This is a genomic window from Paracidovorax konjaci (assembly GCF_900112675.1).
In the GTDB taxonomy this organism is placed as follows: Bacteria; Pseudomonadota; Gammaproteobacteria; order Burkholderiales; family Burkholderiaceae_C; genus Paracidovorax; species Paracidovorax konjaci.
On the sequence record NZ_FOMQ01000013.1, the window covers coordinates 1 to 112,995 of the forward strand.

The following is a 112,995-nucleotide window of genomic DNA, read 5'->3' on the forward strand; positions in this document are numbered from 1 at the left end:
GAGCAACAGCAGATGCAGGCGATGCCACACTCCCACGGCCTGCCAGTCACGTAGACGCCGCCAGCAAGTCATGCCGCTGCCAAAGCCCAGTTCCTGGGGCAACTCTTCCCAAGGGATGCCGGTGCGCAAAACGAACAGGATGCCGTTGAGGGCCATCTCGTCGCTCACCCGCGGGCGACCGCCCTTGGCCGAGGCGGCGACTACCGGCAACAGCGGCGCAACCTTCTTGAACAGTGCTGCGCTTATCTCTTTTTTCTTGTTTCGACTCATGCATCACCAAACGCTCTTCGCTCGATTTGCGATGACATGGTTTTGTTAGCCGCTTTAAGCGGGGGGCTTTGAAGCCAACCCATTGCCTAGCAAATTCGAGGAAACTTTCAAGCGCCTCGTCTGCGTCGTCACCGGACTTACCGCTCAGCGCCGCGCGCAGCTGTACTGCAAAGCTCGGCTGCATTCGGTACTGGTTGACTCTGAATGTGAGCTGCTTGGGACTGACGACGCCGGCGAGCGCCCTCACCTTGAAATGACGCCAAGCCAAGTCGAAAACCGTAAGCATTTGGTCGTAGGTCGGATACCCCGTCCAAGAAAGCATGGGGGCCAGCCTGTCAATGTTCTCTTCAATCTCCCGCGCTAGTTCGATCTGTCCCCAGGGTTCGATGCCGACGTTCTTTTTAATGGTCTCCAAAGAAAGCGAGTTCTGTTCCCATATCTGCCGCATCCGACCTGCCACGCCCGGAGCGAGGTCGTTCTCATCCAGCTGAACGAGCAAGGAATCCGGCGCATCGTCGTTCTGCGTGAAAACAGGGACGTCGACGAACTCAAGCTTCTTTTCGGGCGGGTCGTTGAACAGATACACGTGCCCGACGTAGTGCTCCCACATGCGGCCGGAACGCCCTCGGATGTTGTTGAAGGTGAAGAAGTCGTACTTCTTGCGGTTGATGGTGTTGTCCGCCACAACCACGTTGCGTGCCGCAGTGTTCACGCCTTCAATGAGCGTAGATGTACACACCAAGTAGCTGAGATGTCCGCCGTTAAACAGGCGCACTAGCATTTGGGCGATGGACCTCGGAAGCTTGCCGTGATGGATGCCGACCCCGGCCTTGAGTGCCTTCACTAAGCCCCATTTGGGGCTGTAGTTGGTGCTGAGCCAGTCGATGGCGCCTACCAATCCTGACTTGGCTTCGAAGCCCTTATGAACGTCCGAAACGGCCTTACCAAGGTTTCTTGCTCCCTTCACGGAGCCGCTGAAAACCAGCGTTGGTCCCGTAAGTAGCGGCACGAGCTTTTTCAGACGCGCCACGTCGTCGCCCCCAGCAGGCACTAGGTGCGTATCGGACGCCACCGTACTGAACTCAGTCTTGATGAATGAGCAACGGTAGTTGGCACCGAACCCGTCGGGGAGTTCATTGATGTTTGGGCCGAGCATGTAGAACTGCTTGGCTTGCTTCACAAGGCGGTAGAACGCATGATTCAGCAGAACCGCGCGCTCATTTCCCTCGCCGGAATCTTCGATCTGTAGCTTGTAGAACTCGTCGATGACAAAGAAGTCGATCTGCTTGATGTGAGGGTTCTCGACCACGCGCTCTTGCGTGTGGACGAAGATGTTTTGCTCGGCAGGCTCTTGGCTCAGGTGCGTAATAACCTTGTACTGGCTGCGGAAACGCATCAGCCGCTTCCGGGTCTCGTCCACCAGCGCCAGCGTCGGTACGACAACGACGATGTTGCGGTGCCGCCTGCTGGCGACCACCGCGTCGATGATGAGGCTCTTCCCGAAACTCGTCGGCGCGCTCAGGATCACGCTGCGTCCCGCCATCAGCTCTCGGTACACCTCGGCTTGCTTGGTGGTAAAGATGATTCCCTCAGGCATCGCCTCGGGGCGATGCGTCTCTGTGGCAATCTGCGCGGCGACGCCAGAGACCGCTGCATCAACGTACGGAAAGAGCCCCACCTTGCGTAGCAGTGTCTGAACGATGGGTTCGTATGACGCGAACACTGCCTTGTGTTCAAGAACGCGGACCAAAAGCTCACGAGCTGACTGCAGTTGTTCCTCGTTCTCTGCGAGCGAGGTAAATGAAGAGAGCTGCGCTAGGAAGCGGAAGGCGTCTATCTTCTCGCGAAAACCGAGCGCGTCTAGCGTGCTCCGAAGTTCGCTGTAGCTCATAGATCCTGAGCCGCCTGCAGGCGCTTGTTCAGTTGAGCCAGCAGGTCATCCTTGCTGGCCATCGGGAACAGGAACAGCTCGATGCGAACCTTGGTGACGCTGTTCTTGGCGACGAATTTCTTGTGGTTTGCCGTCAGCTCAGCCTCCAGCGCTGCCTTGTATTGTGCTGAGGCCTGATCGAAGTTCTTCACCGTCGAACTGTCGTACGTCAGCAGCACAGGCACCACGATGGCGGTTACGACCTCATCGAGCGACCGGTTGCGATGAAGGAGGTCCTTCACCTTTTCCGTGCCATCCCATTTCGGGTCGAGCTTGTTGGTGATGAGTACGAATTCCTTCTTAAGATAGTCGTCTTGGAAGTGGGCCTCCAGCTCTGGCACAACATCTGCAATTGCCCGCGTAATGCTCTTGTAGAACTTGACTTCGCCAAGCCACAGTTCAAGGCCATTCGGTGTCGACAAGACGTGCACGGCGTCGAAACCTTTGACCGTGTTGTTGACGGAGTCCTTGAAGTAGATTTTGCTAATAGCGGACTGCGTCCCCACGGCCTCGCGCATCAATGCGTGAAGAATGAGCTCGCCGAACTCACCGCGTCGGTCGTATTTGTCGGTGTCGTAGACGATCTGGGCCGCCTTGCGGAGCTGGCTTACCAAGTTCGTGTCGTTGATGGATTCGCGCTCCGAAAAGGAGAGCGAGAACTCCGGCAACCATTCCATCAGGTAGCGTGAAAGCTGCTCGACGCGCCATGCTCCAGACTCATACCCTGCACACACGCCGTGCAGTCTGGGCTGCAGAGTTAGCTGACGGCAATGGATACTGAAGAATGGAACCATATCCCTTTGCTGCCTCGCGTCGATAGCTAGTGAATACGCTGCGCAAAGAACCAAAGGTTTCGCATCTTATGGCTCGCCGTTTCGCGCCTTATGCTTCGCTCTGCACCCCCTCACACATCAATATTCCCCGCCCGCAACGCATTCGTCTCAATAAACTCCCGCCGCGGCTCGACCTCGTCTCCCATCAGCATCGTGAACACCCGGTCCGCCTCGATCGCGTCCTCGATCTGCACGCGCAGCAGTCGGCGCACTTCGGGATCCATGGTGGTTTCCCAGAGCTGGCCGGGGTTCATCTCGCCCAAGCCCTTGTAGCGCTGGCGGCTGGTGGTGCGTTCGGCTTCCTTGATGAGCCAGGCCATGGCCTGGCGGAAGTCGCCCACTTTTTCGTCGCGCTGGCGGTCGCCTTCGCCGCGCTGCGCCTTGGCGCCCTCGGCCAGCAGGCCGCGGAAGGTGTTGGCGGCTTCGGCCAGGGCGGCGTAGTCGGCGCCGTGCACGAAGTCCTGCGTGATGATGCTGCTCTTGATGTTGCCGTGGTGGCGGCGGCTGATGCGCAGGATGGGCTTGTCGGTGCGGGCGTCGAATTCGCCGGCCACTTCGGCGGGCACGCCGGTGGTGGTGAGTTCGCGCAGCTTGGCCTGGAGGGCGACGGCGCTGGCTTCGGCGTCCTGCACGGTGTCGAGGTTCAGCGCCACGCCGTCGGCGATGGCGCGCAGAGCTTCACGGTCCATGAAGACCGACAGGCGCTCGATCACGCCTTCGGCCACCTGGTGCTTCTGTGCCAGCGTGGCCAGGGTCTCGCCGTCCAGCGTGCGGGGCTGCTCGCCGCCGGTGGTCACGCTCGCGTCGCGCAGGGCCACGCGCAGCAGGAAGGTGTCGAGCGCGGGGCCGTCCTTCAGGTACAGCTCTTCCTTGCCGTTCTTCACCTTGTAGAGGGGCGGCTGGGCGATGTAGATGTGGCCGCGTTCGACCAGCTCGGGCATCTGGCGGTAGAAGAAGGTCAGCAGCAGCGTGCGGATGTGCGCGCCGTCCACGTCCGCGTCGGTCATGATGATGATGCGGTGGTAGCGCAGCTTGTCCACGTTGAAATCGTCGGCGCCGCTCTTGCCGGTGCCGTCCGCGCTGGCCTTGCCGATGCCGGTGCCCAGGGCGGTGATGAGCGTGAGGATTTCGTTGGAGGTGAGCAGCTTCTCGTAGCGCGCCTTCTCCACGTTCAGGATCTTGCCGCGCAGCGGCAGGATCGCCTGGAACTTGCGGTCGCGGCCCTGCTTGGCGGAGCCGCCGGCGGAGTCGCCCTCGACGATGTAGATCTCGCTGAGCGCGGGGTCCTTCTCCTGGCAGTCGGCCAGCTTGCCGGGCAGGCCCATGCCGTCGAGCACGCCCTTGCGGCGCGTCATCTCGCGGGCACGGCGCGCGGCTTCGCGGGCGCGGGCGGCTTCGATGATCTTGCCGCAGAGGATCTTGGCGTCGTTCGGGCGCTCTTCGAGGTAGTCGGTCAGCGTCTTGGCGACGATGTCTTCCACCGGCGCGCGCACTTCGCTGGACACCAGCTTGTCCTTGGTCTGGCTGGAGAACTTGGGCTCTGGCACCTTGACGCTCAGCACGCAGCAGAGCCCTTCGCGCATGTCGTCGCCGCTCACCTCGACCTTGGCCTTCTTGGCCAGTTCCTGCTGCTCGATGTACTTGCCGATCACGCGCGTCATCGCGGCGCGCAGGCCGGTCAGGTGGGTGCCGCCGTCGCGCTGCGGGATGTTGTTGGTGAAGCAGAGCACCTGCTCGCTGTAGCCGTCGTTCCACTGCATGGCCACTTCCACGCCGATCTCGGTGCCGGGGATGCCGCCATAGGTGTCGGCCGGGCGCGTGCCCGTGGCGTGGAAGGCCGTGGGGTGCAGCACCTTCTTGTTGGCGTTGATGAAGTCCACGAAGCCCTTCACGCCGCCCGCGCCGGAGAAGTCGTCTTCCTTGCCCGTGCGCTCGTCCTTCAGGCGGATGCGCACGCCGTTGTTCAGGAACGAGAGTTCGCGCAGGCGCTTGGCGAGGATCTCGTAGTGGAAGTCGTGGTTCTCCTTGAAGATCTCGGTGTCGGGCAGGAAGTGGACCTCGGTGCCGCGCTTGTCGGTCTCGCCGGTCACGCGCATGGGCGAGACCTCGACGCCGTTCGCCGTCTCCAGGATGCGGTTCTGCACGAAGCCCTGGCTGAATTCGAGCACGTGCACCTTGCCGTCGCGGCGCACCGTGAGGCGCAGCATCTTGCTGAGCGCGTTCACGCACGAGACGCCCACGCCGTGCAGGCCGCCCGAGACCTTGTAGCTGTTCTGGTTGAACTTGCCGCCTGCGTGCAGTTCGGTGAGCGCGATCTCGGCGGCCGAGCGCTTGGGCTCGTGCTTGTCGTCCATCTTCACGCCCGTGGGGATGCCGCGGCCGTTGTCCACCACGCTGATGGAGTTGTCGGAGTGGATGGTGACGACGATGTCGTCGCAGTGCCCGGCGAGCGCCTCGTCGATGGAGTTGTCCACCACCTCGAAGACGAGATGGTGCAGGCCGGTGCCGTCGGAGGTGTCGCCGATGTACATGCCCGGACGCTTGCGCACGGCCTCCAGGCCTTCCAGGATCTGGATCGCGCCTTCGCCGTAGCCGTCGACGGGTGCGACGGCCTGGGCGGGCGCGGAGGCGGCTGCGATGGACTGCGCTTGGGTGTCGCCCGCGGGGGTGGTGGGCTCGGGCAGGGTGTTCTCAGCGGTCATGGAAGGCCTTGGGGTCCGGGGAAGCCTGTCGGCGGCTCCCCATGGGGGTCAAAAGAAGTCTTTGGGGCCTCATGTCGGCGGATTCATTGAATAGTTTGCTATAAAAATAGTAGCAATCCGATCCGGCGGAGGCCGCGCATGCGTCAGATGCGCATGGGCATCACGACGTACTTGAAGCGGTCGTTTTCAGGAATGGACATCAGCGCCGAGCTGTTGCCGTCGGAGAGTTCGACCTGGACCATGTCCTGGTCCATGTTCGCGAGCGCGTCGATGAGGTAGGTCACGTTGAAGCCGATCTCGATCGTGTCGCCGCCGTAGTCGATGTCGAGCTCGTCCACGGCCTCTTCCTGCTCGGCGTTGTTCGACGCCACGCGCAGCAGGCCGGGTTCCAGGTTCAGGCGCACGCCCTTGAACTTGTCGCTCGTCATGATGGCCGTGCGCTGCAGGCTGGCCAGCAGGGGCGCGCGGCCCAGCGTGATGCTGTTCTTGTGGTTCTTGGGGATCACGCGGTTGTAGTCGGGGAACTTGCCCTCCACCAGCTTGGTGACGAACTCCATGCCGCCGAAGGTGAACTTCGCCTGGTTGTTGGCGAACTGCATCTCGATGTGGGGCTGGTTCTCGCCGCCGGCGTCCGACAGCAGGCGCTGCAGCTCCAGCACCGTCTTGCGGGGCAGGATCACCTCCTGCTTGGGCACTTCGACGTCGAGCGTGGCGCTCGCGAAGGCGAGGCGGTGGCCGTCGGTGGCCACCAGCGAGAGCGTGTTGCCCTCGGCCACGAAGAGGATGCCGTTCAGGTAGTAGCGGATGTCCTGCACCGCCATCGCGAAGGAGACCTGGCCGAGCAGTTCCTTGAGCACCTTCTGCGGCACGCTGAAGGCGGGGCCGAACGCGGCCGATTCCTGCACCAGGGGGAAGTCCTCGGCCGGCAGCGACTGCAGCGTGAAACGGCTCTTGCCGCCCTTGAGCACCAGCTTGGACTGCTGCGATTCCAGGCTCACCGTCTGGTCGGCGGGCATGGTCTTCAGGATGTCGATGAGCTTGCGCGCGCCCACCGTGGTGGTGAAGTCGCCCGTGTCGCCTCCCAGTTCCGCGGTGGTGCGGATCTGGATCTCCAGGTCGCTCGTGGTGAGCTGCAGGGCGTTGCCGGTCTTGCGGATCAGCACGTTGGCCAGGATGGGCAGCGTATGGCGGCGCTCGACGATGCCCGAGACCGATTGCAGTACCGCGAGAACCTTGTCTTGTGTTGCCTTCAGGACGATCATGTCTTCAACCCCTAATGATTTTTGCGACGGTGCCAGGGCGGCGGGCGGCCGCGCGGGATCGGCCCTCGCCGGCCGCCCACGGCCAACCTGGCATTTTGCCTGCGAACCGGGGCATTTCCTGGGTGCGCGGGGGCATCGCCGGCACGGTACGCGCTCAGCCCTTGAGCGTCTGTTCCAGCACGTGCAGCTGCTGGTTCAGTTCGGTGAGCTGCTGGCGCTCGCCGGCGATCTTGCGCACCGCGTGCAGCACCGTCGTGTGGTCGCGTCCGCCGAAGAGCTCGCCGATCTCGGGCAGGCTCTTCTGCGTGAGTTCCTTGGCCAGGTACATGGCGATCTGGCGGGGCCGCGCGATCGAGGCCGGGCGCTTCTTGCTGTACATGTCGGCCACCTTGATCTTGTAGTAGTCGGCCACGGTCTTCTGGATGTTTTCCACACTGATCTGCCGGTTCTGGATCGACAGCAGGTCGCGCAGCGCCTCGCGCGCGAGCTGGATGGAGACTTCCTTCTGGTTGAAGCGCGAATAGGCCAGGATCTTGCGCAGCGCACCTTCGAGTTCGCGCACGTTGGAGCGCACGTTCTTGGCGACGAAGAACGCCACTTCCTCGGGCATCTCGGCGCTCTCGGCGCGGGCCTTGTTGATCAGGATCGCCACGCGCATCTCCAGCTCGGGCGGCTCGATGGTCACCGTGAGGCCCGAATCGAAGCGCGACACCAGCCGCTCGTGGATGTTCGCGAGGCCCTTCGGATAGGTGTCCGACGTCATCACGATGTGGCTCTTCTTGGCGAGCAGCGCCTCGAAGGCATTGAAGAATTCTTCCTGGGTGCGGTCCTTGTTGGCGAAGAACTGCACATCGTCGATCAGCAGCAGATCGAGCGAATGGTAGTGGGCCTTGAATTCATCGAAAGTGCGGCGCTGGTAGGCCTTAACCACATCCGAGACGAACTGCTCGGCATGGATGTAGAGAACTTTCGCGTCGGGCTTGTCCTGCAGCAGCCGGTTGCCCACGGCATGCACCAGGTGGGTCTTGCCCAGGCCCACGCCGCCGTAGATGAAGAGCGGGTTGTACAGGTGGCCCGGCGAGCCGGCGACGTGCATGGCGGCCGAGCGCGCCATGCGGTTGGCCGTGCCTTCCACGAGGGTCTCGAACGTGAGCGCGGGATTGAGGCGCGAACGGAACGGCACCGCCGCGGGCTCTTCCGGAGCGGTGCCGCCGGACGAGGGTTCCGCAGCCATCGCCGTCTGTTGGCTGACGGGCCGAACCACCGTACGGGTAACGCTTTCCCGCTGAGCGAGCGCTAACTCCAGGGTCACGGGCTGGCCGTAGAGGCCTTCCAGCAGGGCCGTGATGCGGCCGGAGTACTGGGAGCGGATCCAGTCGAGCTTGAAGCGGTTGGCCACCAGCAGGGTGACCTTGGAGAAGTCGGGGGCGACCTGGGCGGCGAGGGGCTTGATCCAGGTGTTGAACTGCTGTTCGGGCAGGTCCTGCGCGAGCTGTTCCACGCAGGCTTGCCACAGCCCTTGGCCGGGATCGGCGCCGGCATCGAGGTCGGGGCTGTGGGAGGGTTCCTCGGTCATGAAGTCGGTTTGTTGTTGTGGATAGGAGGAACGGATCAGGGCCGTAGATTGTAGCTTTTCAAGGGGTTATCCACAAGCTGGGCGGGGCGTTGGAAGGCCTGCTATAAACGCGCGTCCGTTCCCCAAGCATTGCCACCAGGAGCCAAGCCTGTGATAATCGCCGGTTTCCCTGAATGTGTTCAGGGCGATAAAGCCCGGGCGGCTCCTACCTTGCAAGGCCTTGAGAGCCCTGCGATGGGGAGCGCGTGCGGCTCGCACGGCCCGAGTGGTGGGCCATGCGACACGCGACGGGCCGGCCGATCGAAGCCGGGCCTGCAACCTAAGAACCTTCCAGGAATCGATCATGAAACGTACCTACCAGCCTTCCAAGACGCGCCGTGCGCGCACCCACGGTTTCCTCGTGCGCATGAAGACGCGCGGCGGCCGTGCCGTCATCAACGCACGCCGCGCCAAGGGCCGCAAGCGTCTGGCCGTCTGATACGGCTTTGCCATCGGAAGAGGCGCCTGCGTTGCTTCGCCTGGCCGTGCTGCTGCACTGCCCGGAGCCCAGCGCCTTGCCCTCTTCCTGATCGCCGACCCGTATGAGGCCGCCACGGCGTCCGGCCCGCGCCGCGGGCGATGGGGGTTCCATGCAACGGCTCAAGACCCGTCCGCAGTTCCAGGCCGCCATGGCCGGGGGAACCATTTCCCGGACTCCGCACTTCGCACTGCACCGCCTGCGCCTGGATGCGGCCCCGGCCGACCCGGCTTCGGGCGCCGCCCTCCCGGCTCCGGCTCCATCGAACGCTTCCCCTGCTTCAGGGCCCGGCGCCTTGCCTTCGCGGCAAGGCCCGCAGGCCCTGTTTGCCATGGGCGGCGGCATTGCGGGCGATCCCTGGCTGGGGGCGATGGTGCCCAAGCGCTGGGCGCGCCGCGCGGTGACGCGCAATGCCATCAAGCGGCAGATCTACGCCGTGGCCCCTGCTTTCGGGCCGCAGCTGGGAGCTGCCGCGCATGTGGTGCGGCTGCGTGCGGGGTTCGACCGCAAGCAGTTTCCCAGTGCCGTGTCGGAGGCGCTCAAGCAGGCGGTGCGCGCAGAGCTGCTGCAGCTTTTCGCCCAGGCCGTGCGCAAGCCCGGCAAGGCGCAGGCACCGGCCAGGCCCGCGGCGGATTTGCCGGCGGCGCAGCCGCTTTCGGAAACCTCCGGGCCGTGATGCGCACGCTGCTCATGGCGCTGGTGCGCGGCTACCGCTTCTTCCTGAGCCCCTGGCTCGGGTCCGCGTGCCGTTTCGAGCCCACGTGCTCCGTCTATTCGCTGCAGGCTCTGGAGCGCCATGGCGCTGCGGCCGGCAGCTATCTCACTTTGCGGCGCCTCGCGCGTTGCCATCCCTGGTGCGATGGCGGCCACGATCCGGTGCCGGACCAGCCGCCGCGCCTTTTCTCGCGGCTGACGGGCACCCCCGCGACCGAGACCCCCACTCCTTCCTCTCCAAAGAAGTCTTCATGAACGACATTCGCCGCACCATCCTGTGGGTGATATTTGGCTTTTCCATGGTTCTGCTGTGGGACAAGTGGCAAGTGCACAACGGCCACAAGGCCACTTTCTTCCCCGCTGCGGCGCCTGCCGCCGTCGCTTCGGCGCCCGCGTCCACCGGCAGTGCCAGCGTGCCGGGCGGCGGAGTGCCCGCGCCGAGCGCCACCGCCAATGCCGCGCCTGCGGCCGGGGCGCAGCAGGTGCCTGCCGGCACCACGCCTGCACCTTCCGTGAACGCACCGCGCGAGCGGGTCACCGTCACCACCGACGTGCTGCGGCTGACGTTCGACAGCGAAGGCGGCTCGCTCACGCACGGCGAACTGCTGGGCTATCCCGACATGGCGGACAAGTCCAAGCCCTTCACGCTGCTCGACGAGAGCGCGCAGCGCGTCTATGTGGCGCAGACGGGCCTGGTCGGCAACGGCAACGCCTACCCCACCCACAAGACGCCGATGTCCGTGGCGCCGGGCAACCGCACCCTACAGGACGGGCAGAACGAGGTCAGCGTCCGCTTTGAATCGCCCGACCTGGGCGGCGTGAAGCTGGTCAAGACCTGGACCGTGAAGCGCGGCGCCTACGACGTGGCCGTGAAGCACGAGGTGGTGAACACCGGCACGGCGCCCGTCTCGCCGCAGCTCTACCTGCAGCTCGTGCGCGACGGCAACAAGCCGCCGGGCGAATCGTCGTTCTATTCCACGTTCACCGGCCCCGCCGTCTACACGGAAGCCAAGAAGTACCACAAGGTGGATTTCAAGGACATCGAGAACGGCAAGGCCGAGATCGACAAGTCGTCCTCCAACGGCTACGTGGCCATGGTGCAGCACTATTTCGCGTCCGCCTGGCTGCTGGCCGATGGCGTGCAGCGCGACCTGTTCGTGCGCAAGGTGGACACCAACCTGTATTCCGTCGGCATGCTCGCCTCCATCGGCGAGATCGCCCCGGGCCAGACCAAGACGGTCGATGCGCGCTTCTTCGCGGGTCCGCAGATCGAGACGATGCTCGAGAAGCTCACGCCCGGCCTGGAACTGGTCAAGGATTACGGCTGGCTCACCATCCTGGCCAAGCCGCTCTACTGGCTGCTGGACCAACTGCACAAGGTGCTGAACAACTGGGGCTGGTCGATCGTCGCGCTGGTGTTCCTGCTCAAGATCGCGTTCTACTGGCTCAACGCCAAGGCGTACGCCTCCATGGCCAAGATGAAGGCCATCAACCCGAAGATCATGGAAATGCGCGAGCGGCTGAAGGACAAGCCGCAGCAGATGCAGCAGGAGATGATGCGCATCTACCGCGAGGAGAAGGTCAACCCGATGGGCGGCTGCTTCCCCATCATGATCCAGATCCCCGTGTTCATCGCGCTCTACTGGGTGCTGCTGTCGAGCGTGGAAATGCGCAACGCGCCCTGGATCGGCTGGATCAAGGATTTGTCCTCGCCCGATCCGTTCTTCATCCTGCCCCTGCTCATGACCGCCAGCTCGCTGCTGCAGACGGCGCTCAACCCTGCGCCGCCGGATCCGATGCAGGCCAAGATGATGTGGTTCATGCCGCTGATCTTCAGCGTGATGTTCTTCTTCTTCCCGGCCGGCCTCGTGCTGTACTGGCTGACGAACAACATCCTGTCGATCGCTCAGCAGTGGATCATCAACACCCGCATGGGCGTGCCGCCGCAGTTCAACCTGCCCAAGTTCCGCTGATCCCCCGCTGCAGGATGGAGCACCGCTTTCGCGGTGCGCCATCCGGGCAATCCCCAACGGCCACCTGCGTGTGGCCGTTGTCTTTTGGGTACGAGGATTGCTAGTCTTGCTGTTCTTCTATCGACTCCCCTTTTTGGAGGCTTGCTGATGACGCAGCGTTTGAATTTATCCCTCGGAACGATCGCCCTGGCGGCCCTGCTCAGTGCCGGCGCGGCGAACGCCGCCACGATGCGCTGGGCTGGTGCAAACGACATCCTGACCGTGGATCCGCATGCCCAGAACCACCAGACCACGCACGCCTTCCTTCAGCAGGTGTACGAGAGCCTGGTCCGCTACGACCAGAAGTACCAGATCCAGCCTTCCCTGGCCACCAAGTGGACGCAGGTCTCGCCCACGCAGGTGCGCTTCGAATTGCGCAAGGGCGTCAAATTCCACGATGGCGCGCCGTTCACGGCCGATGACGTGGTGTTCTCGCTCACCCGCGCGATGACGCCGCCTTCCAACATGCAGTCGTCCGTGCAGAGCGTGAAGGAAGTGAAGAAGGTCGACGACTTCACCGTGGACCTCATCCTCAAGGGCCCCAACCCGGTGCTGCTGCGCGAGCTGACCGAGGCGCGCATCATGAACAAGGCTTGGGCCGAGAAGAACAACTCGACCAAGGCGCAGGACTACGCAGGCAAGGAAGAGAACTTCGCCTCGCGCAACGCCAACGGCACCGGTCCGTTCATCCTGGTGGGCTGGCAGCCGGACGTGAAGGTCACGCTCAAGAAGAACCCCGAGTGGTGGGACAAGCCCTCGGGCAACATCGACGAGGTGGTCTTCACGCCCATCAAGTCCGCCGCCACGCGCTCGGCCGCGCTGATTTCGGGCCAGGTGGATTTCGTCGTCGATCCGCCGCCGCAGGATCTGGCCCGCATGAAGGCCAGCCCCGACATCAAGCTGATCGAAGGCGCCGAGAACCGCACCATCTACCTGGGCCTGGACCAGTTCCGCGACGAACTGCCGGGCGCCGGCACGCCGGGCAAGAACCCGCTCAAGGACAAGCGCGTGCGGCAGGCGCTCTACCAAGCCGTCGATTCGGCCGGCATCCACAGCCGCACCATGCGCAACCTGTCGGTGCCCGCCGGCACCATGGTCGCGCCGATGGTGAACGGCTGGAGCAAGAGCCTGGACGAGCGTGCCGCCAAGTACGACGTGGAGGCCGCCAAGAAGCTGCTGGCCGACGCCGGCTATCCCAACGGCTTCTCGCTCAAGCTCGATTGCCCCAATGACCGCTACGTGAACGACGAGGCGATCTGCCAGGCCGTCACCGCCATGTGGACCCGCATCGGCGTCAAGACCACGCTGCAGGCCGCGCCCATGGCCCAGTTCGTCAGCCGCGTGATGAACAACGACGTGAACGCCTACCTGTTCGGCTGGGGCGTGGCCACGTTCGACGCGCTCTACTCGCTGGATTCGCTGATGTCCACGAAGGACGGCAAGACCGCCGCGGGCGTCTACAACGGCGGCCGCTTCAGCGATGCCAAGCTCGACGGCATGATCGGCCAGATCAAGGTGGAAATGGACACGGCCAAGCGCGACGCACTCATCGCCGATGCGCTGAAGCTGGTCAAGGACGAGTACTACTACATCCCCCTGCACCACCAGATCCGCCCCTGGGCGATGCGCAAGGGCGTGGAGACGCTGCACCGCGCGGACGACCGCCCGATGCCCAACTGGACGACCATCAAGTAAGCGCAGCGGCGGCCGCGGGCCGTCTGCTATCGAAGCTATTGATTTGGTAGCAAATCCGCGGATGGCATGGGGATGGACGGACGGCCGGCGGCTATCATGCGCGGCGTTCCTGGCGGCCGACCGGCCCGCGCCTTTCTCCTTCCTTTTCTGCCCCCATGCTGTCCCGCCATTCCGACCCCATCGCCGCCATCGCCACCGCTCCGGGGCGCGGGGCCGTGGGCATCGTGCGTGTCTCCGGCAAAGGGCTGGATGCGCTGGTGCAGGCGCTGTGCGGCCGCGCGCTGCGGCCGCGCGAGGCCACCTATCTTCCGTTCCGCGACGCAGCGGGACAGGCCATCGACCAGGGCCTGGCGCTCTACTTTCCCGCGCCCCACAGCTACACCGGCGAGGACGTGCTGGAACTGCAGGCGCACGGCGGGCCCGTGGTGCTCCAGTTGCTGCTGGCGCGTTGCCTGGCCGCTGCCGCCACGGCCGACGCCGCCACCGGCCGGCCCGCGCTGGCCGGCCTGCGGCTCGCGCAGCCGGGCGAGTTCACCGAGCGCGCCTTCCTCAACGACAAGATCGATCTGGCACAGGCCGAGGCCATCGCCGATCTGATCGACGCCAGCACCGAGGCCGCCGCGCGCAGCGCCAGCCGTTCGCTCGCGGGTGCGTTCTCGGACGAGATCCACCGCCTGCGCGACGCCCTGGTGCACCTGCGCATGCTGGTGGAGGCCACGCTCGACTTCCCCGAGGAAGAGATCGACTTCCTGCGCAAGGCCGATGCCCATGGCCAGTTGGCGGCGCTGCAGGCCACGCTCGCGGAGGTGATGCGCCGCACGCGCCAGGGCGCCCTGCTGCGCGAGGGCATCAAGGTGGTGATCGCGGGGCAGCCCAACGCAGGCAAGAGTTCGCTGCTGAATGCGCTGGCCGGCGCCGAACTGGCCATCGTCACCCCGATCGCCGGCACCACGCGCGACAAGGTGCAGCAGACCATCCAGATCGAGGGCGTGCCTCTGCACGTGATCGACACGGCCGGCCTGCGCGAGAGCGAGGACGAGGTCGAGAAGATCGGCATCGAGCGGGCATGGCAGGAGATCGCCGCGGCCGACGCCGTGCTGTTCCTGCACGACCTCACGCGTGCGGATGCTCCTGAATACATAGCGGCAGATTCAATGATTGCGGCGGCAATCGGGCAAAAACTGCCCAGCCACGTGCCGGTGGTCGATGTCTGGAACAAAAGCGACCGTGCCGAGGGGGCTGCCGCTGCGCGGGAGTCCGCGCCGGCCCCGGCGGCCGGCGGCCACGCCTCGGTGCGCCTGTCCGCGCGCACCGGCGATGGACTGGACACCCTGCGCCGCGTGCTGCTGGACATTGCCGGCTGGCAGTCCGCGCCCGAGGGCATCTACACCGCCCGGGCGCGCCACGTCGAGGCATTGCAGGCGGTGGATGCGCACCTGATGGAAGCGGCTGCTCAGCTGCAGGCGCAGGGGCCGGCATTGGACCTGCTGGCCGAGGAACTGCGGTTGGCCCAGCAGGCGCTGAACGCGATCACCGGCGAATTCACCTCCGACGACCTGCTGGGCGTGATCTTTTCGAGCTTCTGCATCGGGAAATGAGGCAGCTGCTTTGTAAAAAGAGGTAAGGACTGCTTGTGTGCGGGGGGTTGCGGGGATACCGTCCCGCCACTATGAATGCCGTGCTGTCTCCTCCCTCTTCCACCACCAAGGCCGATCTCAGCGGCCTCGTGTACGCGATTGCCCAGTCCGTGGCGGAAGACGGACTCCCCAACCCCTTCACGACCGAGCAGTGGGATTTGCTGGCCGGCTACCTCTTGCCGATGCAGGTGGATGCGGGCCACACGCTGTTCACCCAGGGCGTGAAGGACCGCACGCTCTATCTCATCGAAAGCGGCAGCTGCAGCGTGCATTACGAGGACGAGAAGGGCCGGCTGCGGCTGGCCATCGTGGGGCCGGGCTCTCTGGTGGGCGAAGGCGCCTTCTTCTCGCACCGCCCCCGCAGCGCGACGGTGCAGACAGGCGCCCCCAGCAAGCTGTGGACCCTGACGGCGCTGCGGTTCACCGAATTGTCCAACCGGCAACCGGCCGTGGCGCTCGGACTGGCCATGGCTGCGGGCTCGGTGCTGTCGCGGCGGCTGGGCAACCGCCGTCGCCGTGTTGCGGCAACCTGACAGAACACGGCGGCGCAGCGACCGGACGGGGGAGGTTCCGGATCCGCAGCCCGGGAGGGCCGGATGCCACGATTACACTTGTTGCAGTCGTCCGCCCTGTTGAAAGAAGGCCCGTCGCATGTCCCTGTTCAGCTGGTTTTCCCGCAAAACGCCCTCGCCCCGGCCCCGTCCCGCCGCGGAGCCCACCGGCCTGCTGAACGCGGACGCCACCATCCCCCTCATCCCCGGTCGCAGCGGAAGGCCTGCCGTGCCACCGGCGCCCGCCGACCACGCCGCCAACCGCAAGAACGAACGCATGGAGCGGCGCGAGTTGCTCTACACGGTGGTGCGCGATGCCATGGTCCGTGCCAGCGTGCTGTCGGCCGGCTACAAGTTCAAGGTCCTGTCGCTGGACCAGCGGGGGCGCCAGTTCCTCGTGATGATCGACCTCGCACGCGAATACGGCGGCGAGACCGTCCGCCTCAGTGAGATTGAGGCACTCATCGCCCAGACGGCGAAATCGCGTTTCGACATCCTCGTGACGGCCGTGTACTGGCGCATCAACGACCATGTGGCCGTGGGCGTGCCGGGCAAGAGCATCCCCGTGCCGGCAGGCCATTCCAGCCCTGCGCATTCCCCCGCGCACGGCCCGGTGTCTGCACCCGCACCGCTGCTTCCCCCTGCCGCCGTCCGTCCTCCAGCCCCTGCGGAACCGGTGTCGTTGCTGGCGCCCCGCAATCCGTCGCCCCTGCTGCCGCCCGCACCGGTCGAAGGCGCCTCCAAGGGCGCGGCGCCCGGCAAGACCTATGAGCCGATCGAGGCGGACGAGGTGGCGGCCTTCAAGCGCGCGCTGGGTACCGCGGCCGCTGCCGCGCGTGCGCCGGCCGCCGCCGCCTCGCCGGGAACCACCGTGCGCAGCGGGCCGCTGCTGCCGCCGGCCCCGTCGGGATTCGAAGACACCGAGATGCCCGGCCATGGCGCAGAAGGGTCGGCACCCGATCTGAGCACCACGCAGTACGGCGAACTGCGCTGACGTTCCAGCGGCGCGGGTCGGTGGCCAGGCCGTGCAGTCCGGGTTCTGGCTCCTGGTCAACGGCCGTGGTGGCGGCACCGCCCGCCGCAGCCCGCGGTGGGTTCAATACACATCGCGCCGGTAGCGGCCCTCAGCGATCAGCTTTTCTGTTGCCTCGTCGCCCAGCGTGTCCAGGAGGACCCGGTCCACGCCGGCGGCCATGCCCTCCGCGCTGCCGCACACGAACAGCACCGCGCCTTCGTTCAACCATCCGCGCAGTTCCGGCAGGGCCGCCTGCAAGGCCTCCTGCACATAGCGGTGCGGGGTATCCGCGTCGCGGGAGAACACGCGCTGCAACCGCGGCAGATAGCCCTGCGACTGCCAGGAGGCGATCTCCTCGGCGCACAGGCTGTCGACCGCCTGTTGCCTCTCCCCGAAGAGCAGCCAATTGCGCCGTTGCCCCGACCGCACCCGCGCACGCAGATGGGCCCGCAGGCCGGCGAGCCCGGATCCGTTGCCGATGAAGATGCAAGGCCGTCCCTCGGTTGCCTCCGCGCTGAAGCGGGGGTTCTCGACGAACCGCAGCGATTGCACGCTGCCCAGGGGCGCGTGGGCCGTCAGCCAGCCCGATGCGATGCCCAGGCCATGCGCGTGCCGTTCCTGGCGCACCAGCAATTGCAGCGCGCCGTCCTCCGGCAGCGAAGCGACCGAATAGGTGCGTGGCGCCAGGGGTACCAGTCCATCCACGCAGGCCTGCGGGCTGGATTCGGCGGGCAAGGGAGGGAGCACGCTCCTCGCCAGCGCTTCGGCCAGCGGCTCCCGCCCCGCGCCGCTGCGCACTAGGGCCCGCCCGTCGAGCCCGGCGGCCTTCAGCCAGACCGCCACGGTGTCGGGGGAGTGGCGGGGAAGGATGTCCACGAGGGCGCCAGGGTGCCAATGGCGAGCCTCGCTCGCATCGACCGGGCGCAGGGTGATTTCCAGCAGCGGGCCGCCCAGGCTGCCGGGGTTCAGTAGTTCCCGGTTTTCGAGGCGCCACGGCTCCATGGCCGGGGCGGGAGCCTCCGTGTCCGGTGGGGTGGTTGGGACCGTTGCCAGGTTTTCCAGGCCGTCCAGAGCGGCCAGCGCTTCGTGCCAGCGCCCCAGCGCGCCCGCATCCCCATCGTCCACTTCGATCAGGGGGAACAGCGGCTGTGCGCCCCATCGCCGCAGTTCTGCGTCCAGGGCATGCCCGAAGCCGCAGAAGTGGGTGTAGTGGCGATCGCCCAGCGCCAGCAGGGCATAGCGCGTGCGTCCCAGCGGAGCCGCTCCTTGCCCGCTCGGACCCTGCTGCAGGGTCCGCATGAAGCGGCGCGCGCTGTCGGGCGGTTCACCCTCGCCGAAGCTGCTGGCGACGATCAACAGGCGGGCGTGGCTGCCCAGGTCTTCCGGCGCCAGGTCCTGCAGCGCACGGACTTGCGATGGAAGCCCCGCCCGTTGCAGGGCGCTGGCGGTCTGCAGCGCGATGCGCTCCGCCGTACCGGCCTGGCTTGCATAGGCGACGAGCAGAGAGCCGGTTCCGGTGGGCCTTCCCTGCTGGGCGGCGGCCAGGCCGCGCTCCGCTGCGTGCCGGGCGGCGTCCGCGGCCCGCCGCTGGCGCCGCCGGCCCAGGTAGAGCATCCAGCCCGTGATGGCGAAAAGCGGCAGCGCCAGGCTGGCCGCGGTGACCGCCATGCGGCCGGGCAGACCGAAGTAGGTGCCCATGTGCAGCGGGTAGATGGTGGAAAGTGCGCGCACCCCGAGGCTGCGGTGGCCATAGCGGTCGTCGGTGGTGATGTCGCCGGTGCGCAGGTCGATCAGCGTGCGGTGGCGGGCCCGCTCGTGCGGGGCATCCTGGTCCAGCCACTGGATCTGCAGGGGCTGGTCAGCGCGCTGCGGGAAGCGCAGCACGGCCAGCCGCCAGCCCGGCGCCTGTTGTGAAAAGCTGCGCCATGCGGGAGCGAGGTCCGGCGCCGTCCCCGATGGCACCCGGGCTCCGCCGTCGGCGGACCGGGCGGGCGTGGCCATGGCTTGCCGCGGCGGGCGCTGCTGTCCGGCCCAGCCGTCCACGGTGTCGCGGATGGCGTCGAAGGACCAGTACAGGCCCGTGGCAGTGAGCGCCACGTAGACGACCAGGGCCCAGGTCCCGGCCACCGCGTGCAGATTCCAGAGGAAAGGCCGGCCCTTGAGCTGCATGTCGAATGCCAGCCAGGTGCGCCAGCGCAGGGGATGGCGGGGCCAGCGCAGGTACAGGCCGGACAGCGCGAGGCCCAGCAGGCACAGCGCGAGCACACCCGTGGTGACGCGCCCGGGCTCGCGCGGCAGCAGCAGCCAGCGGTGCAGGGATTCGATCCACTCGAAGGCATCGTGCCCTTTCAAGCCGGGCTGCACGGCGCCGGTGTAGGGGTGCAGGTAGGCGGATTCCCCCCGGCGCTCCCCGTTTCGCGCCGCGAAGCTGATGCGCGCTGCCGTGCCGGGCTCCGCATCCACGGTGAGCACATTGACGCGGCGGTCGTCGCCGCGCCGCGCGAGCGCTTCCAGCAACTGCGGCGGAGTCAGCGCGGGCACGGTCTGCGGTGCGACGTGCCGAACGCCCGGGTTGACCAGGTCCAGCAGTTCCTCCCGGAAGGCCAGCAGGGCGCCCGTCATCCCGATCACGATGAGCACCGTGCCGGCCGTGATCCCGACGAACCAATGCAGCTGGAACAAGACCTGGCGCAGCGATGGCAGTGCGAGCCGCCGGCTGCTGCGGGCCGAGGCGGTGGGCTCCGGCGTGGATGGGAGCGCGTCGCGCGCCGGGGCGGTCACCGAACGCCCTTCACCATTGCGCCGGCCAAACGCGTGCCCTTGCCGGCGAAGGGATCCGCCAGGCCAACGCTTGGGGCGAGCTGGGGGCACGACAGAAGGTGAAGGCGGAGCGGCGGCAGGGCAGGCATGGGAGACAAGCGGGAAACGGCCCGCGTGGCACGCGCGCAGGCGAGCCCGGGCCTGTCGGCCCGGGAGAATTATGAGAATGATTGTTATTTTACCGCCGAGCCCCGGCGGCGTTGCCGCGGGGCCGTGGTGTCCGAACGGCCGGCGCAGCGGCCGGGCGCATTGGTTCAATGGCCTGCGAAATCGACCAGCGTGAAAAGCGGCAGGCCGGATTCACGCAGCCGGCGGGAGCCGCCGAGTTCCGGCAGGTCCACGATGGCCGCGCCTTCGGTCACCGTCGCGCCCAGCCGCTCCAGCAGCTTGCGGCCCGCCATCATCGTGCCGCCGGTCGCGATCAGGTCGTCGATCAGCAGCACCCGGTCGCCGGCTTTGACGGCGTCGGCATGCAATTCCACCGTGGCACTGCCGTATTCCAACTCATAGGTCTCCTCGACCGTGGTGAACGGCAGCTTGCCCTTCTTGCGGATCGGCACGAAGCCGATGTTGAGCTCATAGGCGACCACGGCGCCGAGGATGAAGCCGCGCGCGTCGAGCCCGGCCACCACGTCGGGACGCAGCCCCTTGTCCATGTACCGGTGGACGAAGGCATCGATGAGCACGCGGAAAACCTTCGGGTTCTGCAGCAGTGGCGTGATGTCCCGGAACTGCACACCCGGCGCGGGCCAGTCGGGCACGGTGCGGATGTATTGGCGGAGGTATTCGTTGACGCTGAGGTCTTGCATGGCGTGAATCCGCCCGGGAGGCGGCCGCGTGGCCGGTCGGGCGAGGCAAAACCGGCAGTGTAGGGCGGGAGCGGATGCGGCCCCAACCGCCCCCTGCGCATCAGCCGCGCAGCAGCGCGTCTTCCGCCAGCGCCAGCGCGGCGGGATGGCCCGAGATCACGAGCGTGTCGCCTTCGGAGAGCACGCTTTCCTCCGACGGCGTGGAGCTGCGGCCGTCCTTGTGGCGAAGGTTGACCACCCGCACGCCGATGGCGTGCATGGGCAGGTCGGCCAGTGCCTGGCCCAGCGTGCCGGCGCCGGGGGGCAGGGTGACCGTGGCGAGGCGCTCCTGTTCGCGCTCCGAGCCGGTGTCGTCGTCCGCACCGTGGAAGTAGCCGCGCAGCAGGTTGTAGCGCGCATCGCGCTGCTCCTGCACGAGCCGAAGCACCCGCCGCATCGGAACGCCCACGAGCGCCAGCGCATGGCTGGCCAGCATGAGGGATCCTTCGATGGCCTCGGGCACCACTTCGGTCGCGCCGGCCGCCTGCAGCTTGTCGAGGTGGAGGTCGTCCTGGGTGCGCACCACCACCGGTACCTGCGGCGCGTGCGCCCGGGTGTTCGCAAGCACTTTCAGGGTGGCGGGAATGTCGAGATAGGTCACCGCCACGGCGCTGGCGCGCACCAGCCCTGCCGCCATCAGCGCCTGCAGGCGCGTGGCGTCGCCGTAGACCACCGAATCGCCCGCGGCGGCGGCCTGCCGCACGCGGTCGGGATCGAGGTCGAGCGCCATGTAGGGGATGTGCTCGCGCTCCAGCATGCGCGCCAGGTTCTGCCCGCAACGCCCATAGCCGCAGATCAGCACGTGGCCGCTGGTATTGATGGCCTTGCGCGCGATGGTGGTCATCTGCAGCGACTGCTGCAGCCAGTCGCTGGCGACCAGTTTCATCACGATGGGATTGCTGTACTGGATCAGGAACGGCGTGGCCAGCATCGACAGGACCATGGCCGCCAGCACGGGGTTCATGAGCGCGGGCTCGATCAGCGCATGCTCCTGCGTGAGGGAGAGCAGCACGAAACCGAACTCGCCGGCCTGCGCCAGGTAGAGCCCCGTGCGCAGCGACACACCCGTGGTGGCGCCCATGCCACGCGCGAGCAGCAGGATCACGCCGGCCTTGAGGAGCAGGGGCACGACCAGCAGCACCAGCACCAGCGCCCAGCGCTCCAGCAGGATGTGCCAGTCGAGCATCATGCCGACGGTGATGAAGAACAGCCCGAGCAGCACATCGTGGAACGGGCGGATGTCGGTGCCCACCTGGTGCCGGTATTCGGTTTCGGACACCAGCACGCCCGCGATGAATGCGCCCAGCGCGAGCGACAGGCCCGCCACCTCCGTGAGCCACGCCAGACCGAGCGTGATGAGCAGCAGGTTCAGCATGAACAACTCGTCGCTCTTGCGGCGCGCCACCAGGGTGAGCCACCAGCGCATCACGCGCTGCCCGCCTACCAGCAGCACCGCCACGAGCACGGTGGCCTTGAGCAGCGCGAGCCCCAGCGCCACCAGCAGCCGCTCCGGCGAGGATCCGAGCGCGGGTATCAGCACCAGCAGCGGCACCACGGCCAGGTCCTGGAACAGCAGCACTCCCAGCACGCGCCGGCCGTGTTCCGTTTCCAGTTCCGCGCGCTCGCTCATGAGCTTGACCACGATGGCCGTGCTGCTCATCACGAGCGTGCCGCCCAGGGCCAGCGCGGTCTGCCAGCCCATCTGCCACAAGCCGCCCACGAAGCGCGAAAGCAGCAGCATGCCTGCCATGCCGGCTGTCAGCGTCAGGCCCACCTGGAGCAGGCCCAGCCCGAAGACGAACTGGCGCATGGCGCGCAGCTTGGAAAGGCTGAATTCCAGGCCGATCGAGAACATCAGGAAAACGACCCCGAACTCGCCGAGGTGGCGCACGCCTTCGGAGTTCTGGGTGAGCGCAAGCGCATGGGGCCCGATCAGGATGCCTGCGGCCAGGTAGCCCAGCATCGGCGGCAGCTTGAGGCTGCGGCATGCCACCACACCGAGCACGGCGGCCAGCAGGTAGAGCAACGTCAGGGCAAGCGAGGACATGCCCGATGCTAGCCGAGCGTCGCGGTGTTTCTGCGCTTGCGCTGGGCTGCCATGGCGGTATCGCCATGGCCCCGCGCAGACGCAGCGCGGGGCCCGAGTCCCGCGGGCGGGGCATTGGCGACCGCCGCGGGCGGGGAAGGGGCGACGAATAGAATCCTGGGATGCCTTCCGCTCCCTCTGCACCGGTGCCGACCGCCATGCCTGCGGCGCCTTTTTCCACCGAACGCGCCCTCCGCCTGGCCCGCGAAACCTTCGACATCGAGGCCGCCGCGCTGGCAGGCCTGGCGGCCCGTGTGGGCGACGCGTTCGCCGAAGCGGTGCGCCGCATCCTGGACACCTCGGGGCGCGTGGTGGTCATGGGCATGGGCAAGAGCGGGCACGTGGGCCGCAAGATCGCGGCCACCCTGGCATCCACGGGCACCCCGGCGTTTTTCGTCCATCCGGCCGAGGCCGCCCATGGCGACCTCGGCATGGTGACATCCGGCGATCTGGTGCTGGCCATCTCCAACAGCGGCGAGAGCGGCGAACTCACCGTGCTGCTGCCCGTGCTCAAGCGCCTGGGCATTCCGCTGGTGGCCATGACGGGGGGCCTGCACTCCACGCTGGCCCGCCATGCCGATCTGGTGCTCGATTGCAGCGTCGATCGCGAAGCCTGCCCCCTCAACCTTGCGCCGACGGCCAGCACCACCGCCCAGCTGGCCATGGGCGATGCACTGGCCGTGGCCCTGCTGGATGCGCGGGGTTTCCGGTCCGAAGACTTCGCACGGTCCCATCCCGGAGGAGCGCTGGGCCGCAAGCTGCTCACCCATGTGAGCGATGTGATGCGCTCGGGCGATGAAGTCCCGCACGTATTGCCGGAGGCTTCCTTCAGCGAACTGATGCGGGAGATGAGCGCCAAGCGGCTGGGCACGTCGGCGATCGCGGATGCGCACGGCAAGGTGCTCGGCATCTTCACCGATGGCGATCTGCGCCGCCGCATCGAAGCGGGCGCCGACTTGCGCAGCGTCACGGCCCGCGACGTCATGCAGCCGGGCCCGAGGACCATCGCGCCCGATGCGCTGGCGGTGGATGCCGCCGAGATGATGGAGCGGCATGCCATCACCAGCGTGCTCGTCACCGCTGCCAATGGCGCGCTGGTGGGTGTCGTCCACATCGGCGACCTCATGCGGGCGAAGGTCATCTGATGCCACATCTGAACATCGCCATGCCTGCATCGACTTCTCCGGTTCCGGATACGCTGCCTGCTCTGCGGCCGGCATTGCAGTTCGATCCTGCCCTGCTGCTGCGTGCGCAGGATGTCCGGGTCGCTTTCTTCGACGTCGATGGCGTGCTGACCGACGGCGGGCTCTACATCGGCGAGGCTGGCGAAACGCTCAAGCGGTTCCATACGCTCGACGGGCACGGCATCAAGCTTCTGCAGAGAGCGGGCATCGTGCCGGCCGTGGTGACCGGGCGCGACGCGCCTGCGCTGCGCCTGCGCCTGCAGGCCCTGGGCGTGGTCCACGCGCGGTTCGGCACCGAAAACAAGCGCCCGGCAGCCGAAGCCATCCTGGCGGAACTGGGACTCGGCTGGCACCAGGCGGCCGCGATCGGCGATGACTGGCCCGATCTGCCGGTCATGCGGCGCTGCGCCTTCGCCTGCGCGCCTTTGCAGGCCCATGCGGAAGCTCGGGCCGTCGCCCACTACACCACTTCGGCCCCTGGCGGCGGCGGTGCGGCCCGCGAGTTCTGCGACCTGTTGCTGGTGGCCAGTGGCCGCTATGCGGCGCTGCTGGAGGCCCACGCCGCATGATCGGCCGCGTTCGCAGGGTATGGGACCGGCTTTCCCTGTATCTGCCGGTGGTGCTCATGGGCGTCATGGCCTTGGGCACCTGGTGGCTGGTGCGCAACGCGCCGAAGCCGGCGCGGCCCGCCCAGGTGGCGGCTCCCACGCATGAGCCCGACTATTTCATGCGCGATTTCTCGGTCAAGAGTTTCGATGCAACGGGGCGGCTTCAGAGCGAAGTGCGCGGCAAGGTCGCTCGGCACTACCCCGATAACGACACGCTGGAAATCGACAACGCGCACATGCGTTCGGTGGGGCCGGACGGCCGCATCACCGTGGCCACCGGCAACCGGGCGCTCACCAACGCCGATGGCTCGGAAGTCCAGCTTTTCGGCAATGCCGTCGTCACGCGGGAGCCTTTGAACCGGCCCGGCCATGAGCCCATGCCCCAGTTGCAGTTCCGTGGCGAATTCCTCCATGCCTGGCTCAACAGCGAGCGTGTCCGCTCGAACCAGCCGGTCACGCTGACCCGGGGCGCGGACCAGTTCACCGCCGAGAGCATGGAGTACGACAACCTGGAGCAGATCATGCAATTGCGCGGCCGGGTGCGCGGCATGCTGATGCCGCCGTCCCGCTGACCTGGGCCTGCACCCGCCGAACCGAACCGCTCCATCGTCATGGGAGACCTGCAATGAGCCCTCGCCCCCTGGTTTTCATCACCGGTGCATCCAGCGGCATCGGACAGGCGTTGGCGCTCCGCTACCACCAGGCGGGCTACCGTTTGGCCCTGGTGGCACGGCGCGCAGCGGAAATCCAGGCCTGGGCGGATGCCAGCGGCCTGGGTACCCACGATTTTCGGATCTACCGCGCCGACGTGGCGCAACCCGACAGCATCATCGCGGCGGGCGGGGAGTGCATGGCCGAGCAAGGACTGCCTGACGTGGTGATCGCGAATGCCGGCATCAGCGTCGGCATGGACACGGCGGAGCGGGAAGACCTCGATGTCATGGCCCGGACCTTCGCCACCAACAACCTCGGCATGGCGGCGACGTTCCATCCGTTCGTGCCGGGCATGGTCCAACGGGGAAGCGGCACGCTGGTGGGCATCGGAAGCGTGGCCGGCATCCGCGGCCTGCCGGGTCACGGTGCCTATTGCTCCAGCAAGGCGGCTGTCATCAGCTACTGCGAGAGCCTGCGGGGTGAATTGCGGCCCAGTGGTGTGCGGGTGGTCACGCTCTGCCCGGGTTATATCGACACGCCGCTCACGTGCCAGAACCGCTATGCCATGCCGTTCCTCATGCAACCCGCCGATTTTGCCGACAAGGCGTATGCCGCCATCGGCGCAGGAGCCCGGTACCGCGTGATCCCCTGGCAAATGGGCGTGGTCGGCAAGTTGCTGCGCCTGCTGCCCGGCGGCTTGTTCGATCGATTGCTGGCAGGTCGGCCCCGCAAGCATCGGACGGGCGATGCGAATGGCAGGACCGCGGATGCGCCGCGCGGAGACCGGCAGAGCTGAAGAGCCTGAGCGACTCGCAGGCCCGAAAAGGTCTTGCCCGACTCTGCGATGGAGTACCGTATGGCCCTGAAGCAGGCGCTGCCAGAACGTGCGGCACCGTCAAAGCAAAAAGGCCCCGAAGGGCCTTTGGACAGAAAGAAAGAGGGGCTGGGTCTCCTCGCAGAAGCAACCCAGCTGACGCACGCTGCAGGTGCTCAGTAGCCGCCGCCGTTGTTGCCGCCGCCACCGCCGTAACCGCCGCGGCCACCACCGCCGCCGCCATTGCGGGCACCGGAGCCATAGGGGCTGCGGAAGCCGCCGTCACCACGGCCGCCATAGCCACCACCGCCGCCGCCTTCGCGACCGCCGCCGCCATAGCCGCCACCGCCATCACCACGTCCACCGCCGTATCCACCACCGCCGCCGCCACTGCGTCCACCGCCGTAGCCGCCACCACCGCCGCCGCCAAAGCCGCCACCGCTACGGGGAGGGCGGGCTTCCATCGGGCGAGCTTCGTTGACCACGATGCTGCGGCCGCCCAGGGATTGGCCGTTCATGCCGTTGATGGCCGCCTGGGCCTCGGCGTCACTGCCCATCTCGACAAAGCCGAAACCTTTGGAGCGGCCCGTGTCACGCTCCATCATGACTTTCGCGCTGGTCACGGCGCCGAATTCGCCGAAGGCCTGCTCGAGATCGCTGTCGCGCACGGAGTACGGCAGGTTGCCTACGTACAGTTTGTTGCCCATCACGGGACTCCTCAAAAACACATGGAAAAAGCGATGGAGTCCCGAAAACGCAGCCAGTCGGTCATTTAGAGCCCCTATGCGCGAAACTGACGGATCCCCGCAATGCAACGCGAAAAAACATTTTTCGCCGAAGCATTATGGGCCATAAAGAGTTGAAAAGATCAAGCCATCCAAAGCCTCTGATTCGCTCGGGCATGAATAAAAAAAGGACCCGCGAGGGTCCTTTTTTGTATCTGTTGGCAACCGCGCTGGGCGGTAACCCATCAGTAGTTGCGGCCGCCGCCGTAGCCACCGCCATTGCCGCCGCCGAAGCCGCCGCTGCGGCCACCGCCGCCGTAGCCACCGCCACCATTGCCGCCGCCGAAGCCGCCGCTACGGGGAGGGCGGGCTTCCATCGGGCGAGCCTCGTTCACGACGAGATCACGGCCACCGAAGTTCTGGCCGTGCGCGCCTTGGATGGCGGCTTGTGCTTCGGCATCGCTGCCCATTTCGACGAAGCCGAAACCCTTGGAGCGGCCGGTGTCACGTTCCATCATGACCTTGGCGCTGGAGACGGAGCCGTATTGGCTGAACGTCTGTTGCAGGTCGTCGTCACGGAAGGAATAGGGCAGGTTGCCCACGTAGAGTTTGTTGCCCATGAAGGACTCCTAAAAAAAACAAGAAAACGCGATGGAGCCCGACGCAACCAGCAAACCTGTGACGATTTCAGAGACGCGAAACCGACCAATCACCGCAATTTGCATCCCTGCAAGCAGAAACGCCGAACCATTATCAACCAACTATTCCGGAGTGCAGGATGAAAATTGGCGCGGTTGCAACGTTCGAGGGGGGTATTTACCCGGGTTTTGCGTGGCGTGGGCGGTTTTTGCCGACCGATGGGCGGCTCCGGGCTCGCACTACAATCGCGACAGTCTTTGGGGAGTAGCCCGCCCGGCGCCATGTTTCGCACGGGGGCATGCGTCAACAAACTTGGGCCGTTCCGGCCTATGGCGCATGCGGTTCCACCGAACTGGGCGAGACCATTGACTGCGTACCGATCCAATGGCCGGAGTCGGGGCGCAGTCAATGCTGTCTGCTCATATATCCGGCCGGATACCCCACGCCATGGAAGCCTTTCTCGTTTCTACGTCCATCGTCGCGCTCGCCGAGATGGGCGACAAGACCCAACTCCTGTCCCTCGTCCTCGCGGCCCGTTTCCGCAAGCCCTGGCCCATCGTGCTCGGCATTCTCGTGGCGACCACCGCCAACCATGCCCTGGCGGGTGCGGTGGGCGCCTGGGTGACCACCGTCATCGGCCCGCAGATGCTGCGGTGGATCCTGGGTTTGTCGTTCATCGCCATGGCCGCGTGGATGCTGATTCCCGACAAGCTGGATGAAGACGAGGCCGGTGGGCCGCCGCGCTTCGGCGTGTTCGGCACCACGCTGGTGGCGTTCTTCTTGGCCGAGATGGGCGACAAGACCCAGGTGGCGACGGTGATGCTGGCTGCGCAGTACAACGCCTATGCATGGGTGGTGGCGGGCACCACGCTCGGGATGATGCTGGCCAACGCGCCGGTCGTCTGGCTGGGCGAGCGCATCACGCGGCGTGTGCCGATCCGCGCGGTGCACGTGGTGTCGGCGGTCATTTTCCTGGTGCTGGGGCTGATCGCGCTGTTCGCTCCTGCGGCCGGTCCTTTGGCATAATTGCCGCTCACGCGCCGATTTGCCAAAGCTTGCGGGCGCTTTATAAATCCAGCTAAAGACCCGACCGATGGTGCACAGCGACGACCCGGCCTCGTTTTTAGCGATGCCGGGTTTTTCTTTCCATGTCGTTCATCGCCACACCGCAATCCATGCATTTCGCGGAGCCGCTGCCCCTGCTGGGGGGCGCATCGATCCGCGACTACACGCTGGCCTACGAAACCTACGGAACCCTGAACGCCGACCGCTCCAACGCGGTGCTGGTGTGCCATGCGCTCAACGCGTCGCACCACGTGGCGGGCGTCTACGAAGGCCAGCCGCGCAGCGAGGGCTGGTGGGACAACATGATCGGCCCGGGCAAGCCGGTGGACACGGACCGGTTCTTCGTGATCGGCATCAACAACCTGGGCTCCTGCTTCGGGTCGACGGGGCCGATGCATCCGCACCCCGATACCGGCGAAATCTACGGCGCCGATTTTCCCGTGGTGACCGTGGAGGACTGGGTGACCGCCCAGGCGCGCCTGCTGGACCGGCTGGGCGTGCAGCAGCTCGCCGCCGTGCTGGGCGGCAGCCTCGGCGGCATGCAGGCGCTGTCGTGGTCGCTGCAGTACCCGGAGCGCATGCGCCATGCGGTGGTGGTGGCGAGCGCCCCCAACCTCACGGCCGAGAACATCGCGTTCAACGAGGTGGCGCGCCGCGCGATCGTGACCGACCCGGATTTCCATGGCGGCCATTTCTACCGCTACGGCACGGTGCCCAAGCGGGGCCTGCGCATCGCCCGGATGATCGGCCACATCACGTACCTGTCCGATGACGTGATGAACGAGAAATTCGGCCGCCAGCTGCGCGAGGGGCTCGCGCCCAAGTACAGCACGCAGGACATCGAGTTCCAGATCGAGAGCTACCTGCGCTACCAGGGCGACAAGTTCAGCGACTACTTCGACGCCAACACCTACCTGCACATCACCCGTGCGCTCGACTATTTCGATCCGGCGCTGGCCTACGGAGGCAACCTCACGTTGGCGCTGGCGCGCGCCAGCGCGAAATTCCTGCTCGTGAGCTTCACGACCGACTGGCGCTTTTCCCCGGCGCGCAGCCGGGAGATCGTGAAGGCGCTGCTCGACAACCGGCGCAGCGTGAGCTACGCGGAGATCGACGCGCCGCACGGCCACGACGCCTTCCTGCTGGACGACGCGCGCTACCTGGGCGTGATGCGCTCTTATTTCGAAGGCATTGCCAAGGAGTCCGCCGCATGAGCGATCCATCCACCATGCATGCGATCGCACGCCTCGTGCCCCACGGCGCCCGCGTGCTCGACCTCGGCTGCGGCGACGGGGCGCTGCTCGCGATGCTGCAGCGCGAGCGCGGCTGCACCGGCTACGGCGTGGAGATTGCCGACGAGAACGTGCTGGCCTGCGTGCGCCGCGGCGTGAACGTGGTGCAGCTCAACCTCGACGAAGGGCTGGCCATGTTCAACGACAACTCGTTCGACGTGGTGCTGCAGATCGACACGCTGCAGCACCTGCGCAATGCCGAGGTGATGCTGCGCGAGACGGCGCGCGTCGGCCGCGCGGGCATCGTCGCGTTCCCCAATTTCGCGCACTGGCCCAACCGCCTGTCCGTGCTGCGCGGGCGCATGCCGGTCACGCGGCGCCTGCCCTACCAGTGGTACGACACGCCCAACATCCGTGTGGGCACGTTCAAGGATTTCGAGGTGCTCGCGCACAAGAACAACCTGCGGGTGCTCGATGCCTTCGGGCTGCAGGGCGGCCGCGAGGTGCGCGTGCTGCCCAATGCGATGGCGGGAACGGCCGTGTTCCATTTCGAACACGACTGAGCAGTCCGGCCGGCCTTCCCCGCGCGGCGGCCTGGCCTGGCAGGCGCAGGGGTGGCTGACAGTACCGGGCTCTTCGTTTATTCTCCGGCGCCCCGCGCGCCCCAGGATTTCCCTGCCCGATCCGCTTTCCGCCATGCCCCAGTTCACGCTGCACTTGCCGACCATGCTGGTGATGACCGTCGTGGGCTCCCTGGTGATGGCGGCCGGGTTGCTGCTGGTGGGCGTGCAGCGGCGGCGCGAGGGCCTCGGCCTGTGGGCGGCGGCACTGTTGATGCAGTCGCTGGCGTATGTGCTGCTCGCGCTGCGCGGGCGGGTGCCGGACGCGGTGTCCATCGTGGCGGCGAACGGCCTGCTGGCCGGCGTGTTCGCCAGTCTGCTCGCGGCCCTCTACCAATACCTGCGCCGCCCGATGCCGTGGCTGCAGATCGTGCTGCCGGTGCTGCTCACGCTGGCGCTGTTCATCGCGTTCCGCGAGGACTACACCGCGCGGCTGGTGCTGGCGGGTGTCATCTATCCGCTGCAACTCGGCCTGGTGCTGTGGACGCTGGGCCGGCATCCCTCGGAGGGGTACGGCGCCCGGCTCGTGGCCGCGGGCATCTGGCTGCAGGGGGCGATGCTGGTGGCCCGCGCGCTGGCCGCCGCCACCGGGCACATGCCCACGGGCGGGCTGCTGGAGGCGAGTTTCTGGCAGCACGCGACCTTCCTCACGACGTTCGTCACGGTGCAGGCATCGTCCTTCGGGTTCATCTTCATGGCGCGCGACCGCGCCGACGCCATCAACCGCCGCATGGCCGCGCGCGATCCGCTCACCGGCGTGCCCAACCGCCGAGCGACCATCGCCGCGCTGGACCGCGATGTGGGCCGCGCCATCCGCTCGCGGGAGCCGCTGTCGCTCATGATGGTGGACATCGACCACTTCAAGCGCGTCAACGACGGGCTGGGCCACCTCGTGGGCGACCAGGTGCTGCGCGGCGTGGTGGACGTGATGGGCACGCGCATCCGCGCGCAGGACATGATCGGGCGCTACGGCGGCGAGGAGTTCCTCGTGCTGCTGCCCGACACCCCGCTGGCGGGGGCGCAGCGGCTGGCGGCCGACCTTTGCCGCAGTGTGGAAAAAGCCCGCTTCGACACCTCCGCGGGGCCCGTGCAGGTTACGCTGAGCATCGGCGTGTTCGGCGGCCGGCTGGAGCCCGGCGACGGCTGGGACATGCTGATCGCCGCGGCCGACCGGGCGATGTACGACGCCAAGCACGGTGGCCGCAACCGTGTCGTCGTGGCGGACGCTCCGCTGCGGCTGCTTCCCCACGGCGCGGGCCTCCGGGACGGTCCCGAGACCCTCGCGCCCGGCGGCCCCTGAAACGCCCGCCCCCCGCGTTTTGCGGCTGCGGCACCGCGCCATCTTCCGAGGAACACCATGAACGCCCCCATCGCCCCGCACCTCCTCCAACCGGCCGAAGCGCTGGACCACGTCAGCCGCCAGTGGGACGGCGACATCGTGCGCCAGCTCACCGACTACATCGCCATCCCCGCCAAATCGCCCGGTTTCGCGCCCGACTGGGAGCAGCTCGGCCTGCTCGACACGGTGCTGCGCAATGCCGCCGCGTGGGTGGAAGCGCAGCGCGTGGAGGGCCTGCGGCTGGAGGTCATCCGCCAGCCGGGCCGCACGCCGGTGCTGTTCTTCGAGGTGGAGGCCACGCGGCCGCGTTCGGACCAGACCGTGCTCATGTACGGCCACCTCGACAAGCAGCCCGAGTTCGACGGCTGGCGCAAGGATCTGGGCCCGTGGACGCCCAAGTACGAGGACGGCAAGCTCTACGGCCGCGGCGGCGCGGACGACGGCTATGCGGTCTACGCCAGCATCGCCGCCGTGCAGGAGATCAAGCGGCAGGGCGTGCCGCACCCGCGCATCGTGGGCCTGATCGAGACCTGCGAGGAAAGCGGCTCGCGCGACCTGCTGCCCTATATCGATCTGCTGCGCCCGCGCCTGGGCAACGTGGAGCTGGTGATCTGCCTGGATTCCGGCGCCGGCAACTATGACCAGCTCTGGCTCACCACCAGCCTGCGCGGCATGGTGAGCGGCACGCTCAAGGTGCAGATCCTCACCGAGGGCGTGCATTCGGGCGATGCCTCGGGCCTCGTGCCCTCGTCGTTCCGCATCATGCGGCAGGTGCTCGACCGGCTGGAGGATTCCGCCAGCGGCCGCCTGCTGCCGGCGAGCTTCCACTGCGAGGTACCGCCCGACCGCCTCGCGCAGGCGCGCGCCACGGCCGCGATCCTGGGCGACGAGGTGATGCGGCGCTTTCCCTGGGCGCACTACGACTGCGGCGGCTCCACCGCCTTTGCGCTGCCCACCACCGACGACCCGGTGCAGGCGCTCATCAACCGCACCTGGACGCCCACGCTCAGCGTGACGGGCGCCGAGGGGCTGCCGGCCCTGCAGGACGCGGGCAACGTGCTGCGCCCCTACACCGCCTTCAAGCTCAGCCTGCGCCTGCCCCCCGTGGTGGACGCCGCCGAGAGCGTGCAGACGCTCAAAGCGCTGCTGGAGGACAACGCGCCCTACCAGGCCCGCGTGACCTTCGAGCCCGGCAGCGCGGCCAGCGGCTGGAACGCACCGGCCATCACGCCGTGGTTCGAGACCGCGCTCAACGCCGCGAGCCAGGCGCATTTCGGCGCCCCCTGCGGCTACATCGGGCAGGGCGGCACCATCCCGCTCATGAACATGCTGAGCCAGGGTTTCCCCACGGCGCAGATGATGGTCTGCGGCGTGCTCGGCCCCAAGAGCAACGCCCATGGCCCGAACGAGTTCCTGCACGTGCCCTACGCCAAGAAGCTGACCGCCGCCGTGGCCCAGGTGGTCACGAGCCTGCCCGAGCCCGCTGCCGGAGGGTAGAACGCCGGGTTGGAGCCAAAGGGGCTCCATGCCGCCGTATCCATTGAATAGTTTGCTATATATTTAATAGCAAAATGGACGTGCTTCTCAGGCGGCCTGCGTGCGCCGCTGCCGCAGCGCCAGCCACAGCAGCCCCGCGCCCGTGAGGGCGATGGGCACGATGGAGCCGTAGTTCAGCAGCTTCCAGCCCTGGGTGGTGACCAGCGCCCCGGACGCGAACGACGTGAGCGCCATGGTGGCGAACACGCCGAAGTTGATCGCCGCCTGGGCGCGGTCCTTCTCCTCAGGCCGCCAGGCGCGCATCGCCAGCGCGGTGCTGCCCGTGAAGAGGAAATTCCAGCCCACGCCCAGCAGGAACAGCGCCCCCACGAAGTGCTGCAGCTCCACCCCGGCGAGCGCGATCGCCACGCAGGCGGCATTCAGCGCCACCCCGGCGCCCATCACGCGCAGCACGCCGAAGCGCCGGATCAGGTGGCCCGTGAAGAAGCCCGGCGCGAACATGCCGATCACGTGCCACTCCAGAACGAAGGCGGCGTCGCTGAACGTGTGGCCGCAGACCTGCATGGCGAGCGGCGTGGCGGCCATGAGCAGGTTCATAACCCCGTAGCCCAGCGCCGCGGCCAGCATCGCGACGGCGAACACCGGGTCGCGCACCAGCCCCGCCACCGACCGGCCCGCCGCGGCGCCGGCTGCGGCCGCGTGGGGCGGCGCCGGCGGGAACCGCACGAAGGCCATGCAGCCCATCGACACCAGCGCCACGCCGACCAGCGCCAGGTACGCCCCCACGAAGGGCACGCCCAGCAGGTCGCGCGTGTGGTTGGCGAGGTTGGGCCCGGCCACGGCGCCCAGCAGCCCGCCCGCCATCACGAGCGACATGGCCGTGTCGCGCTGCGGTGCGGGCGCGATCTCGGCGGCCGCGAAGCGGTAGAGCTGCCCGTTGGCGCTGTAGTAGCCCGCGACCACCGTGGCCGCGCACAGCAGCCAGAAGGCGTGCGACCACACGGCCAGCGCGCACAGCAGCGCCGACACCGCCGCCACGGCCAGCCCGAGCTGGAACGACGCCTGCCGGCCCCAGCGCCGCTGCGCGCGCGCCACGAGCCCCGTGGACAGCGCCCCGCCCACCACGTAGCCCATCACGGGCAGCGTGGCCATCCAGCCGCGCGGCGCGAGCTGCAGGCCCACCAGCCCGTTGATGGCGATGAAGACGACGTTGTTGGTGAGGAACAGGCCCTGGCACAGCGCCAGCAGGCCGAGAGGCACGCGGTGGGAGGTCATGCGCCGATCTTGCCTGCTGCCACTGTGTCAAGGTCAAGCGGGGCGGGCATCAGCGCGCGGCGGGCTCGCCCGGCGCCTTCAGCCGGCCTTCGGTCCGGTTGCGGCCGCCTTCCTTGGCGGCGTAGAGCGCCTGGTCGGCGCGCTCCAGGGTGTCTTCGATCTTCTCGCCGGGAATGTGCAGCGTGAAGCCGATGGAGACGGTGACGCGCAGCGGCGCCGGTGGGGCCGCGGAGGAGGCGTTGCGCGGGGCGTCCGGTGCCTGCGCCGCGACCTGCAGCCGCGCCACCGCCTCGCGCAGGCGCTCCAGCAGCGCGCGCGCCGCCTCGGGCGGGGTGTTGCAGAGCATCAGCACGAACTCTTCGCCGCCCCAGCGCGAGAGCACGTCGGCCTCGCGCACGCACTGGCGGGCGGCCTGGGCGAAGGCGCGCAGCACGCGGTCGCCGGCCGCATGGCCGTGGGTGTCGTTGACGGCCTTGAAGTGGTCCAGGTCCAGCAGGGCGATCGTGAGCTGGTGGCCCGAGCGCGCCACCCGCCGCTGCTCCAGCCGCATCAGCTCCAGCATGTGCCGCCGGTTGAGCAGGCCCGTCAGCTCGTCGTGCGTGGCCAGTTCGCGGATGTGGTCCAGTGCGCGCGCCAGCTCGTGCTTCTGCCGCCGCAGCAGCTCGCGCGTGGCCTGCAGCCGCGTGGTGAGGAAGGTGCTGCCCAGCAGCACCACCGCGGTCATGATCCCGTAGGCGGCCGAGAGCGCGGGCGAATGGCCGGGCTCCCCGCGCAGCTCCACCGCCATGATGGCGATGCCGAAAGCGGCCAGGGCGTAGAGCATCACGCCGAGCATCTGCCGCGTGGACAGCCCGAACATGCCGAACATCAGGATCACCGCCAGGATCGGCAGCGCGATGCCGCGTGCCTGCCCGCCGATCGAGTACGCCACCGCGTTGCAGGCGATGGCATAGACGATCTGCGCCAGCGTGAGGGAAGGGTCGGCCCAGCGCTGCGACACGCCGCTGCGGATGAGCCCGTACACCAGCAACAGGCCGCCGGCCGACATCACGGTCCAGATCCGCACGGGACCCGCCGCGGCCAGCCCCGCCGCGACCGCGATGTGCATCGCGGCCATGCAGCAGGCCATCAGCAGTGCCGCCAGGCCGGCCATGGACAGGCGCGTGCGCTGGCGCCGGTCGGTCGTGAGGATGGCGTCGAGCAGGCGCGATCCAGCGGTCTTGCCGCCGGGTTTCGCGGACCGTCCTCGTGGCGGGGACGCTGGCGGCAATGGCACCGTGGGTACTCCTTCGGGGCGCGGGGGCGCCGCCACGGTTTTACTCCAGGCTCCCGCGTGGGGACACTGGCCGGACTGCGCCCGAGGCTGGGAAAAACCCTAGGGCCGCAGGAGCGCGCCGCTACCCCTCCATCGGCGCCAGTTGCGGCACGCCGCGCCGCTTGGCCACGGCGATGGGCGGCGCCCAGCGCGAGCCCTGGGGTTTCTTGCTGGTCACGAGGGTGATCTCGGCTGGCTCGAACACCTCCAGGTTGTGGGTGATGGGCGTGGTCAGCACGTACTGCGCCTGGGTGGAGCGCAGGAAGTGCCCCACGAGCTGGATGTTGCGCACGTCCAGGTGGGCGAAGGGCTCGTCGATGAAGACGAAGCCGCCCGAGCCGCTTTCCTCGTCCTTGAGCAGGCCCACGAGCAGGATCAGCGACTTGATGACCTGCTGGCCGCCCGAGGCCTCGCCGTCGTTCATGCCGATGCTGCCCTTGCCGTCGAAGGCGAAGTGCACCTTGAGGCCGGCCTGCGCGAGCACGGTGTCGTCGTTCTCCAGGAGCGGCAGGTCGGCCGCGACCTCGACGCCCGCGAGCGCGCCCAGCTCCTGGATGTTCTTGCGGTAGCGGCGCACGGTGCTGCGCAGCACCTCGATGTAGCTCTCGCGCGCGTTGTGCACGGCCGTGCCGGCCTGGGCATTCTTGACCTGGTGGTCCGAGAGGCTCAGGGCCTGCTCGCGCACGGTGGCCTCCATGCGGCGGAAGCGCTCTTCCACGGTGGCGTCCTGCTCCCAGGTGCCCTGGTCGAGCTCCTGCTCCACGGCCTGCAGGCGCAGCTTGGCCTGGGTGTCGTTGACGTAGTCGTCCTCCAGCGCGCGCAGCGCGGCCGCGGCCGTCCAGCGGGCGGGGAACTGCCGGCGCCGGGCCTGGCTGCGGCGCGCGGCCTCGAGGTGGCCGCGGCGGCGGGCCGTCCATTCCTGCGCGGCGCGGTCGGTGTCGCCGCGCGCGCGCTTGAGCTGCTGCTCCAGGCGCTGGTGCTCGTCGGTGAAGGCGCGGTGGCGGTCGTGGGCGCGCGTGGCCTCGGTGTCCAGGCGCTGCCAGCGCTGCGCGGCCGCGATGCGCGCCTGCCTGCCCGCCGGCAGTTCCTCGCGGGCCTGGGCGAACTCGTCGCTGCGGCGCGCGAGTTCTTCCGAGGCGCTGTGGCCTTCGAGCGCGCGGCGCGTGTCGGTGACCTGGCGCTTCAGGGCCATCAGCCGGTCGAGCACGGGCGCGAGCTGCGCGTCGATCTGCGCCAGATCGCGCTCGGCGGCGTTGCGGCGCGCATGCACGGCCGCGGCGCCGAACTGGTGGTCGCGCGGTTCCACCCACATCGAGCGGGCGCCGCGTCCGTCGTGCATGTAGGCCTGCGGCGTGATCCAGGTGCCGCCCACGCGCTTGCCCTCGCGCGGATCGGCCACGCAGCGCAGTTGCTGGAGCTGCTGCACCAGCCAGCGCGGCACCGGCGCGGTGAAGCGCACGTGGGCCAGCAGCGTGCCGGGTTCGCCGCGCAGCGGCTTTTCGCCGGGGCCGACGAGGTAGTGGCGGTAGCGCTCGCGCTCGCCGATGTCGTAGGCCTCGGCGAGGTCGCTGTCCTTGTCGAGCAGCACCACCCAGCGGTGCCCGCGCAGCACGCCTTCGATGGCCGCGCGCCAGGTTTCGTCGGCCACCTCGACCACTTCGGCCACGAACTGGTGGCCGATGCCCTGGGCCACGAGGCGCTTGCGGAACTGCAGCACCTCGGGCGGCAGCGGCGGCAGCGGCTGGCCTTCGAGCGCCTTGAGCGATTCCTGCGCGATGCGGCGGCGCTGCTGCAGCGCCGAGCGCTCGTCCTGCGCCTCGGATTCCTGCGCCTGCAGCTGGCGCAGGTGCGCCTGCAGTTCGTCGGCGTTGCTGCCCTTGTCCACCAGCGCGAGCAGTTCGGCCTCGCGCTTGGCCAGCTGCTCCAGCGGGGCTTCGTGGCGCGTGGCGCCGTCGAGCGCGGTGCGTGCCTCGTCGCGCTCGGCGCGCAGGCGTTCGGCGTCGGACTGCGCGAGCGTGCTCTCCTGCAGCAGCGTGAGCAGGCGCTTGTTCTGCGCGGCCTGCTCGGCCAGGGCCGTGCGGTGCTGGGTCTTCTGGCGGCGCAGTTCGCGCGCCTGCTTCACGAGCCCTTCGCGCTCGCCGTGCCAGGCCAGCACCGGCAGCACCTCGGTGGCGAGGCGCTCGCGCTCGGAGAGCTTGAGCTGCCACGTCTTGTAGCTCGCCACGCGGTTCTGCAGTTCGGAGAGCTGGGTGCGGCTGTGGTCGAGTTCGCGCTCGGCCTGCACCATCTCGCGCGCGAGCTGATGCTGGTGCTCGCGCGCCTGGTCGTAGGCGTCGAGCACCTGCTGGTCGCCGAACACGTCGAACACCAGGCGCAGGAGTTCGCGCGGGCTGAATTCGCAGAGCCGGTCGGTCTGGCCCTGTTCCAGCGAGAGCACGCGCGCGATGGCGGCCGAGAGCCCGGCTGCGCCGAGCACGCGGCTCCAGGCCTCGACGCCCATGAAACCGAGGTCCTTCTCGGGCGTGTCGCGCAGCTGCTCGATGGAGACGTCGCCGTCCAGCAGGCAGTAGCGGCGCTGCCAGTCGCCGCCGTTCTTGTCGATGCGGCAGGCGAGGGTCACCTGGTCGGAGTAGAGCAGCCGGCGCGCGAACGGGCGGCTGGAGGTCTGGCGGCCCTGCGGGCGGTTGTCCACCACGGCGCGCAGCCAGGCGGTCTGCGCGCCCGCATGGCGGGCGTAGGTGCGGTAGTCGCGCGGGGCCGAGCAGCGCAGGCCCAGCAGCGTGCGCATGGCGTCCAGCAGCGTGGTCTTGCCCGAGCCGTTGGGGCCGGCGATGGTGATGATGGACGCGTCCAGCGGCAGCGCGACGCGCTGGCAGTAGTCCCAGTGGACGAGTTCGAGGGTTTGCAGATGGAACATGGGTCAGGCGGGCTCGGACTCGGGGGAGGGCGGCGGGGGCGCTGCGGCGTCCGCGGCCGGTGCGGCGGCGCGCTCGCGCGCGAGCACGTCGGCCAGCGCGCCGTCGAGGATGCGCGGGGCCAGCACGTCGTAGTCGAGCAGCACATCGAGCAGCGGGCCCTCGGCGATCTCGTCCTGCCGGCGCACGATGAAGCCGTGGCGCTCCAGCAGCTTGAGGTTGGCATCCAGCCGCAGCTTCTTGCCGAGCTGGTTGCCGTAGTCCTCCAACAAAGTCTTGTACGACAGCACGGGGCTGGCGAGCCGCGCGGAGGGCAGCGGCTTGGCGCCGGGGAAGAAGTCGTTCTGGCCGTCGCCCTCGGCCTCGGTGCGGCTCGTCTGGCGCTCGCGCTTGGGCAAAACGATGAGCGCCCACAGCACCACCAGCAGGGCCTGCGCGTCGCGCGGCAGGTCGAGGTTGTTGTTGGCGTTGAGCGCGCCTTCGCCCATCACGGCGTTCTGCGCGGGCGGCAGCAGGGCCACGCTCACGTGGTCCGCATAGATGCTGTCCACGAAGCGCAGGCCGGCCTGCGCGAGGCGCTGCTCGACCTGGGCGAACAGTTCGGCATCGACCAGCGCGCGCTTGACGCGCGGGTGGCTGCGCGGCAGCCAGCGGCGCGTGAGGAGTTCTGCGATCAGCAGGGCGGCGTCGTCCATGGGCAGCGGTCCATCCGGGAAAAGAAACGGGAAGAAAGAAAAGGCACGGAAAGCAGGGCAGCGGCGGCGGGCGGGTTCAAGGGGCGGGCTCGGCTGGCGCGTGCGCTGGCGCCGGAGCGTCCGCGGGCCAGTCGGCCGGCACCACGTGCCCGCAGCTCATGAGTTCCACCTGCGCATGGTCCAGCGCCTGCGTGGCCGCCTCCCACTGCACGCGCCACGGCTGCCGCGCGAGCGCGCCCGTGGCGCCCGGCAGCACGCCGGCCTGCGGGTCGCCGAGCAGCGGCAAGAGCTGGGCCTTGTAGGCCACCTGGGCATAGCGCGCGGACGCCGGCACGGCGCCCAGCAGCGCCTCGGCCACGTCGCGCGGAGCGGCCTGGCCGCCCTGCGCCCAGGCGGACAGCAGATCGGCCAGATCGCCCAGCTCGCGGGGCAGGGCCACGGCGGAGAGCGTGCCCACGGGCGCTTCCTGCGCGCCGGGCAGGTCCTCGGCGGGCCCCTGCGTGGGGCGGTCGCGCTCGAACTCGGCCTCGGTCACGTCCAGCAGTTCGTGCGGCGCGAGCGCGCACATCCCCACGGGCATGGCGATCGCGCCCTCCGCCAGTGCGCCGGGCTGGCGCAGCGTCTGCAGCCAGCGCTTCACGTCGGTGCTGGTGATGCCGGTGGTGCCGAGCGTCACGCGCTGGCGGTCCACCTGCTGCAGCGCGCGGTTGAACTGGCTCGCCATGGCGAGCAGGCGCGACTGGGCCTGGCCCAGGGCGCGTGCCGCGCGCTCCATGGCGATGTGGCCGTGCGCGTGGCCGATGATGGCCGTGATGGCATCCGAGGCGCGGTCGATGAGCTGCGCCGCGCGGTCGTAGCGCTGGCGCGCCGCGCGCAGCCGGAATTCGGAGCCGCTCGCGATGGCATCGGCGAATTCGCCGTGCAGCCGCGTGAGCTGCGCCTGCAGCATCTGCAATTGGCCGGGATCGAGCGCGCCCAGCTGGTTGGCGCCCACCACCTGCCCGAGCAGCGCGGCCAGCTCGCCGCCTTCGGTGTCCTGCACGGCCGCATCGCTGTTGGCCAGCGGCGCGAGCAGCCCGGCCACGCGCTGCGCGAGCGGCGGCAGTGCATAGGCGCGCAGGCTGTCGTCCCAGACCAGCAGGCCCACGTCGCGGAAGCGCTTGAGCACCGTGTCCAGCGCCTCGGGGCGCAGCGCGTGGAACAGCTCGTCGATGCGCTCGCGCGAGAGCTGCGCCTCGCCCTGGCGCGCGAGCTGCAGGAACGCCCAGAGGCGCAGCTGCACGAGCGCCGCCGGGCCGTGGAAGAGCCCGCTCAGCGCCTGCGACAGTTCCTGCTCGCGCGCAATGCGCCAGAGCAGCGGATCGTCGGTGGCGGCATCCGTGTCGCGGAAGAAGTCGAACAGCGCGCCGGCCGATTCGCCCAGGCCCCCGGCCGCGGCCAGGTCGGCATCGGGCGCGTCGCTCCAGGGGGTGTCGGTGCCGGCCGTCGAGGGCCGGGCGAAGGTGTCGGGGGGCGCCGTCATCCGCAGGCCAGCAGCGAGAGCGCCGCCACGGAGGCCGTCTCGGCGCGCAGCACGCGCGCCCCCAGGCTGGCGGGCAGGAAGCCCTGCGCCAGCGCCAGGTCCTCCTCGTGCGGGGCCAGGCCGCCCTCGGGGCCATGCAGCACCTGCACGGCCGGCGAGGCACCGGCGGCATCCAGCAGGGGCCGGCTGCCGTCCCGCAGCGACAGCACGAGCCGCGTGGCGCCGGGCGCAGGGCCCAGGCGCAGCCAGTCGGCGAGGGCGATGGGCGCGCCCACCGGCGGCACGCGGTTGCGCCCGCATTGCTCGCAGGCGGCCGCGGCGATGGCCTGCCAGTGGGCCTGGCGCTTCGCGGCCCGCTCGCCCGCGAGCTTGAGCACGCTGCGCGCCGCCGCCACGGGCTGGATGCCCGCCACGCCGAGTTCGGTGGCTTTTTCGACCAGCCAGTCCATGCGCTCGTTGGCCGGCATGCCCACGACGAGGTGCACGGCGCGGGGCGCTTCGCGCTCCACGGGGTCGTGCGCGCCCACCTCCACGTCCACGTCCGAGCGGCCCATGCGCGCCACGGTGGCCGCATATTCGCCGCCGCGCCCGTCGAACAGCGTGATCGCATCGCCGGGCTGCAGGCGCAGCACCTGCACGTGGCGGGCGGCAGCGGGCGGCAGGGCCAGCGCGGCCCCGCTGGCGAGCGGCTCGGGGCAGTGGAATCGGGGAATGTTCACTATTGCTATGTTTTTGATAGCTGACTATTCAGCAAATACAGCGGCATGGGCACCAAAACCCTTGGAATGGTGCGGCAGGCGCTCAGACGCGGCCGAAGGCGTAGCCCGCCACGGCCTCGGTGCCTTCGATCGCGTCGATCAGCCGCAGCAGCGGCGCGAGTTCGCGGTAGCGCCCTGCCGTGGCGCGCAGGTAGGCGATGAAGCGCGGCGTATCGGCAAGGTAGCGGGGCTTGCCGTCGCGCAGCGTGATCCGCGCGAAGATGCCGGCCACCTTCAGGTGCCGCTGCAGGCCCATCCACTCCACCGCACGGTAGAACTCGCCGAAATCGTCGCCCCAGCCGGACGCGCTGGCGGCGCCGAGAATGCCCGCACGCCGGGCCTTCTCCCAGTAACGCACGGTAATGTCGATGACGAAATCCTCGTCCCAGCTGATGAAGGCATCGCGCAGCAGGCTGGCGATGTCGTAGGTCACGGGGCCGTACACCGCGTCCTGGAAGTCGAGCACGCCCAGGGGCGCATCCGCCGTGCGCGGCACCATGAGGTTGCGCATCATGAAGTCGCGGTGCACGTACACGGAGGGCGCCGAGAGGTTGTTCGCCACGATGGCGTCGAAGGCGCGCGCCAGCGTTGCCTGCTGCGCGTCGGAGAGCTGCACGCCGCGGTGGCGGGCGAGGTACCAGTCGGGGAAGAGGGCCAACTCGCGGCGCAGCAGGGGCTCGTCGTATGCCGGCAGCACGCCGGGGCGCGAGGCCTGCTGCCATTGCAGCAGCACGTCGGTGGCCTGCAGGTACCACGCGTGGGCATCGGCGGGCCGCTCGGGGTCGAGGCGCTCGATCACCGTCTGGGCCCCCAGGTCGGTGAGCAGCATGAAGCCGTGCGCCTCGTCCCACGCCAGGATCTGCGGCACGTTCAGGCCGGCATCGGCCATGAGGCGCTGCACGTGCGCGAACGGGCGGCAATCCTCCTTGTCGGGCGGGGCGTCCATGGCGATGCGGCTCGTGCCGTCCGCGGCGTCGATGCGCAGGTAGCGGCGGAAGCTCGCGTCGGCCGATGCCGGGCGCAGGCTGGCGATCGCCAGGCCGTGCTCGGCTGCCAGGGGCGCGAGCCAGGCTTCGAAGGCGGCACGGCGGGCGGGGTCGGACCACGCAACGGTGGGGGCGCCGGCATCGTCGGCCGGGCAGGGGGGGCGGGGGTGGCTCATGGATAATCCGATTTTACAAACCCGGCCTGCCCGGACCGGGTGGCCTGCGGCGCCGGCCTTTTCTGGCAAGCGCGCCGCCGACCGGTTGAATCCATGGACCCTTCTTCCTTGCCCGATCCTCTCCGACCGACGCATCCCCTCCCGCCTGCCCGCCGCCGCGGCCGTGCCGAACCGCCGATGTTCGAGCGCCGGGCGCTGGCGCGGCTGGCCGCCTGGATGCTGTGCGGCGTGCCGCTGGCGGTTCTTGCACAAAGCGAATCCGAACCCGGTGCGCCGGCCGACGCCGCGCCCGCGCTGCGTTCCAGCCCGCTGCTGCAGGAAAAGATTCCCGAAGACGTCCGCCCCAGGCTGCCGATCTTCGTGCGGGGCGACCGGGTCACTGGCCAGCCCGACATCAACGCCACCGTCGAAGGCAACGCCGAACTGCGGCGCGGCGACACCATCATCCGTGCCGAGCGGCTGGACTACGCGGTGCCCGATGACCTGGCCAAGGCCCGTGGCAACGTGCGCATCAACCGCGCGGGCAACGTGTACGAAGGTTCGGTGCTCGAACTGCAGGTGGACGCGTTCAAGGGGTTCTTCGACGACGCCAACTACCGCTTCCTCATCAATGGCGCGCACGGCGATGCGCGCCGCGTGGACTTCCTCGACCGCGACCGCGCCGTGGTCCACGACGCCACCTACACCACCTGCCAGAAGGACGACGAATCCACCTGGCAGCCGGCCTGGATCGTGCGCGCGCGCTCCATCCGGATCGACAACGCCGAGCAGGTGGGCACGGCCGAGGGCGGCGTGCTCGAATTCCAGGGCGTGCCCATCCTGCCGGTGCCCGGCAGCTTCACGTTTCCGCTTTCCGACAAGCGCAAGTCCGGGCTGCTGCCGCCCACCATCGGCATCGACAGCGTGAGCGGCGCCGAGTATTCGCAGCCCTACTACTGGAACATCGCGCCCAACCGCGACGCCACGATCACGCCCACGGTCATGTCCAAGCGCGGCGTGAACCTGGGCGGCGAGTTCCGCTACCTGGAGCCGACCTACAGCGGCGAGCTGCGCGGCGACTACATGCCCTCGGACCGCCTGCGCGAACGCGACCGCTGGGGCTACGGACTCAAGCACCGCGGCACGATCGACACCGGCATCGGAGGCATCGGCCTGAACGTGGACGTGAGCCGCGTGAGCGACGACAACTACTGGCGCGACTTCACCACGCGCACCAACGGTGGCGTCACCCAGCTCACGCAGCGCCTGCTGCCGGCCGATGCGTCGCTCTTCTGGGGGCGCAACGACATGTCGCTCAGCCTGCGCACCCTCAAGTGGCAGACGCTGCAGGACGTGAACGCACCCATCGTGCCGCCCTACGACCGCATGCCGCAGCTCCACTGGGGCTATACGCCTTCGGTGCTGCCGAACGGCTTCGATGCGAGCGTGGAGGCCGACTACACCAATTTCCATGCCGATCGCGCGCTCACGGGCCAGCCCAACGCGCGCCGCACCTATGCCATGGCACAGGTCAGCCGGCCCTTCCTGGCGCCTGCGGGCTTCATCACGCCGCGCCTGCAGTTCCACGCCACGCAGTACGACTTCGACAGCGCGCTGCCCGCCAACGGCCGCCGCACGGCCACGCGTGCGCTGCCCACGTTCAGCCTGGACAGCGGCCTCGTCTTCGAGCGCGATGCGCGGTACTTCGGCCGCAACTTCGTGCAGACGCTCGAACCCCGGGCGTTCTATACCTACACGCCGTACCGCGACCAGAGCATGATCCCGGTGTACGACACGGCGGCGAACGACTTCAACTTCGCCACCATCTACACCGAGAACGGCTATGGCGGCAACGACCGCATCGCCGACAACAACCTGCTGACGCTGGGCGTGACCACGCGCCTGCTGGACCCCGTGGACGGCGGCGAGGCCGCGCGCTTCGGGATCGCGCAGCGCGTGCGGTTCAGCGACCAGGACGTCGTGCTGCCGGGCGAATCCCCCGTGAGCGAGCGCCTCTCCGACGTGCTGCTGGGCGCGGGCATCAACTGGACGCGCCAGTGGGGCTTCGACTCCACTGTGCAGTACAACCCCAAGACCGGCCGCTCCATCCGCTCCACCGTGGGCGCGCGCTACAACCCGAGCGATTACCGCGTCATCAGCGCGGCCTATCGCCTGCAGCGCGGAACCAGCGAGCAGATCGACGTGGGCTGGCAATGGCCGATCAACGACCTCTGGGGCGACAAGGGCCAGAACCTGGGCCCGGGCCGCGGGCAGGGCCCCGGCCGCTGGTACTCGGTGGGCCGCCTCAACTACAGCCTGCAGGACCGCAAGCTCGTGGACATGGTCGTCGGCTTCGAATACGACAGCTGCTGCTGGATCGGCCGCGTGGTGCTCGAACGCCTGCAGAGCAGCGTGACCACGGCCAATACGCGCCTGCTGTTCCAGATCGAGTTCGTGAGTTTCTCGCGCCTCTCGCTGGGCTCCAATCCGCTCACGACGCTGAAGCAGAACATCCCGCGCTACCAGTACCTGCGCGAGCAGGTCAGCGCGCCGAGCCGCTTCACCAATTACGACTGACCGTCCGTCCGTTCCCGACAACCGCCTCGACATCGACGCTTCCCCATGAACCATCGTGCATTCACCCTGGGCCTGGCGTGCACCGCCTCGGCCATCGTCTTCCTCGCACCGGCCGTGGCCGGCGCACAGGGCCTGCGCACCCCGGGTGGCTCCGGGCTGTCGGCGCCCGCCGCCGCGCCGTCGCTGCGCAGTGCACCCAACATCACGCTGCCGGCCCCCGGGGCCGCGGCGCGGGGCACGCCGTCCACGCGGCAGGCCGACTACATCGTGGCCGTGGTGAACACCGAGCCGCTCACCAACAACGAAGTGCAGGCCCGGCTCTCGCGCGTGGAGCAGCAGCTGGCTGCGCAGGGCGGCGAGCGCCCGTCCCGGCAGGTCCTGGCGCGCGAGGTGATGGAGCGCCTCATCAACGAGAAGATCCAGGTGCAGATGGCCACGGAGAGCGGCATCAAGGTCGATGACTACGCCATTGCCCAGGCCGAGCAGTCCGTGGCGCGCCAGAACAGTGTGAGCATCGACGAGATGCACCGCCGCCTGGCCGCCGATGGCATCAGCCCCGAGCGTTTCCGTGCCGAGCTGCGCAACCAGTTGCTGGTGCAGCGCCTGCGCGAGCGCGACGTGGAAGGGCGTGTGCGCGTGAGCGACATCGAGGTCGACCAGTACATGCGCGAGCAGCAGCAGTCCACCGCGACGGATTTCTCCAAGATCGAACTCAATCTGGGCCACATCCTCATCACCGTTCCGGAAAATGCCACGCCCGACGTGGTCGAGCAGCGCCGCCAGCGTGCGCAGCAGGCCGCCGACAAGGTGCGCGGGGGCGAGGATTTCGGCGAGGTCGCCCGCGAGTTCTCGGACGCCGCGGAGCGCTCCAGCGGCGGCCAGCTAGGCCTGCGCCCTGCCGACCGCTATCCGGAACTGTTCCTGCGCTCCACGCAGCAGTTGCCGGTGGGCGGCATCGCCGGCCCGGTGCGCTCGCCGGCAGGTTTCCACGTGCTCAGGGTGATCGAGCGCTCGCGCGCCGGCATCCCGGTCACGGCCGTGCAGACCCATGCCCGCCACATCCTGCTGCGCGCCGGCCCGCAGGTGAGCGAGTCCGCCTCCGCGGAACGCCTGGCCGAATACCGCCGCCGCATCGAGGCCGGCCAGGCCGATTTCGCCACGCTCGCGCGCGAGCATTCGCAGGACGGCAGCGCCAAGCAGGGCGGCGACCTGGGCTGGGCCGGCCCGGGCCGCTACGTGCCGGAATTCGAGGAAGTGCTGGAAACGCTCAAGCCCGGCGAGATCAGCCAGCCCGTGGCCACGCGCTTCGGTGTGCACCTGATCCAGTTGCTGGAGCGCCGCGAGGCCAAGCTCACGCAGCGCGAGCAACGCGACATGGTCCGCGACACCGTGCGCGAGAAAAAACTCGACGAGGCCTTCGCCACCTGGGCGCAGGAAGCCCGCGCCCGCGCATACGTGGAATACCGCGACCCGCCGCAATGAAGCCGCACATCCCGCGCAAGCGTTTCGGCCAGCACTTCCTGTCCGACCAGGGCATCATCGACGCCATCGTCCGCGCCATTGCGCCGGCGCCGGGGCAGCCCATGGTGGAGATCGGCCCTGGCCTGGCGGCGCTGACGCAGCCGCTCGTGGAGCGGCTCGGCCGTTTGACCGTGGTGGAACTGGACCGCGACCTTGCGGCCCGCCTGCGCGCGCACGGCCACCTCGATGTGATCGAGTCGGACGTGCTCAAGGTGGACTTCGCCGCCGTGGCGGCAACGCTCGGCGCTCCGCGCGTCCGGGTGGTGGGCAACCTGCCCTACAACATCTCCACGCCGATCCTGTTCCACCTGCTGGAGCATGTGGCGGTGATCGAGGACCAGCACTTCATGCTGCAGAAGGAAGTCATCGACCGCATGGTGGCCGAGCCTGCCACCGCAGCCTATGGGCGCCTGTCGGTGATGCTGCAGTGGCGCTATGCCATGGAGGATGTGCTCTTCGTGCCGCCCGAGAGCTTCGATCCGCCGCCCCGGGTGGACAGCGCCGTGGTGCGCATGGTCCCGCATGAGCGACCCGCTCCGGTGCGCGTGGAACTACTGTCCGAACTGGTGCAGGTGGCTTTCAGCCAGCGGCGCAAGATCCTACGGCACACGCTGGGGCGCTGGCTCGACGACCGCGGAATCGGTGGCGGCTTCGACACCCAGCGCCGTGCAGAAGAAGTGCCTGTGCAGGAATACGTCGATCTGGCACTGGCCGCAGCCGGGGCGCAGCCTGCGGCATAGCCCCGTTCCTGGCATGCGTGCCAGGGACTGGTGGATCCACCCCACCAACCCACCACAAAACCGAAAACCGCCGTGTGGCGGTCTTCTTGTCGCGCCTTGGGCGCGGCCCTGTTGGACACCCTGGGCCCTGGCCCTACCAGGGTCCCGAAACCGCAGTGTCAGGCTGCAGCGAGCCAGTAGCCTGCATTGAACGGGCTGCTCATGCGCAGCGCCAGGGGGGACACGTCCACGAGCTTGTCGGTGGGCATCTTCTCTGCGCCGGGATCGAGGGTGATCTCGATGGGCTCCGCAGCGGCTTCGTTAGCCTCGTTCGCCCGTTCTGCCTGGCTGGTGGATGCAGAACGGGCTACAGAAAAGAATAGAAACACCGGAACGGAATTTTGCGTTCCGCCCAGTAATCCGACGCCTCCCGGAAGATGTCCAGCAGTTGCTCGCGCGCTTCCTTGTCGAACTTCACGGTGGTGGGAATCTGCTCCAGCACCACGATGAAGCCGGGTTGCGGGCCCGATTTATGCAAAGGGTCGGTCATGCAGTCGTACAGCGCGTCGAAGTTCTTTCCGAAGTGGGCCGGGAACATGAACTGGCTGGCGATGAGTTCGAGGACGTCCTGCTTGGTCTGGGCGTGCGCGAGGTTGGCATACAGGAAGTGCTGGCCCAGCGACTGGGCGGAAGCCTGCAGATCCTGCACACGAAACGCCCGGATCGACTGCACGATATTCGGGCGCACGCCGCGCAAGGGGTTTTCCTGGTCGTTACGAAGTGGCATTTCCATCTCCGCTGCTCTTTCTTTATGTAGTCACCAATGAGGAATATCGTCGGAAACCGCCATGGACGCGGTTCACTCAGGAAGGGAGTCGGCAGGCCTGCAATCGTTCAGTGCGGCGTCCCTGCCCGGAGGCACAGGGCGGCGTCATTCCACGATCTTCCGAAAACTCGCGTAGTGGTCGCTGGTGTAGTAGCAGGCGTCCGGCGTACGGGGTGGTCCACCGCAGACGATCCGCCGCGCACCACGGTTGCGCGCACCCGGCGTCCTGACGGTGTATTCCCGGTAATAGCCCCGCTTGTACTGGGGCAACAGGCGTTCCCGGTTGCCAAAGACCGTGCCGTCCTTGTCGTAGGGGAAAGGCCCGCCTTCGCGGATGAGGCCGAAGGTGGCGCGCCCCTGCGGAGGCAGCTCGGCCAGAGCGATGGTGTCAATTCCGCCCGGAGACGGAGCGTTCCGGGCTTCTCCCGAGGTGGGAGCCAGAACGAACGCGGCACCCAGAGCGCATGCAATACCTGCCTTGTACGCCCGGATGGCGATGGCCTTCAGCATCAACTACACCTTTCAGAAACTACGGGTTAACCCGAAATTTCGAGCCAGTAGTTTGACGGAAAGACCCCCAAAAAGCAAGCGCCTGCCCAAGAAATAGGCAGGCGCCTGCGGGGATTGCATCCGCTAAAAGTTAGCGCTCGCTGTGGCGGATGGGGTCAGCGCGCGGCGTTGGCGTCGGCCACGGTGAGGGCCGTCATGTTGACGATGCGGCGGACGGTGGCGCTGGCCGTCAGGATGTGCACCGGCTCGGCAGCGCCCAGCAGCACCGGCCCGATGGCGATGCCGCCGCCGGCCGCCGTCTTGAGCAGGTTGTACGAGATGTTCGCGGCGTCGATGTTGGGCAGCACCAGCAGGTTGGCGCTGCCGGCCAGCGTGCTGTGCGGCATGACGTTGGCGCGCTGGGCGGCATCGAGCGCGACGTCGCCGTGCATTTCACCGTCCACTTCCAGCCAGGGCGCCTGCACGCGCAGCAGCTCCAGCGTCTGGCGCATCTTGACGGCGCTGGGCTGGTTGCTGGAGCCGAAATTGGAGTGCGACAGCAGCGCGGCCTTGGGCTTGATGCCGAAGCGCATCATTTCCTCGGCGGCCATCACCGTGATCTCGGCGAGCTGCTCGGCCGTGGGGTCGTAGTTGACGTGCGTGTCCACCAGGAACACCTGGCGGTCGGGCAGCAGCAGGCCGTTCATGCAGGCGTAAGTGTTGACGCCGGCGCGCTTGCCGATCACCTGGTCGATGTAGTTCAGGTGCAGGGCGGTGTGGCCCCAGGTGCCCACGATGAGGCCGTCCACTTCGCCCTTGTGCAGCAGCATGGAGCCGATCAGCGCCAGGCGACGGCGCATTTCGATCTTGGCGATGGGCACGGTGATGCCCTTGCGCTCGGTCATGCGGTGGTAGGTCTGCCAGAAGTCGCGGTAGCGGTGGTCGTTCTCCACGTTGACCACGTCGTAGTCCACGCCTTCCTTCAGGCGCAGGCCGAACTTCTCGATGCGCTGGGCGATGATGGCCGGGCGCCCGATCAGGGTCGGCCGGGCGACCTTCTCGTCCACCACGATCTGCGCGGCGCGCAGCACGCGTTCCTCTTCGCCTTCGGCGTAGGCCACGCGTTTCTTGCTGGCGGCCTTGGCGGCGGTGAAGATCGGCTTCATCGTGGTGCCCGAGGCATACACGAAGGTCTGCAGGTGGTCGCGGTAGGCGTCCATGTCGGTGATGGGGCGCTGGGCCACGCCGCTGTCCGCGGCGGCCTGGGCGACGGCCGGCGCGATCTTCATCATCAGGCGCGGATCGAACGGCTTCGGGATCAGGTATTCGGGCCCGAACGCCAGTTGCTCGCCCACGTAGGCGGCAGCCACCACCTCGCTCTGCTCCGCCTGGGCCAGCTCGGCGATGGCGTGGATGGCGGCGATCTCCATCTCCAGCGTGATGGTCGTGGCGCCGCAGTCGAGCGCGCCGCGGAAGATGTAGGGGAAGCACAGGACGTTGTTGACCTGGTTCGGGTAGTCGGTGCGGCCGGTGGCCATGACGACGTCGCCGCGCACTGCATGGGCGTCTTCCGGGGAGATTTCGGGGTTGGGGTTGGCCAGCGCGAAGATGATGGGGCGGGCTGCCATCTTGGCCACCATGGCGGGCTTGAGCACGCCGCCGGCCGACAGGCCCAGGAAGATGTCGGCGCCGTCGATGACCTCGGCCAGCGTGCGCGCGTCGGTCTTCTGGGCGAACTGGATCTTGTCCTCGTCCATCAGTTCGGTGCGGCCTTCGTAGACCACGCCCGCGAGGTCGGTCACGAAGACGTTCTCGCGCTTCAGGCCCACCTTCAGCAGCAGGTTCAGGCAGGCCAGCGCCGCGGCGCCGGCGCCCGAGGCGACCAGGCGCACCGCGCCGATGTCCTTGCCCACGACCTTCAGCGCGTTGAGCATGGCGGCCGCCACGGTGATCGCGGTGCCGTGCTGGTCGTCGTGGAAGACCGGGATCTTCAGGCGCTTGCGCAGTTCGCGCTCGACGTAGAAGCACTCGGGCGCCTTGATGTCCTCGAGGTTGATGGCACCGAACGTGGGTTCGAGGGCCGCGATGACTTCGACGAGCTTCGCCGGGTCCTTCTCGTCGATCTCGATGTCGAACACGTCCACGCCGGCGAACTTCTTGAACAGGACGCCCTTGCCCTCCATCACCGGCTTGGACGCCAGGGCGCCGATGTCGCCCAGCCCCAGCACTGCCGTGCCGTTGGAGATCACTCCCACCAGGTTGCCGCGCGCCGTGTACTTGAATGCAGCGGCCGGGTCCTTGACGATCTCTTCGCAGGGGGCTGCCACGCCCGGCGAGTAGGCCAGGGCCAGATCGTGCTGGTTGACCATCTGCTTGGTCGCGGCGATGGCGATCTTGCCGGGCTTGGGGAACTCGTGGTACTCGAGGGCTGCCTTGCGCAGCAGGGCACGTTTGTCGGGCGCGGGGGTCACCGGGGTGGTGTCGGACATCAAGCTCTCTCCAACTCAGGGGAAATGGGCAGATGAAGCTGCGCCGGCGGCGATGCCGCCGGGGGCTTCGATAAGGGGGAATCCTGGCTCTCGGGGGTCTGCGATTGTAGACAGCCTGTCGTAAACCCTGGTAAGCATTTCTGCCTAAGCCGGACGGGTGCGAAAAGCCGCCGGACGACGGCGCCGCCGGGGTTGCCAGCCCGGCCGTGGCGGGCCACGAAGCGATGGCGGCGGCGCGGCAAAAGATGCTGCGGCGGCCCCGGAGCCCGCCCTCCGGGCACGGGCCCGCGCCGGCCGGGCGCGCTGCATTTTCCGCACGGGTGCGCGGGGTGCGTGGTGCCGGCTGCGCAATGCGGAGACAATCGGCCTCCAGCGCGGCCCGTCCGCGCGCTCGGGGAGGGCGCGCGGGAACCGGGCACCGGGTGTTCCGGGCGCCGGCCCATGCCGGCAGCGCCGCTTTTTTTCCAGCCACGACAACAGGTGAATCGATGCGTTCTATGCGTTCCTACAGCCAACTCTTGGGCCTTCTCTGCGCTGCCGCGGTGCTCGGCGGATGCGCGGGCGGCGCGCCCGGCCAGCCTTCGTCCGGCACGCCTGCCGAAGCCCAGGCCCCGGCCCCGGCTCCTGCCCCCGAGCCCACGCCTGCTCCGGCGCCCGCTCCCGAGCCGCTGCGCGTGCCCGAAGACGGCACCGTGGCCGAGTTCACCGGCACGGACGCCACGCTGCGCCCCGAGGCGCTGGCCCTGCTGGACGTGATCGCCGCCGACAAGTCCTCGGCCGGCCAGCGCTGGGAGATCAAGGGCTACAGCGACCGCAAGACCGTCAAGAACGCCCGCGAAGTCGCCCTGGCCCGCGCGCTCGCCGTGCGCAAGGAACTCGTGGCGCGCGGCATCCCCGCGCAGAACCTGCGCGCCATGTACAGCACGTCGGAAGCCCGCGAAGCGGTCACCGTGCTGCCCCGGTAATCACGCTGGACCCTGGGTCGCCTTTGGCGCTTTCTCCCGAGGGGGACGGCGCCAGCGGCCGGGCGAAGCCCATTGCGCGGCGTCCGCTGGCGTGGCCTGATGCGCCGCGCTTTCTGCGCGCAGCGCTGTCTTTGAACAGGGGTGGACGAAGCGGCAGCCTGAGCCGGGGCTGCCGCCGCGCGAGCGTCAGCGGCTGCTCGGGAAGCTGTACACCGCGCCTTCGCGCACGCCGGCGGAGGGCCAGCGCTGCGTGATGGTCTTGCGCTTGGTGTAGAAGCGCACGGCGTCCGGGCCGTAGGCGTGCAGGTCGCCGAACAGGCTGCGCTTCCAGCCGCCGAACGAGTGGTAGGCCACGGGCACGGGCAGCGGCACGTTCACGCCCACCATGCCCACCTGGATGTGGTCGGTGAAATAGCGCGCCGCCTCGCCGTCGCGCGTGAAGATGCAGGTGCCGTTGCCGTATTCGTGGTCGTCGATGAGCTGCATGGCTTCCTGCAGCGTCTGCACGCGCACCACACCGAGCACGGGGCCGAAGATCTCTTCCTGGTAGATGCGCATGCCGGGCTTCACATGGTCGAACAGGCATGCGCCGAGGAAGTAGCCCTCCGCGTGGCCTTCCACCTGCACGGTGCGGCCGTCCACCACGAGGGTCGCCCCTGCGGCCACGCCGCTGTCCACGTAGCCCTTCACTTTCTCGAAGTGCTGCTGCGTGACGAGCGGGCCCATGTCGTTGCCGTTGTCGGTGCCGGGGCCGACCTTCATCTTCGCGATCTCGGCCGAGAGGCCGGCCACGACGGCATCGGCCGTGGCGTCGCCCACGGCCACCACGAGCGGGATCGCCATGCAGCGCTCGCCGCAGGAGCCGTAGGCCGCGCCCATGAGCGCGCTCACGGCGTTGCCGATGTCGGCGTCGGGCATGAGCACGGCGTGGTTCTTCGCGCCGCCCAGGGCCTGCACGCGCTTGCCGTGCGCGCAGCCCGTGGCGTAGATGCTCTCGGCGATGGGCGTGGAGCCCACGAAGCTCACGGCCTTCACGCGCGGGTCGGTCAGCAGCACATCGACCGCCTCCTTGTCGCCGTTGACCACGTTCAGCACGCCGGGCGGCAGGCCCGCCTCCAGCGCGAGCTGTGCGATGAGGAGGGCGCTGCTCGGGTCGCGCTCGGAGGGCTTGAGCACGAAGGTGTTGCCGCAGGCGACGGCCATGGGCCACATCCAGAGCGGCACCATGGCCGGGAAGTTGAACGGCGTGATGCCGGCTGTGACGCCCAGCGGCTGGAACTCGCTCCAGCTGTCGATGCCCGGGCCCACGTTGCGGCTGTGCTCGCCCTTGAGCAGCTCGGGCGCGTAGCTCGCGTATTCGACGTTCTCGATGCCGCGCTGCAACTCGCCGTGCGCGTCCGACAGCACCTTGCCGTGCTCGGCGGTGATGAGCTGCGCGATGCGGTCGGCGTTCTCTTCGAGCAGCACCTTCAGGCGCGCCAGGACCCGCGCGCGCTTGAGCGGCGGCGTGTTGCGCCAGGCCGGGAAGGCCGCCTCGGCCGAGGCGATGGCGGCCTCCACGGTGGCGCGGCTCGCCAGCGCCACGCTGGTGGAGGAGCGGCCCGTCGCCGGGTTGAAGACGGGCTGGGAGCGCTCGGTGTCGGCGACGATCCGGCCGTCGATCAGGTGGCCGACGGTGGAGGTGACGGAGGAGTCTTTGTGCATGGTTCGGAGTCGAAGTGGCGGCATGCCGCCGGATTCATTCAATAGTTTGCTATGAAAATAATAGCGATCGGGTTCATGCCGTCTCGGCCAGCGCATCGCCCAACGCGCTCACCAGCCGGTCGATTTCCGCCTCCGTGCTGATGAAGGGCGGCGCGAGCTGGATCGTGTCGCCGCCATAGCGCACGTAGAAGCCCTTTTCCCAGCACTTCATCGCCACCTCGTAGGGCCGGCGCGCGGGCTCGCCCGGCAGCGCGGCGATGGTGAAGCCGGCGGCCAGGCCGTAGTTGCGGATGTCGGCCACGTGCTTCGCGCCGCGCAGGCCGTGCACGGCCTTCTCGAAGAACGGCGCCAGCGCCTTCACGCGCGCGGGCATGGCTTCCTTCTCGAGGATGTCGAGCACCGCGTTGCCGGCCGCGCAGGCGACGGGGTGGGCCGAGTAGGTGTAGCCGTGCGGGAACTCCAGCAGGTACTCCGGCCCGCCCTGCGCCATGAAGGTGTCGTAGATCTCCTTCGTGGCGATCGTGCCGCCCAGCGGCTGCGCGCCGTTGGTCACCTGCTTGGCGAAGTTGAGGATGTCCGGTGTCACGCCGAAGGCCTCCGAGCCCGTCCAGGCGCCGCAGCGGCCGAAGCCCGTGATGACTTCGTCGAAGATCAGCAGGATGAGGTTCTGCGTGCAGATCTCGCGGATGCGCTCCAGGTAGCCCTTCGGGGGAATCACCACGCCGGCCGAGCCCGAGAACGGCTCCACGATCACCGCGGCGATGTTGGAGGCGTCGTGCAGCGCGATCACGTCCAGCAGCTTGTCGGCCAGCGCCCGGCCGCCGTCCTCGGCCATGCCCTTCTGGAAGCTGCCCAGGGGCGGCTGCGTGTGGGGAATGTGGTCGGCCTCCACGGCCTGCCCGAACAGCTTGCGGTTGCCCACGATGCCGCCCACCGAGATGCCGCCGAAGTTCACGCCGTGGTAGCCCTTCTCGCGGCCCACGAGGCGCGTCTTCTGGCCCTGGCCCTTGGCGCGCCAGTAGGCCCGCGCCATCTTGAGCGAGGTGTCAGCGGCCTCCGACCCCGAGCCCGTGAAGAACACGTAGTCCAGCCCCTCGGGCGTGAGCGCCTTGAGCCGGTTGGCCAGCTCGAACGAAGCGGGGTGGCCGAACTGGAAGGCCGGCGCGTAGTCCAGCGCGGCGGCGGCGCGGCCGATGGCCTGGGCCACCTCCGTGCGGCCGTGGCCCAGGCCCGAGCACCACAGGCCCGAGAGCCCGTCGAAGATCTTGCGGCCCTCGGCATCGGTGTAGTAGGCGCCCTGGCCGCCCACGATCATGCGCGGCTTGGCCTTGAAATTGCGGTTCGCGGTGAAGGGCATCCAGTGCGCGTCGAGCCACGCGGCATCCATGCGGGGGGCGGCGGTGTCGGCGCCGGGGGTCGTGTCGAGGACGGAAAAGCCCATGGTCGGTCCTTTCGGGACAAGAGAGAGGTGAAGCCAGGCGGTGGATTGCGCGCGCACGCGGCGCGGCACCTGCACGGCATTGTTCCGGGTGCGGATAATTCCTTGAATGGTCAAATATCCATGTTCACTTGACGATCCATGCAAGTAAAACGCCCCGCGCACTCCCTTCTGGGGGCGGCCGATGCCGCGCCGGACACGCCCCCGTTGGCCGCCCCGGCGCCCGCCACGCGCGAACGCGCCGTGCTCGGCCAGATCAGCGACATGGACCTGCGGCTCCTGCAGGTCTTCAAGAGCGTGGCCGAATGCGGCGGCATGGCGGCCGCCGAGCTGGAGCTGAACATCGCCACCAGCACCGTGAGCCGCCACATGAAGGACCTGGAGACGCGACTGGGCCTCACCCTCTGCCGCCGCGGCCGCGCCGGCTTCGCGCTCACGCCCGAGGGCCAGCGCGTGTACGAGGAGACGCTGCGCCTGCTCGCCTCGGTGCGCAGCTTCCGTGACGGCATCGACGACATCCACGCCCGCATGGGCGGCCAGCTCGCCGTGGCCGTGTTCGACAAGACCGCCACCAACCCGGCCGCCCGCATCGGCGAGGCGATCGCGGCCTTCGCGCGGCAGGCACCCGACGTGGAGCTGCAACTGCACGTGGGCTCCATCAACGCCATCGAGCGCGGCGTGATCGACGGCAGCTACCAGGTGGGCATCATTCCCGCGCACCGCAGTTCGCAGAGCCTGCTCTACACCGACCTTTTCGGGGAGACCATGCTGCTCTACTGCGGCCCGGGCCACCCGCTTTTCGGCGCCGACCACGCCGGCCTGGACTGGGACGCCGTGCGCGCCCACCCCTTCGCGGGCCTGGGCTACCACTCGCCCAACATGGAGCTGAGCCACCGCGCCCGGCTCACGCGCGCCGCCACGGGCTTCGACCAGGAATCGATCGCCACGCTGATCCTCTCGGGGCGCTACCTGGGCTTTCTGCCCGACCACTACGCCGAAGCCTTCGAACGCCGCGGCCGCCTGCAGGCGGTGCGGCCGGATTTGCTGCGCTACGACTGCCGCTTCGTGGGCCTGGTGCGCAGGTCGCCCGCGCCGTCACGGGCGGCGCAGGCGTTCGGGGAGTGTTTGGTCCAGGCCCATGCCTGAGGGCATGGGCCTGCATGCGGCGTAAAGCTCAATGAAGATTGAAGGCAAACAGGGCGCCATTATTCCGTGCGATGTAGAGGATGCCGTTCTCCGAAACTGCCAATGTTCCGATGACGGGGTATTGCCAGCCAATCGTATGGGTTGAACGATTGATGGCATAGGTCGCAGCCCCGATGTCACTAATAGGGGATACAAAAACCCAATTGCCAACGACTACAAGATTGTATGGATGCGCGTGGCCCGTCACTGGCAAGAAACCGCTATTGGGAAGCGCGGTGGACCAAAGAAGGTCGCCTGTTCCCGTTAAACGGGCCTCCAGCACGGGGGCGCTGTAATCGCTGCCTGGTATATTGACCACATAAATAATTCCCTCAGCTATTGCCGGCGTGCTGAGAAAATTCGACTTGACGGTCCAGGTTTTCTGATTCTGAATAATCGAATAGCTGCTAAGGGTTGCCCATCCATAGCTGAAATGGGATGCAATAACCTGATCTTGTCCAACAGGAATGGCGCTGAACTTCTGACTGCTGCCTGAATTTGGAGAGTTGGCAGAAATAGCTAATTCGCTCCCGTCGGCTATGTTTTTAACCTTGAGGTGTTGGTCATTTGCTAAGTAAATTTTATTTCCTCCGATGGAGGGAATTGAGGCTGATGAGCCCGTTTCTGAGGTGCTAGTTAATTTTTTCCACTGAGTTTTTCCTGTGGCAACGCTGAAAACAAAATCAGATGTGAATCCGGCCACATACAAAGAATCACCGTCTGCAAGCAATGCCCCATTAGAGGTTAGCGTGGATCCATACATGCCGTCGATATCGTAACCTTGGTCCGAGTATTGGGTTGTTAAAATCCCCGTCTTTGGATCAATAGCTCGTACTTGGCCTTTGAATGCTTCTTCTCCTGGGATATAGGAGATTATTTTTCCTTGCGCACTTGTTGGAAATCCGGCATTTAGTTCCCATACCGTCGATCCATCATTTTCGTTAAGAGCGGTTAGCTTGTTATTGCCAGCAGGCGTAACGACAGACGAATACGCATACACCAATCCATTCATGGCAATAGCGGCAATTCCCTTGGAACTCTCCCAGCGTAAGGAAAATTGATCCGGATTCAGCGGCGACGTTGTGGGCACGTAACCGGTACGAGCTGAGTTTCCGCGGTACTGCGTCCATGCCGGAGCATTTTGCAATGCTGCAAGAGGTTTGAAGGATATTGATTTGGAGGAGACGTCTATTTGATAGGGGATGGTCCAGGGTGAACCTGGATAGGGATTATTGCAAGTGCGTACTGAATCCTGGCACAGCCATACAGTGATATTGCCGCTTCTTTTTCCAACGGCTGCCGTGGGAGAGATTTTCAGGGATACCTGATATTTTGCGGTTCCTTCTGGATTTACCTCACGGGCTTCGGAAAAGTCGGGAGGCAAGACAACCTTGATTCCAACTAGCTCTGGAATAGGCTTGGACGCTTGAGCGCGCAGGATTAACTCCTCGGAGCGACCTTCAAGAGCATAGATCTTTGGAGTATCCAAAGAGACCTGTAGCCAACTGTTACCGGCAGGGGCAGGGGCAGGGGCAGGGGCAGGGGCAGGAGCAGGAGCAGGAGCAGGAGCAGGAGCATCCGTTTCGCCACCCCCGCCCCCGCAGGCGGCCAACAGCACTGCCAATCCCAAAAAATATTTCCGCATTGTGTCCTCTGTATCAATTTGAAAGAATTACAGAGCAATTGTATGAATTCCCTATCGCGTAAAGGGGTGGGGCTGCGAGTTTCCGAAAACAAAATGGCCCGCTGTCACCAGCGGGCCATGTCTAAGGCAACGAACAGATCAATCCGCCGAAGCCCCCGATTTCTTCACCAGCTCCGCCCAGCGCGGAATCTCCTTGGCCATGTGCGCGGCCAGTTCTTCCGGGGTGCTGCCGACGATGGTCATGCCGAGCTGGTCCTGCAGCTTGGACTGCACGTCGGGCTGCTTGAGGGCCTTGACGATCTCGGCGTTGAGGCGCTGCACGATGGGCTTGGGCGTGCCCTTGGGGGCGTAGACGGCCTGCCAGGAGGACATCTCGAAGCCCGCCACGCCGGATTCGATCATGGTCGGCAGTTCGGGCGCGAGGGGGATGCGCTTGGCGGTGGTCACGGCCAGCAGCTTGACGCGGCCGGCCTTGGCCAGGGGCAGGGCGGCGGTCATCTGGTCGAACATGAAGGACACCTGCCCGGCAGCCACGTCGGTGAGCGCGGGCGGGGTGCCCTTGTACGGCACGTGGGTGAGCTTCACGCCGATGAGGTCGCCGAACAGTTCGCCGGCCAGGTGCGTGGAGGTGCCGGCCCCCGAGGACGCGAACATGCGCTTGGCCGGGTCTTTCTTGAGCAGGGCGACGAGTTCCTGGACCGAGTTCACGCCCAGGTTGGGGTCGATGATGAGCACGTTGGGCAGCGTGGCCACGAGGGTCACGGGCTCGAAGTCGCGCACGGGGTCGTAGGGCAGCTTCTTGTAGAGGCTGGCGTTGATGGCGTGCGTGCTGATGGTGCCGCCGAAGAGGGTGTAGCCGTCGGCTGGCGCCTTGGCCGCATAGGCCGCGCCGATGCCGCCGCCCTGTCCGGGTTTGTTCTCGACCACCACGGCCTGCTTGAGCGACTCCCCCAGCTTGTTGGCGAGCACGCGGCCGATGATGTCGGTGGAGCCGCCGGGCGTGAAGGGCACGACGTAGGTGATGGGTTTGGCGCCGGGCCACTCCTGGGCGTGGGCGCCGAAGGGCACGGCGGTGGCGGCCAGGGCGGCGAGCGCCTGCAGCGCGTTGCGTCGGTTCGGGTGCATGGGTTGTCTCCTGCGGGATGGATGGGGGGTGTCGTCGTTGTTGTTGTCGTCGTCGTCTTGGCGGAAGGCGGGGCCGCTGCGGCTCAGCGCCCGTGCTGCTTGCGCCAGGCGGCGAAGGCCTCGGGCGTGCGCGGGTCGGTGGGCGGGTAGAGGCCGATGATGGTGTCGCCGGCCTGCACGCGCTCGGTGACGAAGTCCTCGAAGGCGGTCATCTCTGTGGCCTCGGCGGCGATCTCGTCGGCCAGGTGCGCCGGGACCACGATCACGCCCTCGCTGTCGCCCACCACCACGTCGCCCGGGAACACGGCCACGTCGCCGCAGCCGATGGGCACGTTGATGTCGATGGCCTGGTGCAGCGTGAGGTTGGTGGGCGCCGAGGGGCGCTGGTGGTAGGCGGGCATGTCGAGCGCTGCGATGTCGGGCGTGTCGCGGAAGCCGCCGTCGGTCACCAGCCCGGCCGCGCCGCGCCGCATCAGGCGCGTGGCGAGGATGGAGCCGGCGGAGGCGGCGCGCGCGTCCTGGCGGCTGTCGATCACCAGCACGGCGCCGGGCGGGCAGTCCTCCACGGCCTTGCGCTGCGGGTGGTCGGGGTTCTGGAAGACGGCGATGGTGTTCAGGTCTTCGCGCGCGGGGATGTAGCGCAGCGTGAAGGCCTCGCCGACCATGTTCGGGCGGCCCGTGCGCAGCGGGTGCACGTTCTGCAGGAACTGGTTGCGCAGGCCGCGCTTGAAGAGCGCGGTGCAGAGCGTGGCGGTGCTGACTTTGGCGAGCAGCTCGCGGGTGGCGGGATTCAAGGGCAGGTCTCCGGAAAGGGACGAAAGGGCGAACGGAAAAATGCGGGATGCGGTCAGAAGATGTCGGGCTCGGCCACGGGCGCGCCGAAGCCGGTTTCGAGGAAGTCGAAGTCGCAGCCCTGGTCGGCCTGCAGGATGTGGCGGCTGAACATCCAGCCGTAGCCGCGCTCGAAGCGCGGGGGCGGCGGCGTCCAGGCGGCGCGGCGCAGGGCGAGTTCCTCGTCGCTCACTTCGAGGTGGATGCGGCGTGCGGGCACGTCCACGGTGATGCGGTCGCCCGTCTTCACCAGCGCCAGCGGGCCGCCGATGTAGGCCTCGGGCGCGGCGTGCAGGATGCAGGCGCCGTAGCTGGTGCCGCTCATGCGCGCGTCCGACAGGCGCAGCATGTCGCGCACGCCCTGCTTCACGAGCTTGGCCGGGATGGGCAGCATGCCCCACTCCGGCATGCCGGGGCCGCCCTGCGGGCCGGCGTTGCGCAGCACGAGGATGTGCTCGGCCGTCACGTCGAGGTCGGGGTCTTCCACGGCGGCCTTCATGCTCGGGTAGTCGTCGAAGACCAGGGCCGGGCCGGTGTGCCGCTGCAGGTGCGGCGCGGCGGCGCAGGGCTTCATCACCGCGCCGCCGGGCGCGATATTGCCGCGCAGCACGGCCAGCGCGCCTTCGGCGTAGACGGGGTTCTCCACGGTGCGGATCACATCGTCGTTGAACACGGCCGCGCCCTCGATGTTCTCGCCCAGGGTGCGGCCGGTGACGGTGGCCGCCCCCAGCCGCAGGTGGCCCGGCAGGCGCGACATGAGGCCCGGCAGGCCGCCCGCGTAGTAGAAGTCTTCCATCAGGTAGGTGGTGCCGGTGGGCCGCACGTTGGCGATCACCGGCACGCGGTGGCTGGCGGCGTCGAAATCCTCGAGCGTCACGGCACAGTCGGCGCCCGCGCGGCGCGACATGGCCACCAGGTGCACGATGGCGTTGGTGGAGCAGCCCACGGCCATGGCCACGTCGATGGCGTTCAGGAACGAATCCCGGCTCAGGACCCGGGCCGGGGTGAGGTCGTTCCAGACCATGTCCACGATGCGGCGGCCGCTCTCGGCGCTCATGCGCACGTGGCCCGCGTCCGGCGCGGGGATGGACGAAGCGCCGGGCAGCGTGAGGCCCATCGCCTCGATGATGGCCGTCATGGTGCTGGCGGTGCCCATGGTCATGCAGGTGCCGTGGCTGCGCGCGATGCCGGTCTCCACGCCCAGCCACTGCGTGGGCGTGATCTGGCCGGCGCGGCGCTCGTCCCAGAATTTCCAGGCATCGGAGCCCGAGCCCAGCACCTGGCCGTTGTAGTTGCCGCGCAGCATCGGCCCGGCGGGCACGAAGATGCAGGGAAGGCCCATGCTGATGGCGCCCATCACGAGGCCGGGGCCGGTCTTGTCGCAGCCGCCCATCAGCACCGCACCATCGACCGGGTGGCTGCGCAGCAGCTCCTCGGTTTCCATGGCCAGCAGGTTGCGGTAGAGCATCGTGGTGGGTTTCACGAACGCCTCGGCCAGCGAGATGGCCGGCAGCTCCACCGGGAAGCCGCCCGCCTGCAGGATGCCGCGCTTCACGTCTTCCACGCGCTGCTTGAAATGGCCGTGGCACGGATTGATGTCCGACCACGTGTTCACGATGGCGATGATGGGCTTGCCCACCCAGTCTTCGGGCGCGTAGCCCATCTGCATGATGCGCGAGCGGTGGCCGAAGGAGCGCAGGTCGTCGGGCGCGAACCAGCGGGCGCTGCGCAGGGAGTCGGGGGAGCGGCGGGGTGGGGTCATGGTCGGCATCGTGTGTTCTGGCGCATTAAAGCACTAATATATTAGTGCGTCAAAACACCACGGTGCACAATCGCCCGCCTATGCATGTGAGAGAGAAAGTCCGCCTCGACCGCTCGCGCCACGCCGCGCCGCAGGTGTTCGAGAAGCTGCGCGAGGCCATCGTGAACCTGGACCTGGCGCCCGGCACCGTGCTGGCGCGGGCCGAGCTGGCCGAGCGCTTCGGCATCAGCCAGACGCCCGTGCGCGACGCGTTGCTGCGCCTGGGCGAGGAAGGGCTGGTGGACATCTTCCCGCAGCATGCGACGGTGGTGAGCCGCATCGACGTGCCGGCCGCGCGGCAGGCCCACTACCTGCGCCGCTCGATCGAGCTGGAGGTGGTGCGCACCCTGGCGCTGGAGCCGGCCGAGGCCACGATCGCGCGCCTGCGGGCGCAGATCGATGCCATGGCAGCGATGGCCGGGCCGCAGACCTACCGCGAGTTCGTCGAGGCCGACCAGGGCTTCCACCGCCTCATGTACGAGGCCGCGGGCGTGCCCGGCCTGTGGGACCTGGTGCGGCGCCGCTCCGGCCACGTCGATCGGCTGCGCCGCCTGCACCTGCCGACCGAGGGCAAGGCCCAGGCGGTGCTGGCCGACCACCGGCGCATCGCCGATGCCGTCGCGGCGGGCGACGCGCCAGCGGCACAGGAGGCGCTGCGCGCGCACCTTTCGGGCACGCTGAGCCAGGTGGACGAGATCTGCGCGCGGTACCCCGAGTTCGTGGAAACCTAGCGCGGCGAGGGCCTGCGGTGTCCGGGCAAGGGTGTGGATGAAAAGTGCTCCATGCCGCCGGTTTCATTCAATAGTTTGCTATTAAATAAATAGCAAACGACGTGCCGCGCCGGCCGTGCGGGGGCTGGCCGCCACGGCCGCGCCGTCCGATAATCCCGCGGGTGCCTTAGCCGCCCACCCGGGCCGGCCCGGCCCGTTTTCCCGCACCGGTCCTCCGGCGCCCCGCCCCCGCCCCCGTCCCCGCTTCAGGAGCACTCCGCCATGGCTTCCATCTCCTCGATCGCTTCCTCCGGCCTGCGCGCCGCGCAGCTGCAGTTGGACACCTCGGCGCACAACGTGGCCAACCTGAACACCGAGGGCTTTCGCCGGCAGACGGTGGAGCAGGAGGCGGTGCCCGACCAGGGCGGGGTCGAAGCGCGCGCCGGCCGGGCCGCCGCCGCAGGCGCCTCGCTCGAAGAGGATGCGGTGAGCCAGATGTCCGCCACCTATGCGTTCTCGGCCAACCTGCAGATGGTGAAGACCGAGGACCGCATGCTCGGTTCGCTGCTCGATACCAAGGCTTGAACGGTGCCGGGCGCGGGTCCGGTCAGCGCCCTGCGGCCATGCCGGCCAGGCGCTCCACGAGCCAGTGCGCGAAGGGGTGGGCGTTGCGGGGCATGGTGTCGTCCTCTGTGGCTGGATGCTGCGTTCAGGCGCCCGCGGCGGCGGGCTGCAGGGCCGCGGCCTCGGCCGCACGGCGGCGGCCTGCGCGGTCCCACGCCTTTTCATGGAAGAAGAACGCCACGGCCTGCACCGTGGGCTCCAGCAGGCTCAGCGTGAGCGAGGCGACGAGGTTGCCCGTGACCGCGTAGGCCACCAATGCGGCCACGCAGATGTGGATGAGGTAGTAGCTGCCCGTCTTCATGAGGGTGGGCAGGTTCTGGCGGGTGGCCTGGCGGATGCGGTTCATGGCGGGGCTCTTTTCGTACGGGGTTTCGGGGGATGCGGAGAATTCGCGGGGGACATGTGAATGCTAGGCATTCGCATCCATGCGGGCCAATTGATCCTCTCGAAACCGGCGATAGCGCCGCGGCCGGCCGCCGCTATGATCGGCCACCGCACGGACGGGTTGGCAGTCCGTTTTTGTTCCCCCACTCTTCACAGCCGGAGCACCGCATGGCCCTCATGGACTTCATCAAGAAGCAGTTCATCGACATCATCCAGTGGACGGAGGAGAGCGACGGCACGCTGGCGTGGCGCTTTCCCATGCGCGACCTGGAAATCCAGAACGGCGGCACGCTGGTGGTGCGCGAATCGCAGATGGCGGTGTTCGTCAACGAAGGCACGGTGGCCGACGTGTTCGGCCCGGGCACCCACAAGCTGACCACGCAGACGCTGCCGGTGCTGACCTACCTGAAGAACTGGGACAAGCTCTTCGAGTCCCCGTTCAAGAGCGACGTGTACTTCTTCAGCACGCGCCAGCAGGTCGACCAGAAGTGGGGCACGCCCCAGCCCATCACCATCCGCGACAAGGACTTCGGCGCCGTGCGCCTGCGCGCGTTCGGCAACTACGCGTACCGCGTGGCCGACCCCAAGCTGTTCCACACCGAGATCTCGGGCACGCGCGCGGCCTACACGGTGAGCGAACTCGACGGCCAGCTCCGCGGCCTCGTGCTGCAGAACATCAGCAACGCGATCGCATCGAGCGGCCTGCCGTTCCTCGACCTCGCGGCCAACCAGGTCATGTTCGCCGACGCGCTCGCCAAGGAGCTGCAGCCGGCTTTCGCCAAGATCGGGCTGCAGCTCGAAACCATGACGGTGCAGAACCTGTCGCTGCCCGAAGAGCTGCAGAAGATCCTCGACCAGAAGATCGGCATGGGCATGGTCGGCAACGACATGGGCAAGTTCATGCAGTACCAGACGGCGCAGTCGATCCCCAAGTTCGCCGAGGGCTCGGGCAATGGCGGCGGCGGCATCGCGGGCGATGCGATGGGCCTGGGCGCGGGCGTGGCGCTCGGCCAGGTGCTGGCGCAGAACCTCCAGCAGGGCCTGCAGGGCGGCGGCGGTGGCGCGGCGCAGCCGGCCGTGCCGGCCTCCGCGCCCGTGGCGGGCGTGCGGCCCGAGGACGTGATGGCCACGCTGGAGAAGCTCGGCGACCTCAAGGCCAAGGGCATCCTCACGCAGGAAGAGTTCGACGCCAAGAAGGCCGAACTGCTCAAGAAGCTGGTCTGACGCGCGCGGCCGCCCGCCGGGGCGGCGGCACCGTCTTGCTATGGTTTAAATAGCGCCCTGCCGAATGGAATCGACGGCAGGAGGCCGAAAACACCCACCAACAATGGCCGACCCCCAAACCCAGCGCCACTACCGCGCGCCCTGCCCGGGCTGCGGCGCGCCGGTCGAATTCCGCAGCGCGCAGTCCACGCACGCCGTCTGCCCCTATTGCCAGAGCACCGTGGTGCGCAGCGGCGAGGTGCTCTCGCGCGTGGGCAAGATGGCCGAGGTCTTCGACGACCACAGCCCGCTGCAGCTCATGGCGAGCGGCCGCGTGCTGCTGGAAGGGCGCGAGCAGCCGTTCACGCTGATCGGCCGGCTGCAATACAAGGCCGAAACCGGCACCTGGGCCGAGTGGAACGCCATCCTGGAGGACGGCACCACCGCGACGCTGGGCGAGGACAACGGCGCCTACGTGTTCACGCGCCCCATCGAGCCGGGCCGCGACCTGCCCGCGCCGGAGCGCTTCCGTGTGGGCGCCACCACGGCCATCAACGGCACGCCCTACAGCGTGGCGGCCAACGTGCAGGCGCAGCTCGTGTCCGCGCAGGGCGAGCTGCCCAAGCTGCCGCCGCTGGGCCAGCCCTTCCCGGTGGTGGAGCTGCGCAGCGACCAGGGCGAGGTGCTGTCCATCGACTACGCGCAGACGCCGCCGCGCGTGGAGCGTGGCCGCGCGGTGCGGCTCGAAGACCTGCGCATGCAGGGCCTGAAGGACGAATCGGCGCGCGACGAGAAAGCCCGCCAGTTCAGTTGCCCGCACTGCGGCGCGCCCGTGCAGGTGGCGCTGGACACCACGCGGAGCCTGACCTGCCCCTCCTGCGCGAGCCTCATCGACATCTCGGGTGGCATCGGCGGCGAACTGCGCCACGCGGTGCAGGACGAGCCCGTGCAGCCGCTCATCCCGCTGGGCACCACGGGCCAGCTCGAAGGCGTGGTCTGGCAGGTGGTGGGCTTCCAGCACCGCATGGGCCGCGAGCCGGGCGACGACGAGACCTTCGGCTGGGACGAATACCTGCTCTACAACCGCCAGCGCGGCTTCGCCTTCCTGGTGGACGCCTCCGACGGCTGGAGCCTCGTGCGGCCCACGACGGGCGCGCCCAAGCTGTCCGCCAACGGCCAGTCGGCCACCTACCTGCAGAGCACCTACCGGCTCGACTCGCAGTACCGCGCCGAGACCACTTACGTGCTGGGCGAGTTCTACTGGCCCGTCGAGCGCGGGCAGGCCACGCAGAACCGGGATTTCAGCGGCACGGGCGGCAAGGGCCGCCTGTCGATGGAGCAGACCCCGCGCGAGATCACCTGGTCGGTCGGCAGCCTCCTGGACAGCGCGCTGGTGGCGCAGGCCTTCAAGCTCGACGGCCAGAAGGACCTGTTCCGCCGCGACGACGCCGCGCCGCTCGCGAGCGCGGGCAGCATCGGCAGCGTGGGCTGCAGCACGGTCATCATCATCGCGGTCGTGCTCATCCTGCTCCTGCTGCTGTTCTCGCGCGGCTGCAGCTCGTCGTGCGATCCGAATCGCGAGAACTGCACGTCGTCCAGCTACCGTTCGTCGGGCGGCTCGTTCGGCGGCTGGTCCAGCGGGGGCGGGCACAAATGAACGGCAGCGCCTGCGCCGGGCCCCGCCGGGCCACCCGCATGGCCATCCCCATCACCTGTTTTCTGATTGACTGAATGAAGGAGTTCACCATGGCACTCGAATGGCTGCGGCCCGCCGCGTTCTTCGGCTCCATCCTGTTCGCGCTGATCGGCGTGATCGTGTTCTGGATCAGCTTCGTCATCATCGACAAGGTCACGCCCTACGACCTGTGGGCCGAGATCGTCGAGAAGCAGAACAAGGCCCTGGCCATGGTCGTGGCCGCGATGTGCCTGGGCATCAGCATCATCGTGGCCGCGGCGATCCACGGCGGGTGAGGTCGCAGCCGGCCCGGCTCAACCCGGGTCGGGCTCGGATGCCGCGAACGGCCGGGCGCGGAAGAAGGGCGGCCGGTCCGCCGGGAAGAACACCACGATGCCGTAGCGCATGGTGCGGCCGCACTGCGTGAGCGTCCACAGCTCGAGCGATCGGCGGTCGGCGCCGTCGGGCGCGCCCGCGCTGCGCACGATGCGCGACGCCGCGGCCTCGATGCTCGGGCAACCGGCCATCTCGGTGGCCCGGGCCTTCACCATGGCCAGCACCTTGGCGCGCTGCGCGGGCGACGCGGCGCTGTCCCCGGCCACGGCCAGCGCCGCCACGTCGCCCGAAGCGGCAAAGCCGGCACCGTTCAGCGCCTTCAGCTCCACCCAGGGATCGGGCGGCGCATCTTCCAGCCGCCATTCGTGGCGCATGACATAGGACGACTGCATGGGCGCGCCCGTCGAGTCCTGCGCCGGCTTGAACTGGCACGCGGCCATGCCGTCCGCAGCGGCCTGGTCGAGCCGCGCCGAACCGCTGGAGGTGAGCACCGCGGTATCGCGCACGCTGCCGCTCGCACCGACGGTGAGCGTGATGGCCGATGTCCCCTGCTCCTTGCCGCGGATCGAGTTCAGCGGGTATTCGGGCCGCGCGCAGGTGCCGGGGATCAGCGTCGGCTGCCACACGACGGCGCCGGGCGCGCCCGGCAGCTGGCTCTTCGGTGCGACGAACCCCTGCGCCGCCAGCCCTCCGGGCAGCAGCGCGGCGAGCAGGGCGGTACATAGAGCGGCGGCTGCCGCGGTCGGGCGCCGGCGGCTCACAGCTCACCTCCGAAGGTGTAGCCGCGCTCGGGGCGGACCATGGTCGCGGCGTTGCGCAGCACCTCGTCGCGCGCCAGGGGCGTGACCTTTCCGTCGGACTGCACGTAGGGCCCCAGCTGGTCGAGTATGGCCTGGGCCTTCAGGAACAGCACCGCCTCGGGCAGGGGCTCACGGAACATCGCCACGACCGCATCGTTGTGCCAGGTGGTGACCGTGTAGCCCGGGGAGTAGATGAAGATGGGCGCGCCGCCGCCCTTCGTCTTGACCATGCGGGACGGTTCCTGGCCGGCATCCGCGTGGGCAGCGGGCTGCCGCCCGTAGGCGCCGGGCCCGGCGGCCGGCCCGCTGGCCAGCGGCTCTCCGGGCTTGCGCACCGTGAAGTGGGTGTACCCCTTTTCCCGGGTCAGCTCGGCGCAGCGGTACAGCCACAGGTACCAGACGCGGTCGGAAGAGGTGTGGCCGTTGCCGTCGAAACGCACGCGGTAGTGGTTCTCGTCGATCTTCTCGTCGGTGTAGCCGCCCGTCAGGCCCTTGCGGGCATAGGGCGTGACGCAGGCGGTCAGCAGCAAAGCCGCGGCCATCACGGCCGCGAGGGTGGAAATGCGCAAGTCGGTTCTCCCGGAACGCCGCAGCGCGGACGGGCGGCGTCATGTGTTGTGTGGTTTTTGGCGGGGCAGCGGGCTGCAACAAAATTTTACATTGGCCCGGCAGTGCCACGGAATCGTGGAAGATGCGTGGCTTCTGTATTAAGAATGGTTATCGTTATCATTACAATTGGTTCTCTTTGTAACGGGCGGCCGGCACTTCGCGGCCGCTTTCCTTCTTCGAGAACGACATGGCGAAACCTTTCATTTCCGGCACGCGGCGCGCGACCGTCCGCGGCGCCGCGGCACGGCGGACTGCCGCGGCGCGGCCCGCTTCTCCTGCCATCGCCGCGGCCGGCCCGGTGCCCCTGCGGGCCGCGCTGCTCTGGGCCGGCCTGGCCGGCGCGGCCTGGGCCCAGCAGGCCGAGGCCCCGGGCGAGACTGCCGCCGCGCAGGCCGCACTGCCCACCGTGCACGTCTCGGGCGCGCAGTACGACCCCGACGACGTGCGCCCCGAGGGCGTGACCACCGCCACCAAGACCTACACCGCGCCGCGGGACATCCCGCAGACCATCGACACGGTGGAGGTCAACAAGTACAAGAGCTACGGCATCAACGACCTGGCGACCATGCTCGACGGCCAGCCCGGCGTGAGCACGAGCTACGACATGCGCGGCGAGGGCGTCATGGTCCGCGGCTTCGACGTGAGTTCGGGCGACATCTACCGCGACGGCGTGCGCGAGGGCGGGCAGGTGCGGCGCAGCACCGCCAACGTGGAGCGCGTCGAGATCCTCAAGGGCCCGGCGTCGGTGCTCTACGGCCGCGGCGCGGGCGGCGGCGTGGTCAACCTCGTGAGCAAGCAGGCCCGCTTCGACGCCAAGAGCAGCATCACGCTGCGCGGCGGTTCGTGGGAGAACGTGGGCGGCACGCTGGACATCAACCGCGTGCTGAGCCCGAACGTGGCCGTGCGCCTCACGGCCGACCGCGAACAGGCGCACAGCTTCCGCAGCGGCATCCGCAACAAGAACGACATGGTCTCGCCCAGCATCCTCGTGGACACGCGCACGGGCCTGCGCTGGACGGGCCAGTACACCTACGACAGCGTCTGGCGCGTGCCCGACCGCGGCCCCGCCTACGAGCAACTGCCCGCGGGCGTCTCGCCGCGCCAGGGTTTCGCGCAGCCGGGCGACTACGTGGAGGACCGCCTGCGCGTGCTGCGCTCGGACCTGAGCTACGACTTCAATCCGCAGTGGAGCGTGCGCTGGCTCGCGAGCAAGCGCGAGGCCCGGCAGGACTTCGACCATTACTTCCTGGGCACCTACTGCAACGCGCGGGGCCGCACGCCCACGGGCGCCACCTGCACGAACCCGGGCCTGCTGCGGCAGAGCTACGCCTGGCAGCAGACCAACAACAAGACCACCATCCACACCGTGGACCTGACCGGCCGCTTCGCGCTGGCCGGCATGGCGCACGAGCTGCTCGTGGGCGTGGAGCACAGCGACGAGGAGCGCCAGCCGCGCCTGTTCTCCACCGCGGCCAGCAACGGCTTCGTCGATCCGTTCAATCCCGTCTTCAATGCCGTGCGGCCCGCGCAGGGCGCGCCGTCGCAGCACAACCTGCACCTGGCCACGGCCAAGGCGCTCTACGCGCAGGACCTCATCAGCCTCGCGCCGCAGTGGAAGCTGCTGGTGGGCGCGCGCTACGACGACTACGACTTCGACAGCCTGAACCGCCTCACCAATGCCTGGCGCAATGCGGGCGGCAGTTCGGTCAGCCCGCGCGCGGGCCTGGTCTGGCAGCCCGGCCGCGAGCACAGCCTCTACGCGTCGTACAGCAAGAGCTTCTCGCCCTTCGGCGGGCGCGGCATGCTGGGCGTGAGCGGCGCACAGGACGACGAGCCGCAGTACTCGCGCCAGTTCGAGGCGGGCATCAAGAGCGACTGGCTGCAGGGCGCGCTCTCCACGCAGTTCTCGGCCTACCAGATCGACCACTACAACATCCGCTACCAGCCCGACGCCACCAACCAGCCCGACTTCTGGGCCGTGCGCGGCCAGGAGCGTTCGCGCGGAATGGAGTTCACCGTCTCGGGCCGGGTGGCCAGCGCCTGGTACGTGCGCGGCGGCGCCGGCATCACGCATGCCACCGTGGTCGAGAACAAGGCCAACCGCGCGCTCGAAGGCAAGGACCTGCGCGACGTGGCACGCCGCACGGGCAGCCTGTTCGTGCGCTACGCGCCTTCCGGCCCCTGGTATGGCGAGATCGGCGTCACGCACTCGGGGCCGCGCTGGGCGAACGAGGCCAACACCTCGCGCATGGCGGGCTACAGCCGCTGGGACGCGCTCGTGGGCTGGCGCGCCGCGCCGTGGACGGTGACGGCCGCCGTCTCCAATCTGTTCGACAAGGAGTACTGGCGCCCCGGCACCAGCGGCCTGCCGGGCACGCCGCGATCGCTGCTGGTGAGCGCGAATTACGCGTTCTGACCGCGCTTGAGCCGTCGGCGGGCGAGGCCGTGCCCGTTCCCGCGCCGCGCGTGGCTCAGATGCCCAGGGCCCGGCGCATCTGTGCGCCCGTGAGCCGCTGGCGGGGGCCGCCGAGTAAAGCGCACATGCGTTCGTTGCAGGGTGCGGGCACGCCGTGCGCGGCGGCCAGGCGGACGACGGCGCCGCAGAGGTCGTCGATCTCGGTGGGGCGGCCGGCCTGCAGGTCGTCCCACATCGAGGAGCGCGCCGCGGGGTCGATGCGCAGCATACGGCGTGCGAGCCGCGCGAAGAGCGCATCGGGCAGCCGCAGCACGTGCGGCAGCAGCGCGGGCGGCACGGGCGCGACCTTCGCGGGCCGGATGCCGGCGCGGGCCATGGCGCGCAGCGCCTCGGCCTGCAGGGCGGCGAACACGCGGCGGCAGTCGCGGTCCTGCAGTTCCTCGCGCAGCGGCAGGTCCGAGAGCGCGTTCACGGGGTTGTTGAGGTTCAGCAGCAGCTTGCCCCATTGCACGGCCCGGATGTCGTCCGCCAGCACCGCCGCCAGCCCCGCGGCCCGGAAGGCATCCGCCAGCGCCGCGGTGGCAGGGTCGCGCTGCAGATGGATGCTGCCGGTGGTCGCGCGGTGCACGTGCGTGCCGCGCAGCACCACGTTGTAGGGCACCATGGCCCCGATGGCCCGCAGCGCCGGGGCCTGCGCGGCGATGCGGGCGACGTTGTCCACGCCGTTCTGCAGCGACACCACGGGAGTTCCGGCCGGCAGGGCCGCCGCCAGCGCCCGGGCGGCCTGCACCGTGGCGCCGCCCTTCACGCACAGCAGCACGGTGGCGGGGCCGGCCGGGCCGATGGCGTCCGGCGCGTGCGCCAGCCGCAGCGCCTGCGCCGGTACCTGCGCGTCGAGCCCCTCCAGGTCGCTCACCCGCAGACCGGCCTGCGCCACGGCGCCCAGGATGCGGGGCCGGCCCACCAGGGTCACCGCCTGCCCGGCCGCGGCCAGGCGCCCGCCCACGTAGAGCCCGACGGCGCCCGCGCCCATGACGATGAAATGCATGCGAAGCCCTCCCGCGTGCCATCGAAAAGGCCCAGCGCCCGGCACGGCGTCCGCGCATTGTGGGGGGCAGCGCCCCCTGGCGCATCCCGCAAAATAGCGGGCTTGACCGCCTCCAAACCCTCTTCACCGCCCTCCGCACCCCGCCCCCTCGACATCGCGCTGCTCGCCAGCGTGTTCGTCGTGGCGGCCTGCGGCCTGCTCTACGAACTCGCCGCCGGGGCGCTCGCCTCGTACGTGCTGGGCGATTCGGTGCTGCAGTTCTCCACCATCATCGGCACCTACCTGTTCGCCATGGGCGTGGGCTCGTGGCTGTCGCGGTATTTCGAGCGGCAGCTGCCCGCGCATTTCCTGCGCATCGAGCTGCTGGTAGCGCTGATCGGCGGGGCGCTGCCGGCCACGCTCTTCCTCGCGAATGCCTACGTGCCGGGCGCGTTCCGCGTGCTGCTCTACGGCATGGTGCTGCTGGTGGGCATGCTGGTGGGGCTGGAGATCCCGCTGGTGATGCGCATCCTCAAGCGCAACGTGGCGCTCAAGGACCTCGTCTCGCAGGTGCTCACGTTCGACTACCTGGGCGCACTGGCGGTGTCGCTCGCGTTCCCGCTGCTGCTGGTGCCCCACCTGGGGCTGATCCGCACGGGGCTGCTGTTCGGCATCTTCAACGCGGTGGTGGCGGTGTGGGCGCTGTGGCTCTTCCGGCACGAGCTGCGGCAGCTGCGTGCCCATGCGCTGGCCTGCGCGGCGGTGCTGGGCGCGCTGCTGGCGGGCTTCGCGGGTTCCGAGCACATCACGCGCTTCGCCGAGGACCGGTTCTACCAGGACCGCATCGTCATCAGCAGCGCCTCGGCCTACCAGCGCATCGTGGTCACGCAGGGCCGCATGGGCCACCGGCTCTACCTGAACGGCAACCTGCAGTTCGCCGAGCGCGACGAGTACCGCTACCACGAGGCCCTGGTGCACCCCGCGATGGCCGCGCACGGCGCCCCCCGGCGCGTGGCGGTGCTGGGCGGCGGCGACGGCATGGCCGTGCGCGAGATCCTCAAGTACCCCTCGGTCGAATCGGTCACCCTTGTGGAGCTGGACCCGGCCATGACGCAGCTCTTCCGCACCGACCCGGCGCTCTCGCGGCTCAACGGCGGCGCGCTGTCCGACCCGCGCGTGCACGTGGTCAACACGGATGCCTTCCAGTGGCTGCAGCAGGGGCAAGACGACATGAGCGCCGCCGGGCCGCCCCAAGGCGCGAAGGCCCCCTTGGGGGGCAGCGAACCACGCGCAGCGGGGAGCGTGGGGGCACACGACACTTTCGACGTGATCGTGGTGGACTTCCCCGACCCGACCAACTTCGCGATCGGCAAGCTCTACACCAACAGCTTCTACGCGCTGCTGGACCAGCGCCTCGCGGCGAGCGGCTATGCGGTGGTGCAGACCACCTCGCCGCTCGTGGCGCGCCAAAGCTTCTGGACGGTGGTGCAGACCATCGAGTCGGTGGGCCTCTCGGCCGCGCCGTACCACGCGCACGTGCCGAGCTTCGGCGAGTGGGGCTTCGTGATCGCGAGCCGCCGGCCCTGGCGCCTGCCGGAACGCCTGCCCGAGGGGCTGCGCTTCCTCTCGGCGGCCACGCTGCCGCTGCTGTTCGACTTTCCGCTGGACATGGCGCGGCAGCCGGCCGAGGTCAACCGGCTGTCGAACCAGATCCTCGTGCACACCTACGAGCAGGAGTGGGGCAAGGTGATCGCGCACTGATCCGGGCCCGCGCGGCAGGTTGCGGCAACGCGGGGGCGGGCGCCATACTGCGCGCACAAACCACACCGAGAAAGAGGGAGCCCCATGGCATCGTTCGATCTGTACCTGCCGCAATTGCTGAGGTTCGAAGGCGGCTTTGTCGATGACCCGGACGATCCGGGCGGTGCCACCAACCTGGGCATCACCCTGGCCACGTTCCAGCGCTGCGCGGAGCCCCTGCTCCAGGAGCCGCCGACGCTGCAGGACCTGCGCGCGCTCACCGATGAGCAGGCGGGCGCCATCTACAAGCAGGAATACTGGGACAGGCTGTACGGCGACCAGATCGCCTCCCAGACGCTCGCCGAGATCCTGTTCGACTTCTACGTCAATGCCGGCAACGAGGCGGTCGTGCTGCTGCAGCGGACTTTGCTGCAGCTGGGCGCCACCGGGCTGGCCACGGACGGCGAAATGGGCCCGGCCACACTGGCGGCGCTGGAGGCGGCCGACGATGCCCGGGTCTATGCCCTCTACCGCCAGGGCCGCATCACGTACTACGAGCGCCTGGCGCAGGAGCGCCCGGTGGACCAGAAATTCCTGGCCGGCTGGCTCGCGCGCGCCGACTGGTTCCCGCCGGACCTGCCCCCGTCCGCCGCGCCGCCCATCGCCACGGCCTGAGGCCCCGGGCACTGTGAATGGATTCTGGAGTGTTTCATGCTCCATGCCGCCGGATTCATTGAATAGTTTGCTATCAATAATGTAGCGAATGGGTGGTTTGGCAATGGCCTGCGTCCGGCACTTCGGCCCGGTGCCCGCGGCCCCGCACGCGGGGTTTGGCGGCGGCCAGGGGCCCCTGCCGCGCGCTGGCGCTAAAGTGGCCGCTCCGCCTGCTCCTGCGCGCTTCCGCGCGACCCCCGCGATGACCCTCCACGCTGTGCCCCCTTCCTTTCCGGCGCTGCGCCGTCGCCACTGGCTGCAGGCGGCGGGGGCGTCCGCCGCCACCGCGCTCCTGCCGGGCTGCGGCCGGCCGCCGCCACCGCCCGAGGGCGGCTTCACGGGCATCGACATGGAGCGCGGCCATGCGTTGCGCGACCGGCTGCAGAAGGGCGGCGCCATCGAGCCCGACATCGTGCGCCGCACCCAGGTGGTGATCGCCGGCGGCGGCGTGGCGGGCCTGGCGGCCGCGCGTTCGCTGCGCCTGGCGGGCGTGGACGATTTCGTGCTGCTGGAGATGGAAGACACGGCCGGCGGCAACAGCCGCGCCGGCCAGGTGAATGGCATCGCCTGCCCGCTGGGCGCCCACTACCTGCCCGTGCCGGGCGACGGCGCGCGCGAGGTGCAGGACCTGCTGGAAGAGCTGGGCCTGCGGCGCCGCGTGGCCGGGCGCTGGCAGATCGACGAGCGCCACCTCTGCCACAGCCCGCAGGAGCGCCTGTTCTTCCAGGGCGCGTGGCAGGAAGGCCTCCTGCCCATGAACGGCGTGGGCGAATCCACCATCGCGCAGTACCGGCGCTTTTCCGTGCGCGTGGCCGAACTGGGGCGCGCGGCGCGCTTCGCCATGCCCACCTTCAAGCTCTGGAAGCCCGACCAGCCCCTGTCGGCCGCGCTGCGCGCGCTGGACGCGACGACGTTCGATGCCTGGCTGGCGCAGGAGGGCTTCGACGACGCGCACCTGCGCTGGTACCTCGACTACAGCTGCCGCGACGATTACGGCGCCGGCACCGCCCGCGTGTCGGCCTGGGCGGGCATCCACTACTTCGCGAGCCGGCACGGCTTCCACGCACCCGGCGAGGCTGCGGGCGACGAGCGCGACGGCGTGCTCACCTGGCCCGAGGGCAACGGCTGGCTCACCCAGCGGCTGGCCGCGCCGCTGCAAGACGCCAGGCAACTGCGCGCCGGCAGCACCGTGCTGCGCATCGAGGAGACCCGCGCCGGCGTGGAAGTGGACGTGCTGCACCACGCGAGCGACAGCATCGAGCGCTGGCAGGCGCGGCGCTGCGTGGTGGCGCTGCCGGTGTTCGTGGCCGCGCGCGTGGTGCGCAACCCGCCCGCCTTCCTCACGCAGGCCGCGCAGCGCCTGCAGTGGGCGCCCTGGCTGGTGGCCAACCTGCACATCGACGCGCCCCTCGCCGACCGCGAAGGCGCCGCGCCCGCCTGGGACAACGTGCTCTACGCCGACCCCGCCCCCGGCGGCCTGGGCTACGTGGATGCCGGCCACCAGCGCCTGGACCCGCGCCCCGGCCCCACGGTGCTGAGCTACTACCGCGCGCTGGGCGACGTGCAGGACGGCCGCCGCCAGCTCGCGGAGCAGCCGTGGACGCACTGGCGCGACGCCATCCTCGCGAGCCTGTCGGTGCCGCACCCGGACCTGCGCGCCCGCGTCACGCGCGTGGAGATCACGCGCTACGGCCACGCCATGGCGATCCCCGTGCCGGGCACGCAGGCGTTCCTCGCCCAGATCGGCCGCATGCCGCCGCAGCGCCAGCGCTACGTGCTGTCGAACGGAGAGCGCATCGCCGCGCCCGCCACGCCCGGCACGTCCCGCCTCGCCTTCGCGCACGCGGACTGGTCGGGGTATTCGGTGTTCGAAGAGGCGTTCACGCGCGGGCATGCCGCGGGGATGGCGGTTTGATGGAACGGTAGCCGGCCGAACCGGGCCGCGCGGCACGCGGCCGTATCACCGTTATTCCTCGCGTGTGAAGCCGTGGTAGCTCCTGCGCTCGGTCAGGCCATGTTCCCGGCGGATGGAGTTCTCGGACGGGATTTCATCGGCGTACTGACCGATTCCGACAGTTCGGAGTTCGACCGGCAGCAACGCCTTGTGCAGCGGGCGCCCCATGGCCTCATCCTCGGCCGTCGCCTCGTTCTGGGCGCGGCGCGGTTGTATGCCATGCAGGCTGTCCCTGGCGTGGATCATTTCATGGCCGAGCGTGGCGACATAGTGGTCTGGACTGAGTTCGTAATCGTCCGACTCGGCGGAGCTGAACTTCATGCCGATAGCGGGATCCGTGGCGATCCACACCTCGTCGGAGCCTGGCACCTCGCGCCCTGGTAGCGGAATGGCTGCGACCTCGGGCATGAACTGGCTCGTGGAGGGGCGCCGGCTCATGTAGGTGTCGATATCGGGCCATTGGTTCATGGGCCTCAGGGCACCGGTTTCCGGGTGCTTTTCGCACGACAGGGACTGCGGCCATTCGCCGTTGGAGGGGGTGATGACCACCCTCTTGCGCGGAGCCATCGCATGGATGGACTCGATCTGGCCGAGCAGAGCCCGTCCGGACCGTTGCGAGGCGAGTTGTTCGAGCGTGCTTTCGTTGCGTTCTATGAAAGCCTGGTTCTTGCGTGACAGCTCTTGCCTGGCCTGGGGGGTGGTGGCGGAGGCCTGTTCGGGGGTGGGCGTGTGGATGAACACGCCCTTGAACTGGGTGCTTTGTATCGGCATGGCGGAAGTTGGCGGCCAAGTAGGACCGTGGGGTGACGAAGGGGATTGCACCACCCGGGCCCTGGAAGCTGCCCCCTGCCGCGAAAAGAGTGGCGGTTTTCGGAAGAATCCCCGCGCGCACGGCACTTCTGCCGTTTGTTGGCAACTGCTTCGTCGCTGCCCCTCTGCTCATCAGGGCCATGGTGACGTTACTTGGAATCGATATGAATTAGATATATCTTTCGAAAATCGACATATCTGAATTCATCCCATGAAAGACTTCGACATGCTGGATCCGCGCGGCGCACCACCCACCCTGCGGCGGGGCGGCGGCGGTGGCCGCGTGTTCGGCCACGGCGGCCTGCGCCTGGTGCTGCTGCGCCTCATCGCGGACAAGCCGCGCCATGGCTACGAACTCATCAAGGCCATCGAGGAGCGCCTGGGCGGCAGCTACAGCCCCAGCCCGGGCGTGGTCTACCCCACGCTCACGCTGCTGGAGGAGATGGGCCACGTCACCGTCAGCACCGAAAGCGGTGGCCGCAAGCTGCACACCGCCACCGCCGAAGGGCTGGAGCACCTGCAGGCGCACCAGGGCGAGGTGGACGCGCTGCTCGCGCGCATGGCCGAAGGCGGGCCCGGGCGTGGCGGCCCGCGCCCTGCGCCGGTGGAGCGCGCCGTGCACAACCTGCGCCACGCCCTGCATATGCGCCTGGCCGGCGCGCCGCTGGACACCGACCAGGTCCACGCCATCGCCGACCTGCTGGACGAGGCCGCGCGCCGCATCGAGCGGCTCTGAGCCCCGCCACCTGTCCGCCCGCCCGCCATTCCACACGAGCGCGCGAACCGAGCGCGCCGCACCGCACCGCCCCCCAAACGCCCCCGATGCCACCGCGCCATTCCATGGCGCCCGACGCCGCCGGCCCCGCCGGCAGAAAGCAGCTCTCTTCCCATGACCTCCCATCCTTCTCCCGCCACCCCCCAGCCGACGCCCGAGCAGCTCGAAGCCCGCGCGCCGCAGCGCGTGCGCCACGAGTTGCGCCTGCGCACCCTCACCGTGCAGCGCGCCGAGCGCATCACCCCGCATTGCGTGCGCGTCACGCTCGCGGGCGATGACCTCGCCGGCTTCCACAGCCCGGGCTTCGACGACCACGTGAAGCTGCTGCTGCCCGATCCTGCCACCGGCGAGCTGGTGCTGCCCTCGTTCGGCGCGCAAGGCGCGGCGCCGGCCCCGGACGCGCCGCGGCCCACCATGCGCGACTACACGCCGCGCCACCACGACGCGCAGGCCGGCACGCTCGCCATCGACTTCGCCGTGCACGACGCCGGCCCCGCCACCGCCTGGGCGCTGCAGGCCGCGCCCGGTCAGCGCATCGGCATCGGCGGGCCGCGCGGTTCGCTGCTGGTGCCGCTCGTCTTCGACGGCTACGTGCTGATCGGCGACGACACGGCCCTGCCGGCCATCGGCCGCCGCCTCGCGGAACTGCCTGCGGGCGCGCCCGCCCTGGTGCTGATCGAGGTGGACGGCCCGGCCGACGAACAGGGGCTGCCCACGCAGGCCGCTGCCCGCATCCACTGGGTGCACCGCGCAGGCACCCCTGCGGGCGAGGGCTCCGGCCTGCTGGGCGCCCTGCGCACCCTGGCCCTGCCGGCCGGCGACGTGCATGCCTGGGTGGGCTGCGAAACCACCGTCGCCAAGGCGCTGCGCGCGCACCTCGTGGGCGAACGCGGCGTGCACCCGAAGTGGATCAAGGCTGCGGGCTACTGGCGCCGGGGCAGCGCCGACACGCACGAAACGATCGAGGACTGAACGGCGACGCATGGCCAGGCCGCGCGGGCTCCGCGGGCGGCCTGCCGCTACCCGCCGCCGCCGATCCCGGCGGCCAGGTGGTCGATCCAGGCGCGCACGCGCGCCGGCAAAAACCGGTTGGGCGGGTACAGCAGCCACGCCGTGCCCGAATAGGCCGTCGTGTGGCGCCAGCCGGGCAGCACGCGCACCAGCGCGCCCGTCTCCAGCGCGGCGCGGGCCGTGAAGCCGGGCAGGGTGGCGATGCCCAGGTGCGCCAGGGCCGCGTCGCACCGCATCTCGCTGTGGTTGGCCACGTAGCGGCCGCGCACGGCCACGGTGGTGGCCGCTTCGGCGAGGCCGCCCGTGCCGCCGGCCCGGACGAATCGCCAGTGGCGGTCGCGCTCGTCCTCGCCCAGGGCGATGCAGTCGTGCCGCGCCAGATCGCGCGGGTGCTCCGGCGTGCCGCGCTGCGCCAGGTAGGCGGGGCTCGCGCAGACCAGGTGCTCCACGGCCTCCAGCGGCCGGCCCGCGAGGCCGGGCGGCGGCGTGTCGGTGATGCGCAGGGCCAGGTCGATGTCTTCCGCGAACAGGTCCACCGTGCGGTCGGTGACCACCAGTTGCAGGTCCACCTGCGGGTGCGCCGCCAGGAAGGGCGGCACCAGCGCGTGGATGCGCTGGCGGCCGTAGGCCTTGGGAACGCTCATGCGCACGAGACCGCGGGGCACGCCGGTCGCCGCGTCGCCCGCCAGCGACAGCACCTCGCGCGCGGCGCTCTCCAGCGCCTCGCAGTGCGCGTAGGCGGCCCGCCCGGCCTCGGTCAGCCGCAGCCGGCGCGTCGTGCGCTCCAGCAGCCGCACGCGCAGCACGCTCTCCAGCCGCGCCACCTGCCGGCTCACGGCCGAGGGCGTGAGCCCCAGCCCGCGCGCCGCGGCCGAGAAGCTGCCGGCCGCCACCACGCGCGCGAACACGGCCATGTCGGGCAGGCTGTCGAGGGCTTCATTCGTGCGCATTTGGAACAGAACTTGTGCGTTTGCAACCGATTATCGCCATCGGTGCGCAAATCTACGATGCACCCATGACCGCCACCACGCCCGCCTTCACGGCCCCGAGCCCCTCCACGCACCGGCTGATGCGCGCGTCCGACGCCGCCCTGCTGCTCGTCGCCATCGTCTGGGGCACCAGCTACGGCGTGGCCAAGGGCGCGCTCGCGTTCTACCCGGTGCTGGGCTTCCTGGCCGTGCGCTTTCTGCTGACCGCCGCACTGCTGGCGCCGGCCTGCCTGCGCGCAGGCCGCGCACAGTGGCGGGATGCGCTGCGCGCGGGGCTGCCGCTCGGCGCGCTGCTGATGGCGATCTTCCTGTGCGAGACCTACGGCGTGGCGCACACGCAGGCCAGCCACGCGGCCTTCCTCATCAGCCTGTGCGTGGTCTTCACGCCCTTCGCGGAATGGTGGCTGCTGGGCCGCCGGCCGGCCGCGGCGCTGCTGGCCTGCGCGGCCGTCTCACTGGCGGGTGCGGCACTGCTCGCGGGCGGCCCGCAGGTGCGTTGGGGCTGGGGCGATGCGCTGGTGCTGGCGGCTGCCGCGCTGCGCGCCGTCACGGCGTGCGCCACCAGCCGCCTCATGCGCCGCCATGCCGCAGCGCCCCTGCTGCTGCTCACGGCCGTGCAGTCCGCCGTGGTCGGGGCCGGCTGCCTGCTGCTGGCCGTGGCCCTGCCCGGCGGCCTGCCCGCGCTGCCGCCGCAGGGCGCCTTCTGGTGGGCCTGCCTGTACCTGGTGCTGGGCTGCACCGTGTTCGCCTTCGTGGCGCAGAACTGGGCGCTGCGCCGCAGCGCCCCCAGCCGCGTGGGCCTGCTGATGGGCACTGAGCCCGTCTGGGGCGCGCTGTTCGCCGCGGCCTGGCTGGGCGAGCGGCTTCCGCCGGCCGGCTGGCTGGGCGGCGCGCTGATCGTGGGCGCGGCGCTCTGGGCGCTGCGCCACGGCCGGGCTTGACGCACACTGGCGCCCATGGCCGCCGGAACGTCTCACCCCCCTTCGCCGCTTTCTTCCCACCCCGCGCCGCCTGCGCAGGCCGATGCCGCGCTGCGCGCGATCGCCGGTTTCGAGGCGGCCAAGGGCGCCATCGCGCTGCTGGCGGGCGCGGGGCTGTTGAGCGTGTTGCACCGCAACCTGCACCAGCTCGCGGTGGCGCTCATCGGGCATGTGGGACTGAGCCCGGGCGAGCGTTATCCGGCGCTGCTGCTGTCGCAGGTGGACCTGTGGGCGCACGAGGATCTGCGCCTGCTGGTGGCGGCCGTGGTGGCGTATGCGGCGCTGCGCTTCACGGAGGCCTGGGGCCTGTGGCGCGGGCGTGTCTGGGGCGAGTGGCTGGGTGCGCTGTCCGGCGGGCTCTACATCCCGTTCGAGCTGTGGCACTGGGTGCACCACCCGACCTGGCTGGCGAGCGCCGTGGTGCTCTTCAACGCGGGGGTGGTGGCCTACCTGGGCTGGCGGCTGCACACGCGGCCGGCGCAGGCCCGCAGCGGGGCGGCGTCACAGCCCTGACACGCGGGGGCGGCACCGTGCCGGGTTTCCGTGCGACGCACGCATGTCGTGTGCGCCGGCCTCGGCATGCCACGCAGGACCCCTCCGCCCATGTTCGCTTTCTCCCGTCTCGCCGTCGCCGCCGCGCTGGCGTGCGCCCTCGCCGCCACCGCCCACGCCCAGCAGGCCTTTCCCGCCACGCTCGCTGGCCATGCCGTGCTGCCCGCGCAGTCGTTCGTGCCCGCGCCGGCCGACGCACCGGCCGATCTGCGCACCAGCGGCAAGTTCACCACGCCGCAGCGGGTGGACGCGCTGCGCTCCGTGGAGGGCACCTCCGCGGGCCGGCCCACGGGCGTGTCGCTGCCGTTCGAGGGCCAGCCGCTGCAGGGCCACTCGGGCATCAAGCGCATGCCCGACGGCACGTTCTGGATCCTCACGGACAACGGTGCGGGCGCCAAGGCCAACTCGCCCGACTTCATGCTCTACCTGAACCACTACGCGGTGGATTTCCAGGGCGGGGCATTCAAGCGCCTGAAGACCGTGTTCCTGCACGATCCGGACAGGAAGGTGCCCTTCCGCATCGCCGAGGAAGGCACGGAGCGGCGCTACCTGACGGGCTCGGATTTCGATCCCGAGAGCTTCCAGTTCGCGGGCGGCGCGCTGTGGATCGGCGAGGAGTTCGGGCCCTACCTCATCAAGGCCGACCTGGACGGCAAGGTGCTCGCGGTGTTCGAAACCCAGGTGGACGGCCGGACCGTGCGCTCGCCCGACCACCCGGCCGTCACCACCGCCGGCGCGCCGGATGCGAAGGCGCCGGCCTTCGAGGTCAAGCGCTCCAAGGGCTTCGAGGGCATGGCCGCCAGCCGGGACGGCAGCCGCCTGTACGCGCTGCTGGAAGGCCCGCTCTGGAACGAATCCGCCAAGGCCTACGAGGCGGTGGAGGGCGGCCGGCAGTACCTGCGCGTGCTGGAGTTCGACGTGCGCGCGGAGAAGTGGACCGGCCGCCACTGGAAGTACGTGCTGGAGGCCAACCAGAACGCCATTGGCGACTTCAACATGATCGACGCGACCACGGGCCTCGTCATCGAGCGCGACAACGGCGAGGGCACGGCCGACCGGGCCTGCCCCGAGGGCCAGAAACGCCCCGACTGCTTCCACGACATCGCGAAGTTCAAGCGCGTCTACAAGGTGGAGCTGACCGATGCCAACGCGGGCGGCGAACTGCGCAAGGTGGGCTACATCGACCTGATGAACATCCAGGACCCGCGCCGCCTGGCGAAGAAGCCGCTCACCGACGGCGTGCTCGCCTTCCCGTTCTTCACGATCGAGAACGTGGACGTGGTGGACGCCACGCACATCGTGGTCGGCAACGACAACAACCTGCCCTTCAGCAGCAGCCGCGACCCGCGCCGCGCCGACGACAACGAGCTGGTACTGATCGAGGCCGGCGCCCTGCTGCGCGCCAAATAACTACTACCTTGTTGCATGTGTGAGCTTGCTCTGCAAAATTTGCCTCAGCATCAGAGTTGAAAAGCAATCAGATGGCTGTCCTGCTATAAATCCCTTCCCGTCGCAATTCTGGATTCCAGTCGTGTCGCGGCATAAGGAGAGCGAGTGCTCATCACAAGACTCAAACTACAAAACTGGCGCAATTTCAAAAAAATTGAAGTTAGCTTGCGCGATCGGGTGTTTGTCATCGGGCCGAACGCTTCCGGTAAATCCAACCTTTTGGATGCTTTGCGATTCCTGAGAGACATTGCGAAGCCCAAGGGGGGGGGGTTGCAACGCGCGGTGGAAACGCGGGGCGGTATGACGAAACTCCGCTGCTTGTTGGCGCGAACTAATCCAGAAGTGCTAATCGAGGTCGATCTGGCAGAAAAAATCGATACCCCGGCTATCTGGCGTTACTGTCTTGCCTTTCGCAGCGAGGGTAGGGGCAAGCATCGCGTGGTTGTGAGTAAGGAGCGTGTAGAAGATTTGCGGAACAGGGACGTGCTGCTGGATCGTCCTCACAACACAGAAGACCAAGCAGACCCTGAACGTCTGACAGAAACCAGCTTGGAACAAGTCAATGCCAACAAGGACTTTCGGGATATTGCCCAGTTCTTTGGAGCTTTGACCTATCTGCATCTTGTGCCCCAACTACTCAAACATACAGAGTTGGGTGCCACGGCACTGCTGGAAGGCGATCCGTTTGGTCAGTCTTTTCTTGAACGTATTGCGAAAACTCCAGATCGCACCCGCGATGCGCGATTGAAAAAAATCGAATCTGCGCTTAAAGCTTGCGTGCCCAACATGCGCGATTTGAAATTCAGTCGTGATGAAGCGACTGGAACACCCCACCTTGAGGCGTTGTATGAGCATTGGCGGCCCGACGCAGGATGGCAGCGAGAAGACCAGTTTTCAGATGGAACCCTGCGTTTGCTGGGCATTATGTGGAGCCTGCTGGATGGGGACTCTTTGCTTTTACTGGAAGAACCAGAGTTGTCGCTCAACGAGTCAATCGTCCGGCAGATCCCTCCTTTGCTATGGCAAATGCAGCGTAAGGCCAAACATCGTCGCCAAGTTTTCGTTACTACGCATAGCGAGGCATTGCTAGAGCATAGTAGTGTGGATCCACGTGATGTACTGCGGCTAGATCCGTCTCCTGAAGGTACTCATATCGTGCCTGCCACAGCGCAAGAACTTGCTTTGGTTGCTGCTGGCTACAACGTGGCTGAAGCCATGGTTCGCAATGCGCCTCAAGGACAATTGGATCAGCTTTCCATCTTTTAGCCATGGCCCGATCTATAGAAATCGCCTTAGTGGTGGAGGATGCTCTTAGTTTGGTATTGATGGAGAAAATATTAGCGCACACCGGGCGCGGATATATAGTTTTTCGTGCTTTAGTTGAATGTGGGGCGGGCAATATTCATAAGTCGGTAAAAAAGTATTTGAATGCTAGTCGTGCTTTGCCGCATGTTGTTCTCGTAGATCTTGACCAGATCGCATGTGCTCCATCGCTGCGTCGGAAATGGGGAGTTACCGCGCTGCCTGAGAGCATGTTATTCCGGGTAGCGGTGCGTGAGTCAGAGGCCTGGGTGCTTGCAGACAGGGCTGCATTTGCCGCCTTTGCAGAAATCCCTATTAACAAGATTTCTTCTGTACCAGAATCTTTGCCCGATCCAAAACAAGAGTTGGTTAATTTGGTGCGTCGAAGTCGCAACAAAAGGCTGGCGTCCGAACTGGTACCGGTTCAAGGGAGTTCTGTGTCTATAGGTCCGCTATATAACGAACGACTGGGCCAATTTGTGCGCGACTGTTGGGACGTGGACGCCGCGATGATGAATGCTCCAAGTCTTGAACGCACTTTTTCCCGACTGCAGACGTTCATGGCGTAAGAATTTGGTTGTTGCCGTGACGTGCGACACCTCCATTCGGAGCTTGCGTCACAATCCCAGCCGTTCAGTTCGACAGGAGACCGCGGCCGGCCGCGGACCATCCTGCGGGCATGTTTCGGGAGCCTTTCACCGTTGACCCGTCCGTCCGATCCGACCGCCGTGCCCACCGGGAATGGGGCGGCCTCCGCCCCAGAGGCCGCTCCAGCCGCCGACGCTGATGCAGTTCCTGCGCTGCCTGCCGATCTGGCGCAGCGGCTGCGCGCGCTGGAAGAGCGCGAGGCGCACCTGCGCTTCGCAGCGATCGCGGGCCGGCTGGGCCTGTGGGAGCTGGACCTGGGCAGCTTGGAGCTGACCAGCTCCGAGGTGTGCCGGGAGAATTTCGGGCGCAGCGCCGACCAGGTGCTCACCTGGCGCGAGGTCACCGCTGCGGTGCACCGGGACGACGCGCCCCGCGTGCGCGCCATCTTCGACCAGTGCATTGCGCAGCGCCAGCAATACGCCTGCGACCACCGCGTGGTGCATCCCGATGGCCGCGTGTGCTGGCTGCAGGTGCGCGCGCAGTTCCAGGGCGGCACGGGCGGGCGCAGCCTGCGCATCGCGGGCACCGCGCGCGACATCACCGAGCAGGTGCTCGCCGAGCGACGCATGCAGGCCCTGCTGCAGCTCGACGACAGCTTCCGCACGCTCGACGATCCCGCCGACATGGCCTACGCGGCCGCGCGCCTGCTGGGCGAGACGCTGGGCGTGGGGCGAGCGGGCTACGGCGAAATCGACGAAACCACCACTGTCACCATCGTGCGCGACTGGACTGCGCTCGGCATGGTCTCGGCGGCCGGGCGGCACCACCTGCCCGATTACGGCCGTTTCTTCGAAGACCTGCTGCGCGGCGACATCGTCGTGGTGACCGATGTCTCCACCGATCCGCGCACCGCCAGCCACGTGCCCGCGCTGCGGGCGGTGCAGGCGGGCGCGCTGGTGAACCTGCCGCTCATCGAGGACGGCCGGCTGGTGGCCATGCTGTTCCTCAACCACCCCCAGCCGCGCGAGTGGTCGGCGGACGAGCTGGACCTGATCCGCAGCGTGGCGCACCGCACGCGCATGGCCGTGCAACGGCGCGCGGCGGAGCGGCAGTTGCGCGCCTTCGCGGACACGCTCGAATCGAAGGTGCAGGAGCGCACGCGCGAACTCATGGCCGCCGAGGAGGCGCTGCTGCAGGCCCAGAAGATGGAGGCGGTGGGCCAGCTCACCGGCGGACTGGCGCACGATTTCAACAACCTGCTGGCGGGCATCATGGCCAGCCTGGACCTGCTGCGGCTGCGGCTCTCCCAGGGGCGGCATGCCGACATGGAGCGCTCCATCGAGACGGCGCAGCGCTCGGCCAAGCGCGCGGCCGCGCTCACGCACCGGCTGCTGGCCTTCTCGCGGCGGCAGACGCTCGCGCCGAGCGTGGTCGACCTGAACCAGCTCGTCGCGGGGCTGCAGGACCTCGTGCAGCGCACCGTGGGCCCTGCCATCGCCGTGGTGTTCGATCCCACGCCCGGCCTCTGGATGGTGCGCGCCGACGCCGGGCAGATCGAGAACTCGCTGCTGAACCTGTGCATCAATGCGCGCGATGCCATGCCGGCCGGCGGCACGCTGCGCATCGGCACGGCCAACCATGCGGCGGCCCCGGAGGCCGGCGACCTGCCGCCCGGCGAATACGTCGCGCTGGCGGTGGCCGACACCGGCGCGGGCATGCCCGCGGAGGTGGCCGCGCGCGCCTTCGAGCCGTTCTTCACCACCAAGCCGCTGGGGCAGGGCACGGGGCTGGGCCTGTCGATGGTGTACGGCTTCGCCCGGCAGTCCGGCGGCGCGGCGCGCATCGCCTCGGCGCCGGGCGAAGGCACCGCGATCACGCTCTGGCTGCCGCGCCACGCGGACGCGGACACCGCCGAGCCCGCCCCGGACAGCGCCCTGCCGGGCACCCTGGGCACGCGCGCGGTGCCCGCGCACCGCGCCGCGCCGACGGTGCTGCTGGTGGACGACGAGCCCGGCGTGCGCACCACCGTGGCCGAGGCGCTGCGCGAGCAGGGCTACCGCGTGCTGGAAGCCGTGGACGGCCCCGAGGCCCTCGAAGCGCTGCGCGCCGGCGGCCCGCTGGACCTGCTGCTCACCGACGTGGGCCTGCCCGGCGGCATGAACGGCCGGCAGGTGGCCGATGCCGGCCGGGCGCTGCGGCCGGGGCTGCCGGTGCTGTTCATCACGGGCTACGCCGAGCAGGCCGTGATCGGCGACCGCGACCTGGACCCCGGCATGGGCGTGCTCACCAAGCCGTTCGACCTGGACGTGCTGGCCGCGCGGGTGGCGTCGGCCCTGGCCTGACGACCGCGGAAAACCGCACCCGGCGGCGGCCGGGGACCGGGTGGCACAATGCCCGGCGCCCCTTTTCCCCTCTTCCCGAAAGCACCGCCGCGCCATGTTCACAGGCATCGTCCAAGCCACCGCCACCCTCGCCGACCTGCAGGACCGCGAAGGGCTGCGCACCTTCCTGATCGAGTTCCCGCCGGGCTTCTGCGAAGGCCTCGCCATCGGTGCGAGCGTGGCCGTGGACGGGGTGTGCCTCACGGTGACGCGGCGGGTGTCGGACACGTCGGCGGCGTTCGACGTGATGCTGCAGAGCCTCAACGTGACCACGCTGGGCGGCTACGCCGCGGGCCGGCAGGTGAACGTGGAGCGCGCGGCGCGCGACGGCGCCGAGATCGGCGGCCACCCGCTGTCGGGCCACATCGACTTCGCGGCCACGCTGCAGAGCGTGCGCGATTCGGAGAACAACCGCGTCTGGCGCGTGGCCGTGCCGCCGGCCTTCCGCCGCTACGTCTTCGCCAAGGGCTACATCGCCCTGCACGGCGCCAGCCTCACGGTGGCGGAGGTGAACCGCGCCGAGGGCTGGTTCGAGGTCTGGCTCATCCCCGAGACGCGGCGCGCGACGGTGTTCGAAACCCTGCGCGCGGGCGACGCGCTCAACGTGGAGATCGAACGCAGCACCCAGGTGGTGGTGGACACGGTGCGCGAGGCCGTCGAGGAAAGCCTGGGCGAGCTGCGCCCCGTGCTGGAGGCGCTGCTGCGCGAGAAAGGCCTCTCGCTGGACGACTTCGTGCGCCCGCCGGGCACGCTGCCGCGCTGAAGCGGCCCGGGCGCCGCCGGATCGCAAGCTTGGAGCGAAATGGGCTCCATGCCGCCGGATCCATTCAATAGTTTGCTATCAAATTGTGAGCGATTGCGGTACCTGGCCGCCGGGCTGCGCGGGGCGGCTCAGGCCGCTTCTTCCACGCGGTTGCGGCCCCGGTCCTTGGCGCGGTAGAGGGCCGCGTCGGCCTCCGAGAGCAGGTGGTCGAGCAAGAGGCCGTGCCGCTCCGAGGCCGCCACGCCCACGCTGGCCGTGAGCGTGGCGCTGCCGCCCGAGGGCAGCAGCACCCGGGCGGCCTCGATGGCCTGGCGCAACTGCTCGGCGCGCACCGTTGCCGCGGCGGCACCGCAGGGGCCGAGCAGCACCACGAACTCCTCGCCGCCGTAGCGCGCGGCCAGGTCTTCCGGGCGCAGCGCGCCGCGCAATGCGCGGGCCACCGTGCGCAGCGCCTCGTCGCCCGCCGCGTGCCCTTCTCGGTCGTTGAAGGCCTTGAACAGGTCCACGTCGAGCAGCATCACCACGATGCCGGAGCGCTGCTGGCGGGCCTGCGCGATGCGCTCGCGCGCGGCGGAGAAGAAGGCGCGCCGGTTCGGCAGGCCGGTGAGGAAATCGGTGAGCGACTGCTCGCGCAACTGCGCGATGAGTCCGTCGCGCTCGCGCTCCAGGCCCTGGCGCGTGCGCGTGTGGTCCTGCAGGGCGCGCACGGCGCCGATCACGGCGGCCATCTCGTCGTCGGCCGTGGGGCGGGGCAGCGGGGCGTCGAGCCGGTTGCGGGCCAGGTCCTGCAGCGCGCGCGTGGTCTGGGCCAGCGGCCGCAGCACGCGCCCGTGCAGCACCGCCAGCGTGCCGGCCAGCACGGCCCAGAGCACGGCCGAGGCGCCGACCACGATCACCAGGCTGCCCAGCGCGCGTTCGCGCGCGGCGGCGGCATCGGCCTGCAGCCGGGCGAGCATGCGGTCGCGCAGGGCCACCACCTTGGTCAGCTCGGGCACGTAGCGCGCGGCGAACTCGGCCGCCGTGGTGCCATAGCGCCCGTCGCCTTCGCCGGCGGCCATCACGGGCGCCACGATCTCGCGGACGGCGTGCCCGAAATAGCCCTGCTCCACGGCCTGCCAGGCCTGCGCGATGTCGGGCGGCACCTGCTGGTGGGCGAGGCGCTGCTCCAGCAGGAACTGCAGCGCCAGGATGCGGCCGCGCGTCTGCTCGATGGCGCGCCGCTCGGCGGGCGTGAAGGGCTGCTGCTTGGCCAGCGCCGCCGTGAAGTGCGAACCGAGCAGGCCCGCGTGCTCGCGCAGCTCCGCCGTGACGCGCAGCGCCTGCACGTCGCCGTCCAGCGCCGGCTGCGAGGCACGCACGGTCTGGATGAGCGCGCTGTTGACCGGTGCCAGCCGCGGCACCACGGCCACGAGGCCGTACACGCTGGCGCGCACCGCCTCGGGCGTGCGGCCGGACCGCGGCAGCGCGATGGTCCGGTCGGCCACGGCACGCGCCCGGGTGAGGGCATCGAAGGCGGCATCCACCGCCGCCGGGGCCGCGCCGGTGCGCGGGGCGGGCGGGGGCGCGCCGAGCATGGCGCGCAACTGGCGGAAGGCCTCGTCCGTGCGCGCGCGGGCCTGGGCCAGCGCCGCGACGGCGGCGGGGTCGGCCGGCCCGTCGGCGGCCCCGAGCCGGGCGTTGGTGGGGCCGCGCTCGCGCGAGACCATTTCCGCGGCCACCAGCCCCAGGCGCAGGTCCGCCAGGGCGTGCTCGCCGGCCTCGGCCGCGCGCCAGGACCGCCATTCGGCCCAGCTGGAGTGCAGCGCCAGGGCGGCCGTCACGGCGGCCAGCAGGGTGCCCAGAAGGCGCAGCAGGTGATTGAGGGACATGGAACGCAGGACCGCCGCCAGGCAGAGACCGGCGGCGCCCGGAGCGGAGGGGCGGGGCGGACCCCTGGTTTACGATGTTGACACTCTATAACACTGCCGTTCCACGGTCGCGTTGCCCCTGGCGCCCCCTTCCCGCCGGCCGGGCGCCGGCCGCGCCGCATGCGGCGGCGGCGCGGGCCCACGGCCCTCCTCCAGGCCCCGGGCGCGCCGGTGTCCTCCGTCTCATCCATGCCCATCGTTCGCACGCTTTCCCCCGACGACCTGCCCGGCCTGCTGGCCGTGCAACTGGCCTGCTACGGCGAGGGCTTCGTCGAAAGCGCCGATGTGTTCGCGCGGCGCCTGGCGAGCCCCGCGAACTGTTCGCTGGTGCTCGAACGCGGCGGCACCGTGCACGCCTACCTGGCGGCCTACCGCAGCGCGCTGGACAAGGTGACGCCGCTGCACGGCGACTTCGAGGCGCCGCCGCCGGACGCCGCCGACACGCTCTACCTGCACGACATGGCCGTGCTGCCGGCGCTCGCCGGCCAGGGGCTGGCCCGCGCGCTGCTGGAGCCCCTGTGGCGCACCGGGCGCGAGGCCGGCCTGCGCCACACGGCCCTGGTGTCGGTGCAGGGCTCGCAGGGCTACTGGGAGCGCCACGGCTATGCCGTGCGGGCGCTCGCGTCGCCCGCGCAGCAGCAGCGGCTCGCGGGCTACGGGCCCGGGGCCGTCTACATGGCGCGGCGGCTGTAGCCGGGCCGCTGCCGCCCGGTCGTCAGTGGGGCACCGGGGCATAGGGCAGGTCCGCGGCATCCGGGAGTTCGGCGATCTCCACCCCGGGCGATGCGGGCGCGGCGCGCCGCGCCAACTGCTGGAACAGCTCCAGCGCGTTGTGGCCCACGCCGCGCGCGGCCTCCCACAGCTCCGCCGGCCGCAGGGACAGCAGTTTCTCGATGCCCGCGCCGGCCGCGTGCCCGATGGGCCCCGGGATGGTCATGTTGAGCAGGGCCATGGCGGCCGATCCCAGCAGCATGCCGGTGGTGTCCTTCTCGATGAAGTCTCCGGCCGCGCGGTTGGCCACCAGCACCGCGATCATCACGAGGCTCAGGCCCGCGAAGGACTTGAATTCCTCCAACGCATCGCCGCGCGCCATGTTGGGGTTGGCGGCGTTGTGCAGCATCAGCGCCGCGGTGAAGGCGGCGTCCGAGCCCAGGTCCACCATGCCGATGCGGTCGGGGTACATCAGCGCGGTGGTGGTCAGGCACACGGCCGTGGTGAAGAGGGCGAGCGCGGTCTTGGCCGCGCGATCGGGGTTGGCCATGCCCGCGCCGGCCGTGCCGTCCGGGTGCAGCACGCGCTCCAGGTCGGTGGCGATGTCCAGGAACGCGTTCGCGGCCAGCGTCACCTGCTTGCTCGTGGTGGGGCTGAGTTCCTTGCCCTGTTCCAGAAAGCCCGTCCTGCCGTCCGTGAGCGCCTGCAGCTCGGTGCGGGCGCGCGCCAGCGCATCGGCCAGCAGGTCGCGCGCGGGCGGCGCGCCGTCGTCCCCGGGGAGCGCCGGCTCCTGCGTGGGCAGGCGGGCGGCGAGCGGGTCCACGCCGCTGTCCAGCGCGCGGCCGGCGGCGGCCAGCGCCGGGTCGGGCACGCCGTGGCGGCGCTGCTGCACCATCTCGCGCATTTCCTTGCCGAAGAAGCCGAGGAACAGCGCCGCCGTGGACACCATGCCCGCGCCCACGTTGAAGGCCGGGCTGGCATTGAGCTTCTGCAGCTGCGGCATGAAAGTGGGCAGCGCGAAGATCGCGGCCTGCACCACGTTGATGTAGTGGCGCGACATGAAGTGGTCCATCACGCTGTGCCGGTTGGCCGCCGTGGGCGAGCGCATCGCCCCCACGGCCATCAGGCCCGTCTTGGCATAGAGCCCGGCCAGCTCGGCCACGAACTGGTTCTGGTGGCTGTGGGCCGGGATGGCGAAGGGCACCACCGGCAGCAGCAAATTCATGGGCAGGTAGGCGGCGGCGCGGTGCGCGAGCGGCTGCTCGGTCTGCAGCGCATCCAGCGTGGATTCGAGGTGCGCGAGCTTGGGCCCGAAATGCGAGCGCAGCGCCTCGGGCACCGAGGGATGCTGGAGCTTCCCGCGCAACTGGTCCACGCCTTCGCGCAGCGCGGGCAGCGTGCTGGCGATGGGCAGCGCCGGGTTTTCGGGGTCGGCGCCCCGGCCCTTCAGCGCGGCCAGGTACTCGGCGTCGTCGGCGCGCATCAGCACCGTGCGGACATCGGAGAGCCGCGCCACCTCCTTGGCGGCCTGGCGCGCGCGCTGCAGCAGGCTGGGCGGCGGTGCCGCGGCAGCTTCTGCCCCGTCGTTGGCGGGGGCCAGGGAGATCCTCTCCGGGCTGGAAGGCCGCGCGGGCGTGGGGGAGCGCGGCGGCGATGCGCCGCCGTCCGCTCGCCGCGGGCCCTGGGCCGCGGGCATGCCCTCGGGCGAGGCGAGGCGGGCCGCCGCGCGGGGTGGCGTGGCCGGGCTGTCGGAGGACGGTATCTGCAGCGCGGAGGGCGGCAGCGCGGCAGGCGATGGGGCGTGCGGGGCAGGGATCGGGGTCATGCGCGGAGGTCTGCGGCGTGGAAGGGGCGAAGCGTGGGCGCGATGGCGCGCGGGCAGCCAGCGTAGGCGCGCGCCCCCGCCGCGCCCTTTCGCCGCGCGAACGCCTGTGCGGGCCCGCGAACCGGGGCCGGCGCTACGGGGCGGCCTGCGCGGTGATCCAGTCGCGAAAAGCCCGCAGGGCAGGGTCCAGCAGCACATCGGGCCGGTACACCAGCCGGTAGGCCAGGGGCGTGGACAGGTCGGCCGCGCGCAGGGCCACCAGCGCGCGCGCGGCGATCTCCGCGGCCACGAAGCCGCGCCGCACGAGCGCGAAGCCCCGGCCCGCGAGCGCCGCCTCGATCGCTCCGTTGGAGCGCGCGAACACCACGCCCTGCTCGCAGTCCACGCCGGCCGCGCCGTGCGATGCGCACCAGAGGCGCCAGTCGCCGCGGTGCTCGTCGTGCAGCAGCCGCTCGCCCGAGATGTCGGCCACGCGCGGCACGCGGCGCGGCGCGATCAGGCGCGGGCTGCAGACGGGCACGAGGTCGTCGGCCACCAGCACTTCGGCCCGCAGCCCCGCATACGCGCCCAGGCCATGGCGCACCGCGAAATGCATCTCCTCGGTGGCCAGGTCCACGACGCGGTCGGTGGTGTTCACGTGCACGTCGATCTCCGGCGCGCGCCGCGAAAAGTCCGGTAGCCGCGGCACGAGCCACTGCACGGCAAAGCCCGTGGTGCAGCTCACGAGCACCACGCGCCGCTGCCCGCGCGCGCCCAGCCGCGCGGTGGCGTGGCCGATCAGCGCCAGGGCCTCGGCGCAACTGGCGAGGTAGTCGCGCCCGGCCGGCGTGAATGCCAGCCCGCGCGGCAGCCGGTCGAAGAGCGCGCAGCCCAGGAAGGCTTCGAGCTTGCGCACCTGCTGCGACACCGCCCCGGGCGTGACATGCAGTTCGGCGGCCGCGGCACGCACGCTCAGGTGGCGCGCCACCGCCTCGAAGAAGCGCACGGCAGTCAGGGGCGGCAGTCGCATGGTGTTGAGTGGAACTAAACGGCTTGGCAGGATAAATCGTTTGATGGTGCTGCACGGGCCTGCCCACAATCTGCCCATCCGCCGCGGCCATCGCCGCGCGCATGCTCCACCGCACCGCACGCGGAACATTCCCTGCACACACCACCATGCCTTTCGCCAGCCTGCTGCGCCTTTGCCTGCTGGCCGCCCTCTGGGGCGGCAGCTTCCTCTTCACCCGCATCACGGTGCCCGAACTGGGCGCGGTGCCCACGGCTTTCGGCCGGGTGGTGCTCGCCGCCCTGGGCCTGATGGCCCTGCTCGTGCTGTCGCGCCAGCGCCCGGCCTTCCAGGGCAAGCTGGGCACGGTGCTCGTGCTGGGCGTGGTCAATTCGGGCATTCCGTTCTGCATGTTCGCGCTGGCTGCGCGCGTGCTGCCCGCGGGCTACAGCGCCCTGCTGAACGCCACCACGCCGCTGATGGGCGTGCTGATCGGCGCCGCGGTGTTCGGCGAGCGCATCACCGGCGCCGGCGCGGCCGGCGTGCTGCTGGGCATGGCCGGCGTGGCCGTGCTGGCGCAGGCCGGGCCCGTGGCGCTGGGGGCGCCCGTGCTGGCAGGCATCGCGGCCTGCCTGGTCGCCACGGCCTGCTACGGGCTGGCCGGCTTTCTCACGCGGCGCTGGGTCACGGCGCGCGGCGGGCTGGACAGCCGCCTGGTCGCCCTGGGCAGCCAGTGGGGCGCCGTGCTGGCGCTGGCCCCCTGGGCGGCCTGGCAGGTGTGGAGCGTGCCGGGCCTGCCCGCGCAGTGGGCCGCGGCGTCGGCGCAGGTCTGGGGCGCGCTGGTGGCCATGGGCCTGCTCTGCACGGCGCTGGCGTATGTGCTGTATTTCCGGCTGATCGCCGACGTGGGGCCGATGAAGGCGCTTTCGGTCACCTTCCTGGTGCCGCTCTTCGGTGTCGCCTGGGGCTGGCTGCTGCTGGGCGAGGCGGTCACCGGGGCGCACGCGGCCGGCGGCGCGCTGATCGCGCTGGCGCTCTGGCTGGTGCTGCGGCCCGCCCCCCGGCAGCGCTGACGGCCCGGCACGCACCCGGCAGCGGCTGTGCGTGGTCATAATGCGCGCCATGCCGAACCGCTGGAAACCCAACGCCACCGTGGCCGCCGTCATCGAGCACGAGGGCCGCTTCCTCCTGGTGGAGGAAGACACGGCCGACGGCCTGCGGCTCAACAACCCCGCCGGCCACCTCGACCCGGGCGAGTCGCCCGAACAGGGCTGCGTGCGCGAGGTGCTGGAGGAGACGGCCTACGACTTCACCCCCACGGCCCTTGTGGGCGTGTACCTGAACCGCTTCACGCGCACCCGCACCGGCGACGACATCACCTACCTGCGCTTCGCCTTCACCGGCACGCTCGGCGCGCACCATGCCTGGCGCGCGCTGGACGACGGCATCGTGCGCACCGTCTGGATGACGCCGGCCGAGCTGCGCTCCTGCGCCGACCGGCACCGCAGCCCGCTCGTGATGCGCTGCATCGAGGACTACCTGGCCGGCCAGCGCCATCCGCTGGGGCTGATCCATACCGACGCGAGCGTGCTGCGCGGCAGCTGACGGTTTCCGCTGCCATCGCGCGGGGCAGGCGTTCCGTCATGGGCATCCATCGATTCCGTAATCCGATGTCATGTAGCAGATGGGAGGAGCTGGAGTCAGTGGGCCTATGGCGACGTCGCCCGAAGGTTCTGGGAGGCCGATGGGACCTGTGTAAAACGGGGGCGTACCCCCTCCAGGGTTGGGATCGGGGCCGTAACTATCGTCCGCAGCAACGGGTTCGCCGGTGGCCTTGTACGCGGTTTTGGGGTCCGGATATTGCGCCTTGACGCTCCAGACCGTGCCTTGGTTCGCGGTTATATATTCCACGCAAGTCGTTCCATTGCAGATGGATACGGTGTCTTTGGCTTTCCACAGGGCCACTACCGGGTTGACGTAGACACCGATGAAATTGCGAATCTCCACAGGACGCATAGGCACCGAGCAGGCATCGCAGCGGTATCTGCCGTAATCGGCAGCTATAACGAGGGCCATTGCTGAGAGAAAACCCAGTCCCAACCACTTGATTTTGGTTTGCATGGTCATCGACGCGTTGAGGACAAGATTTCTTCCGCCTTTTTCTGGGCTTGGTGGTATTGCTCGTCATTCAATCGGTTTCGAAATCGTTGCAGATAAAGATCACGCAGTTTCGCTTTATCGGGATCGGGTTCCCGAAAAACCCGCGCGGTCCAGGCATAGGCATACGCATAGGCCTGGACCGGATCGTAGAGATTGGAAAAGAAGTCGGAAGGCTCGCCGGGTTTTGCAGGGGGTGTTCCATAAAATGCCGCGAGCGCGTTCAATGCAGAGGCTTCATGAAGCTTCGCAGCCTGCGACAGATAACCCATGGCTTGTGCCTGCCACATCGCTTTCTGTGCGTCGGTCAAGGCTGGCTGCGCTCCATCGCTGGGCCAGTAGCCCTGGGGGCCCACTTCCGGGAAGGCCATCATGGCTTTGGTGTCTCCCGCTTCCGCGCGGCGCCGAATGATGTCGGATCTGACCTGAAAATCCGTAGGTAACAAACGGCTGCAGAATTTTGTATGGTTTTCGACGTTCTCTTCCAGCATTTCGATTTGCTGGGGTACTGCCTCTCCACGGCTTTTGAGCGAGAGGATGATTTCCCCGCTATTTTGGATATTGAGGCAGTAGGAAAGAGTAGCGATGACCTTGTTTTCCAGGGCCGGTCCGGGAGAGGGGGTGGACTGGTAGTCTTTCAATATCTGCCACGCGGGCTTGTCTGGAGGACTGAGACTGGAGAGGAGATCGAGCGCGGAGTCTGCACGGCTTCCTGCGCCGGGATCGGATAACCGGGGCGGTGAGGCGAGAGGGTTGCCGACCAGGGGCGGGGTGCTGGCACCCGTGCCGTGGAGGGGGGCTGACGCAGTAATCTCGCCGTTAATGGCTCGGGCGGGCGGATCGGGCTTATTTTTCGCGCCCGGAATGAAAATCCACACCGCGGCCAAAGCAGCGATGGCGGCGAGGAAACAGAGGAATATCTTCTTTGGCATGTTTTTAGAAATATCTCCTCGGATTGTGTGCTGCTTCTTGTCTGCCATTACATATGGATCATTTATTCGATCCATGAATAGTTAAGTCAATCGGTGCGCCGGAGTTACCCTCGTGGCCTTTCCGGAACGGGTCTTTCCAGCGAGCGACTTGCCGTCTCTCTCCAAAAAATACAATCCGCCCATGACAGCCTCCCCCAAGCAGCGCATCGTCGTCGGCCTCTCCGGCGGCGTGGATTCCGCCGTGACCGCCCATCTCCTGAAGCAGCAGGGCCACGAGGTCGTCGGCATCTTCATGAAGAACTGGGAGGATGACGACGACAGCGAGTACTGCTCCTCCAACATCGATTTCGTCGATGCCGCGGCCGTGGCCGATGTGATCGGCATCGAGATCGAGCACGTCAATTTCGCCGCCGAATACAAGGACCGCGTGTTCGCCGAGTTCCTGCGCGAGTACGAAGCGGGCCGCACGCCCAATCCCGACGTGCTGTGCAATGCCGAGATCAAGTTCAAGGCCTTCCTCGACCACGCCATGCGCGTGGGGGCCGAGAAGATCGCCACGGGCCATTACGCCCGTGTCCGCCGCGTTGCGACAGATCCGGGCTCCATGCCCGGAGGGCGTGGCAGGATGGAATCGCACGCGACCGCGTGCGATAGCGCGCAGGACCCGCATTGGCGGTACGAGCTGCTCAAGGGGCTGGACCCGACCAAGGACCAGAGCTATTTCCTGCACCGCCTGAACCAGGCGCAGCTCGCGCGCACGCTGTTCCCCGTGGGCGAGCTGCACAAGACCGAGGTGCGCCGCATCGCGGAGGAGATCGGCCTGCCCAACGCCAGGAAGAAGGATTCCACGGGCATCTGCTTCATCGGCGAGCGGCCGTTCCGGGATTTCCTCAACCGCTACATCCAGCACGCGCCCGGCCCGATCCTGGACGAGCGCGGCCGGCGGCTGGGCCAGCACGTGGGCTTGTCGTTCTACACGCTGGGCCAGCGCCAGGGGCTGGGCATCGGCGGCGTGAAGGACAAGGGCGCGCAGCGCGGCGGCGGCGAGCACGCGCCGTGGTTCGTGGCGCGCAAGGAGGTGGAGCGCAACGTGCTGCGCGTGGTGCAGGGCCACGACCACCCGTGGCTGCTCTCGCACATGCTGCAGGCCGCCGACGCGAGCTGGGTGGCCGGCCACCCGCCCGCCGTGGGCGCCTGCGCGGCCAAGACGCGCTACCGGCAGCAGGATGCGGCGTGCACGGTCACGCAGGCCGAAGGGGCGGATTTCGCGCTCGCCTTCCCCGAGGCGCAGTGGGCCGTCACGCCGGGCCAGAGCGCCGTGCTCTACGACGGCGAGGTCTGCCTGGGCGGCGGCGTGATCACCGCGGCCTTCGCCGAGCCGGCCTAGCGCAAGACCGCACGCACGGTCCAGAGGGTTTCTCCCTGGGCCCATTTGCGCCGAACGCCGTTCTCCCCGGTGCTGCCGCGCTTTGAAAAAGTCTCAACTGCGGCGATCATGTTTTTCACGGTGGCAGGGGGCCGATTCGCTCCTACAGTGCCGTTGCCGTGCCGGGCGTATCCGATGCGCCCCGGCGGCGCGCCCGAGAGAAACATTCATCCAACGGAGACAAGCGCATGGTCTGGCAACAAATCTACGACCCGTTCGGCAACATGGTCCTGTCCACCGTCCTCGCGGCGATCCCGGTGGTGGTCATGCTCGCGGCCCTCGGCTTCTTCCACATCAAGGCGCACATCGCCGCGGGCATGGGGCTCGTGGCCGCATTGCTCGTGGCCGTGTTCGCCTACGGCATGCCGGCCGACATGGCGGGCCGCGCGGCGCTCTTCGGCGGCTTCACGGGCCTGCTGCCGATCGGCTGGATCGTGCTCAACATCATCTTCCTGCACCAGCTCACCGAGCAGAACGGCAGCTTCAAGGTGCTGCAGGATTCGCTCTCGGGCATCACCGAGGACCGGCGCATCCAGCTGCTGCTGATCGCCTTCTGCTTCGGCGCGTTCTTCGAGGGCGCGGCCGGCTTCGGCACGCCGGTGGCCGTGACGGCGGCCATCCTGATCGGGCTGGGCTTCTCGCCGCTGGCGGCGTCGGGCCTGTCCCTGATCGCCAACACGGCGCCCGTGGCCTTCGGCGCCCTGGGCACGCCCATCCTCACGCTGGCCAAGGTGCACGGCTACGACGTGATGGAGGTGACGGCGATGGTGGGCCGGCAACTGCCGTTCTTCTCGCTGCTGGTGCCGTTCTGGCTCATCTGGGCCTTCGCGGGCCGCAAGGGCATGTGGGAGATCTGGCCCGCGATCCTGGTCACGGGCGTGTCGTTCGCGGTGCCGCAGTTCCTCGTGTCCAACTTCATCGGGCCGGAGCTGGTGGACATCATCGCGGCCATCGTCTCCATGGCCTGCCTGATCGGCTTCCTGCGCGTATGGAAGCCGAAGGCGGTGTGGACCTCGCCTTCGCTGCGCGGCAACGACGTGAGCGCGGCCGAGGCCAAGCCGCCGCAGCCCGTGGTGCAGCACACGCGCGCGGAGCTGGTGGCCGCGTGGATGCCCTGGGCCATCCTGTCGGTGTTCGTGTTCATCTGGGGCCTGCCGCCCGTGAAGGCCTGGCTCAATGGCCTGTTCGCGCCCGCCTTCCCGATGGCCGGCCTGCACAACCTCATCGAGAAGGTGCCGCCCGTCGTGCCCCTGCCCACCAAGGAAGGCGCGGTCTACACGCTGAACCTGCTGTCGGCCACGGGCACGGCCATCCTGCTCTCCGCCGTGGTGAGCGCCATCTTCATGAAATACAACCCGGTCGCCATCGTGCGCACGTTCTTCAAGACGATCTGGCTGGTGAAGTTCTCGCTGCTGACCATCGTGCTGATGCTCGCGCTCGGCACGCTCACGCGCTATTCGGGCACCGACACCACGCTGGGCCTGGCGTTCGCCAACACGGGCGTGTTCTACCCGTTCTTCGGCACGCTGATGGGCTGGCTGGGCGTGGCGCTCACGGGGTCGGACACGGCCTCCAACGTGCTCTTCGGCGGCATGCAGAAGGTGGCGGCCGAGCAGCTCGGGCTGTCGCCCAACCTCATGGGCGCGGCCAACAGCTCGGGCGGCGTGATGGGCAAGATGATCGACGCGCAGTCGATCGTGGTGGCTTCCACCGCCACGCGCTGGTTCGACCGCGAGGGCGAGATCCTGCGCTACGTGTTCTTCCACTCGATCGCGCTCGCATGCCTCGTGGGGCTGTACGTCACGATGCAGGCCTACGTGTGGCCGTTCACGCTCATGGTGGTGCACTGACTGGCGGCCCGAGTTTGGAGTAAAAAAGGCTCCATGCCGCCGGATCCATTGAATAGTTTGCTATTGTTTTTGTAGTGAATCGCCGCCGGGCTCAGACAGCGCCCGGCGGCAGTCCCTGCAGCGCCGCGCCGATGGTGCGCGCGATGAGCTGCTGGCGCTCGCGCGGCAGGCGCGCCAGCGTGGTGGCCACGCTCACGGCCGCCACGGGCCGGCCGCGCGCATCGCGCACGGCACGGCCCACGGCGAGCACGCCGCGCGTGGCGTGGTTGCCGATCACCGACCAGCCGCGCTCGCGCGTGGCGCGCACCAGCAGGCGCATGCGCTCGGGCGTCATGCCGCCGTAGGCCGCCAGGCGCGGCGCGTTGGCCGCGATGATGGCTTCCACTTCCGCGTCGGGCAGGGCCGCCAGCAGCGCGAGCCCGGCCGCGCCCACACCCAGCGGCTGGCGCGTGCCCACTTCGATCACGAGGATCTGCACCGGGTGCGTGCCCACCTGCCGCGCGATGCAGTGCGACAGCGGGCCCTCGCGCACCACGGCGAAGGCCGCATCGCCGCACGAGGCGCTGATGCGGGCCAGCAGCGGCTGCAGGTGCACCGCGCGGTTGGGCTGCGCGCCGGCCGGCGCAAGCGCCGCCAGGCGGGGGCCGGGCACGTAGCGGAAGCGCCCCTGCTGCGCCACGTGGCCGCCCTCCATGAGCGTGGAGAGCAGGCGGTACACCGTGGCGCGCTCCAGCCCGGCGCCGCGGCACAGGTCCACCACGCGCACGCCCTCGGGGCCGCCGGCCAGCACCGCATCGAGCACCTGCAGGCCGCGCCGCAGCGTGCGGCTGCCCGCGTCCTCGGCCGCCGCGGTGCCCGTGCCGCCGGCTGGATCGTCCGCTGGCCGGACGTTTCGATTCGTGGAGCGAGGGGGCATTGCGAAGAATCCGGGGTGTCAACGAAGTCTGTGCGCAGTGTGCCGCAAGCCGCGCGATGCAGGCCGTGACCGACCGGTCGACCGCACCGTGTCGCACCCCAGGAGACAAGACCATGACCGTGAACCCGACCCTTCCGCTTTCGCGCCGGCGCCTGCCGGCCTTGGCCGCCGCCGCGCTCTGCGCCGCGGCCTGTGCGGCCGCCGCGCTCCATTCCACGCCCGTGCAGGCCCAGCCCCCGGCCGCCTCCGGCGCCTGGCCCGCCAAGCCGGTCCGGCTCGTCGTCGGCTACGCGGCGGGCGGAGCCACCGACGTGATCGCGCGCATCGTGGCGGTGAAGCTCGGCGATCGCCTGGGCCAGCCCGTGGTGGTGGACAACCGCGCCGGCGCCAACAGCAACGTGGGCGCCGAGGTGGTGGCGAAATCGCCGCCGGACGGCTACACGCTCTACGTCTACACCATCGCCAACACCATCAATGCCTCGCTCTACGCCAGGCTGGGCTACGACCCGCAGAAGGACTTCGAGCCCATCGGCCTGATCGCCAAGATCCCGAACATCCTGGTGGTGAACAACCAGCTGCCCATCAAGAGCGTGGCCGACTACATCCGCTTCGCCAGGGAGTCGAAGGACGGCATCACCTTCGCGTCGTCGGGCAGCGGCTCGTCGATCCACCTCTCGGGCGAGATGTTCAAGATGCAGACGAAGCTGAACATGCTGCACGTGCCCTACCGGGGCAGCGCGCCGGCCGTGACCGACCTGCTGGGCGGGCAGGTGCAGTCGATGTTCGACAACACGCCCTCGGCGCTGCCGCACGTGCAGGGCGGGCGGCTGCGCGCCATCGCGATCACCAGCGCGCAGCGCTCCCCGCTGCTGCCCGACGTGCCCACGGTGGCGGAGTCGGGCTTTCCCGGTTTCGACGTGCAGTCGTGGTTCGGCCTGGCCGCGCCCGCGGGCACGCCGAGGCCCGTGATCGACCGCGTGAACGCCGAGCTGGTGAAGGTGCTGGGCGCGCCCGATGTGCGCCAGCGCTTCCAGGACCTGGCCGCCACGCCGGAGCCCGGCACGCCCGAGCAGATGCGCACCTTCGCTGCCGCAGAAATCCAGCGCTGGCGCGAGGTGGTCAAGGCCTCAGGTGCCAAGGCCGAGTGAGCGCCGTCTTTTCGTTCCGTTCTTCTTCCGCAGGAGTGCCCGAGCCCATGTTTCCGATCGATTTCTTCTGGCGCGCGGCCGCGCGCTGGCCCGACCGCATCGCCATCGACGCGCCCGAGGGCGCCATCCGCTACGACGCGCTGGCCGCGCGCGTGGCGGCGCTCGCCGCGGCGCTGGTGGCGCTGGACCCCGCGCCGCAGAGCCGCGTGGGCATCTGCGCGCACAACAGCGCCGACCACATCGCCGCGCTGCTGGCGGTGCTGGCCTGCGGCAAGGTCTGGGTGCCGCTCAATCCCAAGAGCACGCAGCCCGAGATCCGCCGCATCGTCGATGCGACCGAGCCCTCGCTGCTGGTGCTCGATCCGGAATGCGCGCCGCTCTTGGCGGGTGCGGCCGGCGGGCGCATCCACACGCACGGTGGCGGCGGTGGCGGCGTGGACACGGTCGAGGCCCTGGTCGCCCGCCATGCGGGCGCGCCGCGCCCGGTGTTCGACCTGCCGGACACGGCCACGCAGGCCATCAAGTTCACGGGCGGCACCACGGGCGCGCCCAAGGGCGTGATGCAGCCCTACCGCGCGTGGATGGCCAACATCGCCAACCAGATCCACGCCTGGGGCTTCGACGAGCACGACCGCTACATCGTCGCCGCGCCGATCACGCACGGCACCTCCACCTACCTGCTGCCCATCCTCGCGCAGGGCGGCTGCCACGTGGTGCTGCAGGGCGCGGGCGCCGAGGCGGTGCGCGCGGCCTTCCGCGAGCGCGGCGGCACCGTGTGCTTCATGCCGCCCACGCTGGTCTACATGCTCATGGCGCTGCCGGGCGCGAGCCGCGCCGACTTCCCGCGGCTGCGCCGGCTCATCTACGGCGGCGCGCCCATGCCGCCCGAGAAGATCCGCGAGGTGCGCGCCTTCTTCGGGCCCGTGCTCGGCACCACCTACGGGCAGACGGAGGCGCCGCAGATCCTCACCGTCATGCGGCCCGAGGACTTCGAGGACGAGCGGCTCTGGGCCGCCGTCGGCCGCACCACGTGGTTCAGCGACGTGGCCGTCATGGCGCCCGACGGCCGCCTGCTGCCCTCGGGCGAAGTGGGCGAAGTGGTGGCGCGCGGCGACCTGCTCATGACCGGCTACTGGCGCCTGCCCGAGAAGACCGCCGAGACGCTGGTGGACGGCTGGCTGCACACCGGCGACCGCGGGCTGATCGACGAGCACGGCTACCTCTACCTCAAGGACCGTCTCAAGGACATGGTCATCACCGGAGGCTTCAACGTCTACCCGGTGGACGTGGAGAACGCGCTGGGCCAGCACCCGGCGGTGCACGAATGCGCGGTGTTCGGCATTCCCGACGACAAGTGGGGCGAGGCCGTGCAGGCCGCCGTGCAACTGCGTCCCGGCCAGCAGGCCGGCGAGGCGGAGCTGATCGCCTTCGTGCGCGAGCGCCTGGGCCCCGTGCAGACGCCCAAGCGCATCCATTTCCATGCCAACCTGCCCCGTTCCCCCGTGGGCAAGGTGCTCAAGACCGCCGTGCGCGAACAGGCGCTCGCCACCCCCTGAACCGGAGTACCCATCCATGACATCCGTCCGCAACGACGCCCCCGTCACCCGCCTGTGCACGCACACGCTCACCAGCCTGCACTACCGCGACGCCGATCTGGTCGAGGACCTGATGGGTCGGAAGACCTTCACCGAGGTCATGCTGATGCAGATCCTGGGCCGCACGCCGCGCCCCGTGGACCTGCGCATCACCGACGTGGTGCTCATCGTGCTCATGGAGCACGGCCTCACGCCCAGCGCCATCGCCACGCGGCTCATCTACATGAGCGCGCCCGAGAACCTGCAGGGCGCGGTGAGCGCCGGCCTGCTCGCGGTGGGCAGCTCCTTCGTGGGCACCATGGAGAACTGCGCGCGCCTGCTGGACCGCATCATGGCTGCGCCGGACCCCGGCGCCGAGGCACTGGCGATCGCGCGGGAATGCAAGGCGCACAAGAGCGCCGTGCCCGGCTTCGGCCACCACCTGCACAAGCCCGTCGATCCGCGCGCCTACAAGCTGCTGGAACTGGCCCGCGCCGAATCCGAACTGGCGGGCGACCGCATCCGCGCGCTGGAGACGCTCGCCAAGGCCGTGGACGAGGTCGCCGGCCGGCCCGTCACCATCAACGCCACCGGGGCCGTGGCCGCGCTGCTCGGCGAGATCGGCGTGCCCACGGGCGTGATGCGCGGCTTCGCCGTGATCTCCCGCGCGGCGGGTCTGGTGGCGCACATCGTGGAAGAGCAGCAGAGCCCTTCGGGCCGCTTCATCTGGGACACCGTGGAGCACGCCATTCCCTACGTGGGCGAAGGCGGAAAGGGGGCGGCATGACGGCGGGCGCCGCAGCCCCCCGCGAGGTGGCGCTCGTCACGGGCGCGAGCCGCGGCATCGGCCGCGCGATCCTGGAGCGGCTGGCCGGGGATGGCCTGCACGTGGTCAACCTCGACATCGCCGCGCCGCAGGCATTGCATGCGCACGAGACCTACCTGCCCGCGGACATGGCCGACGGGCCCGCGCTGCGCGCCGCGCTGGCGCAGGCCACGCAGGGCCGCGCCATCACGCGGCTGGTGCACAACGCCGGCATCGTGCGGCCCGCGGGCGTCGATGCGGCCACCGCCGATGACCTGCAGGCCGTCATGGCCGTGAACGTGGCGGCCGCCATGGCCTGCGTGCAGGCCGTGCTGCCGGCCATGCGCGCGGCGCGCTTCGGGCGCATCGTGCACATCTCCAGCCGCGCGGCGCTGGGCAAGGGCGAGCGCAGCGTCTACGCGGCCAGCAAGGCGGCCCTGCACGGCCTGGCGCGCACGCAGGCGCTGGAGCTGGGCGGCGAGGGCATCACCGTGAACGCGGTCGGCCCGGGCCCCATCGCCACCGAACTCTTCGAGCGCGTGAACCCGAAGGGCGCGCCGTCCACGCAGCGCATCCTGGAGACCGTGCCGCTGCGCCGCATGGGCGAGCCCGCCGAGGTGGCGCACATCGTGGCCTCGCTGCTCGACGCCCGCGCGGGCTTCACCACGGGCCAGGTGGTGTACGTGTGCGGCGGCATGACCGTGGGGCTCGCGCCATGAACGGCGCAGCCCGCACCCCGGGGCCGGCACGGCCGCCCGCGCTGCCGCTCGACCTGGCGGGCCGCGTCGTCTTCGTGGCGGGCGGCGGCTCGGCCGGCCCGGGCTGGAGCATCGGCCGCGCCGCCTGCGTGACCTATGCGCGCCAGGGCGCACGCGTCTGCGTGGCCGACCGCGATGCCGCCTCGGCCGCCGAGACCACCGCGCTGGTCCGCGCGGAGGGCGGCGAGGCCGAAACCTTGGTGGGCGACGTCTCGGACGAAGCCGACGTGCAACGCCTCTTCGCCGAGGCCCGCGCGTGCTTCGGCGCCATCGATGTGCTGCACCACAACGTGGGCATCGGCAAGACCGGCGGCCCGATGGAGACCACGGCCGCCGACCTGGAGCGCATCCACGCCGTGAACGTGCGCAGCCTGCTGCTGTGCTCGCAGCAGGTGCTGCCGGGCATGGCGGAGCGCGGGCGCGGTTCGATCATCGCGATCTCGTCGGTGGCCGGCATGCGCTACGTGGGCTATCCGCACCTGGCCTACAGCGTGACCAAGGCGGCGGTGGCGCAGTTCACGCGCATGGTGGCGCAGCAGTACGCGCCGCACGGCGTGCGCGCCAACACGGTGGTGCCGGGGCTCATCGACACGCCGCGCATCGCCACCACGGTGGCGAAGATGTTCTCGGACACCAGCCTGGACGAGGCCCGCGCAGCGCGTGCGCGGCAGGTGCCGATGGGCCGCATGGGCAGCGCGTGGGACGTGGCGCACGCCTGCGCCTTCCTCGCATCGGACGCGGCCGCCTACATCACCGGCACTGAACTGGTGGTGGACGGCGGGCTGACCGGCAAATACGCCTGACAGCGCTGCCGCGCGCCGTGCGGCGGCGCTGTCAGGCCACGGAGGTCACTCGCGCCTGGCGTCCGGGTCGCTGGGACCGTTGCGGTCGGAGAGCACTTCGGCGGGCGGCTCCACGTCGCCGCTGTCGCCGCCGTCCGCTTCCCACGTGCCGCCGGCCCGGCCGGTCTTGCCGCGTGGGTAGCCCATGCTGGTGCCGTCGTCGAAATTGAGCGGGCCGCCTTCGCGCGGATCGTCGAAGGGCTGGGCGGAGATTTCGTCCAGTCCGTCGGCGACGTCGCGCTCGGCGTTCAGGTGGTCGTTGATGTCATCGCCTTCGGGCAGCTCCACCGTGGGGTCGTCGGTGGGGTCGATGGCCGGTTCGTCGTCGATGTGGGGTACGCGCATGGCAGGCTCCTGGAGAGGGGCCCCGCAGGGGGCGGGGCCGCGATGTCCGCAGCTTCGCGCAGCGTGCGCGGCGGTGCGGTGGGCCCGCTGCCTGAACGCGGGTAGGAGAGCTGCCATGGCGGGGTCGCCTGGGTGGCGTGGTGTTTTCAGGGCCCGGACTGCGCCTGCCCGAACACGTTGAGCGGAATGCGCAGGTAGGCGATGCCGTTGGCATCGGGCTGCGGCAGGCGCCCGCCGCGCACGTTCACCTGGATCGAGGGCAGCAGCAGCACGGGCGCTTCGAGCGTGGCGTCGCGCGCGCGGCGCAGTGCCACGAACTGCGCCTCGGTGGCCCCGTCGCCCACGTGCACGTTGCCCTGGCGCTGGGCATCGACGGTGGTTTCCCAGCGCGGAGCGCGGCCGCCCGGCGGGTAGTCGTGGCAGACGAACATGCGCGTGTCGCCCGGCAGCGCCAGCAGCCGCTGGACGGAGCGGTACAGCGTGGCCGCGTCCCCGCCGGGGAAATCCGCGCGCGCCGTGCCCACGTCGGGCAGGAACAGTGTGTCGCCGCAGAACACCGCGCCATCGATGAGGTAGGCCATGTCGGCCGGCGTGTGGCCCGGCACGCCGATCGCCCGCGCCTCGGTGGCGCCGATGCGGAAGGTGTCGCCGTCGGCGAACAGATGGTCGAAATCGCTGCTGTCCGCGGCCGCCTCCGCCTGCACCCCGAAGACCGGGCCGAAGACCGCCTGCACCGCACGGATGCGCTCACCGATCGCCACCCGCCCGCCCGCGGCGGCCTGCAGGGCGCGGGCACCCGAGAGGTGGTCCGCATGGGCGTGCGTCTCCAGGATCCATTGCACCGTCAGCCCCTCGCGGCGCACGCATGCCAGGATCCGGTCCACCGAGACCGTGTGCGTGCGCGCGGCCTTGGGGTCGTAGTCCAGCACCGGATCGATCACGGCGGCATCGCGCGTGGCGTGGTCCCACACCAGATAGGACACGGTGCCCGTATCGGCATCGAAGAAAGGCTGCACGGTGGCGGAGCGAAGCGGGGTGGCGGGCAGGTCCATGGCGAATCCGGGGGCAGAGTGGGTGGGCTTCGGTACATTATGTGTTTTGATATATTGAAGTCAATGAAGCCCCGCGCCGCCGCCCCGATCCCGCCGCCCGACCTCGATCCTCAGGCGCTGCGCGCGGCCGCGGCGCAGGCGGTGGCCGCGCTCAAGGCCCTGGCCCACGAAGACCGGTTGCTGCTGCTGTGCCAGCTCTCGCAGGGGGAGATGTGCGTGAGCGACCTGGAGGCGCGGCTGGACATCCGCCAGCCCACGCTGTCGCAGCAGCTCGGCGTGCTGCGCCGCCAGGGCGTGGTGGCCACGCGGCGCGAAGGCAAGAACATCCATTACCGCGTGGCCGACCCCGCGCTGCTTGAACTGCTGGCGGTGCTCTACCGCCTCTACTGCCCCGAGGAGTGATTCCATGGCATCCATCGACTGGCCTTCCTTCGCCCCGGGCGCAGCCCTTGCGGGCGGGGTGCTGATCGGCGCCGCCGCCGGCGCCTTCGTGCTGCTGTCGGGCCGCATCGCCGGCATCAGCGGCGTGCTGGGCGGCCTGCTGCGGCCCGTGCGCGGCGACGTGGCCTGGCGCGTGGCCTTCGCCGCGGGCCTGCTCGCTTCGCCCTGGCTCTATGCGCTCTTCGCACCGCTGCCGCAGCCGCGCATCGGCGTGGGCACGGGGGCGCTGGTGGCCGCGGGCCTGCTCGTGGGGCTGGGCACGCGCTACGGCGCGGGCTGCACCAGCGGCCACGGGGTGTGCGGGCTCTCGCGGCTGTCCGGCCGCTCGCTCGCGGCCACGCTGGCCTTCATGGGCACCGGCATGGCCACGGTGTACCTGCTGCGGCACGCCGCGGCAGGCTTTTTGTGAAAAGGAGCCGGTGATGGCGAATGTGCTGGTGGCCCTGGGCGCGGGCCTGCTTTTCGGCGTGGGGCTGATCGTCTCGGGCATGGCCGATCCGGCCCGGGTGCTCGGTTTCCTGGACGTGGCGGGGCGGTGGAACCCGTCGCTGGCCCTGGTGATGGCCGGCGCCGTCGCCGTGGGCCTGGTGGCGTTCACCGTGGCGCGGCGCCGGGGCCGCACGCTGGCCGGAGGGCCGCTGCACTGGCCCGCGGCGCGCGGCCTGGATGCGCGCCTGCTCGGCGGCAGCGTGCTGTTCGGCATCGGCTGGGGCATCGCGGGCTTCTGCCCCGGCCCGGCCCTGGTGGGCCTGGGAATGGGCCTGCGCGAAGCCGCCGTGTTCGTGGCCGCCATGCTGGCCGGCATGGCCGTGTTCGAGCTGCTGGAGCGCCTGCGGGCGCGCCGCTGAGGCCCGCGCGGGAAGCCGGCGCTCAGGGCCGCCGCCGCACGAACCGCTGCTCCATCACTTCCCGGCCCCACTGGCTGCCGGGGCGCTCCTCCACGCAGGCGAAGCCGTGGGCTTCGTAGAGGCGCCGCGCGGCCTGCAGGCCGCTGAAGGTCCACAGATGCGTCTCGGAGAAGGTGCTTTGCGCGTCCACGAAGGCCAGGGCGGAGGCCAGCAGCCGCCGGCCCACGCCGCCGCCGCGTACCCCGTCGTCCACGATGAACCAGCGCAGGTGCGCGACGCCCGGTGCCAGGTCTTCGCCGTCGATGGCCACCGAGCCCACGGTGCGCCCGCCCACCTCGGCCGTCCAGAGGCCGTTGGGCGCCGGCAGGGCGGGGGAGCGCGGCGCCAGCCGGCCACAGAACTCCGCCAGCCCGCCCGCCACCACGGATTCGAAACGCTGCCCGAACCCGGCCTCCCGTGCGTAGTAGAGCGCGTGCATCTCCGTGATGCGGGCGATCAGCCCGGGCCGGTAGCCGCAGCGCACTTCCACGGGTGGCGGGGCCGCCGCCACGGGCGCTTCCGGCCCGGGAGGCGCCAGCGCCGCCGCATACAGGCGCACGCCCTCCAGCACGGCGCGGTCCTGCCCGGGCGCCAGCCGTGCCATCGCGGCCGCCACCTGCTCCCGCGCGAACGCGTGGATGGCCTCGACCCGTTGCCGTCCCAGCGCACTCAGCGCCAGCCGTTTGACGCGCGCGTCCTGCGCGCCGGCCGATTCCTCCACCTCGCCCGATGCCACCAGTTTGCGCAGCATGCGGCTCACGCTCGACTTTTCCAGGCGCAGCCGCTCGCCCAGTTCGCGTGCGGTCAGCGCGCCCCGGCCCCGCTCGATCTCGATCAGCGCGTGCACTGCCGATGGGGACAGGTCGGTGCCGGCGAAATCCGTACCGGTGAAGCCGAGGGCACGCACCAGGGCGCGTGATGCGGTGCGCAGGTCTTCCACCAGGGCGGGGTGTACGGGTGTGGGTGTCGGCATGGCAGGCCTCGCAAATTTGGTTGTATCGTACAACCAGTCGGCGGCGACCGGCCCTGCGGTCCATGGCAAAAAGCCCCGCAGCCGGGCGGGGCCTGCGGGGCTTTTTCTTTTCTTGCGGCGCTCCCCCTGCCGGGGGATCTGCCTCAGAACGGTTATGCCGACTAAAAACTGTTGGTAGCGGCTTCCGTGTGAGTGAGTGAATGGACTTTTTGGGAGTGCGGCAATCTAAGTTGTGGGTGGCTTCCGCAAATACGGTTCGAAACCGGCCTGAACGTCAACTGTAGCCCTGATTTGTGGGTAAGGCGCGGCAAGGTACTCCGATGCGATACCTCGACCCTGCCAGTCAGGCGGGGCTGAGCAAGCGTTTCTTCAACCCGAACATCGTCACCGTTTTCGACACGACCCGCACTACGCGAAGAAGCCCTGACGGTCAGGGGGCGACGTTAGGCTGGGGCGGCTCGGCACCCGGTTCTGCGGCAATCACCTCGACTGCCTCGAGCCCGTCCAGGAAGGTCCGCAACCTCGTGTAAAGCGCAGAGCTTTTCTCAATGTAATGTACGTAGTAGAGCAAGGCCTGGACGGCAATGGCTTGCTTCAACGAGTCCCACAATCGCACGCGCTCGATGAGGTCGCCGATAGACACTGGCTCGAGCTGCAGTTCTCGCAGCGCCTCCCGTGCGCCCTCTTCGAAGTCCAGCGCAACGACCAAGCCCAATGCGCCTTGGTCGTTTACCTGGCTTGAGAACTGCGCAAAGCCAGGGACATCGGCAAGTTCGAGCGTGTACTGCTTCACCTCCGCTGACAGCACAAGCAATTCGCCATCTCGCGCGTCGATGTCGCCGATGCGCCCGACCCGCTTCGAGCCTGTGCGCACCTTAGCAACATCCACCTGCAGGTGCGATGCGTCGGCGCGCAGGTAGCCGAACACCGTCCCTTGGTAGGCCGCGCCAGTCAACTCGCCTTTGTGCTTCGTCAGGTCGAAGTTCTGCAAGAACAGCAGGAACGCTGGCGGTGCCCGCTTGACGAGCGCCGAATCGACCTTGTGCTCCGGGAGTTTTGCGATGACGTAGGCCTTGGCATCTTCCTTGAGCTGAGTGAGTGTCGGTTCGTCGAAAGCAAGCAGCGCTTCGAGCCAGTGCGGGTAGTCTTTCCAGGCCTGCGTAGAGTGCGGGGCCGAGCTCGGGTAGTCGTACCTCTTCTGAGCATGAAACCAGGCTTGGATTCGGTTGTACGCCCTGCGGATGCTGAGCTGTGCCCCTACCCCGGTCGGACGGTCCTTGTCCCGCAAAACTGTGAGCGTGTTGACACCGCTTCCGCCACGTCCTGTCAGAACGAGCGGATGCTGCGCGTAGAAGTCAGCAAGGCTCGCGAACTTCCCACCGACGGCATCGAGCTCGAGGAAGAAGTCGATGAACGCGACGAGCAGACCGGGCAAGAACTTCCGGCGTTGCCCCTTCTCGAAGTTCGCGTCAATCTCCGCGAGGATGTCTGCGGGTGTCACGTGGCGGATGCCTTCAGCGCAGCCAAGCCGGGAATAGCCCTGGTGGCCATGTCGAAGTAGAGGGGGTCCCGCTCAGTGCCGATGGCTTGGATGCCATGGTGAGCAGCGGCGGCGAGCGTCGAGCCGCTCCCGGTAAATGGGTCATACACAATGCCCTTGCCCAGCGGAAGCACACCGCGCACGATATAGCGCATGAGCTTCTGAGGCTTGATGCTCGGGTGCGGAGCAAGGTCGCGCTCCTGAGCCCGGGCCGGCGCGCACTCGAATACGTCACGGAATGGCTCGTCTTCGCTGATGCGGCGAAAGCCTCCTGTGCCCCATCGGCGCAAGTTCTCGGCGACGGTGCTCTCGGAGATGGGCTTGCGGAACAGCCCCCACGGCTCCCAACTCGAGCGCGGCATCACGGACACGTCGCTGAACTCTTCCTCGGCGTTCTTCGGTCGGTCGCCACCACGCAAGGTCTTCACGATGCGAATGAGCGAGCCTCGCTTCTCAAAGCCGGAGGTCTCGCATGCAGCGAATACCGTCGTTGACAGGAGCGGGTTTGCAGCAATGACCAGGTGGCCACCTGGCACCAGGACGCGTTGAGCTTGGAACGCGAACGCTTTGAAAAACGTATTCAGCCTCTCACGCTCCTTGGCCGTGAGAACCGTGAAGCGAGGGAGCGGACTGCGCTGGGAGCCATCGAACGACGGAGGAATGCGCCACACACCACCTTGGCCGTTGCGCATCTTCTCGAGGTCGCGGTCCTCGTATTCGACGAGCGCATAGGGCGGGTCCGTGACGATTGCGTGGATGCTGTTTTCGTCACGCTGCGCCATCCAATGGAGAGCATCGGCGAGGATGACCTCAATACCCTTCGCGGGTTTCACCGACACGAAGGTCTCAGCTGAGCTTGTAGCCACCGCCGTGGTCGAACGTACGGACTTGTTCGCGGTTTTTGCCACATCACTCCTTTAGTATTTTGGTTGCCCTTGATTTTAGGTTAACTGGCGTTTCATACAGCCGTGCGCCCCTCGTTGACCTCAAAAAACACCGTTTGTTGAAGGTGGGTAAGAAAAATTTAGCGGGTGAGGGCCCTCAGCAGACGCGGCACATGCACCTGAGAGAGGCCCACATCCACCTCGCAGAAAACGACCCGCCCCGACCTGTCATGCCGTGAGCGCCGAAGCCCGGTGCCACTGAGCGGGTCGTCCACGATTGCGTACCTCCCGGTCCTGGCATAGCGCCGCAACCAGGTGTCGATGGCTTCCGCCCGCGTCTGGCCTCGCAACTGCGGTGCCTCGCCGTCCGGGTGCAGCGCGTGAGCCAGAGACTCAAGCCCAGTCAGCTCGAAGAGCTGACGTGCCGCGGCGAGGTCAAGGAAGCTCAACCACGAGGTCGTGAGGACCACCTGGGGCCTTGCCTCCCGCAATACCTGCTGGAGGGCATCAACGGCTGGTGCGCTCCAGAGACGCTGGTACAGGTCTGGTGGCCGGGGACTGAGTTGCAGATGCCGACCGCCGTAGGGCTTGTTCAGGCAGAGGGTGTCGTCTAGGTCGAGGAGCAGCAATGGGCTGTCACCCATGGTGGTCGGTGCAAGGTCCATCAGCCCGCAACGTCCAGCAGCAAGTCCGAACGGTAGCCATTGGACTTCTGCGCGAAGGAATAGGGGTAGCGGTGGTCAGCGGGCGTTCCCACGGGGTTGCAGACCACGCGGCAGTTCTCGATGCGATAGTCGCACGCCACATGCACATCGCCGTGGAGCCAGTAATCGACCTGCGGCATCAGGCTGGTCAGCCTGGTCGTGTTGACCGCTTCAAACGGGTTGTGCGCGCCTTGCCCAGGAATCGACTTGGGGTGAGGTGCGTGGTGCGACACAACCACGGTGGGGCCGTCGAAGGGCTCTGCGAGCTGCACGGTCAGCCAATCTACCGCTGCCTGATGGCGGGCCCACAAGGCTTCGTACGTCAAGGGCCCACCGTTATGCAACACCCGGCGGTAGCGCTCCATAGCGGCGGTAAAGCCGTGGCTGGGTTCGCGCAAAGCCTCAGGGGTCCCGAAGTTCGGCCACAGCGTCGTGCCCAGAAAACGAATGCCATTGATGACCGCGGCGCTGTTCTGCAGCACATGGACCGGGACCCGCAATGCATCGAAGCGCATCAGGAGCGCAGCCATGTCCGGCTCCAGCCCGGAGTACTCAAGGACGCCGGGCACGTACACCACGGGCACGTCGAGCTCGCGTGCGAAGTCCATCCCTTGCAAGCCGACATCGACGTCGCCGGCCAGCACGAGAAGGTCGGCCTGAGGCAGAACGGAGAAAGGCGCCTGCATGCCTTCCCGCGCATACTGGTCGAGATGGAGGTCTGAGGCCAATTGAATCTTCGTCATAGGGGCTGCAGGTCCTG

Annotated in this window: 99 protein-coding genes, 1 pseudogene and 1 riboswitch; of the genes and pseudogenes, 53 read left to right on the top strand and 47 right to left on the bottom strand. The window is 68.9% G+C overall.

Annotated elements, in window-relative coordinates; genetic code table 11:
- From BM144_RS23200 to dnaA, 6 genes and pseudogenes are all read right to left on the bottom strand, one after another.
- On the bottom strand, positions 1-270 hold a 270-nt coding region (locus tag BM144_RS23200; RefSeq protein WP_175526059.1), incomplete at its 3' end, for a transposase.
- A 1,204-nt stretch (positions 271-1,474) separates the two neighbouring features.
- A pseudogene (locus BM144_RS23735) lies at positions 1,475-2,161 on the bottom strand (DEAD/DEAH box helicase); the annotation flags it as partial.
- The gene (locus BM144_RS17385) at positions 2,158-2,994 is read right to left on the bottom strand and encodes a HamA C-terminal domain-containing protein (RefSeq protein WP_092955083.1); all 837 of its coding nucleotides are present in this window, start codon (positions 2,992-2,994) and stop codon (positions 2,158-2,160) included. The gene BM144_RS17385 and the pseudogene BM144_RS23735, both read right to left, overlap by 4 nt.
- Before the next feature lie 110 nt (positions 2,995-3,104).
- Positions 3,105-5,735 carry a DNA topoisomerase (ATP-hydrolyzing) subunit B gene (gene gyrB / locus BM144_RS17390; protein ID WP_092955086.1) on the bottom strand — a complete coding sequence of 877 codons (2,631 nt, stop codon included), beginning with the start codon at positions 5,733-5,735 and terminating at the stop codon, positions 3,105-3,107.
- Between the two features lie 143 nt (positions 5,736-5,878).
- The gene (gene dnaN, locus BM144_RS17395) at positions 5,879-6,997 is read right to left on the bottom strand and encodes a DNA polymerase III subunit beta (RefSeq protein ID WP_092955089.1); all 1,119 of its coding nucleotides are present in this window, start codon (positions 6,995-6,997) and stop codon (positions 5,879-5,881) included.
- A 154-nt stretch (positions 6,998-7,151) separates the two neighbouring features.
- Positions 7,152-8,573: a chromosomal replication initiator protein DnaA gene (dnaA, locus tag BM144_RS17400; RefSeq protein WP_092955092.1), complete on the bottom strand. Its 1,422-nt coding sequence runs from the start codon at positions 8,571-8,573 to the stop codon at positions 7,152-7,154.
- Between the two features lie 343 nt (positions 8,574-8,916).
- On the opposite strand from dnaA, the gene rpmH reads away from it, so the two are divergent.
- From rpmH to BM144_RS17440, 8 genes are all read left to right on the top strand, one after another.
- A complete protein-coding gene (gene rpmH, locus BM144_RS17405) occupies positions 8,917-9,051 on the top strand; it encodes a 50S ribosomal protein L34 (protein WP_005798102.1) in 135 nt (44 codons plus the stop codon).
- Positions 9,052-9,202: 151 nt separating this feature from the next.
- A complete protein-coding gene (locus BM144_RS17410; protein ID WP_092955095.1) occupies positions 9,203-9,766 on the top strand; it encodes a ribonuclease P protein component in 564 nt (187 codons plus the stop codon).
- The gene (yidD, locus tag BM144_RS17415) at positions 9,763-10,059 is read left to right on the top strand and encodes a membrane protein insertion efficiency factor YidD (protein ID WP_092955098.1); all 297 of its coding nucleotides are present in this window, start codon (positions 9,763-9,765) and stop codon (positions 10,057-10,059) included. The genes BM144_RS17410 and yidD overlap by 4 nt, the downstream gene beginning before the upstream one ends.
- A complete protein-coding gene (gene yidC / locus BM144_RS17420) occupies positions 10,056-11,777 on the top strand; it encodes a membrane protein insertase YidC (protein ID WP_092955101.1) in 1,722 nt (573 codons plus the stop codon). The genes yidD and yidC overlap by 4 nt, the downstream gene beginning before the upstream one ends.
- Before the next feature lie 147 nt (positions 11,778-11,924).
- Positions 11,925-13,511, top strand: a complete 1,587-nt coding sequence (locus tag BM144_RS17425) for an ABC transporter substrate-binding protein (protein ID WP_092955104.1) — start codon at positions 11,925-11,927, stop codon at positions 13,509-13,511.
- Between the two features lie 155 nt (positions 13,512-13,666).
- The gene (gene mnmE / locus BM144_RS17430) at positions 13,667-15,109 is read left to right on the top strand and encodes a tRNA uridine-5-carboxymethylaminomethyl(34) synthesis GTPase MnmE (RefSeq protein WP_092955107.1); all 1,443 of its coding nucleotides are present in this window, start codon (positions 13,667-13,669) and stop codon (positions 15,107-15,109) included.
- Between the two features lie 71 nt (positions 15,110-15,180).
- The gene (locus BM144_RS17435) at positions 15,181-15,681 is read left to right on the top strand and encodes a Crp/Fnr family transcriptional regulator (RefSeq protein ID WP_092955110.1); all 501 of its coding nucleotides are present in this window, start codon (positions 15,181-15,183) and stop codon (positions 15,679-15,681) included.
- A 118-nt stretch (positions 15,682-15,799) separates the two neighbouring features.
- Positions 15,800-16,693, top strand: coding sequence for a hypothetical protein (locus tag BM144_RS17440; RefSeq protein ID WP_092955113.1), 894 nt, complete (start codon positions 15,800-15,802; stop codon positions 16,691-16,693).
- A 102-nt stretch (positions 16,694-16,795) separates the two neighbouring features.
- On the opposite strand, the gene BM144_RS17445 is transcribed toward BM144_RS17440, so the two are convergent.
- From BM144_RS17445 to BM144_RS17455, 3 genes are all read right to left on the bottom strand, one after another.
- The gene (locus tag BM144_RS17445; protein WP_353615079.1) at positions 16,796-19,495 is read right to left on the bottom strand and encodes a PepSY domain-containing protein; all 2,700 of its coding nucleotides are present in this window, start codon (positions 19,493-19,495) and stop codon (positions 16,796-16,798) included.
- Between the two features lie 293 nt (positions 19,496-19,788).
- Positions 19,789-20,343 (bottom strand): adenine phosphoribosyltransferase, encoded by a 555-nt coding sequence (locus BM144_RS17450; protein WP_092955116.1) that lies wholly within the window; start codon positions 20,341-20,343, stop codon positions 19,789-19,791.
- A gap of 100 nt (positions 20,344-20,443) precedes the next feature.
- Positions 20,444-22,429 (bottom strand): monovalent cation:proton antiporter-2 (CPA2) family protein, encoded by a 1,986-nt coding sequence (locus tag BM144_RS17455; protein WP_092955119.1) that lies wholly within the window; start codon positions 22,427-22,429, stop codon positions 20,444-20,446.
- Positions 22,430-22,590: 161 nt separating this feature from the next.
- Here BM144_RS17455 and BM144_RS17460 point away from each other — a divergent pair, with 161 nt between their 5' ends.
- Genes BM144_RS17460 through BM144_RS17475 form a run of 4 tightly spaced genes read left to right on the top strand, consistent with a single transcriptional unit; the run spans position 22,591 to position 25,710 of the window.
- Positions 22,591-23,613: a KpsF/GutQ family sugar-phosphate isomerase gene (locus BM144_RS17460; protein WP_092955122.1), complete on the top strand. Its 1,023-nt coding sequence runs from the start codon at positions 22,591-22,593 to the stop codon at positions 23,611-23,613.
- 20 nt (positions 23,614-23,633) lie between these two features.
- Entirely contained in the window at positions 23,634-24,221 is a 588-nt protein-coding gene (locus BM144_RS17465) for a KdsC family phosphatase (RefSeq protein ID WP_092955365.1), read from the top strand.
- The gene (gene lptC / locus BM144_RS17470) at positions 24,218-24,832 is read left to right on the top strand and encodes an LPS export ABC transporter periplasmic protein LptC (protein WP_092955124.1); all 615 of its coding nucleotides are present in this window, start codon (positions 24,218-24,220) and stop codon (positions 24,830-24,832) included. Before BM144_RS17465 ends, lptC begins: the two co-directional genes overlap by 4 nt.
- A gap of 53 nt (positions 24,833-24,885) precedes the next feature.
- Complete coding sequence (locus BM144_RS17475; RefSeq protein ID WP_092955127.1) at positions 24,886-25,710, top strand: SDR family oxidoreductase; 825 nt, start codon at positions 24,886-24,888, stop codon at positions 25,708-25,710.
- A 194-nt stretch (positions 25,711-25,904) separates the two neighbouring features.
- Here the strand turns inward: BM144_RS17475 and rbp (BM144_RS17480) are convergent, their stop codons facing one another.
- Complete coding sequence (rbp, locus tag BM144_RS17480) at positions 25,905-26,435, bottom strand: RNA-binding regulator (protein ID WP_092955130.1); 531 nt, start codon at positions 26,433-26,435, stop codon at positions 25,905-25,907.
- A 263-nt stretch (positions 26,436-26,698) separates the two neighbouring features.
- Positions 26,699-27,073, bottom strand: coding sequence for an RNA-binding regulator (rbp, locus tag BM144_RS17485; protein ID WP_092955133.1), 375 nt, complete (start codon positions 27,071-27,073; stop codon positions 26,699-26,701).
- Between the two features lie 266 nt (positions 27,074-27,339).
- Positions 27,340-27,533, top strand: a riboswitch (yybP-ykoY riboswitch).
- Positions 27,534-27,539: 6 nt separating this feature from the next.
- On the opposite strand from rbp (BM144_RS17485), the gene BM144_RS17490 reads away from it, so the two are divergent.
- The 5 genes from BM144_RS17490 (at position 27,540) to BM144_RS17510 (ending at position 32,845) form a co-directional block, all read left to right on the top strand.
- The gene (locus BM144_RS17490; protein ID WP_092955137.1) at positions 27,540-28,118 is read left to right on the top strand and encodes a TMEM165/GDT1 family protein; all 579 of its coding nucleotides are present in this window, start codon (positions 27,540-27,542) and stop codon (positions 28,116-28,118) included.
- Between the two features lie 122 nt (positions 28,119-28,240).
- Positions 28,241-29,371: a homoserine O-succinyltransferase MetX gene (metX, locus tag BM144_RS17495; RefSeq protein WP_092955140.1), complete on the top strand. Its 1,131-nt coding sequence runs from the start codon at positions 28,241-28,243 to the stop codon at positions 29,369-29,371.
- Entirely contained in the window at positions 29,368-29,952 is a 585-nt protein-coding gene (metW, locus tag BM144_RS17500; protein WP_092955143.1) for a methionine biosynthesis protein MetW, read from the top strand. The genes metX and metW overlap by 4 nt, the downstream gene beginning before the upstream one ends.
- 133 nt (positions 29,953-30,085) lie before the next feature.
- Positions 30,086-31,309, top strand: a complete 1,224-nt coding sequence (locus BM144_RS17505) for a GGDEF domain-containing protein (protein WP_092955146.1) — start codon at positions 30,086-30,088, stop codon at positions 31,307-31,309.
- Positions 31,310-31,366: 57 nt separating this feature from the next.
- The gene (locus BM144_RS17510; RefSeq protein ID WP_092955149.1) at positions 31,367-32,845 is read left to right on the top strand and encodes a M20 family metallopeptidase; all 1,479 of its coding nucleotides are present in this window, start codon (positions 31,367-31,369) and stop codon (positions 32,843-32,845) included.
- A gap of 87 nt (positions 32,846-32,932) precedes the next feature.
- Here BM144_RS17510 and BM144_RS17515 read toward each other — a convergent pair whose 3' ends face one another.
- The 7 genes from BM144_RS17515 to BM144_RS17545 all read right to left on the bottom strand — a co-directional run bounded on the left by BM144_RS17515 (position 32,933) and on the right by BM144_RS17545 (position 42,487).
- Positions 32,933-34,120, bottom strand: a complete 1,188-nt coding sequence (locus BM144_RS17515) for an MFS transporter (RefSeq protein WP_092955152.1) — start codon at positions 34,118-34,120, stop codon at positions 32,933-32,935.
- Between the two features lie 49 nt (positions 34,121-34,169).
- Positions 34,170-35,396, bottom strand: a complete 1,227-nt coding sequence (locus BM144_RS17520) for a GGDEF domain-containing protein (RefSeq protein WP_092955368.1) — start codon at positions 35,394-35,396, stop codon at positions 34,170-34,172.
- A 121-nt stretch (positions 35,397-35,517) separates the two neighbouring features.
- Positions 35,518-38,352 (bottom strand): ATP-binding protein, encoded by a 2,835-nt coding sequence (locus BM144_RS17525; protein WP_092955155.1) that lies wholly within the window; start codon positions 38,350-38,352, stop codon positions 35,518-35,520.
- A 3-nt stretch (positions 38,353-38,355) separates the two neighbouring features.
- Complete coding sequence (locus BM144_RS17530) at positions 38,356-39,045, bottom strand: hypothetical protein (protein ID WP_092955158.1); 690 nt, start codon at positions 39,043-39,045, stop codon at positions 38,356-38,358.
- A 76-nt stretch (positions 39,046-39,121) separates the two neighbouring features.
- Complete coding sequence (locus tag BM144_RS17535) at positions 39,122-40,567, bottom strand: hypothetical protein (protein WP_092955161.1); 1,446 nt, start codon at positions 40,565-40,567, stop codon at positions 39,122-39,124.
- Complete coding sequence (locus BM144_RS17540; RefSeq protein ID WP_092955371.1) at positions 40,564-41,280, bottom strand: 16S rRNA (uracil(1498)-N(3))-methyltransferase; 717 nt, start codon at positions 41,278-41,280, stop codon at positions 40,564-40,566. Before BM144_RS17540 ends, BM144_RS17535 begins: the two co-directional genes overlap by 4 nt.
- 88 nt (positions 41,281-41,368) lie before the next feature.
- Entirely contained in the window at positions 41,369-42,487 is a 1,119-nt protein-coding gene (locus BM144_RS17545; protein WP_092955164.1) for an aminoglycoside phosphotransferase family protein, read from the bottom strand.
- A 93-nt stretch (positions 42,488-42,580) separates the two neighbouring features.
- Here BM144_RS17545 and BM144_RS17550 point away from each other — a divergent pair, with 93 nt between their 5' ends.
- The 3 genes from BM144_RS17550 to rsmA are packed head-to-tail and all read left to right on the top strand — an operon-like array spanning position 42,581 to position 47,304.
- The gene (locus BM144_RS17550) at positions 42,581-45,043 is read left to right on the top strand and encodes an LPS-assembly protein LptD (protein WP_092955167.1); all 2,463 of its coding nucleotides are present in this window, start codon (positions 42,581-42,583) and stop codon (positions 45,041-45,043) included.
- A gap of 45 nt (positions 45,044-45,088) precedes the next feature.
- Positions 45,089-46,525 carry a peptidylprolyl isomerase gene (locus BM144_RS17555; protein WP_092955170.1) on the top strand — a complete coding sequence of 479 codons (1,437 nt, stop codon included), beginning with the start codon at positions 45,089-45,091 and terminating at the stop codon, positions 46,523-46,525.
- On the top strand, positions 46,522-47,304 hold the full coding sequence (gene rsmA / locus BM144_RS17560) for a 16S rRNA (adenine(1518)-N(6)/adenine(1519)-N(6))-dimethyltransferase RsmA (protein ID WP_092955173.1): 783 nt from the start codon (positions 46,522-46,524) through the stop codon (positions 47,302-47,304). Before BM144_RS17555 ends, rsmA begins: the two co-directional genes overlap by 4 nt.
- 158 nt (positions 47,305-47,462) lie before the next feature.
- On the opposite strand, the gene BM144_RS22905 is transcribed toward rsmA, so the two are convergent.
- The 4 genes from BM144_RS22905 to BM144_RS17575 all read right to left on the bottom strand — a co-directional run bounded on the left by BM144_RS22905 (position 47,463) and on the right by BM144_RS17575 (position 51,087).
- A complete protein-coding gene (locus tag BM144_RS22905; RefSeq protein ID WP_139225761.1) occupies positions 47,463-47,672 on the bottom strand; it encodes a hypothetical protein in 210 nt (69 codons plus the stop codon).
- A complete protein-coding gene (locus BM144_RS17565) occupies positions 47,651-48,076 on the bottom strand; it encodes a barstar family protein (RefSeq protein ID WP_092955176.1) in 426 nt (141 codons plus the stop codon). The genes BM144_RS22905 and BM144_RS17565 overlap by 22 nt, the downstream gene beginning before the upstream one ends.
- 138 nt (positions 48,077-48,214) lie before the next feature.
- A complete protein-coding gene (locus tag BM144_RS17570) occupies positions 48,215-48,619 on the bottom strand; it encodes a guanyl-specific ribonuclease (RefSeq protein ID WP_092955179.1) in 405 nt (134 codons plus the stop codon).
- Between the two features lie 155 nt (positions 48,620-48,774).
- Positions 48,775-51,087: an NADP-dependent malic enzyme gene (locus BM144_RS17575; RefSeq protein ID WP_092955183.1), complete on the bottom strand. Its 2,313-nt coding sequence runs from the start codon at positions 51,085-51,087 to the stop codon at positions 48,775-48,777.
- 518 nt (positions 51,088-51,605) lie between these two features.
- On the opposite strand from BM144_RS17575, the gene BM144_RS17580 reads away from it, so the two are divergent.
- The gene (locus tag BM144_RS17580) at positions 51,606-52,052 is read left to right on the top strand and encodes an OmpA family protein (protein WP_245783708.1); all 447 of its coding nucleotides are present in this window, start codon (positions 51,606-51,608) and stop codon (positions 52,050-52,052) included.
- Positions 52,053-52,238: 186 nt separating this feature from the next.
- On the opposite strand, the gene BM144_RS17585 is transcribed toward BM144_RS17580, so the two are convergent.
- Positions 52,239-53,756: a CoA-acylating methylmalonate-semialdehyde dehydrogenase gene (locus tag BM144_RS17585; RefSeq protein WP_092955189.1), complete on the bottom strand. Its 1,518-nt coding sequence runs from the start codon at positions 53,754-53,756 to the stop codon at positions 52,239-52,241.
- Between the two features lie 73 nt (positions 53,757-53,829).
- Entirely contained in the window at positions 53,830-55,197 is a 1,368-nt protein-coding gene (aptA, locus tag BM144_RS17590; protein ID WP_092955192.1) for an omega-aminotransferase AptA, read from the bottom strand.
- A gap of 261 nt (positions 55,198-55,458) precedes the next feature.
- Between aptA and BM144_RS17595 the strand changes: the two genes are divergently transcribed.
- The gene (locus tag BM144_RS17595) at positions 55,459-56,340 is read left to right on the top strand and encodes a LysR family transcriptional regulator (RefSeq protein WP_092955374.1); all 882 of its coding nucleotides are present in this window, start codon (positions 55,459-55,461) and stop codon (positions 56,338-56,340) included.
- 28 nt (positions 56,341-56,368) lie between these two features.
- Here BM144_RS17595 and BM144_RS23635 read toward each other — a convergent pair whose 3' ends face one another.
- The 4 genes from BM144_RS23635 to araD all read right to left on the bottom strand — a co-directional run bounded on the left by BM144_RS23635 (position 56,369) and on the right by araD (position 61,742).
- Positions 56,369-58,024 carry an outer membrane protein assembly factor BamB family protein gene (locus tag BM144_RS23635; protein WP_139225762.1) on the bottom strand — a complete coding sequence of 552 codons (1,656 nt, stop codon included), beginning with the start codon at positions 58,022-58,024 and terminating at the stop codon, positions 56,369-56,371.
- A gap of 138 nt (positions 58,025-58,162) precedes the next feature.
- The gene (locus tag BM144_RS17605) at positions 58,163-59,149 is read right to left on the bottom strand and encodes a Bug family tripartite tricarboxylate transporter substrate binding protein (RefSeq protein WP_092955195.1); all 987 of its coding nucleotides are present in this window, start codon (positions 59,147-59,149) and stop codon (positions 58,163-58,165) included.
- 83 nt (positions 59,150-59,232) lie between these two features.
- Positions 59,233-59,943, bottom strand: coding sequence for a ribonuclease activity regulator RraA (locus tag BM144_RS17610; RefSeq protein WP_092955198.1), 711 nt, complete (start codon positions 59,941-59,943; stop codon positions 59,233-59,235).
- A 53-nt stretch (positions 59,944-59,996) separates the two neighbouring features.
- A complete protein-coding gene (gene araD / locus BM144_RS17615; RefSeq protein ID WP_092955201.1) occupies positions 59,997-61,742 on the bottom strand; it encodes an L-arabinonate dehydratase in 1,746 nt (581 codons plus the stop codon).
- 80 nt (positions 61,743-61,822) lie between these two features.
- Between araD and BM144_RS17620 the strand changes: the two genes are divergently transcribed.
- Positions 61,823-62,512 (top strand): GntR family transcriptional regulator, encoded by a 690-nt coding sequence (locus BM144_RS17620; protein ID WP_092955204.1) that lies wholly within the window; start codon positions 61,823-61,825, stop codon positions 62,510-62,512.
- Between the two features lie 261 nt (positions 62,513-62,773).
- Positions 62,774-63,076: a flagellar basal body protein gene (locus tag BM144_RS17625; RefSeq protein ID WP_092955207.1), complete on the top strand. Its 303-nt coding sequence runs from the start codon at positions 62,774-62,776 to the stop codon at positions 63,074-63,076.
- Positions 63,077-63,200: 124 nt separating this feature from the next.
- On the opposite strand, the gene BM144_RS17630 is transcribed toward BM144_RS17625, so the two are convergent.
- Entirely contained in the window at positions 63,201-63,461 is a 261-nt protein-coding gene (locus tag BM144_RS17630) for a DUF2061 domain-containing protein (RefSeq protein ID WP_092955210.1), read from the bottom strand.
- Between the two features lie 206 nt (positions 63,462-63,667).
- On the opposite strand from BM144_RS17630, the gene BM144_RS17635 reads away from it, so the two are divergent.
- The 3 genes from BM144_RS17635 (at position 63,668) to BM144_RS17645 (ending at position 66,673) form a co-directional block, all read left to right on the top strand.
- Positions 63,668-64,723, top strand: a complete 1,056-nt coding sequence (locus tag BM144_RS17635; RefSeq protein WP_092955213.1) for an SPFH domain-containing protein — start codon at positions 63,668-63,670, stop codon at positions 64,721-64,723.
- 103 nt (positions 64,724-64,826) lie between these two features.
- Entirely contained in the window at positions 64,827-66,359 is a 1,533-nt protein-coding gene (locus BM144_RS17640) for a DUF4178 domain-containing protein (protein ID WP_092955216.1), read from the top strand.
- An 89-nt stretch (positions 66,360-66,448) separates the two neighbouring features.
- Positions 66,449-66,673, top strand: a complete 225-nt coding sequence (locus BM144_RS17645; protein ID WP_092955380.1) for a DUF350 domain-containing protein — start codon at positions 66,449-66,451, stop codon at positions 66,671-66,673.
- Positions 66,674-66,691: 18 nt separating this feature from the next.
- On the opposite strand, the gene BM144_RS17650 is transcribed toward BM144_RS17645, so the two are convergent.
- Together BM144_RS17650 and BM144_RS17655 are read right to left on the bottom strand one after the other, a co-directional pair.
- The gene (locus BM144_RS17650; protein WP_092955219.1) at positions 66,692-67,474 is read right to left on the bottom strand and encodes a TonB family protein; all 783 of its coding nucleotides are present in this window, start codon (positions 67,472-67,474) and stop codon (positions 66,692-66,694) included.
- Complete coding sequence (locus BM144_RS17655; protein ID WP_139225763.1) at positions 67,471-68,082, bottom strand: CC0125/CC1285 family lipoprotein; 612 nt, start codon at positions 68,080-68,082, stop codon at positions 67,471-67,473. Before BM144_RS17655 ends, BM144_RS17650 begins: the two co-directional genes overlap by 4 nt.
- A gap of 227 nt (positions 68,083-68,309) precedes the next feature.
- Here BM144_RS17655 and BM144_RS17660 point away from each other — a divergent pair, with 227 nt between their 5' ends.
- Positions 68,310-70,538, top strand: a complete 2,229-nt coding sequence (locus BM144_RS17660) for a TonB-dependent receptor (RefSeq protein WP_245783709.1) — start codon at positions 68,310-68,312, stop codon at positions 70,536-70,538.
- A 55-nt stretch (positions 70,539-70,593) separates the two neighbouring features.
- Here BM144_RS17660 and BM144_RS17665 read toward each other — a convergent pair whose 3' ends face one another.
- Positions 70,594-71,586, bottom strand: coding sequence for a 2-dehydropantoate 2-reductase (locus BM144_RS17665; RefSeq protein ID WP_092955225.1), 993 nt, complete (start codon positions 71,584-71,586; stop codon positions 70,594-70,596).
- A gap of 93 nt (positions 71,587-71,679) precedes the next feature.
- On the opposite strand from BM144_RS17665, the gene BM144_RS17670 reads away from it, so the two are divergent.
- The 3 genes from BM144_RS17670 to BM144_RS17680 all read left to right on the top strand — a co-directional run bounded on the left by BM144_RS17670 (position 71,680) and on the right by BM144_RS17680 (position 75,934).
- Positions 71,680-73,326: a polyamine aminopropyltransferase gene (locus tag BM144_RS17670; RefSeq protein ID WP_092955386.1), complete on the top strand. Its 1,647-nt coding sequence runs from the start codon at positions 71,680-71,682 to the stop codon at positions 73,324-73,326.
- Positions 73,327-73,410: 84 nt separating this feature from the next.
- The gene (locus BM144_RS17675) at positions 73,411-73,980 is read left to right on the top strand and encodes a glycoside hydrolase family 108 protein (RefSeq protein ID WP_092955228.1); all 570 of its coding nucleotides are present in this window, start codon (positions 73,411-73,413) and stop codon (positions 73,978-73,980) included.
- Positions 73,981-74,221: 241 nt separating this feature from the next.
- Positions 74,222-75,934 (top strand): FAD-dependent oxidoreductase, encoded by a 1,713-nt coding sequence (locus BM144_RS17680; RefSeq protein ID WP_092955231.1) that lies wholly within the window; start codon positions 74,222-74,224, stop codon positions 75,932-75,934.
- Positions 75,935-75,985: 51 nt separating this feature from the next.
- Here BM144_RS17680 and BM144_RS17685 read toward each other — a convergent pair whose 3' ends face one another.
- Complete coding sequence (locus BM144_RS17685) at positions 75,986-76,744, bottom strand: M91 family zinc metallopeptidase (protein ID WP_092955234.1); 759 nt, start codon at positions 76,742-76,744, stop codon at positions 75,986-75,988.
- Positions 76,745-76,994: 250 nt separating this feature from the next.
- Here BM144_RS17685 and BM144_RS17690 point away from each other — a divergent pair, with 250 nt between their 5' ends.
- A complete protein-coding gene (locus tag BM144_RS17690; RefSeq protein WP_092955237.1) occupies positions 76,995-77,519 on the top strand; it encodes a PadR family transcriptional regulator in 525 nt (174 codons plus the stop codon).
- A gap of 153 nt (positions 77,520-77,672) precedes the next feature.
- Complete coding sequence (locus BM144_RS17695; protein ID WP_092955240.1) at positions 77,673-78,530, top strand: siderophore-interacting protein; 858 nt, start codon at positions 77,673-77,675, stop codon at positions 78,528-78,530.
- 47 nt (positions 78,531-78,577) lie between these two features.
- On the opposite strand, the gene BM144_RS17700 is transcribed toward BM144_RS17695, so the two are convergent.
- Positions 78,578-79,519 carry a LysR family transcriptional regulator gene (locus BM144_RS17700; protein ID WP_092955243.1) on the bottom strand — a complete coding sequence of 314 codons (942 nt, stop codon included), beginning with the start codon at positions 79,517-79,519 and terminating at the stop codon, positions 78,578-78,580.
- 65 nt (positions 79,520-79,584) lie between these two features.
- On the opposite strand from BM144_RS17700, the gene BM144_RS17705 reads away from it, so the two are divergent.
- The 7 genes from BM144_RS17705 (at position 79,585) to BM144_RS17730 (ending at position 87,573) form a co-directional block, all read left to right on the top strand.
- Positions 79,585-80,499: a DMT family transporter gene (locus BM144_RS17705; RefSeq protein ID WP_092955389.1), complete on the top strand. Its 915-nt coding sequence runs from the start codon at positions 79,585-79,587 to the stop codon at positions 80,497-80,499.
- A gap of 15 nt (positions 80,500-80,514) precedes the next feature.
- A complete protein-coding gene (locus BM144_RS17710; RefSeq protein WP_092955246.1) occupies positions 80,515-81,051 on the top strand; it encodes a DUF2127 domain-containing protein in 537 nt (178 codons plus the stop codon).
- Positions 81,052-81,141: 90 nt separating this feature from the next.
- Positions 81,142-82,500 (top strand): esterase-like activity of phytase family protein, encoded by a 1,359-nt coding sequence (locus BM144_RS17715; RefSeq protein ID WP_092955249.1) that lies wholly within the window; start codon positions 81,142-81,144, stop codon positions 82,498-82,500.
- 144 nt (positions 82,501-82,644) lie between these two features.
- On the top strand, positions 82,645-83,805 hold the full coding sequence (locus tag BM144_RS17720; protein WP_092955252.1) for an AAA family ATPase: 1,161 nt from the start codon (positions 82,645-82,647) through the stop codon (positions 83,803-83,805).
- A 2-nt stretch (positions 83,806-83,807) separates the two neighbouring features.
- Complete coding sequence (locus BM144_RS22915; protein WP_139225764.1) at positions 83,808-84,410, top strand: hypothetical protein; 603 nt, start codon at positions 83,808-83,810, stop codon at positions 84,408-84,410.
- A gap of 159 nt (positions 84,411-84,569) precedes the next feature.
- Positions 84,570-86,771: a response regulator gene (locus BM144_RS17725; RefSeq protein WP_245783710.1), complete on the top strand. Its 2,202-nt coding sequence runs from the start codon at positions 84,570-84,572 to the stop codon at positions 86,769-86,771.
- A 94-nt stretch (positions 86,772-86,865) separates the two neighbouring features.
- Positions 86,866-87,573 (top strand): riboflavin synthase subunit alpha, encoded by a 708-nt coding sequence (locus BM144_RS17730; protein ID WP_092955255.1) that lies wholly within the window; start codon positions 86,866-86,868, stop codon positions 87,571-87,573.
- Between the two features lie 128 nt (positions 87,574-87,701).
- Here the strand turns inward: BM144_RS17730 and BM144_RS17735 are convergent, their stop codons facing one another.
- Positions 87,702-89,441 carry a GGDEF domain-containing protein gene (locus tag BM144_RS17735; protein WP_092955258.1) on the bottom strand — a complete coding sequence of 580 codons (1,740 nt, stop codon included), beginning with the start codon at positions 89,439-89,441 and terminating at the stop codon, positions 87,702-87,704.
- A gap of 228 nt (positions 89,442-89,669) precedes the next feature.
- On the opposite strand from BM144_RS17735, the gene BM144_RS17740 reads away from it, so the two are divergent.
- Positions 89,670-90,173 carry a GNAT family N-acetyltransferase gene (locus tag BM144_RS17740; RefSeq protein WP_092955395.1) on the top strand — a complete coding sequence of 168 codons (504 nt, stop codon included), beginning with the start codon at positions 89,670-89,672 and terminating at the stop codon, positions 90,171-90,173.
- A gap of 22 nt (positions 90,174-90,195) precedes the next feature.
- On the opposite strand, the gene BM144_RS17745 is transcribed toward BM144_RS17740, so the two are convergent.
- Positions 90,196-92,016, bottom strand: coding sequence for a hypothetical protein (locus tag BM144_RS17745; protein WP_245783711.1), 1,821 nt, complete (start codon positions 92,014-92,016; stop codon positions 90,196-90,198).
- A 133-nt stretch (positions 92,017-92,149) separates the two neighbouring features.
- The gene (locus tag BM144_RS17750) at positions 92,150-93,025 is read right to left on the bottom strand and encodes a LysR substrate-binding domain-containing protein (protein ID WP_092955261.1); all 876 of its coding nucleotides are present in this window, start codon (positions 93,023-93,025) and stop codon (positions 92,150-92,152) included.
- 146 nt (positions 93,026-93,171) lie between these two features.
- On the opposite strand from BM144_RS17750, the gene BM144_RS17755 reads away from it, so the two are divergent.
- Positions 93,172-94,074 (top strand): DMT family transporter, encoded by a 903-nt coding sequence (locus tag BM144_RS17755; protein ID WP_092955264.1) that lies wholly within the window; start codon positions 93,172-93,174, stop codon positions 94,072-94,074.
- Between the two features lie 49 nt (positions 94,075-94,123).
- A complete protein-coding gene (locus BM144_RS17760) occupies positions 94,124-94,606 on the top strand; it encodes an NUDIX hydrolase (RefSeq protein WP_092955401.1) in 483 nt (160 codons plus the stop codon).
- Between the two features lie 36 nt (positions 94,607-94,642).
- Here BM144_RS17760 and BM144_RS22920 read toward each other — a convergent pair whose 3' ends face one another.
- Together BM144_RS22920 and BM144_RS22925 are read right to left on the bottom strand one after the other, a co-directional pair.
- Positions 94,643-95,122, bottom strand: coding sequence for a hypothetical protein (locus BM144_RS22920; RefSeq protein ID WP_139225765.1), 480 nt, complete (start codon positions 95,120-95,122; stop codon positions 94,643-94,645).
- A 2-nt stretch (positions 95,123-95,124) separates the two neighbouring features.
- Positions 95,125-96,138 (bottom strand): hypothetical protein, encoded by a 1,014-nt coding sequence (locus BM144_RS22925; RefSeq protein ID WP_139225766.1) that lies wholly within the window; start codon positions 96,136-96,138, stop codon positions 95,125-95,127.
- 133 nt (positions 96,139-96,271) lie between these two features.
- Between BM144_RS22925 and mnmA the strand changes: the two genes are divergently transcribed.
- Both mnmA and BM144_RS17775 read left to right on the top strand, forming a co-directional pair.
- On the top strand, positions 96,272-97,477 hold the full coding sequence (mnmA, locus tag BM144_RS17770) for a tRNA 2-thiouridine(34) synthase MnmA (protein ID WP_092955270.1): 1,206 nt from the start codon (positions 96,272-96,274) through the stop codon (positions 97,475-97,477).
- 227 nt (positions 97,478-97,704) lie between these two features.
- Entirely contained in the window at positions 97,705-99,366 is a 1,662-nt protein-coding gene (locus BM144_RS17775; RefSeq protein WP_092955273.1) for an L-lactate permease, read from the top strand.
- 91 nt (positions 99,367-99,457) lie between these two features.
- Here BM144_RS17775 and BM144_RS17780 read toward each other — a convergent pair whose 3' ends face one another.
- Positions 99,458-100,282 (bottom strand): IclR family transcriptional regulator, encoded by an 825-nt coding sequence (locus tag BM144_RS17780; protein WP_092955276.1) that lies wholly within the window; start codon positions 100,280-100,282, stop codon positions 99,458-99,460.
- A 113-nt stretch (positions 100,283-100,395) separates the two neighbouring features.
- Here BM144_RS17780 and BM144_RS17785 point away from each other — a divergent pair, with 113 nt between their 5' ends.
- Genes BM144_RS17785 through BM144_RS17805 form a run of 5 tightly spaced genes read left to right on the top strand, consistent with a single transcriptional unit; the run spans position 100,396 to position 105,370 of the window.
- Entirely contained in the window at positions 100,396-101,430 is a 1,035-nt protein-coding gene (locus tag BM144_RS17785) for a Bug family tripartite tricarboxylate transporter substrate binding protein (protein WP_092955279.1), read from the top strand.
- Between the two features lie 47 nt (positions 101,431-101,477).
- A complete protein-coding gene (locus BM144_RS17790) occupies positions 101,478-102,986 on the top strand; it encodes a class I adenylate-forming enzyme family protein (protein WP_092955282.1) in 1,509 nt (502 codons plus the stop codon).
- Between the two features lie 16 nt (positions 102,987-103,002).
- Positions 103,003-103,791 carry a citryl-CoA lyase gene (locus BM144_RS17795; protein WP_092955285.1) on the top strand — a complete coding sequence of 263 codons (789 nt, stop codon included), beginning with the start codon at positions 103,003-103,005 and terminating at the stop codon, positions 103,789-103,791.
- Positions 103,788-104,528, top strand: a complete 741-nt coding sequence (locus BM144_RS17800) for an SDR family oxidoreductase (protein WP_092955288.1) — start codon at positions 103,788-103,790, stop codon at positions 104,526-104,528. The genes BM144_RS17795 and BM144_RS17800 overlap by 4 nt, the downstream gene beginning before the upstream one ends.
- Positions 104,525-105,370, top strand: a complete 846-nt coding sequence (locus BM144_RS17805; protein WP_092955291.1) for an SDR family NAD(P)-dependent oxidoreductase — start codon at positions 104,525-104,527, stop codon at positions 105,368-105,370. The genes BM144_RS17800 and BM144_RS17805 overlap by 4 nt, the downstream gene beginning before the upstream one ends.
- A gap of 45 nt (positions 105,371-105,415) precedes the next feature.
- Here BM144_RS17805 and BM144_RS17810 read toward each other — a convergent pair whose 3' ends face one another.
- Positions 105,416-105,754, bottom strand: coding sequence for a serine/threonine protein kinase (locus BM144_RS17810; RefSeq protein ID WP_092955294.1), 339 nt, complete (start codon positions 105,752-105,754; stop codon positions 105,416-105,418).
- A gap of 146 nt (positions 105,755-105,900) precedes the next feature.
- Complete coding sequence (locus BM144_RS17815) at positions 105,901-106,806, bottom strand: MBL fold metallo-hydrolase (protein WP_092955297.1); 906 nt, start codon at positions 106,804-106,806, stop codon at positions 105,901-105,903.
- Positions 106,807-106,869: 63 nt separating this feature from the next.
- Here BM144_RS17815 and BM144_RS17820 point away from each other — a divergent pair, with 63 nt between their 5' ends.
- The 3 genes from BM144_RS17820 to BM144_RS17830 are packed head-to-tail and all read left to right on the top strand — an operon-like array spanning position 106,870 to position 108,095.
- Positions 106,870-107,208 (top strand): ArsR/SmtB family transcription factor, encoded by a 339-nt coding sequence (locus BM144_RS17820; RefSeq protein ID WP_092955300.1) that lies wholly within the window; start codon positions 106,870-106,872, stop codon positions 107,206-107,208.
- Positions 107,209-107,212: 4 nt separating this feature from the next.
- The gene (locus BM144_RS17825) at positions 107,213-107,656 is read left to right on the top strand and encodes a YeeE/YedE family protein (protein ID WP_092955303.1); all 444 of its coding nucleotides are present in this window, start codon (positions 107,213-107,215) and stop codon (positions 107,654-107,656) included.
- A gap of 13 nt (positions 107,657-107,669) precedes the next feature.
- A complete protein-coding gene (locus BM144_RS17830; RefSeq protein WP_092955306.1) occupies positions 107,670-108,095 on the top strand; it encodes a DUF6691 family protein in 426 nt (141 codons plus the stop codon).
- A 22-nt stretch (positions 108,096-108,117) separates the two neighbouring features.
- Here the strand turns inward: BM144_RS17830 and BM144_RS17835 are convergent, their stop codons facing one another.
- From BM144_RS17835 to BM144_RS17855, 5 genes are all read right to left on the bottom strand, one after another.
- Positions 108,118-109,107, bottom strand: coding sequence for a MarR family winged helix-turn-helix transcriptional regulator (locus BM144_RS17835; RefSeq protein ID WP_092955310.1), 990 nt, complete (start codon positions 109,105-109,107; stop codon positions 108,118-108,120).
- A 430-nt stretch (positions 109,108-109,537) separates the two neighbouring features.
- Positions 109,538-110,608 (bottom strand): hypothetical protein, encoded by a 1,071-nt coding sequence (locus BM144_RS17840; RefSeq protein ID WP_092955313.1) that lies wholly within the window; start codon positions 110,606-110,608, stop codon positions 109,538-109,540.
- Positions 110,605-111,486 (bottom strand): DNA-methyltransferase, encoded by an 882-nt coding sequence (locus BM144_RS17845; RefSeq protein WP_245783712.1) that lies wholly within the window; start codon positions 111,484-111,486, stop codon positions 110,605-110,607. The genes BM144_RS17840 and BM144_RS17845 overlap by 4 nt, the downstream gene beginning before the upstream one ends.
- A 185-nt stretch (positions 111,487-111,671) precedes the next feature.
- Positions 111,672-112,175 carry an HAD domain-containing protein gene (locus tag BM144_RS17850; RefSeq protein WP_175526061.1) on the bottom strand — a complete coding sequence of 168 codons (504 nt, stop codon included), beginning with the start codon at positions 112,173-112,175 and terminating at the stop codon, positions 111,672-111,674.
- Positions 112,176-112,195: 20 nt separating this feature from the next.
- Positions 112,196-112,978, bottom strand: coding sequence for a metallophosphoesterase (locus BM144_RS17855; RefSeq protein ID WP_092955319.1), 783 nt, complete (start codon positions 112,976-112,978; stop codon positions 112,196-112,198).
- Between the last annotated feature and the right edge of the window lie 17 nt (positions 112,979-112,995).

Coding starts and splice junctions, on each gene's coding strand:
- BM144_RS17385 (WP_092955083.1), bottom strand. CDS start 2,994: ATGGTTCCATTCTTCAGTATCCATTGCCGTCAGCTAACTCTGCAGCCC.
- gyrB (WP_092955086.1), bottom strand. CDS start 5,735: ATGACCGCTGAGAACACCCTGCCCGAGCCCACCACCCCCGCGGGCGAC.
- dnaN (WP_092955089.1), bottom strand. CDS start 6,997: ATGATCGTCCTGAAGGCAACACAAGACAAGGTTCTCGCGGTACTGCAA.
- dnaA (WP_092955092.1), bottom strand. CDS start 8,573: ATGACCGAGGAACCCTCCCACAGCCCCGACCTCGATGCCGGCGCCGAT.
- rpmH (WP_005798102.1), top strand. CDS start 8,917: ATGAAACGTACCTACCAGCCTTCCAAGACGCGCCGTGCGCGCACCCAC.
- BM144_RS17410 (WP_092955095.1), top strand. CDS start 9,203: ATGCAACGGCTCAAGACCCGTCCGCAGTTCCAGGCCGCCATGGCCGGG.
- yidC (WP_092955101.1), top strand. CDS start 10,056: ATGAACGACATTCGCCGCACCATCCTGTGGGTGATATTTGGCTTTTCC.
- BM144_RS17425 (WP_092955104.1), top strand. CDS start 11,925: ATGACGCAGCGTTTGAATTTATCCCTCGGAACGATCGCCCTGGCGGCC.
- mnmE (WP_092955107.1), top strand. CDS start 13,667: ATGCTGTCCCGCCATTCCGACCCCATCGCCGCCATCGCCACCGCTCCG.
- BM144_RS17435 (WP_092955110.1), top strand. CDS start 15,181: ATGAATGCCGTGCTGTCTCCTCCCTCTTCCACCACCAAGGCCGATCTC.
- BM144_RS17440 (WP_092955113.1), top strand. CDS start 15,800: ATGTCCCTGTTCAGCTGGTTTTCCCGCAAAACGCCCTCGCCCCGGCCC.
- BM144_RS17450 (WP_092955116.1), bottom strand. CDS start 20,343: ATGCAAGACCTCAGCGTCAACGAATACCTCCGCCAATACATCCGCACC.
- BM144_RS17455 (WP_092955119.1), bottom strand. CDS start 22,429: ATGTCCTCGCTTGCCCTGACGTTGCTCTACCTGCTGGCCGCCGTGCTC.
- BM144_RS17460 (WP_092955122.1), top strand. CDS start 22,591: ATGCCTTCCGCTCCCTCTGCACCGGTGCCGACCGCCATGCCTGCGGCG.
- BM144_RS17465 (WP_092955365.1), top strand. CDS start 23,634: ATGCCTGCATCGACTTCTCCGGTTCCGGATACGCTGCCTGCTCTGCGG.
- lptC (WP_092955124.1), top strand. CDS start 24,218: ATGATCGGCCGCGTTCGCAGGGTATGGGACCGGCTTTCCCTGTATCTG.
- BM144_RS17475 (WP_092955127.1), top strand. CDS start 24,886: ATGAGCCCTCGCCCCCTGGTTTTCATCACCGGTGCATCCAGCGGCATC.
- rbp (WP_092955130.1), bottom strand. CDS start 26,435: ATGGGCAACAAACTGTACGTAGGCAACCTGCCGTACTCCGTGCGCGAC.
- rbp (WP_092955133.1), bottom strand. CDS start 27,073: ATGGGCAACAAACTCTACGTGGGCAACCTGCCCTATTCCTTCCGTGAC.
- BM144_RS17490 (WP_092955137.1), top strand. CDS start 27,540: ATGGAAGCCTTTCTCGTTTCTACGTCCATCGTCGCGCTCGCCGAGATG.
- metX (WP_092955140.1), top strand. CDS start 28,241: ATGTCGTTCATCGCCACACCGCAATCCATGCATTTCGCGGAGCCGCTG.
- metW (WP_092955143.1), top strand. CDS start 29,368: ATGAGCGATCCATCCACCATGCATGCGATCGCACGCCTCGTGCCCCAC.
- BM144_RS17505 (WP_092955146.1), top strand. CDS start 30,086: ATGCCCCAGTTCACGCTGCACTTGCCGACCATGCTGGTGATGACCGTC.
- BM144_RS17510 (WP_092955149.1), top strand. CDS start 31,367: ATGAACGCCCCCATCGCCCCGCACCTCCTCCAACCGGCCGAAGCGCTG.
- BM144_RS17515 (WP_092955152.1), bottom strand. CDS start 34,120: ATGACCTCCCACCGCGTGCCTCTCGGCCTGCTGGCGCTGTGCCAGGGC.
- BM144_RS17525 (WP_092955155.1), bottom strand. CDS start 38,352: ATGTTCCATCTGCAAACCCTCGAACTCGTCCACTGGGACTACTGCCAG.
- BM144_RS17530 (WP_092955158.1), bottom strand. CDS start 39,045: ATGGACGACGCCGCCCTGCTGATCGCAGAACTCCTCACGCGCCGCTGG.
- BM144_RS17535 (WP_092955161.1), bottom strand. CDS start 40,567: ATGACGGCGCCCCCCGACACCTTCGCCCGGCCCTCGACGGCCGGCACC.
- BM144_RS17545 (WP_092955164.1), bottom strand. CDS start 42,487: ATGAGCCACCCCCGCCCCCCCTGCCCGGCCGACGATGCCGGCGCCCCC.
- BM144_RS17550 (WP_092955167.1), top strand. CDS start 42,581: ATGGACCCTTCTTCCTTGCCCGATCCTCTCCGACCGACGCATCCCCTC.
- BM144_RS17555 (WP_092955170.1), top strand. CDS start 45,089: ATGAACCATCGTGCATTCACCCTGGGCCTGGCGTGCACCGCCTCGGCC.
- rsmA (WP_092955173.1), top strand. CDS start 46,522: ATGAAGCCGCACATCCCGCGCAAGCGTTTCGGCCAGCACTTCCTGTCC.
- BM144_RS17565 (WP_092955176.1), bottom strand. CDS start 48,076: ATGGAAATGCCACTTCGTAACGACCAGGAAAACCCCTTGCGCGGCGTG.
- BM144_RS17570 (WP_092955179.1), bottom strand. CDS start 48,619: ATGCTGAAGGCCATCGCCATCCGGGCGTACAAGGCAGGTATTGCATGC.
- BM144_RS17575 (WP_092955183.1), bottom strand. CDS start 51,087: ATGTCCGACACCACCCCGGTGACCCCCGCGCCCGACAAACGTGCCCTG.
- BM144_RS17585 (WP_092955189.1), bottom strand. CDS start 53,756: ATGCACAAAGACTCCTCCGTCACCTCCACCGTCGGCCACCTGATCGAC.
- aptA (WP_092955192.1), bottom strand. CDS start 55,197: ATGGGCTTTTCCGTCCTCGACACGACCCCCGGCGCCGACACCGCCGCC.
- BM144_RS17595 (WP_092955374.1), top strand. CDS start 55,459: ATGGACCTGCGGCTCCTGCAGGTCTTCAAGAGCGTGGCCGAATGCGGC.
- BM144_RS23635 (WP_139225762.1), bottom strand. CDS start 58,024: ATGCGGAAATATTTTTTGGGATTGGCAGTGCTGTTGGCCGCCTGCGGG.
- BM144_RS17605 (WP_092955195.1), bottom strand. CDS start 59,149: ATGCACCCGAACCGACGCAACGCGCTGCAGGCGCTCGCCGCCCTGGCC.
- araD (WP_092955201.1), bottom strand. CDS start 61,742: ATGACCCCACCCCGCCGCTCCCCCGACTCCCTGCGCAGCGCCCGCTGG.
- BM144_RS17620 (WP_092955204.1), top strand. CDS start 61,823: ATGCATGTGAGAGAGAAAGTCCGCCTCGACCGCTCGCGCCACGCCGCG.
- BM144_RS17625 (WP_092955207.1), top strand. CDS start 62,774: ATGGCTTCCATCTCCTCGATCGCTTCCTCCGGCCTGCGCGCCGCGCAG.
- BM144_RS17630 (WP_092955210.1), bottom strand. CDS start 63,461: ATGAACCGCATCCGCCAGGCCACCCGCCAGAACCTGCCCACCCTCATG.
- BM144_RS17635 (WP_092955213.1), top strand. CDS start 63,668: ATGGCCCTCATGGACTTCATCAAGAAGCAGTTCATCGACATCATCCAG.
- BM144_RS17640 (WP_092955216.1), top strand. CDS start 64,827: ATGGCCGACCCCCAAACCCAGCGCCACTACCGCGCGCCCTGCCCGGGC.
- BM144_RS17645 (WP_092955380.1), top strand. CDS start 66,449: ATGGCACTCGAATGGCTGCGGCCCGCCGCGTTCTTCGGCTCCATCCTG.
- BM144_RS17660 (WP_245783709.1), top strand. CDS start 68,310: ATGGCGAAACCTTTCATTTCCGGCACGCGGCGCGCGACCGTCCGCGGC.
- BM144_RS17665 (WP_092955225.1), bottom strand. CDS start 71,586: ATGCATTTCATCGTCATGGGCGCGGGCGCCGTCGGGCTCTACGTGGGC.
- BM144_RS17675 (WP_092955228.1), top strand. CDS start 73,411: ATGGCATCGTTCGATCTGTACCTGCCGCAATTGCTGAGGTTCGAAGGC.
- BM144_RS17680 (WP_092955231.1), top strand. CDS start 74,222: ATGACCCTCCACGCTGTGCCCCCTTCCTTTCCGGCGCTGCGCCGTCGC.
- BM144_RS17685 (WP_092955234.1), bottom strand. CDS start 76,744: ATGCCGATACAAAGCACCCAGTTCAAGGGCGTGTTCATCCACACGCCC.
- BM144_RS17690 (WP_092955237.1), top strand. CDS start 76,995: ATGAAAGACTTCGACATGCTGGATCCGCGCGGCGCACCACCCACCCTG.
- BM144_RS17695 (WP_092955240.1), top strand. CDS start 77,673: ATGACCTCCCATCCTTCTCCCGCCACCCCCCAGCCGACGCCCGAGCAG.
- BM144_RS17700 (WP_092955243.1), bottom strand. CDS start 79,519: ATGCGCACGAATGAAGCCCTCGACAGCCTGCCCGACATGGCCGTGTTC.
- BM144_RS17705 (WP_092955389.1), top strand. CDS start 79,585: ATGACCGCCACCACGCCCGCCTTCACGGCCCCGAGCCCCTCCACGCAC.
- BM144_RS17710 (WP_092955246.1), top strand. CDS start 80,515: ATGGCCGCCGGAACGTCTCACCCCCCTTCGCCGCTTTCTTCCCACCCC.
- BM144_RS17715 (WP_092955249.1), top strand. CDS start 81,142: ATGTTCGCTTTCTCCCGTCTCGCCGTCGCCGCCGCGCTGGCGTGCGCC.
- BM144_RS22915 (WP_139225764.1), top strand. CDS start 83,808: ATGGCCCGATCTATAGAAATCGCCTTAGTGGTGGAGGATGCTCTTAGT.
- BM144_RS17730 (WP_092955255.1), top strand. CDS start 86,866: ATGTTCACAGGCATCGTCCAAGCCACCGCCACCCTCGCCGACCTGCAG.
- BM144_RS17735 (WP_092955258.1), bottom strand. CDS start 89,441: ATGTCCCTCAATCACCTGCTGCGCCTTCTGGGCACCCTGCTGGCCGCC.
- BM144_RS17740 (WP_092955395.1), top strand. CDS start 89,670: ATGCCCATCGTTCGCACGCTTTCCCCCGACGACCTGCCCGGCCTGCTG.
- BM144_RS17745 (WP_245783711.1), bottom strand. CDS start 92,016: ATGACCCCGATCCCTGCCCCGCACGCCCCATCGCCTGCCGCGCTGCCG.
- BM144_RS17750 (WP_092955261.1), bottom strand. CDS start 93,025: ATGCGACTGCCGCCCCTGACTGCCGTGCGCTTCTTCGAGGCGGTGGCG.
- BM144_RS17755 (WP_092955264.1), top strand. CDS start 93,172: ATGCCTTTCGCCAGCCTGCTGCGCCTTTGCCTGCTGGCCGCCCTCTGG.
- BM144_RS17760 (WP_092955401.1), top strand. CDS start 94,124: ATGCCGAACCGCTGGAAACCCAACGCCACCGTGGCCGCCGTCATCGAG.
- BM144_RS22920 (WP_139225765.1), bottom strand. CDS start 95,122: ATGCAAACCAAAATCAAGTGGTTGGGACTGGGTTTTCTCTCAGCAATG.
- BM144_RS22925 (WP_139225766.1), bottom strand. CDS start 96,138: ATGGCAGACAAGAAGCAGCACACAATCCGAGGAGATATTTCTAAAAAC.
- mnmA (WP_092955270.1), top strand. CDS start 96,272: ATGACAGCCTCCCCCAAGCAGCGCATCGTCGTCGGCCTCTCCGGCGGC.
- BM144_RS17775 (WP_092955273.1), top strand. CDS start 97,705: ATGGTCTGGCAACAAATCTACGACCCGTTCGGCAACATGGTCCTGTCC.
- BM144_RS17780 (WP_092955276.1), bottom strand. CDS start 100,282: ATGCCCCCTCGCTCCACGAATCGAAACGTCCGGCCAGCGGACGATCCA.
- BM144_RS17785 (WP_092955279.1), top strand. CDS start 100,396: ATGACCGTGAACCCGACCCTTCCGCTTTCGCGCCGGCGCCTGCCGGCC.
- BM144_RS17790 (WP_092955282.1), top strand. CDS start 101,478: ATGTTTCCGATCGATTTCTTCTGGCGCGCGGCCGCGCGCTGGCCCGAC.
- BM144_RS17795 (WP_092955285.1), top strand. CDS start 103,003: ATGACATCCGTCCGCAACGACGCCCCCGTCACCCGCCTGTGCACGCAC.
- BM144_RS17800 (WP_092955288.1), top strand. CDS start 103,788: ATGACGGCGGGCGCCGCAGCCCCCCGCGAGGTGGCGCTCGTCACGGGC.
- BM144_RS17805 (WP_092955291.1), top strand. CDS start 104,525: ATGAACGGCGCAGCCCGCACCCCGGGGCCGGCACGGCCGCCCGCGCTG.
- BM144_RS17810 (WP_092955294.1), bottom strand. CDS start 105,754: ATGCGCGTACCCCACATCGACGACGAACCGGCCATCGACCCCACCGAC.
- BM144_RS17815 (WP_092955297.1), bottom strand. CDS start 106,806: ATGGACCTGCCCGCCACCCCGCTTCGCTCCGCCACCGTGCAGCCTTTC.
- BM144_RS17820 (WP_092955300.1), top strand. CDS start 106,870: ATGAAGCCCCGCGCCGCCGCCCCGATCCCGCCGCCCGACCTCGATCCT.
- BM144_RS17825 (WP_092955303.1), top strand. CDS start 107,213: ATGGCATCCATCGACTGGCCTTCCTTCGCCCCGGGCGCAGCCCTTGCG.
- BM144_RS17830 (WP_092955306.1), top strand. CDS start 107,670: ATGGCGAATGTGCTGGTGGCCCTGGGCGCGGGCCTGCTTTTCGGCGTG.
- BM144_RS17835 (WP_092955310.1), bottom strand. CDS start 109,107: ATGCCGACACCCACACCCGTACACCCCGCCCTGGTGGAAGACCTGCGC.
- BM144_RS17850 (WP_175526061.1), bottom strand. CDS start 112,175: ATGGGTGACAGCCCATTGCTGCTCCTCGACCTAGACGACACCCTCTGC.
- BM144_RS17855 (WP_092955319.1), bottom strand. CDS start 112,978: ATGACGAAGATTCAATTGGCCTCAGACCTCCATCTCGACCAGTATGCG.